Source organism: Micromonospora sp. NPDC049151 (genome assembly GCF_040648395.1).
Taxonomy (GTDB): domain Bacteria; phylum Actinomycetota; class Actinomycetes; order Mycobacteriales; family Micromonosporaceae; genus Micromonospora.
The window spans coordinates 55,332-149,041 of record NZ_JBEZDP010000016.1; the positions used below are offsets into that span (position 1 = coordinate 55,332).

At 73.5% G+C, this 93,710-nt stretch carries 79 protein-coding genes, 3 pseudogenes and 1 riboswitch (1 of these 83 only partly in view); of the genes and pseudogenes, 39 read left to right on the plus strand and 43 right to left on the minus strand.

Annotated features, from left to right (window positions below; genetic code table 11):
- The 4 genes from AB0B20_RS19345 to AB0B20_RS19360 all read right to left on the minus strand — a co-directional run.
- Window positions 1-721, minus strand: the start of a protein-coding gene (locus AB0B20_RS19345) for a hypothetical protein (protein ID WP_357472157.1). It extends 749 nt beyond the left edge of the window; the window shows 721 of its 1,470 coding nt (coding positions 1-721); its start codon is at window positions 719-721; the stop codon falls past the left edge of the window.
- A gap of 135 nt (window positions 722-856) precedes the next feature.
- Window positions 857-1,819: an anti-sigma factor RsbA family regulatory protein gene (locus AB0B20_RS19350; protein ID WP_357472160.1), complete on the minus strand. Its 963-nt coding sequence runs from the start codon at window positions 1,817-1,819 to the stop codon at window positions 857-859.
- Entirely contained in the window at window positions 1,816-2,643 is an 828-nt protein-coding gene (locus tag AB0B20_RS19355) for an MEDS domain-containing protein (protein ID WP_357472163.1), read from the minus strand. Before AB0B20_RS19355 ends, AB0B20_RS19350 begins: the two co-directional genes overlap by 4 nt.
- A gap of 23 nt (window positions 2,644-2,666) precedes the next feature.
- Complete coding sequence (locus tag AB0B20_RS19360; protein WP_357208475.1) at window positions 2,667-3,776, minus strand: hypothetical protein; 1,110 nt, start codon at window positions 3,774-3,776, stop codon at window positions 2,667-2,669.
- 176 nt (window positions 3,777-3,952) lie between these two features.
- Between AB0B20_RS19360 and AB0B20_RS19365 the strand changes: the two genes are divergently transcribed.
- Complete coding sequence (locus AB0B20_RS19365; protein WP_357208479.1) at window positions 3,953-4,432, plus strand: GNAT family N-acetyltransferase; 480 nt, start codon at window positions 3,953-3,955, stop codon at window positions 4,430-4,432.
- Window positions 4,433-4,949: 517 nt separating this feature from the next.
- Here the strand turns inward: AB0B20_RS19365 and AB0B20_RS19370 are convergent.
- On the minus strand, window positions 4,950-5,465 hold the full coding sequence (locus AB0B20_RS19370; RefSeq protein WP_357208482.1) for a 2'-5' RNA ligase family protein: 516 nt from the start codon (window positions 5,463-5,465) through the stop codon (window positions 4,950-4,952).
- A 99-nt stretch (window positions 5,466-5,564) separates the two neighbouring features.
- Here AB0B20_RS19370 and AB0B20_RS19375 point away from each other — a divergent pair, with 99 nt between their 5' ends.
- From AB0B20_RS19375 to AB0B20_RS19385, 3 genes are all read left to right on the plus strand, one after another.
- Window positions 5,565-6,071 carry a DinB family protein gene (locus AB0B20_RS19375; RefSeq protein ID WP_355513340.1) on the plus strand — a complete coding sequence of 169 codons (507 nt, stop codon included), beginning with the start codon at window positions 5,565-5,567 and terminating at the stop codon, window positions 6,069-6,071.
- Between the two features lie 182 nt (window positions 6,072-6,253).
- Window positions 6,254-6,631, plus strand: a complete 378-nt coding sequence (locus AB0B20_RS19380) for an SCP2 sterol-binding domain-containing protein (RefSeq protein ID WP_262012178.1) — start codon at window positions 6,254-6,256, stop codon at window positions 6,629-6,631.
- Window positions 6,628-8,706, plus strand: coding sequence for a glycogen debranching N-terminal domain-containing protein (locus tag AB0B20_RS19385; protein ID WP_262012179.1), 2,079 nt, complete (start codon window positions 6,628-6,630; stop codon window positions 8,704-8,706). Before AB0B20_RS19380 ends, AB0B20_RS19385 begins: the two co-directional genes overlap by 4 nt.
- A gap of 13 nt (window positions 8,707-8,719) precedes the next feature.
- Here the strand turns inward: AB0B20_RS19385 and AB0B20_RS19390 are convergent, their stop codons facing one another.
- Both AB0B20_RS19390 and AB0B20_RS19395 read right to left on the minus strand, forming a co-directional pair.
- A complete protein-coding gene (locus AB0B20_RS19390) occupies window positions 8,720-9,457 on the minus strand; it encodes a Pr6Pr family membrane protein (protein ID WP_262012180.1) in 738 nt (245 codons plus the stop codon).
- 23 nt (window positions 9,458-9,480) lie between these two features.
- Window positions 9,481-10,173 carry a hypothetical protein gene (locus AB0B20_RS19395; RefSeq protein WP_357472169.1) on the minus strand — a complete coding sequence of 231 codons (693 nt, stop codon included), beginning with the start codon at window positions 10,171-10,173 and terminating at the stop codon, window positions 9,481-9,483.
- 145 nt (window positions 10,174-10,318) lie between these two features.
- Between AB0B20_RS19395 and AB0B20_RS19400 the strand changes: the two genes are divergently transcribed.
- Window positions 10,319-11,209 (plus strand): DUF72 domain-containing protein, encoded by an 891-nt coding sequence (locus AB0B20_RS19400; RefSeq protein ID WP_262012182.1) that lies wholly within the window; start codon window positions 10,319-10,321, stop codon window positions 11,207-11,209.
- Window positions 11,210-11,245: 36 nt separating this feature from the next.
- Window positions 11,246-11,455 (plus strand): GTPase activator, encoded by a 210-nt coding sequence (locus AB0B20_RS19405; protein ID WP_357390828.1) that lies wholly within the window; start codon window positions 11,246-11,248, stop codon window positions 11,453-11,455.
- 4 nt (window positions 11,456-11,459) lie between these two features.
- Here the strand turns inward: AB0B20_RS19405 and AB0B20_RS19410 are convergent, their stop codons facing one another.
- From AB0B20_RS19410 to AB0B20_RS19430, 5 genes and pseudogenes are all read right to left on the minus strand, one after another.
- Window positions 11,460-11,843 (minus strand): hypothetical protein, encoded by a 384-nt coding sequence (locus AB0B20_RS19410; RefSeq protein ID WP_357390830.1) that lies wholly within the window; start codon window positions 11,841-11,843, stop codon window positions 11,460-11,462.
- 117 nt (window positions 11,844-11,960) lie between these two features.
- On the minus strand, window positions 11,961-12,590 hold the full coding sequence (locus AB0B20_RS19415) for a hypothetical protein (protein WP_357390832.1): 630 nt from the start codon (window positions 12,588-12,590) through the stop codon (window positions 11,961-11,963).
- 99 nt (window positions 12,591-12,689) lie between these two features.
- On the minus strand, window positions 12,690-13,547 hold the full coding sequence (locus AB0B20_RS19420) for an alpha/beta fold hydrolase (RefSeq protein WP_357390834.1): 858 nt from the start codon (window positions 13,545-13,547) through the stop codon (window positions 12,690-12,692).
- A gap of 62 nt (window positions 13,548-13,609) precedes the next feature.
- Window positions 13,610-13,819 (minus strand): annotated as a pseudogene (locus tag AB0B20_RS19425) (carbamoyltransferase N-terminal domain-containing protein); the annotation flags it as partial.
- A gap of 132 nt (window positions 13,820-13,951) precedes the next feature.
- Entirely contained in the window at window positions 13,952-15,163 is a 1,212-nt protein-coding gene (locus AB0B20_RS19430; RefSeq protein WP_357472173.1) for a globin domain-containing protein, read from the minus strand.
- A gap of 154 nt (window positions 15,164-15,317) precedes the next feature.
- On the opposite strand from AB0B20_RS19430, the gene AB0B20_RS19435 reads away from it, so the two are divergent.
- Both AB0B20_RS19435 and AB0B20_RS19440 read left to right on the plus strand, forming a co-directional pair.
- Complete coding sequence (locus tag AB0B20_RS19435; protein ID WP_357390838.1) at window positions 15,318-15,755, plus strand: Rrf2 family transcriptional regulator; 438 nt, start codon at window positions 15,318-15,320, stop codon at window positions 15,753-15,755.
- Window positions 15,755-16,387 (plus strand): methyltransferase domain-containing protein, encoded by a 633-nt coding sequence (locus AB0B20_RS19440; protein WP_357390840.1) that lies wholly within the window; start codon window positions 15,755-15,757, stop codon window positions 16,385-16,387. The genes AB0B20_RS19435 and AB0B20_RS19440 overlap by 1 nt, the downstream gene beginning before the upstream one ends.
- 43 nt (window positions 16,388-16,430) lie before the next feature.
- Here AB0B20_RS19440 and AB0B20_RS19445 read toward each other — a convergent pair whose 3' ends face one another.
- A complete protein-coding gene (locus AB0B20_RS19445) occupies window positions 16,431-17,702 on the minus strand; it encodes a hypothetical protein (protein ID WP_357472180.1) in 1,272 nt (423 codons plus the stop codon).
- Between the two features lie 291 nt (window positions 17,703-17,993).
- Between AB0B20_RS19445 and AB0B20_RS19450 the strand changes: the two genes are divergently transcribed.
- The 4 genes and pseudogenes from AB0B20_RS19450 (at window position 17,994) to AB0B20_RS19465 (ending at window position 23,930) form a co-directional block, all read left to right on the plus strand.
- Entirely contained in the window at window positions 17,994-20,108 is a 2,115-nt protein-coding gene (locus tag AB0B20_RS19450) for a DNA topoisomerase IV subunit B (RefSeq protein ID WP_357390844.1), read from the plus strand.
- Between the two features lie 33 nt (window positions 20,109-20,141).
- Window positions 20,142-20,402: pseudogene (locus tag AB0B20_RS19455) on the plus strand (DNA gyrase subunit A); the annotation flags it as partial.
- A pseudogene (locus tag AB0B20_RS19460) lies at window positions 20,391-21,164 on the plus strand (LAGLIDADG family homing endonuclease); the annotation flags it as partial. The pseudogenes AB0B20_RS19455 and AB0B20_RS19460, both read left to right, overlap by 12 nt.
- Before the next feature lie 441 nt (window positions 21,165-21,605).
- Complete coding sequence (locus AB0B20_RS19465) at window positions 21,606-23,930, plus strand: DNA topoisomerase (ATP-hydrolyzing) (protein ID WP_357390861.1); 2,325 nt, start codon at window positions 21,606-21,608, stop codon at window positions 23,928-23,930.
- 375 nt (window positions 23,931-24,305) lie between these two features.
- Here the strand turns inward: AB0B20_RS19465 and AB0B20_RS19470 are convergent, their stop codons facing one another.
- From AB0B20_RS19470 to AB0B20_RS19480, 3 genes are all read right to left on the minus strand, one after another.
- Entirely contained in the window at window positions 24,306-25,643 is a 1,338-nt protein-coding gene (locus AB0B20_RS19470) for a solute carrier family 23 protein (protein ID WP_357390846.1), read from the minus strand.
- 95 nt (window positions 25,644-25,738) lie between these two features.
- A complete protein-coding gene (locus AB0B20_RS19475) occupies window positions 25,739-26,374 on the minus strand; it encodes an alpha-ketoglutarate-dependent dioxygenase AlkB (RefSeq protein ID WP_357472183.1) in 636 nt (211 codons plus the stop codon).
- A gap of 40 nt (window positions 26,375-26,414) precedes the next feature.
- On the minus strand, window positions 26,415-27,740 hold the full coding sequence (locus tag AB0B20_RS19480) for a polysaccharide pyruvyl transferase family protein (protein ID WP_357390850.1): 1,326 nt from the start codon (window positions 27,738-27,740) through the stop codon (window positions 26,415-26,417).
- A 155-nt stretch (window positions 27,741-27,895) separates the two neighbouring features.
- Between AB0B20_RS19480 and AB0B20_RS19485 the strand changes: the two genes are divergently transcribed.
- The 5 genes from AB0B20_RS19485 (at window position 27,896) to AB0B20_RS19505 (ending at window position 32,897) form a co-directional block, all read left to right on the plus strand.
- On the plus strand, window positions 27,896-29,104 hold the full coding sequence (locus AB0B20_RS19485; protein WP_357390852.1) for an acyltransferase: 1,209 nt from the start codon (window positions 27,896-27,898) through the stop codon (window positions 29,102-29,104).
- A gap of 80 nt (window positions 29,105-29,184) precedes the next feature.
- The gene (locus tag AB0B20_RS19490; RefSeq protein WP_357390854.1) at window positions 29,185-29,526 is read left to right on the plus strand and encodes a hypothetical protein; all 342 of its coding nucleotides are present in this window, start codon (window positions 29,185-29,187) and stop codon (window positions 29,524-29,526) included.
- Window positions 29,527-29,655: 129 nt separating this feature from the next.
- The gene (locus AB0B20_RS19495; protein WP_357472186.1) at window positions 29,656-30,420 is read left to right on the plus strand and encodes a hypothetical protein; all 765 of its coding nucleotides are present in this window, start codon (window positions 29,656-29,658) and stop codon (window positions 30,418-30,420) included.
- Between the two features lie 309 nt (window positions 30,421-30,729).
- Window positions 30,730-30,872: riboswitch (cyclic di-AMP (ydaO/yuaA leader) on the plus strand.
- A gap of 194 nt (window positions 30,873-31,066) precedes the next feature.
- A complete protein-coding gene (locus AB0B20_RS19500; protein WP_357472189.1) occupies window positions 31,067-31,924 on the plus strand; it encodes a C39 family peptidase in 858 nt (285 codons plus the stop codon).
- 226 nt (window positions 31,925-32,150) lie between these two features.
- Complete coding sequence (locus AB0B20_RS19505) at window positions 32,151-32,897, plus strand: alpha/beta hydrolase (RefSeq protein WP_357388893.1); 747 nt, start codon at window positions 32,151-32,153, stop codon at window positions 32,895-32,897.
- A 6-nt stretch (window positions 32,898-32,903) separates the two neighbouring features.
- On the opposite strand, the gene AB0B20_RS19510 is transcribed toward AB0B20_RS19505, so the two are convergent.
- The 4 genes from AB0B20_RS19510 to AB0B20_RS19525 form a co-directional block, all read right to left on the minus strand.
- On the minus strand, window positions 32,904-34,580 hold the full coding sequence (locus AB0B20_RS19510; protein ID WP_357472192.1) for a CDP-glycerol glycerophosphotransferase family protein: 1,677 nt from the start codon (window positions 34,578-34,580) through the stop codon (window positions 32,904-32,906).
- A gap of 19 nt (window positions 34,581-34,599) precedes the next feature.
- The gene (locus tag AB0B20_RS19515) at window positions 34,600-36,102 is read right to left on the minus strand and encodes a bifunctional cytidylyltransferase/SDR family oxidoreductase (protein ID WP_357472195.1); all 1,503 of its coding nucleotides are present in this window, start codon (window positions 36,100-36,102) and stop codon (window positions 34,600-34,602) included.
- Between the two features lie 104 nt (window positions 36,103-36,206).
- Complete coding sequence (locus AB0B20_RS19520) at window positions 36,207-37,007, minus strand: ABC transporter ATP-binding protein (RefSeq protein ID WP_013285259.1); 801 nt, start codon at window positions 37,005-37,007, stop codon at window positions 36,207-36,209.
- On the minus strand, window positions 37,000-37,902 hold the full coding sequence (locus AB0B20_RS19525; RefSeq protein WP_357388899.1) for an ABC transporter permease: 903 nt from the start codon (window positions 37,900-37,902) through the stop codon (window positions 37,000-37,002). Before AB0B20_RS19525 ends, AB0B20_RS19520 begins: the two co-directional genes overlap by 8 nt.
- Before the next feature lie 154 nt (window positions 37,903-38,056).
- Here AB0B20_RS19525 and AB0B20_RS19530 point away from each other — a divergent pair, with 154 nt between their 5' ends.
- The 5 genes from AB0B20_RS19530 (at window position 38,057) to AB0B20_RS19550 (ending at window position 44,318) form a co-directional block, all read left to right on the plus strand.
- Window positions 38,057-38,689, plus strand: a complete 633-nt coding sequence (locus AB0B20_RS19530) for a TetR/AcrR family transcriptional regulator (RefSeq protein ID WP_357388901.1) — start codon at window positions 38,057-38,059, stop codon at window positions 38,687-38,689.
- Window positions 38,690-38,840: 151 nt separating this feature from the next.
- Window positions 38,841-39,950 carry a DegT/DnrJ/EryC1/StrS family aminotransferase gene (locus tag AB0B20_RS19535; protein ID WP_357388903.1) on the plus strand — a complete coding sequence of 370 codons (1,110 nt, stop codon included), beginning with the start codon at window positions 38,841-38,843 and terminating at the stop codon, window positions 39,948-39,950.
- Window positions 39,947-40,981, plus strand: coding sequence for a Gfo/Idh/MocA family oxidoreductase (locus tag AB0B20_RS19540; protein WP_357388905.1), 1,035 nt, complete (start codon window positions 39,947-39,949; stop codon window positions 40,979-40,981). The genes AB0B20_RS19535 and AB0B20_RS19540 overlap by 4 nt, the downstream gene beginning before the upstream one ends.
- A complete protein-coding gene (locus AB0B20_RS19545) occupies window positions 40,978-42,651 on the plus strand; it encodes a glycosyltransferase (RefSeq protein ID WP_357472198.1) in 1,674 nt (557 codons plus the stop codon). The genes AB0B20_RS19540 and AB0B20_RS19545 overlap by 4 nt, the downstream gene beginning before the upstream one ends.
- Before the next feature lie 50 nt (window positions 42,652-42,701).
- Window positions 42,702-44,318, plus strand: a complete 1,617-nt coding sequence (locus tag AB0B20_RS19550) for a glycosyltransferase family 4 protein (protein WP_357388909.1) — start codon at window positions 42,702-42,704, stop codon at window positions 44,316-44,318.
- Window positions 44,319-44,385: 67 nt separating this feature from the next.
- Here the strand turns inward: AB0B20_RS19550 and AB0B20_RS19555 are convergent, their stop codons facing one another.
- Both AB0B20_RS19555 and AB0B20_RS19560 read right to left on the minus strand, forming a co-directional pair.
- Window positions 44,386-46,536, minus strand: a complete 2,151-nt coding sequence (locus AB0B20_RS19555; RefSeq protein ID WP_357388911.1) for a glycosyltransferase family 1 protein — start codon at window positions 46,534-46,536, stop codon at window positions 44,386-44,388.
- Entirely contained in the window at window positions 46,533-47,975 is a 1,443-nt protein-coding gene (locus tag AB0B20_RS19560) for a glycosyl transferase (RefSeq protein WP_357472201.1), read from the minus strand. The genes AB0B20_RS19555 and AB0B20_RS19560 overlap by 4 nt, the downstream gene beginning before the upstream one ends.
- 280 nt (window positions 47,976-48,255) lie before the next feature.
- Here AB0B20_RS19560 and AB0B20_RS19565 point away from each other — a divergent pair, with 280 nt between their 5' ends.
- A complete protein-coding gene (locus AB0B20_RS19565; RefSeq protein WP_357472204.1) occupies window positions 48,256-50,148 on the plus strand; it encodes a hypothetical protein in 1,893 nt (630 codons plus the stop codon).
- 4 nt (window positions 50,149-50,152) lie between these two features.
- Here AB0B20_RS19565 and AB0B20_RS19570 read toward each other — a convergent pair whose 3' ends face one another.
- Window positions 50,153-51,343: a hypothetical protein gene (locus tag AB0B20_RS19570; protein WP_357472207.1), complete on the minus strand. Its 1,191-nt coding sequence runs from the start codon at window positions 51,341-51,343 to the stop codon at window positions 50,153-50,155.
- 280 nt (window positions 51,344-51,623) lie between these two features.
- On the opposite strand from AB0B20_RS19570, the gene AB0B20_RS19575 reads away from it, so the two are divergent.
- The 4 genes from AB0B20_RS19575 (at window position 51,624) to AB0B20_RS19590 (ending at window position 57,984) form a co-directional block, all read left to right on the plus strand.
- Entirely contained in the window at window positions 51,624-53,192 is a 1,569-nt protein-coding gene (locus AB0B20_RS19575; RefSeq protein ID WP_357472257.1) for a glycosyltransferase family 4 protein, read from the plus strand.
- Window positions 53,189-54,757 carry a glycosyltransferase gene (locus AB0B20_RS19580; protein ID WP_357472210.1) on the plus strand — a complete coding sequence of 523 codons (1,569 nt, stop codon included), beginning with the start codon at window positions 53,189-53,191 and terminating at the stop codon, window positions 54,755-54,757. Before AB0B20_RS19575 ends, AB0B20_RS19580 begins: the two co-directional genes overlap by 4 nt.
- A 3-nt stretch (window positions 54,758-54,760) precedes the next feature.
- Window positions 54,761-56,044 (plus strand): nucleotide sugar dehydrogenase, encoded by a 1,284-nt coding sequence (locus tag AB0B20_RS19585; protein ID WP_357388921.1) that lies wholly within the window; start codon window positions 54,761-54,763, stop codon window positions 56,042-56,044.
- 191 nt (window positions 56,045-56,235) lie between these two features.
- On the plus strand, window positions 56,236-57,984 hold the full coding sequence (locus AB0B20_RS19590; protein WP_357472213.1) for a CDP-glycerol glycerophosphotransferase family protein: 1,749 nt from the start codon (window positions 56,236-56,238) through the stop codon (window positions 57,982-57,984).
- A gap of 52 nt (window positions 57,985-58,036) precedes the next feature.
- Here the strand turns inward: AB0B20_RS19590 and AB0B20_RS19595 are convergent, their stop codons facing one another.
- Both AB0B20_RS19595 and AB0B20_RS19600 read right to left on the minus strand, forming a co-directional pair.
- The gene (locus AB0B20_RS19595) at window positions 58,037-58,579 is read right to left on the minus strand and encodes an acyltransferase (RefSeq protein ID WP_357472216.1); all 543 of its coding nucleotides are present in this window, start codon (window positions 58,577-58,579) and stop codon (window positions 58,037-58,039) included.
- A 64-nt stretch (window positions 58,580-58,643) separates the two neighbouring features.
- On the minus strand, window positions 58,644-58,982 hold the full coding sequence (locus AB0B20_RS19600; protein ID WP_357388927.1) for a DUF952 domain-containing protein: 339 nt from the start codon (window positions 58,980-58,982) through the stop codon (window positions 58,644-58,646).
- Window positions 58,983-59,066: 84 nt separating this feature from the next.
- Here AB0B20_RS19600 and AB0B20_RS19605 point away from each other — a divergent pair, with 84 nt between their 5' ends.
- Both AB0B20_RS19605 and AB0B20_RS19610 read left to right on the plus strand, forming a co-directional pair.
- A complete protein-coding gene (locus AB0B20_RS19605) occupies window positions 59,067-59,723 on the plus strand; it encodes a response regulator transcription factor (RefSeq protein WP_357388929.1) in 657 nt (218 codons plus the stop codon).
- A gap of 10 nt (window positions 59,724-59,733) precedes the next feature.
- Window positions 59,734-61,194: a HAMP domain-containing sensor histidine kinase gene (locus tag AB0B20_RS19610; protein WP_357472219.1), complete on the plus strand. Its 1,461-nt coding sequence runs from the start codon at window positions 59,734-59,736 to the stop codon at window positions 61,192-61,194.
- A gap of 7 nt (window positions 61,195-61,201) precedes the next feature.
- Here AB0B20_RS19610 and AB0B20_RS19615 read toward each other — a convergent pair whose 3' ends face one another.
- From AB0B20_RS19615 to AB0B20_RS19630, 4 genes are all read right to left on the minus strand, one after another.
- On the minus strand, window positions 61,202-62,143 hold the full coding sequence (locus AB0B20_RS19615; RefSeq protein ID WP_357388933.1) for a TAXI family TRAP transporter solute-binding subunit: 942 nt from the start codon (window positions 62,141-62,143) through the stop codon (window positions 61,202-61,204).
- Window positions 62,144-62,224: 81 nt separating this feature from the next.
- Entirely contained in the window at window positions 62,225-62,872 is a 648-nt protein-coding gene (locus AB0B20_RS19620; RefSeq protein ID WP_357472222.1) for a hypothetical protein, read from the minus strand.
- Between the two features lie 109 nt (window positions 62,873-62,981).
- The gene (yaaA, locus tag AB0B20_RS19625; RefSeq protein WP_357472260.1) at window positions 62,982-63,785 is read right to left on the minus strand and encodes a peroxide stress protein YaaA; all 804 of its coding nucleotides are present in this window, start codon (window positions 63,783-63,785) and stop codon (window positions 62,982-62,984) included.
- Between the two features lie 16 nt (window positions 63,786-63,801).
- Window positions 63,802-65,406 carry a hypothetical protein gene (locus AB0B20_RS19630; protein ID WP_357472225.1) on the minus strand — a complete coding sequence of 535 codons (1,605 nt, stop codon included), beginning with the start codon at window positions 65,404-65,406 and terminating at the stop codon, window positions 63,802-63,804.
- A 118-nt stretch (window positions 65,407-65,524) separates the two neighbouring features.
- Here AB0B20_RS19630 and AB0B20_RS19635 point away from each other — a divergent pair, with 118 nt between their 5' ends.
- Entirely contained in the window at window positions 65,525-66,565 is a 1,041-nt protein-coding gene (locus tag AB0B20_RS19635) for a phosphatase domain-containing protein (RefSeq protein ID WP_357388939.1), read from the plus strand.
- A 66-nt stretch (window positions 66,566-66,631) separates the two neighbouring features.
- On the opposite strand, the gene glgB is transcribed toward AB0B20_RS19635, so the two are convergent.
- The 8 genes from glgB to glgA all read right to left on the minus strand — a co-directional run bounded on the left by glgB (window position 66,632) and on the right by glgA (window position 77,117).
- Window positions 66,632-68,734 carry a 1,4-alpha-glucan branching protein GlgB gene (glgB, locus tag AB0B20_RS19640; protein ID WP_357472229.1) on the minus strand — a complete coding sequence of 701 codons (2,103 nt, stop codon included), beginning with the start codon at window positions 68,732-68,734 and terminating at the stop codon, window positions 66,632-66,634.
- On the minus strand, window positions 68,722-70,818 hold the full coding sequence (locus tag AB0B20_RS19645; RefSeq protein WP_357472232.1) for a maltotransferase domain-containing protein: 2,097 nt from the start codon (window positions 70,816-70,818) through the stop codon (window positions 68,722-68,724). The genes glgB and AB0B20_RS19645 overlap by 13 nt, the downstream gene beginning before the upstream one ends.
- A gap of 90 nt (window positions 70,819-70,908) precedes the next feature.
- A complete protein-coding gene (locus tag AB0B20_RS19650; protein WP_357388945.1) occupies window positions 70,909-71,754 on the minus strand; it encodes an SDR family oxidoreductase in 846 nt (281 codons plus the stop codon).
- 109 nt (window positions 71,755-71,863) lie between these two features.
- Complete coding sequence (locus AB0B20_RS19655; protein ID WP_357472235.1) at window positions 71,864-73,576, minus strand: 3-ketosteroid-delta-1-dehydrogenase; 1,713 nt, start codon at window positions 73,574-73,576, stop codon at window positions 71,864-71,866.
- Between the two features lie 14 nt (window positions 73,577-73,590).
- A complete protein-coding gene (locus AB0B20_RS19660; protein ID WP_357472238.1) occupies window positions 73,591-74,820 on the minus strand; it encodes an NADH:flavin oxidoreductase in 1,230 nt (409 codons plus the stop codon).
- The gene (locus tag AB0B20_RS19665) at window positions 74,817-75,434 is read right to left on the minus strand and encodes a helix-turn-helix domain-containing protein (protein WP_357472241.1); all 618 of its coding nucleotides are present in this window, start codon (window positions 75,432-75,434) and stop codon (window positions 74,817-74,819) included. The genes AB0B20_RS19660 and AB0B20_RS19665 overlap by 4 nt, the downstream gene beginning before the upstream one ends.
- Before the next feature lie 75 nt (window positions 75,435-75,509).
- Window positions 75,510-75,743, minus strand: coding sequence for a hypothetical protein (locus tag AB0B20_RS19670; RefSeq protein WP_357472244.1), 234 nt, complete (start codon window positions 75,741-75,743; stop codon window positions 75,510-75,512).
- Window positions 75,744-75,923: 180 nt separating this feature from the next.
- Window positions 75,924-77,117 (minus strand): glycogen synthase, encoded by a 1,194-nt coding sequence (gene glgA / locus AB0B20_RS19675; protein ID WP_357472245.1) that lies wholly within the window; start codon window positions 77,115-77,117, stop codon window positions 75,924-75,926.
- A gap of 94 nt (window positions 77,118-77,211) precedes the next feature.
- Between glgA and glgC the strand changes: the two genes are divergently transcribed.
- Together glgC and pgm are read left to right on the plus strand one after the other, a co-directional pair.
- Window positions 77,212-78,444, plus strand: coding sequence for a glucose-1-phosphate adenylyltransferase (gene glgC, locus AB0B20_RS19680; RefSeq protein ID WP_194800913.1), 1,233 nt, complete (start codon window positions 77,212-77,214; stop codon window positions 78,442-78,444).
- 34 nt (window positions 78,445-78,478) lie between these two features.
- Entirely contained in the window at window positions 78,479-80,122 is a 1,644-nt protein-coding gene (gene pgm, locus AB0B20_RS19685) for a phosphoglucomutase (alpha-D-glucose-1,6-bisphosphate-dependent) (RefSeq protein ID WP_357388957.1), read from the plus strand.
- A 6-nt stretch (window positions 80,123-80,128) separates the two neighbouring features.
- Here the strand turns inward: pgm and AB0B20_RS19690 are convergent, their stop codons facing one another.
- Entirely contained in the window at window positions 80,129-81,058 is a 930-nt protein-coding gene (locus AB0B20_RS19690) for an NAD(+)/NADH kinase (RefSeq protein WP_357388959.1), read from the minus strand.
- 149 nt (window positions 81,059-81,207) lie between these two features.
- Here AB0B20_RS19690 and AB0B20_RS19695 point away from each other — a divergent pair, with 149 nt between their 5' ends.
- The 6 genes from AB0B20_RS19695 (at window position 81,208) to AB0B20_RS19720 (ending at window position 87,976) form a co-directional block, all read left to right on the plus strand.
- Window positions 81,208-81,936: a sugar phosphate nucleotidyltransferase gene (locus tag AB0B20_RS19695; RefSeq protein ID WP_357388961.1), complete on the plus strand. Its 729-nt coding sequence runs from the start codon at window positions 81,208-81,210 to the stop codon at window positions 81,934-81,936.
- Window positions 81,933-82,829: an NAD(P)-dependent oxidoreductase gene (locus AB0B20_RS19700; protein ID WP_120570687.1), complete on the plus strand. Its 897-nt coding sequence runs from the start codon at window positions 81,933-81,935 to the stop codon at window positions 82,827-82,829. The genes AB0B20_RS19695 and AB0B20_RS19700 overlap by 4 nt, the downstream gene beginning before the upstream one ends.
- A 49-nt stretch (window positions 82,830-82,878) precedes the next feature.
- Window positions 82,879-83,886, plus strand: coding sequence for an SDR family NAD(P)-dependent oxidoreductase (locus AB0B20_RS19705; RefSeq protein ID WP_357388963.1), 1,008 nt, complete (start codon window positions 82,879-82,881; stop codon window positions 83,884-83,886).
- Window positions 83,887-83,976: 90 nt separating this feature from the next.
- Entirely contained in the window at window positions 83,977-85,266 is a 1,290-nt protein-coding gene (locus tag AB0B20_RS19710; protein ID WP_357388981.1) for an O-antigen ligase family protein, read from the plus strand.
- A 20-nt stretch (window positions 85,267-85,286) separates the two neighbouring features.
- Window positions 85,287-86,585, plus strand: a complete 1,299-nt coding sequence (locus AB0B20_RS19715) for an oligosaccharide flippase family protein (protein WP_357472248.1) — start codon at window positions 85,287-85,289, stop codon at window positions 86,583-86,585.
- A gap of 53 nt (window positions 86,586-86,638) precedes the next feature.
- The gene (locus AB0B20_RS19720) at window positions 86,639-87,976 is read left to right on the plus strand and encodes a glycosyltransferase (protein ID WP_357388967.1); all 1,338 of its coding nucleotides are present in this window, start codon (window positions 86,639-86,641) and stop codon (window positions 87,974-87,976) included.
- 78 nt (window positions 87,977-88,054) lie between these two features.
- On the opposite strand, the gene AB0B20_RS19725 is transcribed toward AB0B20_RS19720, so the two are convergent.
- From AB0B20_RS19725 to AB0B20_RS19735, 3 genes are read right to left on the minus strand one after another with little or no spacing between them, the layout of a single operon-like run.
- Window positions 88,055-89,272, minus strand: coding sequence for a glycosyltransferase (locus AB0B20_RS19725; protein ID WP_357388969.1), 1,218 nt, complete (start codon window positions 89,270-89,272; stop codon window positions 88,055-88,057).
- Window positions 89,272-90,480 (minus strand): glycosyltransferase family 4 protein, encoded by a 1,209-nt coding sequence (locus AB0B20_RS19730; protein ID WP_357388971.1) that lies wholly within the window; start codon window positions 90,478-90,480, stop codon window positions 89,272-89,274. The genes AB0B20_RS19725 and AB0B20_RS19730 overlap by 1 nt, the downstream gene beginning before the upstream one ends.
- Window positions 90,477-91,607: an aminotransferase class I/II-fold pyridoxal phosphate-dependent enzyme gene (locus tag AB0B20_RS19735; RefSeq protein WP_013474757.1), complete on the minus strand. Its 1,131-nt coding sequence runs from the start codon at window positions 91,605-91,607 to the stop codon at window positions 90,477-90,479. Before AB0B20_RS19735 ends, AB0B20_RS19730 begins: the two co-directional genes overlap by 4 nt.
- 213 nt (window positions 91,608-91,820) lie before the next feature.
- Between AB0B20_RS19735 and AB0B20_RS19740 the strand changes: the two genes are divergently transcribed.
- The gene (locus tag AB0B20_RS19740) at window positions 91,821-92,831 is read left to right on the plus strand and encodes a DUF389 domain-containing protein (RefSeq protein WP_357388973.1); all 1,011 of its coding nucleotides are present in this window, start codon (window positions 91,821-91,823) and stop codon (window positions 92,829-92,831) included.
- Here the strand turns inward: AB0B20_RS19740 and AB0B20_RS19745 are convergent.
- Window positions 92,794-93,228, minus strand: a complete 435-nt coding sequence (locus AB0B20_RS19745; RefSeq protein WP_357388975.1) for a hypothetical protein — start codon at window positions 93,226-93,228, stop codon at window positions 92,794-92,796. The genes AB0B20_RS19740 and AB0B20_RS19745 overlap by 38 nt on opposite strands.
- Before the next feature lie 116 nt (window positions 93,229-93,344).
- Window positions 93,345-93,701 (minus strand): uL14 family ribosomal protein, encoded by a 357-nt coding sequence (locus AB0B20_RS19750; protein ID WP_357472263.1) that lies wholly within the window; start codon window positions 93,699-93,701, stop codon window positions 93,345-93,347.
- Between the last annotated feature and the right edge of the window lie 9 nt (window positions 93,702-93,710).

Here is a 93,710-nt window from a genome sequence, read left to right on the forward strand (position 1 = left end):
TGGCCTGCCACTGGGCCAGCTCCTGCTGGGCCTTGCTGCGGTTGGCCTGGACCTCCTGCTGGATCTGCGTCCGCGCGGCCTTCACCAGCGCCTCGGACGCCGACCGCGCCTGCTCGACCTGCTGGGCGCTCTGCTCGCTGATCCGCTTCGCCTCCTGCTGGGCCCGGTCGTGCACGGCCTGGCCCTCGACGCGCAGCTTCTCCGCCAGCTCCCGCACCGCGGTCAGCTCCGCCTGCGCGACGGTCCGCCGTTCCTCGTCCACCCGCTCCTGCTCGGCCCGGCGGGCGGCCAGCTCCTCGTCCAGCTCACGCCGCTCCCGGGCGGCCTGCTCCTGCGCCGCGACGAGCAGCTTCTCCGCCTGGCCCTGGACCTCCTCCGCGCGCCGGGTGGCCACCTCGGTGATCTGGCCGGCCTGCTTCTCCGCCAGGTCCAGGATCTGGTCCACCATCGGGCCCAGGTCGCGGAAGGACGCCCGGTCCACCGGCGCCGGACGGTCGCGCAGCTCCCCCGCCTCGGCCTGCGCCCGCTGCACCTGCGCGGTCAGGTCACGCACCTGCGCGTACGCCCGGTCCCGTGCGGCGGTCAGCGCGCTCACCTCGGCGTCGACCTGCTCGACGTACCGGTCCACCTGACGTTTGTCGTAGCCGCGCAACGCGGGATCGAATCGCGGTCGCGCGGACAGGTCGTCGTGGGGTGCGAACGGCTCGGCACCGTTTGACATGCGCCATCCTCCGTCGGTTCGCCAGCGCCAGGCCGGCGGATGACCGCCCCGCAGGGCACGATGAGGCGCTACGGTACCGCGTCCGCGCGCGGGGCTCGCCCCGCCCCGCCCCCTGCCCGCCGACCGGCGGCGCGGTCAGACCGGGAAGTGCGGGTTCCCCGCCGTCAGGCGGATGGTGAAGCCCTCGGCGTCCCTGTGGTAGGTCACGTGGTCGCAACTCTGGTGGCTGATCCACAGGCCCAGCCCGCCGTCGGAACCGTCGCCGGCCGGCAGCAGCCCGGCGTACGGGTCCTTGGGGCCCGTCCCTCGATCGTGGACGGTCACCACGATCCGGTCCGGCGCGCGCCACAGCCGCAGGCACACCGGCGGCTCGCCGTGGCGCAGCGCGTTGCTCACCACCTCGCTGACCGCGATGACCAGGCCGTCGAGGCTGTCGGGTGGCAGCAGGCCACGGTCGGCGGCACGTACCTCCGCGCGGGCGCGGGCCGGCGTGGGATCGGTCAGCTCGACCAGCGGCGCGCTCCGCTGCACCGGATCCGCCGGCGCCGGACGGAACTCGGTCAGGTAACTCGTCGGCTCGGTGTAGAGACCGGCCGCCTCGTGCCCGCCGTCCGGCCGCGCCACCAGGGGATGGGTACGCGCCACGTCGGCGAGCACGTGCGCGGGTGTGCTCCGCCGGTCGTAGGCGCAGATGCCCCAGAGCGGGAAGTCGTCGTAGGCGTGGTTGATCGCCGACTCGTAGCGGGCCCACCAGTCCCAGGTCGCGCCGAGCAGCACCGGAGGCAGCTCGCCGACCATCCGGATCTGCGCCGCCCCCGCCGCCACGTACGAGGCGAGAAGTTCCCGGTAGGAGCGCAGCGCGACGCTGGGCCGGGCGTAGAGGTCTCCGACCGGCAGGAACGTGACCTCGGCGCCCGGCGGCAGCGCCCGGCGCACCAGCTCGGCGTTGCGCTCGTCCAGGTTCACCGCCGTCGGCTCGCCGGCCGCGATCCCGTCCAGCAGGAACGGCAGCGCAACCGTCAGCAGCTCCTCGTCGGAGTCGTAGACGAACGCCTCGTGGAAGTAGCCCACGTGGCCGGAGGCCGCGCCGCTCCTCATCGGACCACCTCCACCCGCACCTCGGACAGGCCGAGCAGGTCGGCCAGCCGCGCGGGGGCCCGGCTCGGCGTGCGCAGCACCGCGACCGCGTCGTGCCGGCGGGCGTGGTCGCGCAGGTGCAGCAGGCTGCGGTGGTCGACGAAGCGCAGGTCGGCGGCGTCGAAGACGACCCGGCCCGCCACCGGGCGCGGATCGGCCCGCTCCAGCGCGGCGGCGAAGTCCCCGTGGTTGGACGGGTCCAGCTCGCCGGCCAGCGCCACCGCCGAGTCCCCGCCGCCGGCGTGCAGCCGGAACAGCACGTCGGCGTTCGTCTCCGGGTGCAGGCAGGCCAGCTCGGCGATCGCCGAGGCGCCCAGTTGCCGGCGGTCGTAGGCGCAGACCGCCGACATCGGCCGGTGCCGCATCCAGTGGTCGATCCGGTGCTCGTAGCGGGCGAACGCGTCCCGCTGGGCCGGGCTGCGGACCAGGCTCGTCGCCTCCGCCAGCACCCGCAGGCCGGTGTGCCCCGCGGTCAGCGCCTCGGTGGTGGCCCGCACGTACGCCTGGACCTGCCGGTCGGGATCGACGATCTCGTCGTGCCGGTACGCCTCGCCGACGGGAACCAGCCGTAGCGCGTCCCGCCGGCGCGCGGCGTCGACCCCGGGAACCGAGGCCAGCCAGCCGGTGACAGTGGCGCGATCCTCCGGACAGACCACCCATACCTGCTCACCGGCGGCCAGACCCGCGCTTACCTGCTCGACCGTCAGCGCGCGCAGCACGGCCGGGTCGTCGTAGGCGAGGCAGCCGTGGGTGTAGCCCGGGTACGTCACGCTCCCGCTGGTCACCGACTCCGCCTCATGGGCCCAGTCTATGCCGGGCCCACCTGGAGATCGCGCCAGGCCGTGGCCTCGAGCGGCGGGTCACCCAGCTCGAACTCGGCCCAGTTGTTCCAGTACGCGATCGCGTCCACGTCGTTCTGCTGCCGCAGCCAGGTGACGTGCTCGCGGAGCGTCCGCGCCCGGCCCGCGCCGGTGGTGTCCGCGGCGATGCGGCTCAGTCCGTACTCGGGCACCAGCAGCCGGATCCCCGGGTACGCGGCGCGCACCTTGCCGAAGGCCACGCCGAACATCCGGGAGGCGGGCCAGTACGCGGCGGTGTCCCGGGAGTAGCAGTCCACGCCGTAGTGGGTCATGCCCGGGTAACCCCAGTCGGCCGGGTTGCCGCGCCCTTCGTCGAGCCAGTAGCGGGTCACGATCGGGCCGTGCCCGAGCACCCACCGCCGGTTGCGGTGCGCCGCCAGTATCTGCGTCACCCGGCTCGCCGTCGCCCGGTACGTGGCGGGGGTCACGTCGCCCATCGGCTCGTGGTACCAGGTCAGGTAGATCGGGCGGTTCACGCCGTCGAGCCAGCCGGCCAGCTGCTCGACGTCGTCCTTCCAGCTGACGTGCATGACGGCCGAGGGCGCGTCGGCGAACTTGCCCGCGTTCAGCGGGGGCAGTTCCGGCAGCGCGTCCGCGTCCGGGCCGTCCGTGCCGAAGTCGCGCATGTAGCGGATGCCCGGGTAGTCGGCCACCGCCCGCTGGGTCCGGGCGCCCTTCTCGGCGCTCATCCCGACCAGCAGCGGCACGGTCAGCGTGGCGGTGCCCGTGCCGGTGCGGCCGGCGCCGTCACGCGCCGTCGCGGTCAGCGTCACCGTGCCCCGGCCGGCCAGCACGGTGACTGTGAAGCGGCCCGGTTCGGTGCCGCTCGGTGTGACTGTCACCCCCGGCGAGGCGCCGGCGAGCTGGATGGTCAACGGGACGCTCAGGTCCACCCGGACCGGGCTGTCCCAGGTGACGCCGGTGGGGTCGCTGACCCGGCCGGCGAGCGTCAGCAGGCGCGAGTCGGGGTGGTAGGCGTCCACCAGGACGGTGGTCGACTGCCCTGGTAGCAGGACGGTCTGGTCGGCGGTGACGGAACGGACGACGGGTGCGGCCATGAGGCTCTCCTTCGACGTGCTTCGCTGCCGCTCCGGCCGCACGTCTTCGGGCGGCCAGAATGGCTCTGACCTGCGCTTTTACCAGCTTGCGTCGGTTCGGTCCCGATCGTCAGGGCGGCCGCAGATGGCGCGAAACCCGGTCGCCGGCCGCGCTGTCCCGCCCGCATCCTGGTCCGATGCCGATCATCGTGCGGGACCTGCGCGTGCCGGACTGGCCGCAGCTGTGGCCGATGCTGCGGGACATGGGTGTGGGCGACGACCCGCCGGAGACCCACCGGCTGCGGTTCGCCGCGCTGCTCGCCGACCCCCGCTGGGCGCTGCTCGGTGCCATCGACGCGGGCGGGTTGGCCGGGTACGCCGCCGCCCAGGACCACGGCCCGCACCTGCGTTCCGGTGACGCGCACCGCACCGTACGCCTGCACGACCTGTACGTCGTTCCGGACCGGCGGCGTGACGGGGTGGGCCGTGCCTTGTTCACGGCGGTGCGGCGCTGGGCCGGCGGGCGGGCCCGGCACCTGGAGTGGCAGGCCCACCACGAGCGGGCGGCGCCGTTCTACGAGCGGCTCGGTCATCGGGGCGACCCGTGCCCACAGCCGGACTACCCGACGTTCCTTCTCGACCTCACCGGAACCGACCCTCGCCTTCCCTTGACGTGACCGGCTCGCCGCCGCTGCCCCCGCCCAAGATCGACACCAGTTCGGGGAGGTGGCTGCATCAACGGTGGTCTGATACCCCCATTTCCCCGAGCTGGTGTCGATCTTGGGGCGGGGATGTCGCCACTTCAGCGAGATGGTGTGGACCATGTCCCCTGGATTCCGAGGGTCGGCCCAGTGGTGGAGGTGGGGAGGGGTGCGCGCTGGCGGCTGGTGGGGTCTGGCTGTTGTCCGCGTGACGGCGATGGCCCTCGCGTGCTGTCGACCTCGTGATCGACACCAGTTCGGGGAGGTGGCTGCATCCGAGGTGGCCTGATGCCGCCATTTCCCCGAACTGGTGTTGATCATGGACGAGGATGGCGCCACTTCGGGGAACTGGTGTGGATCACGGGTGTGGAGGGGGCTGCTTGGCTCGGGGGCGCGGACAGGGTGGTGTCGAGCGGGGGCGTCCTCCGTGCGGACAGGGCCATGGTCGACACCAGGTCGGGGGGAGTGGGCGTGGAGCTTGGTGGGGAGGGGGTCAGGGGAGGGGGTGGGAGATGTCGCGGGCGTGGTCGGCCACCGCCGCGCCGACCACCGTCGCGGTCAGCGGAAGCACCTCCAGGCAGCGACGCACCGCCGCGCCCATCAGCGGGTTCGGTACCCGCATCGACAGCGTGCAGTGCGGCACCCAGCGGCCCGGGCGGTAGTGCTCCACCACCTCGACGCCGGCCCGCGCCAGCCGCTCGTGCACGGCGGCGTGGTGCGCCAGCAGCTCGGGCGTCGGCGCCGGCCCGAGCCAGAGGACCCGCCCGACGAACTGCCCGGCGTGCTGGAACGCCAGCCGCAGCGGCGCGGCCACCACGGTTCCGGCGAGCGCCTCGGCGACGCGGTGCGGGTCCAGGCGGGGCGCGACCGCCAGTGAGAGGTGCGGTCGGTGCCGCTGCGCCAGCAGGGACCGCATGCTCGGCACCCCGTCGGACTCCAGCAGGTCCCACAGCACCCGGATCCGCCGGGTGGCGTCGGTGTCCAGATACAGCTCCAGCGCCGCGACCACGCGATCACCCTAGAGGCGGGGCCCGCGCCGAGGTTTGCCGGGCACGCTGGGCGGTACTGCCCGAGGGGACGGCAGGAGACGGCAGGGAGTGAGGGACACGTGGACGCGACGGACGTGCTGACCGAGGCGTACGGGCGGTTGCCCGATCTGGTCGCCGGGGCGCTCGACGGGCTCGACGCGGCCCAGCTGCGGCGGGCGCCGGCCGACGGGGCGAACCCGGTCGGCTGGCTGGTCTGGCACCTGACCCGGATCCAGGACGACCACGTGGCCGACGTGATGGGGGAGCCGCAGCTGTGGGCCACCGGCGACTGGGCGGCGCGCTGCGGCCTGCCGCCGGACCCCGCCGACACCGGCTTCGGGCACGGCCCGGAGCAGATCGCCGCGGTACGCCCCGAGAACGGCGCTGTGCTGCTCGACTACCACCGGGCGGTGGTGGACCGGAGCCTCGCGTACCTGCGCGGCCTGCGCCCGGCCGACCTCGACCGGGTGGTGGACGAGAACTGGGATCCGCCGGTGACGCTCGGGGTGCGGCTGGTGAGCGTGCTCGACGACGACCTCCAGCACGTCGGGCAGGCCGCGTACGTGCGGGGACTCATCCTGCGCTGAGCGCCGCGCCGGCCCGGCGCAGCGCGAGCAGCACCCGGTCGGCGGTGGCGTCCCCGGCCGTCGGCATGGCCGCAGGGATACCCGCCGCGCCTCACCCGGTTCGGGTGAGTTCGCCTCACCCGCGATGCGGGGACGCTGCGGGACGAGCGGCGCCGGCCGCGACCACCGACGAGGAGGGCCCGATGAGCGTCTCGGCCGTGGAACACCTGACCCGGGGAACCGCCGGCCGGCACCCGGAGCTGCCCGAGACCACCTCCGGCACCATCCGCCTGGACCTGCGCGACGACGGCCGCACCGAGCACTGGTACCTGACCATCGACCGGCAGGACGTCCGGGTGGACCGCCTGGCCGAGGAGGCCGACCTGGTGGTCGGCGCGAACCGCGAGGTGTTCGACCGGATCGCGGCGGGGCGCCTGCACCCGGCCGCCGCGCTGCTGCGCAACGACCTCGCCGTGCAGGGCGAACTCAAGCTGCTGATGACGCTGCGCCGGCTCTTCCCCGGCCCGCCGGACGCCCGGGACCCCCGGGACGTGGCCGGCGCCCGGGTGGCGGCCCGATGAGGCAGGAGCTGGTCCATGTCCTCGCCGGCAACGCGTTCGCCGTGAGCGACGCGCAGGGGGACATGGAACGCGACCCGTCCGCGCCGATCGGCCTGTTCTCGTTCGACACCCGGTTCCTGTCCCACTGGGTGCTCACGATCGACGGCGAGCGGTTGCACGCGCTGTCCCGCGACGACCTGACCTACTTCGAGACCCGCTTCGTGCTGGTGCCGGGCGCGGCCAGCCACTACGTGGACGCCGACGTCTCGGTGATCCGGCACCGCTCGATCGACGAGGCGTACCACGAGAGCCTCACGGTGCTGAACCACTCGGCCGAGCCCGCCGAGTACACGGTGCGGATGGAGATGGCCGGCGACTTCGCCGACACCTCCGAGATCCTGCGTCCCGGCCCGCGCCGGCCGACCGTCATCCCCGAACCGGAGCAGCGGCGGCTGCGGATCCGGTACGAGCGTGGGCGATTCACCCGGGAGACGTGCGTCTCCAGCACGGTCCCGGGGGAGGTGGACGCGCGCGGGATGACCTTCCGGATCCGCGTCGAGCCGCAGGGCAAGTGGCAGGTCGACCTGCACGTCGCCATGGTCATCCAGGGAGCCGGCGGGCGGGACCTGCGGGCCGGCATCGAGTCGCACCGGCAGCACGTCCGTCAGGACATGCGCGACGACCTCGAACGGTGGTACGACCGGGCGCCGCACCTGGTCGCCGACCGGCCCGGGCCGGCCGCCGTGTACCGGCAGGCCCTGACCGACCTGGCCGCGCTGCGCTACATGCCGCTGGCCTACAGCGAGCGGGTGCCGGTCGGCGGGATGCCCTGGGCGATGGCGCTGTACGGGCGGGATGCGCTGATCACCTGTCTCCAGACGCTGCCGTTCACGCCCGAGCTGACCCCGGGAACGCTGCACATGCTGGCGATGGCGCAGGGCGGCCGGCTCGACGACCGGCACGAGGAGGAACCCGGCAAGATCGTCGCCGAGCTGCGGTACGGCGAGGCGGCCGCGTTCGACGAGCAGCCCACCGCGCTCTACTACGGCGCCGCCGACACCACCCCGCTGTTCGTGATCCTGCTCGACGAGTACGAGCGCTGGACCGGTGACGCCGACCTGGTCCACGAACTGCGGCACCCGGCCCGGATGGCGCTGGACTGGCTGACCCGCTACGGCGACCAGTGCGGCGACGGCTACCTGCGCTACCAGCCGCGCAACACCGACACCGGGGTCGCCAACCAGACCTGGCGCAATTCGCCGGCGGCGATCGTCGACCGGCACGGCGTGGAGCCGCCGTACCCGCGCGCCACGTGCGAGCTCCAGGGGTACGCGTACGACGCGCGGATCCGGGGCGCCCGCCTGGCCCGGGAGTTCTGGGGCGACCCGGCCTACGCCGAGCGCCTGGAGGCCGACGCGGCGCGCCTGCGGGAGCGGTTCGATCGCGACTTCTGGCTGCCGCAGCGCGGCTACTACGCGCTGGCGCTCACCCCGGACGGTGAGCCGGTCGACGCGCTCACCTCGCACCTGGGGCACCTGCTGTGGAGCGGCATCGTGGCGCCGGAACGGGCCGACGCGCTGGCCGGGCACCTGCGCGGGCCGGACCTGTTCTCCGGCTGGGGCGTGCGCACCTACGCGCAGGGGCAGCGGCCGTACAACCCGGTCGGCGCGCACCTCGGCGCGGTGTGGCCCTGGGACAACGCGATCGTCGCGGCGGGGCTGCGGCGGTACGGCTACGACGAGGAGGCGGCCGACATCGCCGCCGGCGTGTTCGCGATGGCGGAGACGCTCGGCGGATCGGTCCCGGAGACGATCGCCGGCTACCCCCGCGCGCTGACCAAGTACCCGGTCCAGTTGCCGGAGGCCGGGCGACCGCAGTCGTGGGCGTCGAGCGGGTTGCTGATGCTGCTGGCGACCATGCTGGGGCTGCGCCCGTGCGGCGAGAACCTGCTGGTGAACCCGGCCGTTCCGGCCGGCTTCGGGCGGATCGAGCTGCTCGACGTGCCGGGCCGCTGGGGGCGGGCCGACTCGTACGGCCGGGAACGCGGCGCGGGCCGCCGGATCCGCGCGGGCGGGCCGGCCCGGCGCGCCGCCTGATCCGCCGGGCCGCTCAGGCCGAGCCGGTGGTCTCCCGCTGGACCACCGGCGGCTCCTCCGGCCCGGCCGCGGCCGGCGGCTCCACCGCGCCGGGCGCGGCCGCCGGGGTCGCCGGTTCGGCGCGCCCGGCCCGGGCGAGCAGCCGGTCCACGCCCACGAACAGCAGGCCCAGCAGCCAGAACACCGTGGCGAACCCGACCGCGCTGACCGCCACCCCGTCGTAGCCGAGCTCGCCCGCGTCGATGAACGGGTACGGGTACCTGTCCACGACCAGGCCGCGTACCAGCGCGAACCCGAGGTATCCGAGCGGGAACACCAGCCACCAGGCGGCGTACCGGGGGCGCAGCCGGCCGCGCCTGTCGAACAGCGCCCAGTCGGCGACCGCCAGCAGCGGCACCACGGTGTGCAGGAACTGGTTGCCCCACCACTCACCCGGTTGCCGGTCCGGCTGGGCCATCGCGAACGGGCTGGCCGGGTTGGCCAGCACCAGGTGGTAGACGGTGCCGGTGATGGTGATGTAGAGGGTCACCGCTCCCTTGAGGGCACTCGGCGGCTCGGGCCGGTGGCGCAGCGCGCACCAGGCGGCGTACCCGGCGACGACGCCGACCGCCACGTTGCTCTGGATGGTGAAGTACGGCAGCAGGCCGGTCACCGTGGCCGGGCCGAGCGCGGTGAGGACGATGCCGGCCAGCACGGCGAGCACCACTGCCACGCGGAGGAGGATCGCCGACAGGCGACGCCGGGGGGTCACGCGGGCAAGTTACCAGCCGGTCGTCAACCGGCCCGCAGCCCGGGCGGGGTGCCCGACGGCGGCCCGGCGTGCTCCGGCGCGGGGACGTCCACGCCCGGCGGTCCGCCGGACGGGCGGACCGGGTGCGCGGTCCGGCCGCCGCCTCGCCCGCCGCCGGCCCGGCCCGGCGGATCGTCGTCGCCCAGCAGCCCGGCGCAGTAGTCCGGCACCCGGTCGTGCCCCCCGGCGGCGGTGACGAGATCGCTGAAGGCGGGTGTGGCGAGGGCGCGTCCCCGGTCCGGCTCGGCGAGCGCCCGGTACGCGACGCACAGTCCCGGCGGTGCGGACGGCTGCGGTGTCCCGGGGCCCGGCGAGCCGGCCGGCCGGGCCGGACGGGTCTCCGGCGCGGGCGGCGCGGTACCGATCGGAGGTGCCGCCGGTCGTGCGGCGTGCGGCAGGTTCCCGGTCGCGGCGAGCGCGACACCACCGGTGAGGGACGCGGCGAGCCCGGCCACCGCCACCCGGACACCGAAGCGGACACGGCGGCGACGGCGCATCCGCCGGGCCGACCGGTACGCGGCGACCGCTGCCGCCTCGCCGTCGAGCTCGCCCGCGCCGGGTGCGGCCCGGACCGCGGCCAGCACGGCGAGCAGGGCCGGCGGAGCGGACGGCGCGTCGCCGGAATGGCCGGCGAGCAGCCGCTCGACGGTTTCCTGGTCCAGACCGGATGCGTCCATCTCATGACCTCAGCGCCTCGACCCGGCCCGGCGTCACACGCGGTCGGCGCGAAGCCCCGGTGAGGCCGGTCACCCGATGCCGGTCAGGCCCCGGAGAGGGCATCTCCGGTTGCCGATGTCCGGCGGTCGCGGTGAACTGAATTACATGGGTGTCATCAAGGTGGGCACGTCGTCCTGGGCCGACCAGATGCTGGTCCGCTCCGGCTGGTATCCGCGCGGGGTCAACACGCCCGCCGGCCGGCTCGGCTGGTACGCGGAGCGGTTCGGACTGGTCGAGGTGGACACGTCGTACTACGCCGTGCCGGCGCCGGAGACCACGGCGGGCTGGGCGGCCGCGACGCCGGACGGGTTCACCTTCGACGTCAAGGCGTTCCGTCTGTTCACCGGCCACCACACCCCTGTGGACGCGCTGCCCAAGGACCTGCGCCCGGCCGGCGGCCCGAGCCGGATCCGCTGGCGCGACCTGCCCGCCGGGGCGTACGACGAGGTGTGGGACCGGTTCCACGCGGCGCTGGCGCCGCTCGCGGCGGCCGACCGGCTCGGCGCCGTGCTGTTGCAGTTCCCGCCGTGGCTGGCCCGCGGTGAGGCGGCCCGGCGGCGGATCCTGGACGCGGCCCGGCGCTGCCGTCCCTGGCCGGTCACCGTCGAGCTGCGGCACTCGTCCTGGTTCGACGGGGACGCGATGGCCGAGACCGTGACGTTCCTGCGCGAGCACGATCTCGGGTACGCCTGCGTGGACATGCCGCAGGGGCACGTCTCCTCGGTGCCGCCGGTCCTGGTCGCCACCACCGACCTGGCCGTGATCCGGTTCCACGGGCACAGCACGGCCTGGGAGAGCGGCGACAAGCAGGAACGGTTCCGCTACGCCTACGGGGAACGGGAGCTGAGGCACTGGTCGGTGCTGTTGCGCGAACTGGCCGACCAGTGCGCCGAACTGCACGTGCTGATGAACAACTGCTGCGGCGACCAGGCCCAGCGCGACGCCGCCCGCCTGGCCGACCTGCTCGGCGTCGCCCCCGCCGCCGCGCGCGCCTGACGTTTCCCCGGCCGTCGTCCGGGTACCGCCGGGGGCATGGACGACCGCGAGGGGGGATCTGTGGAGAAGCGGCACGGCGAGGACGAGCGGGACCCGCGAGCGACCCGGGAGGCCGAGGAGGCGCACGGCGGCAGCATGGCGCCGGGCCTTGTCGACGACACCGGGCACCCGGTGGCCGAGTCACCGGTGCCGGACAACGAGCCGTCGGCGCCGGGCCGGCCGGGTGAGGACGGCACCGGCTCCTGAACTCTCAGGGGCGCGTCTCCGGGCGCATCCCGGTCGCCTCCTCCAGCGCGTTGTCGCCGAGGTCGCCGTCCGCGCTGTCGTCCGGGAACGTCCGCCCGGACGGGGCCGGATCCGGCGGCGCGCCCGGTCCGGCCTCGGGCGTCCGGGTCGGTTCCACTGAGCCGAGCCCGTGCCGGCCGGCCCTCGGCCCGCCCGGCCGGACCCCGGCCGCCCGTCGTTCACCGAGCCGCCCCTCGGGCACCGCGGTCTCCTCGCTGCCCTCGTTCATCGGGTCGTCGTCGCCGGCGCCCCACGGCGGGTCGGCGTCGAAGCCGTCGGTGGTGCCCCACGGCGCGGCCGACTCCGGTCCGCGCCCGTCGCCCCCACCCGGCCGGTCCCTGCTGGTCATGGTCACCTCACCTGGCTGCTGATGTCCGCGCCGTCCGCCCGGGGACGGCCCTGTCCCGCGCCGGTACACCGCGCGGCCGGTGACCCACCCCGATGTGGGTCACCGGCCGCGCGGTGGTCAACGGGCCGCCCCGACCAGATGACGTCCGGCCGCGCCCACGGCGGCCACCTTGCCGATGTTCTTCGGCGCGGCCATCAGCCCGCCCGCGCGGTCCAGCATGCCCCGGAACACCTGGCCCGGTTTCTGCTGTTCGCCCATGTACGCCGACACCACGACGAGCGCGCCGGTCAGCGCCGGCACCGCCCACTGGAGCAGCTTCATCTGCCGCTGACTGGCGGCGACGTTCGCCGGGGTGTGGTGGCTGGGTTCGGTGGTCCCCTCGACCGGCGGCCCGCCGGCCTTCTCCAGCCGCATGCCGACCAGCCGGCTGTAGCCGGTCACCGCCAGCGCGCCGACGGTCAGCGCGGTCTTGACCGCGCTCATCTTCCCCACGCCCGCCTGGCGGGCCATCCGCGGGCTCTCGGTGACCAGTTCGCCGACCGCGCCGGCCAGGTGCGCGCCGATCGCCGCCGCGTTGACAGGTGTCCACCGCGCCCACCCGGCCGAGGCCACCGGCAGCCGCTCGGTCGTGTCGTTGATCCGCGCCGCCGCGCCGTTGACGCCGAGCGCCCCCATCAGGGAACCGCCGAACCAGGCCGCCAGGCCCAGGTCGTGCATCGAGCGCAGCGTGGTGTGCCGTTCTGACATCAGATCCCCCTCCGCCGTGTTCGGGCGGTGCGGCATACCCACGATCGGGCGACTCACGCCCGGGCGTGGCTCACCGGCGGGGAAGCGTGCCGGCGTGGCTCAGCGCCGGGGGAGTGTGTCCGCGAACGCGGCGATCCGGGCGGCCAGCGGCGCCGACGCGCGTACCCAGGTGAAGTGGTCCAGCGGCGCGCCCGCCTCGGCCACCGTGTAGCGGTGCCGCGTCACCGGCGCGCCGGTCAGCTTCTCGCACAGGTGGTCGAGCGTCTCGTGCGGCGTGTACTGGTCGTCGTCGACGCTCACCGCGAGCACCGGCGTGCGGATCCGCCGCACGGCGGCCTCCGAGTCCACCCCGTCCAGCGCCGGGAACCGGCCGGTGCGGGCGGTGTGCGCCCAGTCCCGGATCACGCCGGCGGCCTGCCGGCCGCCGAAGCCCCAGCCCGGCCAGACGCCGAGCAGCCGGGCCGTCGCCGCGATCGCCTGGGTGTACGGCAGCACGCCCCACCCGCGCAGGCCCGGGTACCGCCGCCACCACGGCAGCCCCACCGCCACCAGGGCCAGCCCGTCCACCCGCTCGGCGTCGTGCAGCGCCTGGTGCAGCACCGCGACCTGGCCGCCGAGGGAGTGCCCGAGCAGCACCCGGGTCCGGCCGTCGAGCCGGGGCTTGAGCGCGTCGAGCACGGCACCGATGTCGGTGGACATCTCCTGGTAGCCGTAGCGGCAGGCGCGCGACGGCGCGGGCGTGCTCTCGCCGGTGCCGCGCAGGTCGGCCACGATCACCGCGAGCCCGGCGTCGCGCAGCGCGGCGGCGAACGGCCGGTAGTAGCGGGCGCGCACGCCCATGGCGGGCCAGATCAGCACCACCGGGGCGCCGGGCGGACCGGCCGGCTCCGGATAGACCTGCACACCGATGCGCGCGCCGTCGACGTCCACGTACTCCTGGGTGTAGTCCCCGCTCACCCGGACAAGCGTACGGCCCGAACCTACCGCCGGGTAGGAAGGGGTGGCCGGAGCCGTTGCACCGGCGCGCGCCGCGCGTAGTCGACCCGCAGCCCGTCCCACGGGTCGGCCAGCCCCAGCTCGGGCTGCTCCCACGCGGAGAACGGCACCGGTCGTCTGCCGTGCTTGCGGCGGCTGAACCGTTCCTCTTCGGCGGCGGCCACGACCCGGCCGTCGACCACCAGGGCCGCGGCCGGGTCGTGAAAGATCGCGTTGATGCCGAGGACACGCATGGGTGGACCCGTATCCTCGGGATCCGCCCCTCACCAGTAGATCATCGACTTCTCCGCCAGCCCGCCGCCTCCGCTGTGGAGGCTCGATGCCCTGGCCGGGGCGTCGACGCGGGTCCCCGGACCGAGAAACGGTCAGCCCGGCAGCATCCCGGGGCCGAACACCTCGTACGCGATCCGCTCGGCCGGCACGCCCCGGCGCAGGAGGTTGCCCCGGACCAGGTTCATGAACGCGATCGGACCGCAGAGGTGCACGGCCACCCCGGCGGGCAGCGGGAGCCGGTCCGGGTCGATCAGCCCGCTGGACACCTCCGCCTTCAGCCCGGGCAGCTCTGCCCCGGCGGCGTCGAGATACCAGAGGTGGACGGCCAGGTTCGGCAGCCGCCGCTGGAGCGCCGGCAGTTCCGCGCGCAGCGCGTGCGCCTCGGCGTGCCGGTCGGCGTGCGCCAGCGTCACCTGGCGCCCGGGGTTCCGGTCCGCCAGGTGGGCCAGCGCCGCCATCGCCGGGGTGAGCCCGATACCGGCGCTGACCAGCAGCAGCGGCCCGTCGCCGGCGGTGGCGTCGACCTCACCGAACGCCGGGCTGAGCCGCAGCGTGTCGCCGACGGCCACCCGGTCGTGCAGGTGACCGGAGACCATGCCGTCGGGAGCGCCGGCCTCACCGCGTACCCGCTTCACGGTGATCCGCCACGTCTCGGCGCCGGGGCGGCCGGAGAGGCTGTACTGGCGGATCTGCTGTCCCCGGCCGCCGTCCAGGTCGACGGCGACCGAGACGTACCGCCCGGGGGTGAAGCCGGGCGCGGCGCCGCCGCCGGCCGGCGCGAGGGTGAGCGAGACGACGTCGGCGCTCTCCCGGGTCCGGCCGGTCACCCGCCACTCCCGCCACACCGGCGCGGCCTCGGGCACGCCGGCGCCGGCGTAGAGCCGCGCCTCGCGGGCGATCAGCTCGCAGGCCAGCAGCCAGTAGACCTCGTCCCAGGCGGCGGCCACCTCCGCGGTGACGGCGTCGCCGAGCACCTCGCCGACGGCGGCGAGCAGGTGCCGGCCGACGATCGGGTACTGGGTGGCGGTGATGCCGAGCGAGGCGTGCTTGTGCGCGATCCGGTCCAGGACCGGCCCCCACGGCAGGCCGGCCTCGCCGGTCAGGTGCGCCGCGTACGCGACCACTGCCGAGGCGAGGGCGGCCTTCTGCGCCCCGGTGGCCTGGTTGCCCCGGTTGAACAGGTTCAGCAGTTCCGGGTGGGCGTCGAACATCCGCTGGTAGAAGCGGCCGGTGATGGCCTCGCCGTGCGCCCGCACGACGGGCAGGGTGGCGGTCACGACAGCCGCTGAGGATTCCGAGAGCACTACCGAATCTCCTTCCGGGACTCGAACAGGTCGATCCCCACGAAACAGGTATCTGGAAGTCCTCTTTAGGGTCGAAGGTCCCGGGAGCGTGGTGGCATGGGTCACCGTGAATCTGCTTGTGTCGCTGACGGCACCGAATGGCTAGGGTCGGTGCGTGAGGCTCAACCGGTCGACCGACATGGCGCTGCGGATCGCCATGCTCACCGCCGCGTCCCCGGTCCGGGCCACCGTCGACGAGCTCGCCACCCGGCTCGAGCTGCCCCGCAGCCACGTCGCCAAGGTGGTGCAGCGGCTGCAACGCATCGGCGTCCTGGTGACCATCCGGGGCCGCTCCGGCGGAGTGGCCTTCGCCGAGCACGCCGGCGACCTCACCGTCGGCCAGGTCGTCCGCGCCTTCGAGGGCGACGGCGAGGTGGTCGACTGCGCACAGCCGGTCTGCCCGCTGGTCGCGGAGTGCCGGCTGCGCGGCGAGCTGCGCCGCGCGCAGGCCGCCTTCCTCGCCGTGCTCGACGGGGTACGCCTCGGCGCCCTGGTGGACGGCGCCGCCGGCCCGATCCTGCTCAGCCTCGGCACCCCACCGGTGGTCCGCTGATGGCCGTCTCCCATCCGATCTTCTCCCGGCTGTTCGCCCGCGCCAGCGTCGCCATGGACCAGGCCGGTATGGCCCGCCACCGGGCCCGCCTCGTCGCCGGGCTGCACGGCCGCGTGGTCGAGGTCGGCGCCGGCAACGGGCGCAACCTCGCGCACTACCCGTCCCGGGTGACCCGGGTGCTCGCCGTCGAGCCGGAACCGCGCCTGCGTGCCCTGGCCCGCGCCGCCGCCCCCGGCGCCCCGGTGCCGGTGACGGTGGCCGCCGGGCTGGCCGAGGCGTTGCCGGTCGCCGACGGCGCCGCCGACGCGGTGGTGCTGTCGCTCGTGCTCTGCTCGGTGCCGGACCAGGCGGTCGCGTTGGCCGAGGCGCGCCGGGTGCTGCGGCCCGGGGGCGAGCTGCGCTTCTACGAACATGTGGTGGCGCAGACACCGGGCCTGCGCCGGGCCCAGCGCCTGGCCGACGCGACACTGTGGCCGCTGTTCTGCGCCGGCTGCCACACCGCCCGGGACACGGTGGCCGCGATCCGGGCCGCCGGGTTCACGGTGACCGAGCTGGACCGCTTCCGTTTCCCGCCGACCGGGCTGCCCGCACCGGCGTCGCCGCACGTCCTCGGCGCCGCGATCCGGGCCTGAGGCCGGCCGGCGTCCCGCGCCGCGGAACGCCGGCCGACGCTTCTCAGCTCACACTCACCGTGCCGCCCGGGGCGCGGACGCAGGCGACGGTACGGGCGCCGGTCGCCGCCGCACCGGCCAGGCACCGGCCGAGCACCTTGTGCCCGGCGGCGTTCGGGTGCCACGACTCCTGGCAGGTCTGGAAGTACGTGCCGCAGGCGTTGGCGATGCGCTGGATGTCCAGCTTGTCGTAGCCGGACAGGCTGGTGACGAACGTGCCGGTCGGGCCGTCCATCAGCCGGATCGGCGTGGCCAGGGCGTTGCCCGGGCTACCGGTCGACTCGCAGAGCCGGGCGCCGTCGAAGGCGCGCTGCACGTTCAGGTAGACCAGGTCGTCCTGCGGGAACTCGGCGGCGAGCGTGCCGCGTACCGAGCTGACGAGCGTGCCGAGCCCCTGGGAGAAGCGGTGTCCGGGCGCCAGGCTGGCCCGGTGGATCGGGCAGCCGGCCGCGTACCGCTCGGCGCCCAGCGCGCGGAACTTGTCCCGGGTGTCGTCGCGGCTGTCCTCGGTCCAGTAGCTCTGGTCCAGCTCGAACGGCAGCGGGTTCGTGTAGTCCTGGAACACCACCCGGTGCTGCCCGTCGGCGTCGATCTGGTCCAGCGTGGTGAGCAGTTGCCGCAGCGCCGTGGTGGTCTCCGCGGTGGCGGCGGCGAACTGCGCGGCGGTGCCCAGGTCGGCGTCCGTGCACGGCTTCTGCTCCACCGGCCCGCCCAGGTACGCCCAGAACTCCCACCAGCCGGTCCACGCGTCGGCGATGAACCGGTTGGCGCACTTCTCCGCCACGCTGCCGAAGGTGAACGAGCTGTTGTTCGAGCCGAGGCCGACCAGCACCAGGTCGATGTCGTGGGTCCGCGCCACCGACCGGAGCTGGTCGAGCTGGGCGGCCACCTGCCGTCCCTTGGTCCGGGTGGCGGAGGCGTTCGCGATGTCGTACGGCTGGCCGCCCGAGCAGGCCAGGTTGAACCGCGCGGAGATGCCGGGCAGGTCGGCCTGGAACAGCGAGGCGTTCGGCGAGCGGTGGCAGAAGTAGGCGTTGGCGTTGGCGGCGGACCAGCCGGGGAAGCCCTGGGCCACCCCGTTGACGTCCACCACCGGCGCGTACGCCCCGGCACCCTCACCGCTGATGAAGCTGTCACCCAGCGCCACCGCGGCGGTGGGCAGCGCGGCGGTGGGCAGCGCGGCGGTGGCCTGCCGGGCGGGCGCCGCGGCGGCGGGTGACGCCACCGTGGCGAGCGCCAGCGCCGCCGCGAGCACGGAACGACGGAACACGGACATGCCCGACCTCCCAGAACATCGAAATGTGAAAGATTCTTTGGGGTGGTGATCAGATCACGCGCGTGTGACGGACGTCAATGCCCCGACATCCGCCGCCCCTCGTCGGGGAAGACATCCGGCGCCCGGGTCGTTGTGCCGCCTGGACGCTCCGCCCGTCCCACCGGGCCGCCCTACGCGGCCCCGGCGCGGACCCGGCGGCGAGGCCGATCGCGCAACGCACCGCCCCGGTGCCGCCGACCTGTCGGGGCACCCGGCTAGGCTCGCTGCGGCGCGCCGCGCCCGGCGATCATCGTGGGGGGATCACACGGTGAACGGCACCACACCGCCGAGACCTGGGAGTACGACCAGTTGACCGCACAGCCTGAGACCCTCTACGGGGCCGACGACCTGACGCATCTGGAGGGCCTCGACGCCGTCCGGAAGCGCCCCGGCATGTACATCGGCTCGACCGACAGCCGTGGCGTGGGTCACCTCGTCAACGAGATCCTCGACAACTCCACCGACGAGGGTGTCGCCGGTCACGCCACGAAGGTCGACGTGATCCTGCACGCCGACGGCTCGGTCCAGGTCGACGACGACGGCCGTGGCATCCCCACCGACGTGCACGCCAAGTCCGGCATCTCCGGCGTCGAGCTGGTGCTCACCCGCCTGCACGCGGGCGGCAAGTTCGGCGGCTCCGGCTACAAGACCTCCGGCGGCCTGCACGGCGTCGGCGCGTCGGCGGTAAACGCGCTGTCCCGCCGCTTCGACGTCACCGTCCGGCGCGGCGGCAAGGTCCACGCCATGTCGTTCCGCCACGGCGTGCCGGGCGTCTTCGACGGCGACGGCCCGGACGCGCCGTTCACACCCGGCCCCGGCCTCCAGATCGTCGGCGCGATGAAGCGCGGCCAGCGCACCGGCACCTCGATCCGCTGGTGGCACGACCCCCGCTACTTCGAGACCGGCGCCGCGCTCGACACCGAGGCGGTCCGGCTCAAGCTGCGCAACACCGCCTTCCTCGTCCCCGGCGTGGCCTACCGGCTGCGCGACGAGACCGGCGAGGAACCCGTCGAGGAGCGCTTCCACTTCCCCGACGGGCTCACCGACATGGTGGAATACCTCGCCCCGGCCGGCGACCGGCCGGTCTCCGGCACGCTGCTGGTCACCGGCGAGGGCACCTACCGGGAGAACGCCGCCGACGCCAACGGCGTCATGCAGTCCAACGTGCAGCGCCGCGCCGAGGTCGAGGTGGCGTTCCGCTGGGGCACCGGCTACGAGCGCACCGTCGAGTGCTTCACGAACACCATCCGCAACGCCCACGGCGGCACCCACCGCAAGGGCTTCGAGCGGGCGCTGGCCCGTACCCTCGCCGAGGCCGCCCGCAACGCCCGCGGCCTGCTCAAGCCCAAGGAGGACGCGCCCACGCTGGACGACGTCCTGGAGGGCATGACCGCCGTGGTGCACGTGCGCATCCCGGAGCCGCAGTTCACCTCGCAGACCAAGGACGAGCTGTCCACCGCCGGGATCACCAAGGTGCTCCAGGGCCTGGTCGAGGCGCACCTCAAGAGCTGGCTGGACGACCGCCGCACCAAGGCCGAGGCCCGGACGGTGCTCCAGAAGATCGTCGACGCGGCCCGGGTCCGGCTCACCCAGAAGCAGCAGAAGGACGCCGCCCGCCGCAAGACCGCGCTGGAGGGCGCGGCCATGCCGGCCAAGCTCGTCGACTGCCGGGCCGCGGGCATCGAGAGAAGTGAACTGTTCATCGTGGAGGGCGACAGCGCCCTCGGGACGGGGCGCCTCGCGCGGTCCTCCGAATACCAGGCGCTGCTACCGATCCGCGGCAAGATCCTCAACGTGCAGAAGGCCAGCCTCCAGCAGGTGCTGGACAACGCCGAGTGTGCCGCGATCGTGCAGGTGCTCGGCGCCGGCTCCGGCCGGACGTTCGACCTGTCCACCCTGCGGTACGGCCGGGTCCTCATCATGGCCGACGCGGACGTCGACGGCGCGCACATCCGTACCCTGCTGATCACGCTGTTCGCCCGCTACATGCGGCCGCTGATCGAGGCCGGGCGGCTCTACGCGGCGATGCCGCCCCTGCACAAGATCACCACCAAGGGGCGCAACCCGCAGACCGTCTACACCTATACCCAGGCCGAGATGGAGGCGACGGTCCGCAAGCTGGAGAAGGCCGGCAAGCAGATCGTCACGCCGATCCCGCGCTTCAAGGGCCTCGGTGAGATGGACGCCGACGAGTTGTGGGAGACCACGATGAATCCGGCCACCCGGGCGGTCCGCCGGATCACGCTGGACGACGTCGAGGCCGCCGAGCGGATCCTCGAACTGCTGATGGGGGAGAAGGTCGAGCCCCGCCGCAACTGGCTGATCGACTCCGCCGACCGCGTCGACCGCGACGCCATCGACGCCTGACCAACGGGTTCGTCTCGGAAGGAAACGCACACCATGGCACGCCGCAAGGACGACCGCGCGAAGGCGGACCTGGCCGCCTTCGACCAGGCCGGCGCCCGCGTCTTCGACAACCCGCTGGTCACCGAGGTCTCGGACTCCTACCTGGAGTACGCGTTCTCGGTCATCCACTCCCGCGCCCTGCCCGACGCGCGCGACGGGCTCAAGCCGGTGCACCGGCGCATCCTGTGGTCGATGTACGAGCAGGGCCACCGGCCGGACCGCAGCCACGTCAAGAGCGCCCGGATCGTCGGCGACTGCTTCGTCGCGGGGACGCTCGTGTCGACACCGACCGGTCTTCGGCCGATCGAGTCGATCGAGGTCGGCGACACGGTGCTCGACGGCGACGGAGTCGCCACTCCGGTCGTGGCGGCCTACCGAAACCCGCAGTCGGAGCTGGTTCGGGTCACCTGGGACAACGGGCACACCATGTCGGTCACGCCGGGTCAGCGTTTTCGCGTGGTCGACGAGGACCTGTCCGTTCGTTGGGTAGAGGCGTCCGAACTCACCGGGCACCTCACGCTCGCGTACGGCGGTGCCCGCAGGAAAGCCGCCGCCCCCGGCGGCACTCCCTACGACTACGTCCGTGGGCTGGTGGTGGCGGAGGGCTTCGCCGTCGACCGGGCTCGCTCGGCTGACGGTCGTGTGCGAGTGCACATGTGTGACGTCGAACCGCTCGACGTCGCACATGGTTGGGCGATCGCCAACGGGCTCAACGTCAGCCGAGGCAAGAGGACGGCGACTGATCCGCGGCACCGCGATCAGCACATCGTCACGTTCGCGAGGCACGAGGGCCTGCTCGAAGCGGGGGGACCGCTGAGCAGTGCCAAGCGTGTGCCGAGTGATGTCCTCGAGAACCGCTCGGCATGGGCCCCCTTCCTTGCCGGATTCTTCGACGGTGACGGTTATGTCCGCAAGCGCTTCCGGGAGATCGTCTTCGTCAGTACCAGCGAGACGCTCGTGCGGCAGATCAACTCCATGCTGGCCGACCTGGGCTTGCACGGGCACTACTGGACCAGCGCACGAGACGGCTTTCAACGCCTTCTCGGCCTGTCCTTCAGCGGGCGTGATGCCGCCGCTCTGGCCGAGATGCTGCTGCCCTGGGTGCGGATCGGTTACAAGATCGCAGGTCTGGAAAAGGTGGTGGACCTGACCTATCAGTACGGCGGCAAGCAGGGCAACGACCGGCTGCCGTACGCGCGGGTGATCAAGGAATTCGCCGACGCCCACCAGGGGGGCGGTTGGTTCCGGGACGAGGCCGGCAAGGCGTTCCGATCATCACTTTCGGGCGCGGGTAGCCAGATCCGTTACGGCAAGGACCGTAACGGCGTGCCGCTGTCGGAGCGTTCATTCCCGCTCTGGCGTGCCGAGCGGGATGGATGGATCCGAAAACTCCGGCGCATCGGGTCTCCGCTCGCGAGACGGCTCGAGGCACTTTCGGGCCGATCCTTCCTACGGGTGATGTCGGTCGAGCGGATTCCTGCCGACACCACGTACGATATCCAGGTCGGCTCCGACGAACACGCGTTCGTCGCGGAGGGCCGCGTGGTGCACAACTGTATGGGCAAGTACCACCCGCACGGCGACACCGCCATCTACGACGCGATGGTGCGGCTGGCGCAGGACTTCTCGCTCAACGTCCCGCTCATCGACGGGCACGGCAACTTCGGCAGCCCGGACGACGGCCCGGCCGCGGCGCGATACACCGAGGCCCGGATGTCCCGGGAGGCGATGCTGCTCGTCGGCGAGCTGGGTGAGGACACCGTCGACGTCGAGCCGAACTACGACGGCTCGCTGACCCAGCCCACGGTGCTGCCGGCGGCGTTCCCGAACCTGCTCGTCAACGGCGCGTCCGGCATCGCGGTCGGCATGGCGACGAACATGATCCCGCACAACCTCGGCGAGGTGGTCCAGGCCGCCCGCTGGCTGATCAACCACCCGGACGCCACACTCGACAAGCTCATGGAGTTCGTGCCCGGCCCCGACCTGCCGACCGGCGGGCTGCTGCTCGGCCTGGACGAGGTGCGCCGCGCGTACGAGACCGGGCGCGGTGTGGTGCGCATGCGCGGGCGGGTGGAGATCGGCCCGCTGGAGGGCAGCCGCGGCCGGCAGGCCATCACCGTTACCGAGCTGCCGTACGGCGTCGGCGCCGAGAAGGTCATTGCGGCCATCACCAACGAGGTGAACAAGACCAAGCGGCTGACCGGCATCGCCGACGTCAAGGACCTCACCGACCGGGAGAACGGCACCCGGCTCGTGGTGGAGTGCAAGGTCGGCGTGAACCCGCAGGCGCTGCTGGCCGACCTCTATCGGCTCACCCCGCTGGAGCAGTCCTTCGGCGTGAACAACCTGGTCCTCGTCGACGGCCAGCCCCGCACGCTCGGGCTCAAGGAGCTGCTCGACGTGTTCCTGGCGCACCGCTACGAGGTGGTGACCCGGCGCAGCGCGTACCGCAAGCGCAAGCGGGAGGAGCGCCTGCACCTGGTCGACGGTCTGCTGATCGCCCTGCTCGACATCGACCGGGTGGTCAAGCTGATCCGCGCCAGCGAGGACGCCCAGGCCGCCAAGGACGGCCTGATGCAGAAGTTCAAGCTCTCCGAGATCCAGGCGAGCTACATCCTGGACACTCCGCTGCGCCGGCTGACGAAGTACGACCGGCTGGAGCTGGAGGCCGAGCAGGAGAAGCTGCGCGGCGAGATCGCCGAGCTGTCGAAGATCCTGGACGACCCGAAGGTGCTGCGGAAGGTCGTCTCCGACGAGCTGGCCGCCGTGGTCAAGCAGTTCGGCGCGCCGCGGCGCACCACGCTGGTCGACGGCGACCTCAAGGAGGTGCTCGCCGCCTCGGTGCCCGCCGGTCCGCTGGAGGTCGCCGACGACCCGTGCCAGGTCATCCTCTCCGCCACCGGGCTGGTGGCACGGACCGCGGCCGAGTCGGAGGAGGCCGCCGAGGCGCGCCGGCGCAGCGGCCGGGTCAAGCACGACGCGGTACGCGCGATCGTGCACTCCACCGCCCGGGGCCGCGTGCTGCTGGTGACCAGCGCCGGGCGCGCGTTCAAGATCGACGTGTTGCCGTTGCCGGTGCTGCCGGAGCAGTCCGGCACGGTGTCGCTGCGCGGCGGCATGTCGGCGGCGGAACTGGTGCCGCTGGAGCCGGGCGAGACGGTCGTCGGGCTCGCCCCGCTGGGGCCGTCCGCGCAGGGCTCGCCCGGTCTGGCGCTCGGCACCCGGGCGGGGGTGGTGAAGGTGTGCGCCCCGGACTGGCCGGTCCGCTCCGACGAGTTCGAGGTGATCTCGCTGCGCGACGGCGACGAGGTGGTCGGCGCGACCTGGCTGACCGACGGCGCCGAGACGCTGGCGTTCGTCTCCTCGGAGGCGTCGCTGCTGCGCTTCGCCGCATCTGTGGTACGCCCGCAGGGGCTCAAGGGCGGGGGCATGGCCGGCATCAACCTGCCAGGCGACGCGCGGGTGGTCTTCTTCGGCGCGATTCGCACCGACGACGCGGCGCACGGTGAGCCGATGGTGGTCACCTCGACCGGCGCGACGGTGAAGGTGACGCCGTTCAAGGCGTACCCGGCGAAGGGAAGGGCGACCGGCGGCGTGCGAGCGCAGCGGTTCCTCAAGGGTGAGGAGGACCTGTCGGTGGCCTGGATCGGTCCGCGGCCGGTGGGTGCGACAGCCACCGGCGACCCGGTGGAACTGCCCCCGGCCGACCCGCGCCGCGACGGTTCCGGTTTCGCCGTGATGCTGGGCCCGACGGTCGTCGGCCACCACCTCGACCGAGACTGACGGCAGCGGCGGGCGGCGCACCCCGCCCGCCTCTCGCCTAGCCTCGGTTGATCAAGGAGTTTGCGGCCTTCTTCCGCTTCCGTTCGTCCCCAAACTCCTGATCACCGGAGCGGGCGGCCCGGTGGCAGCTCTCCGGGCGCTGGCGAATTTCGGGGCGCTCCGGCAACCCGGTCGCCCTCTCCCCGCCCGTTGATCAAGGAGTTTGTGGGTCTTCCGCGCCTCTTGACGTCCGCAAACTCCTTGATCACCGGAGTGGGGCGTCCGAGGGCGTTCTGGCGGTCGGGCGCCCGCCCGCACGGTCGATCATGAAGTTGGCGGCGACAAAACGGATACCGGGTGCCGTCAACCTCATGATCAACGGGGCGAGGGGGCGGGTCAGAGTTCGGGTTCGGGGGACTGGCGGGACTCGGGGGTGGTGCCGCGCAGACGGGCGATCAGGCGCATGCCGTGGTAGACGACCAGGGCGGCGGCGGTGCCCAGCGCGATGCCGTTGAACGACAGGTCGCCCGCTGTCAGCGTGTAGTTGGCGGCACCGATGATCACCGCTACCGCGGCGGTGAACAGGTTGATCGGGTCGTGGAAGTCGGTCCGGCTCTCGATCCAGATGCGGGCGCCCAGGATGGCGATCAGGCCGTACAGGGCGGTGGTGGCGCCACCGAGCACGCCCGCCGGCACGGTCAGGATCAGCGCGCCGAACTTCGGGCAGAGCCCGAGCAGGATCGCCGTGCCGCCGGCCACCCAGTACGCGGCGGTGGAGTAGACGCGGGTCGCCGCCATCACGCCGATGTTCTCCGCGTACGTGGTGGTGCCGGAACCACCACCGGAGCCGGCCAGCACCGTGGCGACGCCGTCGCCGAGCAGCGCCCGGCCCATGTCCCGGTCCAGGTTGCGCCCGGTCATCGCGGCGACCGCCTTGACGTGCCCGGCGTTCTCCGCGATCAGCACCAGGATCACCGGGATGACCAGCACGACGGCGCGTACGTCGAAGCTCGGCGTGTGGAACTCGGGGAAACCGATCCAGGCCGCCTGGCGCAGGCCGCTGACCGCCTGCTGGTCGAGGTTGCCGGTCAGCGCGGCGAGCACCCAGCCGACCACCACGCCGATGAGGATCGACAGCCGCGCCACGAAGCCGCGGAACAGCACCGTGGTGAGCAGGATCGCGACGAGCGTCACCACGGCGATCAGCGGCTGCGCCTTCACGCCGGTGCCGGAGCCGCCGCCGTCCCAGGCCACCGGCGCGAGGTTGAGGCCGATCAGCATGACGATCGCGCCGGTGACGACAGGCGGCATGAGGGCGTCGATCCAGCGGGAGCCGGCCACCTGCACCACCACGCCGACGATCGCCAGCGCGACGCCGGCGACCACGATGCCGCCGAGGGCCGCGCCGATGCCGCCGTCGGTCTTCGCCGCCAGCACCGGCGCGATGAACGCGAACGACGAACCGAGGTACGACGGCAGCCGGTTGCCGGTGATCAGCAGGAACAGCAGCGTGCCGATGCCGGAGAAGAGCAGCGTGGTGGCGGGCGGGAAGCCGGTGATCAGCGGGACGGTGAAGGTGGCGCCGAACATGGCGACCACGTGCTGCACGCCGACGCCGACGGTGCGCGGCCAGGAGAGCCGTTCGTCGGGCTGGACCACGTCGCCGGGGCGTACCTGGCGGCCGTCGCCGTGCAGTGTCCACGGGGACCAGCGGGAAGTGGGGGACTGGGTCATCGCGCGCCCTTCGCGTCATCGGGTGACGGGGGCGTGATCGACCCTGAGAGTTGTTTCTAGCAGGTGCCCTGCGGGGTCGTGGGCCCGGCCCGGGCTCAGGCGACGCCGGTGGGACGGAACTGGACGCTGACCCGGGGGCCGACCGGGCGGGTGGTCTTCGGCACCGCGTGTTCCCAGGTGCGCTGGCAGGAGCCGCCCATGACCACGAGGTCGCCGTGGCCGAGCGGAAACCGCAGGCTGCCGCCGCCTCCGCCGCGCGGGCGCAGCAGCAGCGCGCGGGGGGAGCCGAACGAGACGATCGCCACCATGGTGTCGGTGTGCGCGGAGCGGCCGAGGGTGTCGCCGTGCCAGGCCACGCTGTCGCGCCCGTCGCGGTAGAGGCACATGCCGGCGGTGACGAACGGCTCGCCCAGCTCGGGCGCGTAGTGCCGGGTGAGCGCGTCGCGGGCGGCGGTGAGCACCGGGTGCGGCAGCGGCCGGCCGGCGGCGTACCAGCAGAGCAGCCGGGGCACGTCGACCTCGGTGTCGTACATCGTGCGGCGTTCGGCCCGCCAGGGCACGTCGTGGCGCAGCGTGTCGAGCACCGCGTCGGAGCCGCGCACCCAGCCGGGCAGGTGGTCGACCCAGGCGCCCCGGCTCAGCTCGTGCCGGCGCAGCGCCCCGGCGAGCGGGCCCAGAGCCGGGCCCTGCTCGGCCAGGTCGAGCATCGAGGGCTGGTACGCGTCGGACACGCAGCCGATCGTACCGTGCCCTCGAACAGGCGTACGACGGTCAGCGCCGCAGCATCCGGCGGACCTTGCCCGGGACGGCCTGCTTGATCCGCTCCCGGAGCTGCTGCGACCGCAGCGCGTCGATGGTGCCGGTGAGCTTGGCGTTCTCGTCGCGCAGCCGCTCGATGCGGGTCAGCAGCTCGGCCGGCGGGGTGGTGGCGGCGGGCCGGACGGCCGGGGGGAACACCGTCTCGCTGACCTGGCGGTCGAAGCGCGCGGCGCTGTCGCCGTCGGCGAACGAGGTGCCGAGGTCGTGCTTGCGCAGGAACGCGGTGATCGTCTCGAAGCGGGCCTTGTGGCCGTCGTTGAGCGCGCTGTAGTCGGCCTCCGCGTAGAGGTCGGCGGCGTCGACGTCGGCCGGCACGTCCCGCATGATCCGGTGCGGGATGCCGAAGTAGCGGGCCAGTTCCAGGGTGCGCGAGTCGTGGGCGAACAGGTAGCCGGGCGTGCCGGCGACGAGCGCGCTGATGGTGCCGTGGATGCGGGTGCCGAACGCGAAGTCGTAGCCGGACAGGTGCGAGAACCAGGTCCACGGGTCGACGAACATGCGCACCTTGTCCTCGGCGAACAGCGGGTGCGAGGTGTGCAGCGGGATGTCGCTGCTCTGGCCCCGGTGCTCGGGCGCGTCGCCGTAGAGCAGGGTGCCGAGTGTCCGCAGGTCCTGCGGCACGTAGCAGAGGTTCGGGTAGCGCTCCTGGTGGCGGCGGACCACCGGGGCCATCGACCGGACGTACGGGGAGATGTTGAGCGCGATCTTCGACTCGGCGGTCAGCTCCGGGCGGGTCTTCTCCAGGTGGAACGAGTCGCCGTGCAGGAACATCGACGGGCAGCCGATCTGCTCCACCGCGGAGAAGCCCAGCGCGTTGAGGTAGCTCTCGGTCACCTCGCCGCGCACGCCGATGCTGTGCGACCGGTCCAGCACGGCCTTGCAGAACGCGCGCACCGGCTCGTCGATCGGCCGCAGGTACTCGCGGTCGCCGTCGACGTTCGTCTGCACGCCGACGCCGAGCACCACCACCGGGATCTTCAGTCGCTCGATCAGCCGGGTCAGTGGCGTCAGGCGGTGCACGAAGCTGCGGCGGAACGCGTTCGCCAGCGGAACCACGAAGACGTCGTACCGCTCGTTGATCTCGTCGGCCAGGCGCGGGTCGGCCGGGTTGCGGGTCGGCGTGATCTCGGCCGTGGAGGTGGCGAGCAGCTTGTGCGCGGCGTGGCTGAAGACCAGGTTGCCGCTGTTGTCCCCGATCCAGTTGCCGGCGAACGTCTCCTCCGGTGTGAGGACGTCGAACGCGCCCTTGCGGGCGCGGAGCAGGATCCGCTGGTGCATCCGGTTCGCTCACCTTCCGTACGGCACGGCGTGCGGCGGGAGCCGGGTGGGCGCCCGCGCGTGCAGGAGGGGAAATCCTATCCGCCGCCCCTGGGCGACCGGCTGGACGTCGGCTCGCCGGGAACGTCCCGGTTCCCCGGGGTAGGGTGCCCGGAATGACCAGCGCGCCGACCGTCACCCGTGCCCCACGACTGCCGTCGCTGACCGGATTGCGGTGGGTAGCCGCGCTGCTGGTCTTCGCCTTCCACGCCGGCACCATGGGGATCATCGCCGAGCCGCACCTGAAGCCGGTGATGGACAAGGCGTTCAGCCTCGGCCTCTCCGGTGTGGAGTTCTTCTTCATCCTCAGCGGGTTCGTGCTGGTCTGGTCGTACCGGGACGGGGAACGCGCGTGGACGTTCCTGCGCCGGCGGCTCGCCAAGATCTACCCGAACCACGTGGTGACGTTCGTGGCGGCGCTGGCGATCGCGGCCTGGTTCGCCGACCCGGTCGTGCCCTGGGCGGCGATCGGCAACTTCTTCCTGGTCCAGGCGTGGATCCCGCTGGGCGGCTACTTCTACAGCGTCAACAACGTGAGCTGGTCGCTCTCCTGTGAGCTGGCGTTCTACCTGTGCCTGCCGCTCGTGGTGCCGTGGCTGCGCCGGGCCCGTACCGGGGCGCTGCGGACCGTGCTGGTCGCGGCGCCGCTGCTCATCCTGGCGCTGTGGCCCGGCCAGCACCTGGTGCCGGAGGAACAGCGGTGGTGGTTCACCCAGATCTTCCCGGTGACCCGGTCGCTGGAGTTCTGGATGGGGGTGGCCGCCGCCGAGCTGATGCGCCGGCACCGCTGGCGCGGACCCAACCTCGCCGCCGCCACCGGCATCTTCGTCGCCACCTGGGTGGTCGCCGCGATGTGGATCCCGGCCGAGTTCTGGGCCGCCCTGCTCGCCGTGGCGTACCTGCTGGTCATCGCCGCCGCGGCGGACGCCGACGTGCGCGGCCGGTCCACCCCGTGGCGGTCCCGGGCGATGGTCTGGCTCGGTGAGGTCTCGTTCGCCTTCTACCTGGTCCACGTGCTGGTCATGGTCACCGTGCTGCGGCTGACCGGGCACTGGGGGACCGGGCTGCCCGGCTGGCGCGGCCCGCTCGCGGTGCTCGGTTTCCTGGTGGTCACGCTCGCGCTGGCCGCCGCGCTGCACCGCTGGGTGGAGGTGCCGATGATGCGCCTGCTCGGCCCGTCCCGCCGGGCCCGCGCGGCGTCGCGCGCACCGGCCGTGCCGGCTCCGCGCGGGCCCGCCGCCACCCCGGCCGCCGACGGCGGCGCGACGTCCGGGACCGGTCCGGCCGAGGGCGTCGAGTACGCCGGGCGGCGTCGCCCGGACTGACACGCGCACACGTCGGCCGGTCGATCCGCGACACGCCGTGCGGCGGTGCGTTGGTGGGGGATCGGCGGTAATTTGTACCCGTGCTTCCGATCGCGCTCACCTGCCCCGTGTGGTGGGTGGCGCGCTGGGCCGCCCGGATGTTCGCCAGTCTCGCCGTGGTCGTCGCCTGCTCGTTCGGCGCCGCCGCGCTGCCGTCCGGTGTCGCCGCCGCTCCGGCTCCGGCGGTCGCCGTCCCGGCGTACCCGGCCGTGGGCGCCTCGGCTGCCGCACGGCCGGAGGCCGACCGCGTGGCCGAGTGGCACGCCCGTCCCGCCGGTGGCCCGGCACCCGCCGCCCGGGTGGCGGTCCCGGGTGACCCGCAGCCGGTCCCGGCCGGCCGGACCGCCGCGCCGGCCGGCCCGCGGGCACCGCCCGCCCGCTGATCCACCCACGGGCCGCGCCCGTTCACCGCACCCACCGCACGTCATCCCCGCACCCGCCACGGCGGCCCAACGGCGCCCGGCGAGGTCGTGCGGGTCCTCCCGCCAGGTCCTTCCCGTGAGGTGCCGACCATGTCGCAGACCGCTCTGTACCACTTCCTCACCTCCGTGCCCGAGGCCGCCGCCATCTGGTCCTTCCTGCTGCTGCTCGCCCTCGGCCTGCTCGCCGCGCTCGTGGCCCGGCCCGACCGCGACGCCGCGCCGGAGGCCGCCGCCGAACCGGCCGACGCCGACGCCGCCCGCCGCGACGACCTGATCCGGTACGCCGAGGAGGTGGCGGTGGCCGCCGCCGGGGCCGCCCAGACCGCCCGGCGCCGCCGGGAGCAGTGGCTGGCCGCGCAGGACGAGGCGGACCGGGCGTGGACCGCGTACGACGAGGCGGACGCCGCCGCCCGACGCCTGGCCGGCGCCGCCGCGCTGGCCGCCCCGCGCACACCCCGAACCCCCGCGGAGTACGCGACCCGGGAGCGCTGGCTGCGCCACGCCGCCATGACGGCGCACTGGCGGGGCGACCTGAGCGCCCGCCAGCTCGCCGACGTGCTGGCCCGCCGCAACGGCTGGGATCCGCGCCGGCACCCGGCCGACCAGGAGATCGTGCTGGCCCGCATCGTCCGGGACGGGCGCCGGGCCGGGTGGGAGAGCGCCGCCGCGCGGGAGCGGCAGTCCTGGCGGGACGCGGAACTGGCCGCCGAGGCCGCCCGTACGCTCGCCGCCGAGGCGTACGCGGCCACCGCGGCGCTGTGGCCCGCCCCGGCGTACCGGAGCGCCGCGACGAACCCGCTGCCGGTGCCCGCGCCGGTGCGGCGTGCCAGGTGGCGTCCGGCCCGGGTGGGCTGAGACGGGCGTCTCGACCGAATCGTTACCCGCGATGTTTGCGGGCCCGGGGACCCGGCCCGTCGAATCGGGCGCCGGGCGCAGAACGGGCCATCGAGTCACGCGACTGCGGGCCGGCTGCTCGCAGTCTGTCCGCTTTCCGCCGCCGGGTGACGTGAAAACCGCTTGTCCCATCGAGTGAAGTCAGTAACCGGCTGTTCCGAAATCCGTTACCGCAGATCACGTTTACGCAGGTCGGGACGTTTGGCAGGGGGCAATACCGGCCGGTAGTGTCGGCGCGTCGATGCGGTAACCGATCGCCGACGGCGACGCCGCACCGACCCGCCTAATCGTGTCTCACGAACCGGGGACCCATAAGCAACATCGGGGTGAATCCGCGGGCCCACGGCCCGTGGTAGGGCGTACTTCCCGCCCGAATCCGTCAGCTAACCCGGTCGGCGGTCACGGAAGGAGTACCGACCTCGTGCCCACCCCCCGATCGTCCCCCCGCCTCCACGGCAACGCGGTGCCCGCGCTCGCCTGACGCGCGACCGCAACCGCCCCCCTGGGCGCCCGGCGTCACGGGCGTTCCCGATCCCCCGGCCATCCGGCCCCGCCAGCACGCGTGAGTTCCTCCGCGTGCCGGGCCGGCGTGCGCCGCTCACGCCCCGTGGAGGATTTCGTGAAGCACCACCTGAAGCGTCAGCTACGACGGATCGTCACCGAACGCCCGTACCAGATCATCGCCGGATCGGCCGCCGCGCTCGTGCTGGCCGCCGGTGCCGGCACCGTCGCCACCGCCGGTGACGACGCGCCGGTCCAGGAGAACACCGCATCGGTCGCCGAACTCGGCGCCGCCCGCCTCGGCGAGCAGCCCGCCAGCCGCGGCGAGGCCCGGATCGCCGTCCCGCAGGCGTCGCCCAGTGCCTCGGCCGCGCCGAGCGCGTCGCCCAGCGCGTCGGCGTCGGCGAAGGCGGCGGCGGACCCGGACACCACGGCGAAGGCGAAGCCGAAGCCGCCGTCGAGCAGGTCGCTCGACTACGACTACCAGGCGCAGATCAACTACTTCTACTGCGGCCCGGCCGCCGTGCGCAACGCGCTCAGCGCCGCCGGCATCGAGCGCAGCCAGGACGCGCTCGCCGGTCCGCTCGGCACCACCGAGATGGGCACCAACTCGGCCGAGGACACCACCCGGGTGCTCAACCAGCAGGTCAAGGGCAACCCGTACCGGACCCGCATGATTCCCGCCGGCTCCGCCAGCCCGGCTCAGATGGACCGGCTCCAGGCCGACGTGGTCGAGGCGATCAGCAACGGCCGCGCGGTCGTGGCGAACGTCGCCGGCACCGTCACCGACACCAACGGCGGCTGGCACTCGTTCCCCGGTGGCCACTACGTCGCGGTGGTGGGCTACAAGAACGACGGCCGGATGGTGCGGATCGCCGACTCGGCCGACCCGTCGCTGCCGTCGTACTGGGTCACCACGATCGACCTGGCGCACTGGATCGCCAGCCGCGGCTACTCCGCCTGACCCGTCCGCAAACCCGAAGGCCGGCACCCCCCGGGGGGTGCCGGCCTTCCCCGTCCCACCACCGCCCTCGTTGATCTTGCACTTTCGGCCCTTCCATAGCGGGGCAACACGGGCATCGGCGGGGCCGCAACCGCAAGATCGACGGGCGGGGGTGAGGGCGGGGCGGGACCGAGGTGGGGTGGGTTCGGTGTCGCGGGGGCGGGGCGGGCGGTGGCAGACTGCGCCAATGGGCGATACGACGGGTGACCGGCATCTGGTTCTCCTGCACGGCATGGGCGCCACCGGTGAGGTGTGGCTGCCCTGGGCGCCGCTGCTGGAGCGCCGCTGGCCCGGCCGCTGGCTCGCCAGCGATCTGGCCGGTCACGGCTGGTCGCCGCCGCTGCACGGCTACTCGTTCGAGGCCCTGGCCCAACGCGTGGCCGACGGGCTCGGCCCGGTCCGGCTCGGCCCCGACGACCGGCTCGTGCTGCTGGGGCACTCGCTCGGCGGGGTGGTGGCGCTGGCGCTCGCCGCCCGGCAGCGGGGTCTTCCGATCGACGCGGTGGTGGGCCTCGGCATCAAGGCGGTCTGGTCCCCGGCCGAGCTGGCGAAGTCGGCGGAGCTGGCCGCCCGGCCGGTCACCTGGTTCGCCACCCGCGACGAGGCGGCCCGGCGCTACCTGCGGGTATCAGGGCTGGCCGGACTGTTCGCCCCGGACCATCCCGTGGTGGAGGCGGGGCTGCGGCGGGAGGACGGCCGCTGGCGGCTCGCCATGGACCCGGCCGCGTTCGCGGTCGGGGAGCCCCGGCTGCCGGCGCTGCTGGCCGCCACCGACGTGCCGGTGCTGCTGGCCCGGGGCGAGCTGGACCCGATGGTGACCGACGCGCAGCTCAAGGAACTGGGCGTGCCGGTTGCCACGCTGCCGGGGCTGGGCCACAACGCGCACGTCGAGGACCCGGCGGCGGTGCTCGCCCTGCTCGACCCGTACCTCTGACCTGGCCTACACCACGGCGCGCGGCGCCGGGACCGCCCAGTCGGGTTCCAGCTCCCGGCGGGCGGCGGCGAGGAACGCCTCGGCGTAGGCGTCGGCGGGGAAGTCGCCCAGGTAGCGCGTCCGCGCGGCCCAGCGCTGCGCGGCCTTCGGGTCGGCGTCGAGCAGGTCGGTGAGCACCTCGTCCACGTTCGACATGTCCCGCCGCAGCACGTAGCCGGACGCCGCGAGCGGGAACCGCTCGACGAAGTGCTCGCCGTCGGCGCCGGTGTCGGTGACCGCGTACGGCTTGCCGGAGTAGAGCCAGTCGGAGATGACCCCGGAAACGTCGGAGACCAGCGCGTCGGCGTGGTTGACGCACTCGGTCAGCGTCAGCTCGCGGGCCGCTGCGGCACCCCACAGGTGCGGCCGGCCGGTCTTCGCCCGGTCGGCGGCGAGCAGTTCGGTGAGCCGGGCGAGCTGACGGGCCGAGGCCGGGTTCTTGCCGGTGTACGGGTGGGCGCGCAGGATCACCGCCACCTCGCGGTCGATCAGCCGGCGGATCAACGTCTCGGCCACCGGCAGCGAGCAGTAGTTGGCGTCGGCGTGGTGCCCGGTCCAGGTCGGGGTGTAGAGCACAGTGGGGTGCGCCGACGGGGTGACCGGCTCCCGGCGTACCTCGATCGCCTCGACCTGGGGACGGCCGACCACGACGAACTTGTCGGCGGGGATCTCCACGCCGGCGCGGGCGTACCTGTCGACAGCCGCCTGCCCGGCCACGAAGATCTTGTCGAAGATGGCCGAGACCGGGTTGGCGCTGGGGGCCTTGTCGCTGTCGCCGTGGTGCAGCTGCACGTGGGTGAGCTGGTTGAACCGGATCAGGTGGGCGTTCTTCGCGCCGTGGTTGACGTAGAACGCCACGCGCAGGCTCGGCACCAGCGCCTCGTCCAGCGCCTTCAGCGTGGGGCAGAGGACCACCGGGGCGCGGGTGGCGGCGGCCACCGCGGGCAGGAGCTCCGGCTCGCGCAGCACCACCACGAACGGGCGCCCGATCCGTTCCAGGTACGGCAGCCACATGGTGACCTGATATTCCGAGCCGGGCGGCGCGGAGAAGTGCAGCACGAACTCGGGCTGGTGGCGGCGCAGCGCCCGGCCGACCGGGCCACCGCCGGCGGGCGGCCGGAACCGCCGCCGGGCGAGGTCCAGCGCGACCGTCCCGCACCCGGCGCCCACCAGCAGCGCGGCGGCCAGCGCCGTCCAGGCCGGCAGCACCAGGACGGCGGCGAGCGCCACCACGGCGAGCAGCACCAGCAGCGTGTCGCCGAGCCGGGCCGCGACCACAGGCGTCCAGGTGCGGACCGGGAGGTTGGCCGCGCGGAGCTCCAGCGCGCCGGCCTGCCGCAGCGGCCCGACCAGCAGCACCAGCCCGAGCAGCACCAGCGCGGTGGCGGCCAGCACCGGGTCGAAACCGTCGTCGAGACGGCGGGCGTAGCCGACCAGGATGCCGGCGGCGACGAGCACCGTCTCGGCGAGGCCGTCGGCCGACGGCCGGACCCGGCGCTCCCACGCGGTCGCGGCGAGCGCCGCGACGGCCAGGGCCAGGCCCCAGCCGGTGGCCCCGGTGAGTGCCACGACGAGGAAGGCCAGCACCGCCAGCCCGGTGGTCAGCACCCGGGCGAGCAGCTTGCGGACCAGGTCACCACGCATCTGGTACGTCCCGTCGGATTCAGGCGTCGGCGGACAGCTCGGACCGGTCCGGGCCCGGCTGGGCCGGTACCGCGGCGGCCTGCTCGCCCGGGGCCCGGCGCACGTCGACCACCTGGCCGGTCAGGTCGGAGATCAGCACGTCCAGGGACGCCTGCGCGACCGCCTCGGAGGAGAGCAGGGTGTGCTCCGGCTCCTCGCCGAACGCCCGCGTCCGCATAGGGGTGGCGGTGCGCTCCGGGTTGACGCAGTTGACCCGTACGCCGAACTCGGCCCACTCGTCGGCGAGCGCCTGGGTCAGGTTGACCAGCGCGGCCTTGGTGGCCGAGTAGAGCGCGTAGCGGGCCCGGCCCCGGGTGTACGAGCTGGACGTGTAGAGCAGCAGCTGGCCCTTTGTCTGCTGCAGGTACGGCAGCGACTGGCGTGCGATGGTGACCGGGCCGACGAAGTTGACGTGCAGGAGACGGTCCATCGTCTCCTCATCCATCTCGGCCAGTGCGCCCTTCTCCAGGATGCCGGCGGTGACCACCACGTGGTCGATCCGGCCGGTCGCCTCGAACGCGGTCTTCAGCCCGGCGGCCACGTCCTCGGCGCGCTCGACGTGCGTGCCGGTGGTGGAGCGGCTGAACGGGAAGACCTGGGCGCCGTAGCCCCGGGCCAGCTCGGCCAGGTCGTGGCCGATGCCGTAGCTGCCGCCGAAGACCACGATGGTCCGGCCGGTCAGCTCCTCGGCGTAGCTGCGGTGGTCGGTCAGCCGGGGCGCCTGGGCGGCGGCGAGCTGGAACAGCTTGTCGGCCAGGTGCACGTCGACCGGGTGGGTGACCTTGATGTTCTCGTCCGAGCCGTCGATCACCTTGATCGGTGTGCCGGGCAGGTAGCGCAGCACCACCCCGCAGTCGTCGGTGGCGGCGAAGTCGGGGTCGCCCTCGGCGCGGCGGTACGCCTCGCGGATGGTGCCGGAGCGGAACGCCTGCGGGGTCTGGCCGCGGCGCAGCCGGGAGCGGACCGGAATGTCGGTGATGCACTCGTCCGCGTCGACCTGGATGATCGTGTCGGCGGACGGGATGGCCACGTCGACGGCCGAGTACGTCCAGAGCGCGTTCACGCACTCGCGCACGATCCGGGCGCTGACCAGCGGGCGGACCGCGTCGTGGAAGAGGATGTTGACGTCGCCCTCGCCGACCGCGTCGAGCGCGATGCGGGTGGTGTCGTTGCGGGTCTCGCCGCCCTCGATCACCTTGGTGACCTTGCGGAAACCGGCGTCGGCGACGATGCGCCGCGCGTCGTCGACGTGCCCGGTGGTCATCAGCACGATGATCTCGTCGATCTCCGGCGCGGCCTCGAAGACGGCCAGGGTGTGCTCGATGATCGGCTTACCGGCGATCTTGAGGAGCTGCTTCGGGATGCCCAGCCCGAGGCGCGTGCCGGTCCCCCCGGCGAGGATCACGGCCACCGTACGTGCGGGGCGCCAGGGTGCCGGGCTCGCCGGCGTGGCGTCCGGTGCGGTGGTGTGGTCCTGCGTCATTGCCGTACCTCACTCTGGGTGAAAGGGGATGGATCCGAGAACCTTAACGCGGACGCCGGAGCGCACCGCCGCGGGCGGAACCCGGTGCGGTGCGCTCCGGGGCGCTACTTCTGGTTCTCGTACGCGTCGCAGACCTCCTTGGTGGGACCGTCCATCTTCAGGACGCCGCTCTCCAGCCAGATGGTCCGCTCACAGGTGTCCCGGATCGAGCCGATCGAGTGGCTGACCAGGAAGACCGTGCCGGCGCTGTCGCGCAGCTCGCGGACCCGTTGCTCGCTGCGGACCCGGAACTTGCGGTCGCCGGTGGCCAGCGCCTCGTCGATGAGCAGCACGTCGTGCTTCTTCGCCGAGGAGATCGCGAAGCGCAGCCGCGCGCCCATGCCGGAGGAGTAGGTGCGCATCGGCAGCGAGGCGAAGTCGCCGCGCTCGTTGATCCCGGAGAACTCGATGATCTCCGGGGCGATCCGCTTGACCTCCTCCGGCGGCATGCCCATGGCCAGGCAGCCGAGCACCACGTTGCGCTCGCCGGACAGGTCGTTGAGCAGCGCGGCGTTCACGCCGAGCAGCGACGGCTGGCCCTTCGTGTAGACCGCGCCGCGGGCCGGCGGGAGCAGCCCGGCGATGGCCCGCAGCAGCGTGGACTTGCCGGAGCCGTTGCTGCCGATCAGGCCGATCGCCTCACCCTCGTACGCGGTGAAGCTCACGCCCTTGACCGCGTGCACCTCGCGGATGTTCGGCGCCTTGGTGCGGGAGACGATCCGCTTGAGCGCGGAGACCGGGGTGGTGCCGCCGCTCGCGCCCTTGTGGATCCGGTAGATCACGTGCACGTCGTCCACCACCACAGTGGGGACGCGGCCCGAGTCGGTCACCGGGCCGGCGTTCAGCGGCAGGGTCTGCTCAGCCACGGCCGTACTCCTTCTCTCCGCGCCAGAAGTAGACGAATCCGCCGGCGCCCATCACGACCGCCCAGAACAGGCCGAGCGCCCACAGCTTCAGCGGCGAGCTGATCAGGTTCGCCTGGTGCGAGTCGAGCAGCGCGTAACGGGCCAGCTCGATGAAGACCAGCGGCGGGTTCCACTCCAGGACGTTCGCCGCCCAGCCCGGCAGGTGCTGGCGGATGAGCGACACCGGGTAGAGCACGCCGGAGGCGTACAGCCAGGTGCGCATCACGAACGGCATGATCTGCTTGAGGTCGGTGGCCTTGGAGCCGAGGCGGGCCATGACCATGCTCAGCCCGACGTTGAAGATCGTCTGGAGCAGCAGCATCGGCGCGATCAGCACCCAGCGCAGGGTGATCGGCTCGCCGGTGATCAGCACGATGACGGCGAGCACCACCATCGACATGAGCAGCTGCTGGAGCTGCACCAGGGTCACCGTGATCGGCAGCGCCGCCCGGGGGAACTGCAGCGCCCGGATCAGGCCCAGGTTGCCGGTGATCGCGCTGACGCCGTTCGTCGCCGCCGTCTGGGTGAAGATGAAGATGAAGATGCCCGTGCACAGGTACGCGATGAAGTTCGGCACGTTCCGGTGCTGGGCCAGGATCACGCCGAAGATCAGGAAGTAGACGGCCGCGTTGGTGAGCGGTGTCAGCACCTGCCAGAGCTGGCCGAGCTGGGTGTTGCTCAGCGAGGAGGCGACCTTCGCCCGCGAGTACGCGGTCATGAAGTGCCGGTACGCCCACAGCCGCCGGGCGTACTCGCCCAGGGCTGGTCGTTCCCCGGCCACCCGTAGTCCGTACCGCTGGGCCAGTTGGGCCCGGGTCAGTCCGGATTCGGGGTCGGCCACCGCGGTGTTGGCCATGTTCAGGCGCTCCGATCTTTCGTGCTGATGGGGAGCAGTGCGGTGAAAGAGATCCAGCGTGGCCGGGCGGGAGGAGCCGCCTCGCTGCTGCATGGAAGGTAGTCCACCGAACGTCGGGACGCAACCGTACCGTCGTTGCGCTACATTGTTCCACGTGACGACCGAGAAGAGGCGTGCCCCGGCCGGCGCGGCGGTGCTGCGTGGCGAGATCACCAGCGCCATCCGCGCGGCGGTGATGCAGGAGTTGGCCGAGGTCGGCTACGGTCGCCTCTCCATCGAGGCGGTGGCCCGCCGCGCCGGTGTGAGCAAGACCGCTATCTACCGCCGCTGGCGTTCCAAGCTCGATCTGGTGCTGGACATGGTCTCGGCGGTGGCGGGCCGGAACATCCCGCTGCTGGACACCGGCAGCCTCCTCGGTGACCTGGAGATCCTGCTGCACGTGATGGCGCGCGCGTTGCGCCACCGGCTGGCCGCCCAGATCATCCCGGACCTGCTGGCCGAGGCCGCCCGCAACCCGCAGATCGCGGAGAAGTTGCAGGCCGCCCTGGACGACTACCAGCAGGCGGTGGGCCGGATCCTGATCGGCCGGGCGGTCGAGCGCGGCGAGCTGTCCCCGGCCACCGACCGTCGCGCCGCTGTCGATCTGATCGTCGGTCCGGTCTACTGGCGGATGGCGATCTCCCGGGCCCCGCTGGAGCCGGTCGAGGTGCCCCGGATGGCGGCCGCGATCGTCGCCGCCCTGCGGGTAGCATGCGTGGAGCCTGCGCGCGACGAGGTGGAAGTGTGAGCCCCGGGCCGCCCCCGGAGGTCCGTCGCCGATCATGAACAGAAGGTCACAACCAGTCGGACAATCAGTGCGAACGGCTGGTTTCCCCGACAGAGCGGTACCATCCCCCGAAATGTCTCCCATGAACCACGCGTCGACAGGAGGAAGCCCCATGGCCGGGCCGCATCCAGAGTTCATTCCCCCCGCACGGCCGATCATCGGCGAAGCCGAGATCGAGGCGGCCGTCCGGGTGCTGCGGAGCGGCCGGGTCGTGCAGGGGCCCGAGGTCGCGGCGTTCGAGGAGGAGTTCGGCGACCTGGTCGGCGGCCGGCACTGCATCGCCGTCAACTCCGGCACCTCCGCGCTCCAGCTCACGCTGATGGCACTCGGCTTCGGCCCGGGCGACGAGATCATCGTCCCCTCGTTCTCGTTCGCCGCCAGCGGCAACGCGGTCCGGCTGGTCGGCGCCGAGCCGGTCTTCGTGGACATCGAGCCGGGCAGCTTCTGTGTGGACCCGGAGGCGGTCGCCGCCGCGGTCACGCCGAAGACCGTCGCGATCATGCCGGTGCACCTCTACGGCCACCCGGCCGCGATGGACCGGATCATGGCGATCGCGCAGCAGCACGGCCTCGCAGTGGTCGAGGACGCCGCCCAGGCGCACGGCGCCGAGCTCAACGGCACCCCGGTCGGCGCGTTCGGCACCGCCGGCTGCTTCAGCTTCTACCCGACGAAGAACATGCACTCCCTCGAGGGCGGCATGATCAGCACCGCCGACGCCGAGCTGGCCCGTACCCTGCGGCTGCTGCGCAACCAGGGCATGGAGCAGCGGTACGCAAACGAGATCGTCGGCGCCAACATGCGCATGACGGACGTGGCCGCCGCCATCGGCCGGGTGCAGCTCACCCAGCTCGCCGAGTGGACCGAGCAGCGCCGCGCCAACGCCAAGTTCCTCGACTCGGCGATCACCGGCATGATCACCCCGCCGGTCGCCGACGGCGCCAAGCACGTCTACCACCAGTACACGGTGCGGGTGCGGGGCAACCGCGACGCCGCCCAGGCCCGCCTCACCGAGCTGGGCATCGGCAACGCGGTCTACTACCCGACCCCGATCCACCGGCTCAAGCCGTACCTCGGCACCGACGGCAAGCCCGGCCCGTGGGACCTGCCGGAGACCGAGCGGGCCGCCGCCGAGGTGGTCTCGCTGCCGGTGCACCCGTCGCTGAGCCAGGCCGACCTGGAGCGGATCGCCGAGGGCGCGAACCTGGCCGGCGGTGCCCGATGAGTGAAGGTGAAGGTCGCAAGCTGCGGGCCGGCCTGATCGGCCTCGGCGCGATGGGCCGCAACCACGCCCGCGTGCTGTCCAACCTGGACGGTGTCGAGCTGGTCGGCGTGGTCGACCCGGCCGGCGACGTCACCGGCACGCTGCGCGCTCCGGTCGTACCCGAGCTGAGCGACCTGCTCGCCCTCGGTGTCGACTACGCCGTGGTGGCCTGCCCGACGGCGCTGCACGAGCCGATCGGCATGGAGCTGGCCGCCAACGGCGTCTGCGCGCTGATCGAGAAGCCGCTGGCCCAGTCCGTCGAGGCCGCCACCCGGCTGGTCGAGGCGTTCGAGAACGCCGGCCTGGTCGCGGGCGTCGGGCACATCGAGCGCTACAACCCGGCGCTGCAGAGCCTGCGCACCCGCCTGGAGGCCGGTGAGCTGGGCGAGGTGTTCCAGGTCGTGACCCGGCGCCAGGGCCCGTTCCCGCACCGGATCGCCGACGTCGGCGTGGTGATGGACCTGGCCACCCACGACATCGACCTGACCGCCTGGGTGACCGGCCAGCAGTACAGCTCGGTCGCCGCCCGCACCGTCTCGCGCAGCGGCCGGCTGCACGAGGACATGGTCGCCGTGGTCGGCCAGCTCGCCGACGGCACGATGGTCAACCACCTGGTGAACTGGCTCAGCCCGCTCAAGGAGCGGTCCACTGTGGTCACCGGTGACAAGGGCTGCTTCGTGGCCGACACGCTCACCGCCGACCTGACGTTCTACGCCAACGCCGCCATCGACACCGAGTGGGAGGCGCTGCGCGCCTTCCGCGGTGTGGCAGAGGGCGACATGGTCCGCTTCGCCATCCCGAAGCGGGAGCCGCTGCTGGTCGAGCACGAGCGCTTCCGGGACGCGGTGGAGGGCAAGCAGAGCGACATCGTCACGCTGCGGCAGGGCCTGCGTACCGTGCAGGTCGCCGCCGCCCTGCTGGAGTCCTCCGCCGACGGCAAGGTCGTGTCCGTCGCGGCCAGCGGCAGCGACGCGGAGCCGGCACTGCGATGAGCCCGGCGCCGGTGCGGCGGACGGTCTCGGCGGTACGGCGGCGGATCCCCCGGCGGTGGCGCATCGCGCTCCGCCGGGCCGCCGCCGGCACGCGGCCCTGGCAGACCCCTTCGGTACGCGAACTGTGTGAGCTTCCCGCCGGCACGCCGCTGCTGGTGCACGCCGGCGGGATCACACGCGACCGGGCGCTGGACGGCGTGCTGCGCGCCCTGGCCCGGTTGCCCGAGGTCCACCTGGCGCTGGCCTGTGACGGGGCGGAGCGGGCGGCGGCACAGGACCTGATCAGCCGGGCCGGCAAGGCCCGGCGCCGGGTCCACGTGGTGCCGCGTCCGCGCACCGTGACGGCCGCGTTCCTCGCCTCCGCGGACGTGGCGGTGTTCGGGTTCGACCCGGACGCCGGCCTCGGCCTGCTGGACACCTTCCGCACCGCCGGGCTACCAGTGGTAGCGGCCGACAGCCGGGCGGTCCGCGAGCACCTGGCCCGGCACGGCATCGGCGATCTCTTCGCCCCCGGCTCGCTGCCCTCCTTCACCAAGGCGGTGGAACGGGCCCGGCAGCGCGGCGGCGATGAGCCGCCGGAGCCGCCGGTCGCGCCGACCGAGGCCGGCACGCCCGGCCCGTGGCGTCCGCTCGGCGCCGGGCCGATCCGGTTGGGGCTGGGCACGGCGAACTATGCCGGGCAGCTCTCCGCCCTGGCGGTGGCGATCACCACCGCGCGCGCCGACGTCGGCGTCGAACTGGTGATGGCCAAGCCGCCGGCCACCTACCGCTACCCGGCCGACCGCTACCTGAACTACCCCGGCGAGCACCGGCTCGACGTACAGGCCGCGCAGGCCGAGCGGGTGCTCGGCTGGTACACCCACCTGATCGTGGACGCGTTCCGCCCGGTGCTCGGCCGGGCCAACGGCGACGACATCTCGGCGGACCTGCCCGCGCTGCGCCGGGCCCGGCTCAAGGTCGCGCTGCTGGCGCACGGCAGTGAGATCCGCCACCCCGGCGCGCACCTGGAACGGCACCCCGAGTCCGCGTTCCGGGACGCGCCGGAGGACCTGATCGGGCAGCTCACCACGGTGACCGAACGGAACCGGCGCACCGCCGAGGAGAGCGGCCTGCCGTTCTTCGTGACCACCCCCGACCTGCTGGACGACGTGCCGTTCGCCACCTGGGCGCCGCTGATCGTCGACGTGGACGCCTGGGCCTGCGACCGCCCGGTGCTGGAACGCGCCCGGCCGGTGGTGCTGCACGCGCCGTCGAAACGGTGGACAAAGGGCACCGACCGGCTCCTGCCCCGGTTGCGGGAGCTGCACGACCGACGGATCATCGAACTGCGCCTGGTGGAAGGGCTACCGCACCACGAGATGCGTCGCCAGGTGCAGGAGTGCGACATCGTGGTCGACCAGCTGGTGATGGGCAGCTACGGCACCTTCTCCTGTGAGGGGATGGCTGCCGGCAAGGTAGTGGTGGCGTACCTCAGCGAGGGCCCGCACCGGGCCGCCGGAGTCGCGCCGCCGATCGCCAACGCCACGCCCGCCACGCTCGTCAAGACCATCGAGTCGCTGCTCGACGACAGGCCCGCCGCGGTCGCCCTGGCCGCGGAGGGCGCACGTTACGTCCGTGACCACCACGACGGGCGACGCACCGCCGAGGTCTTCGACGCGTTCCTGCGGTGACCGCCCACCCACCACCCCACGCCCGCCCCGTCAACGAGGAGAAACACCCGATGCAAGCTGGCGCTCACAGCGATGCCCGACCGACCCGGGGCCGGGTGGTGATGCTGGTCGACAACGGCGTCCACGGCGACTCCCGGGTGCAGAAGGCGGCGCGGTCGGCCGCCGACGCCGGCTGGGAGGTCTTCCTCCTCGGCATCCGTAACGCCCGCTCCGACGTCGACACCTGGCGCATCGGCGACGCCGAGGTGCGGCTGCTGCGCGTGCCCAAGCCGCTGCACCGGCTGCCCCGCGAGTACAGCCGGTCGCTGCGCCGGCCGCTGGCGTACGCGAACACCACCAAGGCCGCCTACCGGGTCCAGGAGATCAAGGCCTGGCAGGCCGACCTGTACGAGCGCCGCGTCCGGGCCCAGGCGCTGGGCGGCGGGCTGCCGGCCACCGTGGGCCGGGCGGCCCAGCTGCCGGCCCGCGCCGCCGCCACCGCGCTCGCCCGCTGGGTGCGGTTCCGCAGCGGCGAGACCCGCCGGCTGCGCAAGTCGCAGGCCGATCCGGAGGCGCTGTTCAGCCGCCTGCCCGTGCGGTTCTGGCAGGGGCTGATGGGCGACCGGTCCTGGCGCCGGCTGGACCCGGGCCTGTGGGACTTCGAGATCGCCTTCCGCAAGACGCTCGACGAGCTCAAGCCGGACATCATCCACGCCAACGACTTCCGGATGCTCGGCATCGGCGCGCGCGCGACCCTGCGGGCCCGGGCCGCCGGGCGGCGGACCAAGCTGGTCTGGGACGCCCACGAGTTCGTCGGCGGCATCACCGGCCGGGCCGACAACCCGCGCTGGCTGCCGGCCCAGATCGCCTACACGGCCGAGTACGCCGCCTACCCGGACGCGGTGGTGACCGTCTCCGACACGCTTGCCGACCTGCTCCAGGAGACCCACGGCCTGTCCGACCGGCCGGCCGTGGTGCTCAACGCGCCGATGGCGCCGCCGGCCGAGGCCGACGGCGACGTGCCGGACCTGCGGGCCCTGTGCGGCGTGGACGCCCGTACGCCGGTGCTCGTCTACTCCGGTGCGGTGAACCCGAGCCGGGGCTGCCAGATCATGGTGGAGGCGCTGCCGGAGCTGCCCGGCGTGCACGTCGCGTTCGTGACCATGAACCCGAACGGCGACAACCAGTTCTCCGAGGCGCTGCGGGAGCGTGCCGCCGAACTCGGCGTCGCGGACCGCGTGCACCTGCTGCCGTACGTGGCGCACTGGCAGGTGGTGCCGTTCCTGTCCGGCGCGGACGCCGGTGTCATCCCGATCCACCACAAGCCCAACCACGAGCTGGCGCTGATCACCAAGTTCCTGGAGTACTCGCACGCCCGGCTGCCGATCGTGGTCAGTGACGTGAAGACCATGGCGCAGACCGCGCGGGCCACCGGGCAGGGTGAGGTGTTCACCGCCGAGGACCGGGCCGACTACGTCCGCGCGGTCCGGGCCGTGCTCGACGACCCGGAGCGCTACCGGGCCGCCTACGACAAGCCCGGCCTGCTGGAGGGCTGGACGTGGGAGGCGCAGGCCCGGATCCTCGACGAGGTGTACGCCTCGCTGCTGGGCGCGTCGACGGGCGGGACGCGTCCGCCGTCGTCCCGGCGCCCCGAGGACGAGCGGGAGTACGCCGCCACGACGCGCTGACCCCCGGCACAAACGGTTCGGCCGGCCCCCCACAGGGGGAGCCGGCCGATCTCCGTCGTAAGCCGGTTCAGCCGGCGGTGGCCGGCGGCTCCAGCAGCAGCCGGTCGAAGTCCTTCTGCGTCACCGACCAGTCCCAGGTGCTCAGCACGTGCGACGCCGCGGCCCGGCCCGCCTCCCGCCAGACCTCCTCGGTGGCGGTGAGGGCCAGGATCCGCTCGGCGGCCTCCTGCGGCGTGCCCACCACCCAGTCGCTGGGGAACAGGCTCCGGGCGCTGTGCGGACGGCCGGCGAAGAACGGCCAGTCCCGCACCACCGGCACCGCGCCGCTGGCCGCGCCCTCGACGAGCGCACAGTGGAAACTCTCCCGCAGCGAGGTGCTGAGGATGACCCCGACGTCGGTGAGCGCGCCCGGCACGTCCGAGGTGCGGCCGGTCCGCACCACCGCGCCGGACGGCTCCAGCTCGGCCAGTTCGGCGTCGAGTTCCCGCACGTAGTCGGAGATCGCCGGGCTGAGTTCCGGGTTGAGGTCGTCGCCGACCAGCTTGAGGCGGTACCGCTCGTCGCGGCGGCGCAGCTCGCGCAGCACCGCCAGGGCCCAGCGCGGGTCCTTCGCCAGCGAGCTGAGCCCGACCAGCCCGAGGGTGAACCGGCTGTCCGCGGAGACCTTCGGCGCCACGTACCGGTGCAGGTCCATCGCGTTGCTGATCATGTGCGTCCGGGGCCCCTGCGGGGCGCGCAGCCGAGGCACGGCGGCCAGTGCCAGGTCGCGCAGGTGCTCGGAGACGAACACCACGTCGTCCACACGCGACCAGTCGGTCAGGTGCGGCCACCAGCTGAACGCCTCGAAGCTGTGCAGCCGGACGATCACCCGGGTGGTGCCCGGGTCGATCATCGTCAGCATGGCGGCGCCGAGGTTGCACCAGTCCACGAAGACCGTGTCCGCCCACTCCAGGTGAGGGCCCCACGCCTCCTGGACCTCGCCGGCCCGCTTCGAGGCCCCGGCGAGCATGTGGAGCGTCACGTTGGTGCGGCCGTTGCTGAGCACCGGGAGGATGGACTCCTCCATCAGGTTCAGCCGGCGGACCTCCACCCCGGGCATCGCCTCGTAGCGCTCCAGGATCGGCCCGAGGAAGTTGTCGTTCAGCCCGGTGAAGAAGAGCATCCGGTGCGGCCGGCCGGCCGGCGGGAACGCCGCCGGGCTCTGCCGCCCGCGCGGCGTCGCCATCGCCTTCCCGGCCTCGCTGTTGTGCAGCGGCGCGAGGAACTTCTCCGGATCCTCGGCCAGCGGCGAGGTGGTGCCGTCGAACTGCACGATCCGGTGGAACATCAGGTTGAACGCGCGCAGCACGTGCGGTGCGGCCTTGCCCGGGTTGCGCTTCTTGAGGAAGCCGTCGGCCAGCTTGAGCTGCCCCCGCACCACTGTCATCAGGTGCTCGGGCACCTTGCCCTGGCTCAGTTCCGCGTCCACGATCGGGCCGAGGAGCTGGCCCTTCGTCGCCGGGCTCGTGAGCCGGCCCTGCGCCGCCAGCGCCAGCCGCTTCGCGCTGGCGCCGTGCCCGGTCTTGAGCATGGTGCCGGTGACCCGACGGGCGATCTTGCCGCGGTGCCGTTCCGGCAGGCCAGGCGCGGTGACGGCGCCCTGCCAGAACCAGCGCACCGGGCCGAGCTTCATGGCCCGCTTGCCGGTGCTGATCTCGAACACCCGCTTCGCCAGGTCGACGGTCTGGCTGCGGGTGGCGCTCGCCAGCACGCTCGGGGCCGGGCCGACGGTGTTCAGCCGAGGACGGCGGTAGCGGGCCGGGTCGGCGGACCGCTTCTCCACCGCGCGCAGCGCCGGCGCGATGCCGTAGACGGCGTCGGCCCGCCGGTACCGCTGCGCGAGCTGCCAGACGGTGTGCAGTGCCTGCGCGTCCAGCGCGACCAGGACGTCGGCCCGCTTGGCGTGCCGGCGTACCCACGGGTCGCGCTGGGCGCGCAGCCACGGGCGCCGGGCCGGGGCCGCCCGCTTGACCATCCGGCCGAACCGGGGGCCCAGCTCCTTGGCGGTGGGCAGCAGGTGCACCTCGGCCAGCTCGGTGGCCGCCGGGATCTTCTCCACCGGGTCGAAGGTGGTGGCCACCCGTACGGTGACGCCCTTGTCGCGGAACTGCTGGAGCGCGTCGGTCAGGACCGCCACCCGTCCGGGGACGGTGCCCATAACCATCAGGACCTCGATCATGACCTACCTTCTCGGGCCAGGACGCGCGCGCCGGCGGGGGCGGGCTGTGCGGCGCCGGCCGGACCGCCGGCGCCCAGCACCAGGTCGGTCACCTCCCGGACGGCGGGGATGAGCTGCTCCTCGCGGGCGTACTGCCGCGCCTCGGCGCGGGCCTTCTCCCGTTCGGCCCCGTCCGCGGTACGGGCCATCGCGGCGGCCCGCCGGAAGGCGCCGGCCAGCTCGGCCGGGTCCAGCCCGACCGCGCCGGTCCACAGCGGGTAGGTGGACAGCACGGTGGAGGCGTCGTGGTCGGCCTCGTGGGCGGAGACCACCGGCAGGCCGGTGGCCATGTACTCGTACACCTTGCCGGACGTCATGTACCGGCCGCCGGTCACCATCAGCACCACCGCGTCCCAGCGGGAGTAGAGGTCGACCACCTCGGCCTTGGGCACCGAGCCGCCGACCAGCACGCCGTCGACGGCGGCGGCCCTGAGCAGCTCCGCGTGCGCGTTGTCGCCGCGCGCCCAGGCGGCGCCGATGTGGCCCCGTACCTCGAAGCGGGCGTCGGCCAGCGCCGGGTCCTCCGCGCGCGCCGTGCGCCAGCCCTCCAGCACGGCGCTCAGCAGCGGTACGGGAAGGTTCAGCGCGCCGAGGTAGCCGAAGGTCAGCGGCCGGTCCGGCGGGGCGGGGCGGACCTGGGCCGGGATGCTCGCCGCGTCGTAGCCGTTGCGCACGACGCGCATCTTGTGCGCCAGCTCCGGATAGCGCTCGCGGTACCAGCGGGAGATCGGCTCGTTGACGTTCCAGATGGCGACGGCGTTGGTGAGCAGCTTGATCTCCCACTGCCCGGAGACCGACTCGCGGGTGAACGCCTCACCGTTGTTGATCACGTCGACCGACCAGCCGTCGCGGAAGTCCACGACGTACGGCACCCGGTGCGTCTCCCACAGCTTCCAGGTCGCGGAGAGGTTGACGTACGGCGCGCAGGTGGTCACCAGCAGGTCGACGTGCCGCTCCTTGTGGATGCGGAGCAGGGCCTTCTCCAGCGCCGGACGCCAGCCGCCGAAGACCGGCTCGGGGAAGATCTTCAGGTTCTGCTTGCGCAGCTCGGCCAGGTAGTCCAGGTGCGCCAGGGCACGCTGCTCGGTGAACGAGCGGATGTCGGTCTCGAGGTCGTCGCGGAACAGCGGCAGCTTCACCACGCGCACGTTGGGGTCCACGCCCTGGGAGAGGGTGTGGTCGAGTCCGTACTCCCGTTCCCAGGCCTCGTCGGCGATGGTGACCGCGGTCACGTCCCAGCCCGCGGCGGCGAACTGGTTGGCGGTCTCCCGCATCCGGTAGGCGCAGCTCTTGGCCGCCGGTGGGAAGCCGATCGCGAGGTAGACCATGTGCGGCCGGGACCCGGACCGTCGCGGCCGGGGGAGTTTCAACGAGTCCCAGAGAGTTCGCCCGTTGTTCATCGATTCCGATCCTGGGGAGGTGGGGAGATGCCGTGTCACGGCCTGGACGGCTCGGCCGGACCCGGTACCTGCTGTGCCGGTGGCCGCGTAACGACCGCCGGAGCGCCTGCGGACACTACAATAACGCCGTTCCGCGCGCCGGACCTGCCGCCGCCGGGCGGCCGGCGGGTGTGCCGTGCCCCGGATCACCGCGGCGCCGTCGCCGGCGGTCCCGGCCGGCCGGACACGCCGTCTCGGCCGGTCCTCGACCGCGGCCTCCGCTTTCGTAGACTCCTACGCCATGACCGCGCCTGCGCCCGACACCCGCGACCGTGAGCCCGCCCCCACCGGCGGCGACGGGCCCGCGGCCGACGACTCGTCCGATCCGGGGCCGTCCGCCCCGAGCCCGGCGACGACCGCGGCCGAGGAGCAGCCGGAGCCGGACACCGCGGCCGAAAAGCGGCGCGGCGGCCGGTGGCGGCGGGCCGACGCGCTGGTGGCGCTGATCTACCTCGCCGGGGCGTTCTGGGTCACCGCCCGGGGCTGGCGCGACTACGACGGCCGGCTGCTCGGCAGCCGCCCGAACGACCAGGGCTTCAACGAGTGGATGCTGGCGTACGCGGCGCACGCTGTCACCAACCTGGAGAACCCGTTCTTCACCACGCTGCAGAACGCCCCGGCCGGCGTGAACCTGATGACGAACGTCGGAATGCAACTGCCCGGCCTGGTGCTCACCCCGTTCACCCTGCTGTTCGGCGCGTCCTTCTCCTATCTGCTGTTCATCACGCTGAACCTGGCCGGCACCGGGTACGCCTGGTACCACGTGTTGTCCCGGCACGTCGTCGGCTCCCGGGCGGCCGCGTTCGTCGGCGGGCTGTTCTGCGCCTTCGCGCCCGCGCTGATCTCGCACAGCAACGGCCACCCGCACATCACCGCGCAGTGGCTGGTGCCGTTCATCGTCTGGCGGGTGGTCGCGCTGTCGCGGGGCGAGCGGGTGATCCGCGACGGCCTGATCCTGGGCGGGCTGGTGGTCGCCCAGTTCTTCATCAGCCTGGAGATCCTCTTCCTGACCGCGCTCGGCTGCCTGATGCTGGTCCTGGCCTACCTCGCGTTCCGGCCCCGCGACGCGGTGCGCCGGCTGCGCCCGCTGCTGTCCGGCCTGGCGATCACCGGCGTGCTGGTGTCGGCCGCGGCGGCGTACCCGCTGTGGATGCAGTTCGCCGGTCCGCAGCACCGGGTCGGCCACCCCGGCACCCCGGACATCTACGCCCTGAAGCTCGGCTCGTTCGTCCAGTTCGCCACCAAGTCGCTCGCCGGTGGCCCGACCAGCGCGATCGGCTGGGCGCCGAACACCACCGAGCAGGCCAGCTTCTACGGCTGGTCCCTGGTGGTGCTCGCGGCCGGTGTGCTCTGGTGGCTGCGCCGGGAGACCACGGGCCGGGTGCTCGGCGCCGTCGCAGTGGTCTCGGCGCTGTTCTCCGTCGGCACCACCTGGACCGTCGGCACCCGCCGCACCGACGTCCCCGCACCGTTCGCCCTGGTGCAGGACCTGCCCGTGTTCGACTCCGTGGTGGTGTCCCGGTTCGCGCTGATCACCACGGTGGCGCTCGGCGTGCTGCTCGCGGTCGCCGGTGACCGGCTCGCCGCCCGCCGCACCGAACCCGCCGGCCGGCTGGCCGCCCGCGTCGGGGCCGTCGCGGTGGCCGCCGCGCTGCTGCCGATCATGCCGATGCCGCTCGATGCCAAGGGCCGCACTCCGGTGCCGGACTTCGTCACCGCCGGCACCTGGCGGGACCATGTGGCCCCCGGCCGCACGCTGGTCCCCGTGCCGGTGAACGGCATGACGTCGCTGTACTGGAGTTCCGCGGCGGTGGCCGGCTTCGCCGTCCCCGAGGGCTACTTCCTCGCCCCGGTCTCCGCCACCGACAACACCGGCCGCTGGGGCGTGGACCCGCAGCCCACGGCGAAGCTGCTCACCGCCGTCTCGCTCGGCGAGCGGGACACCACAGTCGGCCCGGCCGACGTCGACCAGGCGCGCGCCGACGTCCGCTACTGGAAGGCCGACGCGGTGGTGCTGCCGGACCGGGGCGCCCGCCGCCACGACAACCTGAAGACCGTGCTGGACGCGCTGTACGGACCGGGGGAGCGGGTCGCGGACGTCTGGGTGTGGGACGTCCGGCCGTTCACCCGCTGACCGGTCAGGGCGACTTCGTCCAGATCATCAGCAGGTAGCCGCCGAAGTAGGCGGAGAACGCGACGAGTGTCGCCAGCACCGTGGCGGCCCGGGCCCATCCGGCCCGGGCCAGGCCCGCGGCGGCGGGCAGCAGCAACGGGAACGCCGGCAGCAGGAACCGCGCCTTGGAGTGGTAGTAGCCGGCCGCGCCGAGCGTGGTGACGAGCATCAGGCCGCTGTAGAGCAGCAGGTGCCACGGCTGCCGGTCGATCGCGCTCAGCACGAAGAACATGATCGACAGCAGCGCCACCACGGTGACCACCAGCAGCGGCAGCGCCGCCACCTGGACCAGCGCCTGCTGCCCGCGGTCGACCGTGTAGACGCCGAAGTCGAACGTGGTGCCCCAGCCGGCGGACTGGATGTGGAACCAGCCGTCCAGCCGGCCGGTCCGGTCGCCCACCCAGGCCAGGTAGCCCAGCCAGCCGGCCGGGGCGAGCAGCAGCGCCGCCCACGGCCGCCAGCCGTCGCGCCGCCTGACGATCGCCAGCAGCGCGGCCAGCCCCACCACCGGGATCAGCGACGAGGCGGTGGGCCGGGTCAGGCCGGCGAACAGGCACACCACCCCGGCGGTGACCCAGTGCCGGCGCAGCAGCGCGTACAGCGTCCACGCGGCCAGCGCGGTGAACAGGCTCTCGCTGTAGCCCATCGACTCCACGACGGCGTGCGGCACGGCGCCCCAGAGCGCGGCGAGCAGGATGCCGGTACGCCGGTCGTGCAGGTGCGCGCCGATCGCGTACAGCCCCCAGGCGGCGGCCAGCGCGGCCAGCCACGCCACGATCAGGGCCGACTCGCGCGGGCTGAACGGGGAGACCCGCTCCAGGGCCGCGGTCAGGCCCGGGTAGAGCGGGAAGAACGCCATGTTGCTCTGGGTCTTCTCGTACGCGTCGTAGCCGTGCTGGACGATCCCCGCGTACCAGTTGCCGTCGGCCCGGGTGAGCCGCTCGACCGGGGACTCGCCCAGGTTGCGGGCCCACAGGTAGACGACGAGCAGGCCGATCAGCCGGATCACCGCGAACACCGCCAGCGCGGGTGCCGCGTCCCGGGCGGCGTCACGCAGCCGCCGGACGGGGCCGGGCCGGACGCGTTCGGCTGTGGCCGGCCCGGTCGGCGGGGCTGGCGCGGGCCGGCTGGGTTCCTCGGTGGTCACCACGTCCATTGTGCGGTCCCGTTCGCGCTGAGCTGGGGTTGTCCGAGGGCCCGCGTGGCGCGGCCGGCGACCCGGCGAACGACCCGCAGCGGGCGCCGGCCGTTGAACAGGATGGAGGGTAGCAACCGGTCCGGCAGATCGTGGGGTACCGGCGGCGGTGGGCGTTCGCGTCGCGACCGCTGTCGTAGACTCGCTCGGGTCCGCGGGCGCGGTGCTGGCGACGACGAAACGAGCAGGAATGGGATCTGACGGCACGACCGCAGCGGCGGGCACCCGGGGACGGGTCGTGATGCTGGTGGACAACGGGGTCATCGGGGACTCCCGGGTGCAGAAGGCGGCCCGCTCCGCCGCCGACGCGGGCTGGGACGTCGTGCTGCTCGGCCGGGCGCCGGCCGGTCAGCCGCAGAGCTGGCGGCTCGGCGCCGCCGAGGTACGCCTCGTGCCGATGCCCGAGCCGCTGGCCCGCCGCCGGCACGAGTTCCGCCGGGCCTGGCTGCGGCACCCGCTCGCCTATCCGCCCAGCGGCATCGCGGCGCACCGTACCCAGGCGGTCAAGGCCTGGCGCGCGGACCTGGCGGTACGCCGGGCGGCGCTCACCGTCGCGGCCCGCGAGTCCGGCGCGGGCCGGCCCGGCGGGCTGCCCTGGGCCGCGTTGCGCGCCGAGGAGAAGCTGTCCGGGCTGACCCGCAAGTGGGTCGGGTTCCGCAACCGTCAGCTGACCCGGGCCCGCAAGGGCCGCAAGCTGGACGGTCCCTGGGACCGCGCGTACACGCTGTTCTGGCGGAGGCTGCGCGGCGACGGCGCGTGGCGGCGCCTGGAGCCGGGCCTGTGGGACTACGAGCTGGCCTACGGCCCGGTCGTCGACGAGCTGGCACCGGACCTGATCCACGCCAACGACTTCCGGATGCTCGGCGTCGGCGCCCGCGCGAAGGTCCGGGCCGCCGCGAAGGGCCGGCGGATCGCGCTGCTCTGGGACGCCCACGAGTACCTGCCCGGCGTGCAGCCGTGGCGCGACAACGCCCGCTGGCTGCCCGGCAACGTGGCGCACGAGCGGGAGTACGTGCCGTACGCAGACGCCACCATGACCGTCTCCGGCGGCCTGGCCGACCTGCTGCGCACCGAGCACGGGCTGGCCGAACGGCCGGCGGTCGTGCTGAACGCCCCGGCGGTGGACGAGCTGCCCGCCGACGCGGCCGAGCCGGCGCCGGACATCCGCGCCCGCTGCGGGCTCGGCCCGGACACCCCGCTACTGGTCTACAGCGGGGTGGCCGCCGCCAAGCGCGGCCTCGGGGTGATGGTCGAGGCGCTGCCCCGGCTGCCCGGAGCGCACGTCGCGCTCGTGGTGAACAAGCCCGACTCGGCGTACGTCCGGGGCCTGGTCACCCGGGCCGGCGAGCTGGACGCGGCGGACCGGCTGCACGTGCTGCCCTACGTGCCGCACCACCAGGTGGTCCGCTACCTCAGCGGCGCCCAGGTCGGCGTCATCCCGATCCAGCACTGGCCGAACCACGAGATCGCGCTGATCACCAAGTTCTTCGAGTATTCACACGCCCGCCTGCCGCTTGTCGTCTCCGACGTGCGCACCATGGCCGAGACTGTCCGGGAGACCGGTCAGGGCGAGGTGTTCCGCGCCGAGGACGTGGCCGACTTCGTCCGCGCGGTCACCGCGGTGCTCGCCGACCCGCAGCGCTACCGTGCCGCGTACGACCGGCCGGGCCTGCTGGCCGGCTGGACCTGGGAGGCGCAGGCGCGGGTGCTCGACGAGGTCTACGCCCGGCTGCTGCCCGGCGCGCCGCCCCGTCCGGCGTCGCCGTCGCCCGCCCCGGTGCGACCGGCACAGGTGGAGGTGGGGGCGTGAGCGGGCCGGACGTGACAGTGGTGGTGGCGGTCTACAACACCATGCCCTACCTGACCGCCTGCCTCGACTCGCTCGTCGGGCAGACCATCGGCCTGGACCGGCTGGAGGTCGTCGCCGTCGACGACGGCTCCACCGACGGCAGCGGCGCGGAACTGGACCGCTACGCCGAGCGGTACCCGGGCACGGTCCGGGTGCTGCACCAGGCCAACTCCGGCGGCCCGGCGGCGCCGAGCAACCTGGCGCTCGACCACGCCCGCGGCCGGTACGTCTTCTTCATCGGCTCGGACGACCACCTCGGCCCGGAGGCGCTGGAGCGCCTCGTCGACGCCGCCGACCGGTGGGACTCCGACGTGGTGCTGGGCCGGATGGTCGGCACCAACAAGCGGTACGTGCACCAGGCCGTCTACGCCACCACCCAGGAGCGGCTCGACCTGTTCGACAGCGACCTGCCGTGGTCGCTGTCGAACACCAAGCTGTTCCGGCGGGAGCTGGTCGAGCGGTACGGCCTGCGGTTCCGCACGGACATGCCGATGGGCAGCGACCAGCCGTTCACGCTGGAGGCGTGCTTCCGGGCGAAGAAGGTGTCGGTTCTCGGCGACTACGAGTACTACTACGCGGTCAAGCGGGACAACGCCCAGAACATCACCTACGCCAGCCGGTTCTCCGAGCGGCTGCGCTGCGCCGAGGAGCTCGTCGGTTTCGTCGCCGGCCTGATCGAGCCCGGCGCGCGGCGCGACGCGGTGCTGGTGCGCCACTTCACCTGGGAGGTGGCGAAGCTGCTGCGCGAGGAGTTCCTCACCCTCGACCCGCAGGAGCAGCGGCACGTCCACGACCGGGTCCGCAAGCTCGCCGAGGCGTACCTGACCGACGGCGTGACCGCCCGGATGGCGCCGGAGGAGCGGCTGCGGGTGGCGGTGGCGCGCGACGGCGACCTCGACGCCCTGCGCACGTTGATCGAGCAGCAGTCGGACCGGTCCCTGCCCGATGTCGTCGTCGAGGGTGACAGCTGGTACGCGGACCACGTCGGCTTCCGCGACCCGGCGTTCGGCTATCCGGACGACTGGTACGACGTGACCGGCCGGGTCGCCGCGCTGCTGGCCAGGCTGACCGCGACCGGGCTGGCCTGGGGGCGCGACGCCGCCGGTGCCCGCGCCCTGGTGATCACCGCGCGCAGCCGCCGGGCCGAGCTGGCCGAGCTGAGCGCGGACGCGCTGCGCGTCAGTGTGGGCGATCTGACGGGTGTCACGTCGGTGGAGTCCGCCGCGCCCGGTACCGTCGTACGGACGGATTTCGCGGTGGACCGGTTGCTGGCGGTCGTCGCGGCGGCCGGCGAGCGTCGTATCGTACGCGCCGAGGTCTCCGCCCTGGGCGGGACGGGCTCGGCGCCGTTGCGCACCGACCGCCCCGTCGCCGCACCCCGGCTGGTGGCCCGGCGCGGAGTCCGGTGGCACCTCGTCACGCCCACCACGAACCACAAGGGCCAGGTGATCGTCGCGATCACGCCGGTGACCCCCGGTCGGTTCCTTGCCCGCCTGCGCCGAATCTGGCCCTCTGGAGGAAAGTAGTTCATGAACATCTGCGTCGTCGCGCTCGGCAAGATCGGTCTTCCCCTGGCCGTGCAGTTCGCGTCGAAGGGGCACCGGGTGATCGGCGCCGACGTCTCCGAGCGGGTCGTCCAGCTGGTCAACGACGGTGCCGTGCCCTTCCCGGGCGAGGCCGACCTGGACGTCAAGCTCAAGGAGGCGGTGGCCGCCGGCCTGCTGTCGGCCACCACCGACACCGCCACCGCGGTCGCCGAGTCGGAGGCGGTCGTCGTGGTCGTGCCGCTGTTCGTGGACGCCGAGGGCGTGCCGGACTTCGGCTGGATGGACGACGCCACCCGGGCCATCGCCCGTGGGCTGAAGCCGGGCACGCTGGTCAGCTACGAGACCACGCTGCCGGTCGGCACCACCCGTAACCGGTGGGCGTCGATGCTCGCCGAGGGCTCCGGCCTGACCCCCGGCGCCGACTTCCACCTGGTGTTCAGCCCGGAGCGGGTGCTCACCGGCCGGGTCTTCGCCGACCTGCGCCGCTACCCGAAGCTGGTCGGCGGCATCGACGAGGCGTCGGCCGCGCACGGCGTCCGGTTCTACGAGGCGGTGCTCGACTTCGACGAGCGCCCCGACCTGGACCGCCCCAACGGCGTCTGGGACCTCGGCTCGGCCGAGGCGTCCGAGCTGGCCAAGCTCGCCGAGACGACCTACCGGGACGTGAACATCGGCCTGGCGAACCAGTTCGCCCGCTTCGCCGACACCGTCGGCGTGGACGTCACCAAGGTCATCGAGGCGTGCAACACGCAGCCGTACAGCCACATCCACTCGCCCGGCATCGCGGTCGGTGGCCACTGCATCCCGATCTACCCGCGGATGTACCTGTGGAACGACCCGGCCGCGACAGTGGTCCGCTCGGCCCGCGAGGCGAACGCGGCCATGCCGGAGTACGCGGTCGACCTGCTCGCCGCCGCGTACGGCGACCTGACCGGGGTGGGCGTGCTGGTGCTGGGCGCCGCCTACCGGGGTGGCGTGAAGGAGACCGCGTTCTCCGGTGTCTTCCCGACCGTGGAGGCGCTGCGCCGCCGGGGTGCGGTGCCGTACGTCTCCGACCCGATGTACACGAACGAGGAGCTGGTCGCGCACGGCCTGCCCGGCTACGACGGCGAGCCGCTCGGCGCCGCCGTCATCCAGGCCGACCACGCGGAGTACCGCACCCTCGCCCCGGCCGACCTGCCGGGCGTGACGGTGCTCGTCGACGGCCGCCGGGTCACCGACCCGGCGCGCTGGACCGGCGTGCGCCGGGTGGTCATCGGGGGCTGACCCCAGAGGCTCCACGGGCCCCGGCCGTCGCGGACGGCCGGGGCCCGTCGCGTGCCGCCGTCGCAATCACGCCGTGCGGAGTTCATCTGCCGGACACCCCGGCAATACTTGTGTCATGTGATCCGTTTAGGGTCGCAGCCGTCGGAAATCGACCCGGACCGACATCGGTGGGGCAGACAGGGAGCGTGTCGTTGTTCAGCAGAGTACGCAGCCAGCAGGGTCTCGCCGCGGTCGGCGCGACGCTTCTCGGCTACGCGGTCATGGTCCTCGCCGGAGTCCTCGGCCTGGTGGTCCCGTACGCGGTGGCCGCGGTGGTCGCCGTCGCCGGTGAGCTGGCCCTGGCCGGGCGGCACACCGGGACCGCCACGCTGCTCGACAAGGCCGGTCTCGGCACCACCTTCCGGCGGCTGGTCCGGGATCTGTCGGTGGTCCTGCTGGTGGTCGCCACGGTGCGCCCCGGCGTGGCCGGCACCGTCGCCGTCCTGCTGCTGTCCGCCGCGCTGTGGACGGTCGCGGTCGCCACCGGCGCGGTGACCAAGGTGATCGACGGCCGGGTCGACCCGCCGGCGTACACCCGCAACATCGACCTCGGCGCGCTGCGGCGGGTCCCGGTGCCGCCGGCCTGGGCGCGGCGGCTGGCCGGGTTGCAGATGCCGCTGCTGAACGTGCTGCTGGTGCCGGCCGCGGTGCTCGCCGCCGCGCTGGACCGGGTCGCCCCGGTCGTGGTCACCGGCCTGGTCACGCTCGCCGCCGGCCTGGTCACCGCCGCGGTGCTGGCGCTCACCGCGCTGCGCGGCCGGGGCAAGGCCCCGGGTGTGCTGCCCGCCGTGCACGACTGGATGGCCCGGGAACGGCCCGAGGTGGCGCTCTACTTCGCCGGCCCGGCCAAGGACGTCTACCAGGCCAACATGTGGCTCGCGCCGGTGGAGGCGACCGGCCGCCGCGCGGTCGTGCTGCTGCGCGCCGCGGACGCGTTCGGGCAGCTCGCCGACACCCGGCTGCCGGTGATCTGCGTGCCGGCCGGCGTCGACTTCATGAACCTGGACCTGAGCTCGCTGCGCGTGGCGCTGTACGCCGCGAACGTCGGCGCCAACATCCACCTGCTGCGGGAGCCGGGCGTGAAGCACGTCTTCGTCGGCCACGGCGACAGCGACAAGCAGGCCAGTGTGAACCCGTACAGCAAGGTGTACGACGAGGTCTGGGTGGCCGGTCCGGCCGGGCGGGAACGGTACGCGCGGGCCGACGTCGGCGTGCTGGACCGCGACATCGTGGAGATCGGCCGGCCGCAGCTGGCCGGGGTGCACACGTTCGGCTCCGGCGCCGCCGACCACCGTTTCACGGTGCTGTACGCGCCGACCTGGGAGGGCTGGCTCGACGACGACCCGTACCACACCTCGCTGGTGCTGATGGGGGAGCGGATCGTGTCCGGCCTGCTCGCCGCCGGGGACGTGCGGGTGATCTACAAGCCGCACCCGCTGACCGGGACGCGCTCGCCGAAGGCCCGCGCCGCGCACGAGCGGATCGTGTCCCGGATCAGCGCGGCCGGCGGCGAGACCGAGCCGTCCGCACTGGACGGCGCCGCGCACCTGGTGGTCACCGGCCGCACGCCGGGGCTGTTCGACTGCTTCAACGTCACCGACCTGCTGGTCAGTGACGTGTCCAGCGTGGTCTCCGACTTCGTGCAGAGCGAGCGGCCGTACGTGGTGGCCAACCCGGCCGGCCTGCCCGAGGACGAGTTCCGGCGGCAGTTCCCGACCGCGCGGGCGGCGTACCTGCTCTCGGCGGACTGCGGCGAGCTGACGAAGATCCTCGACGTGACCCGGGCCGGCGACGACCCGATGACCGGGGCGCGGCGGGAGCTGAAGGAGTACCTGCTCGGTCCGGCCGGGTCGAACCCGATGGACCGGTTCCGGGACGAGATCGGCCGGCTCTGCGGCTGAGGCGTACCGGCTACGGGGCGACGACCGGCGCGGTCGCCGCCCCGTAGCGCGTTCAGCCCTGGTGCGGCGGGTTGTCGACGTCGCGGGAGACGACCTCGCCCTTGGCGTCGACCCAGCCCTTCGGGCGGGCCGGGTTGCCGGCCACCAGCTGGTACGGCTTGACGTCGCGGGTCACCACCGAGCCGGCGGCGATCATCGCGTACTCGCCGACCTCGATGCCGCACACGAGCGTGGCGTTCGCGCCGATCGACGCGCCCCGGCGGACCATCGTCGGGGTGATCGTCCAGTCCGGGTTCTGCGCGCGGGGGCGGAAGTCGTTCGTGAACACCGCGCACGGGCCCACGAACACCTCGTCCTCGATGGTCACGCCCTGGTAGACCGAGACGTTGTTCTGGATCTTCACCAGGTCGCCGACGGTGACGCCCGCGTCGACGTAGACGTTGCGGCCGATCACGCAGCCGGCGCCGACCTGGGCGCTGGACCGGATGTGCGCCAGGTGCCAGACCTTCGTGCCGTCGCCGACCTGGGCGCCGTCCTCCACGTCGGCCGTCGGGTGGACGAAGACGGAGGCGGACCGGTCGTTGCTGTCAGTCATCTCAACTCGCATCATGCAGGGCGCGTCGCGCCGACGGGCGGGCTCGACGCAGCATAACGAGCGCTCACCCGAGCAGTTCGGCCACCGCGTCGGCGGCCGGCCGGTCGGCCGGCAGCGGGTGCGCGGCGACCACCGCGTCCACCGGCAGCGCGGCGTACAGGTGCGGGAACCGCGCGCCGCCTCGGGACACCTCCCAGCGCAGCGCGTCGCCGAGCCGGGACTCGTCCACCGCGAGCACGGTCAGGCCGGTGACCCCGGCGAAGAACCTCCGCGCGGTCTCCACCACCTGGTCGGCGGCGGACAGGTGCACGTAGCCGTCCTGCCGGTCCATCGCGGTGCCGGCGAACCGCCCGTCGGCCCGTGCCCGCGCCCACTCGTCGTCGGTGAGAATCTTGTAGATCACCACCGCAGCCTAGAGCGGCCTCGCGTCCCGGCGGCGCGTCTGCCACCATTCGCAGGGCAACACGTCGAGCGGAGGGAGGCACGGGTGCGGATCCTCCTGGTCGAGGACGACCGCCGGGTCGCCGCGGCGTTGTCGTCGGCGCTGACCCGGCGCGGCTACCAGGTGGAACACGCCGCCACGGTGGCCGCCGCGCTCTCCGCCGCCCCCTGCGACCTGGTGCTGCTCGACCTGGGGCTGCCCGACGGCGACGGCACCGAACTGTGCCGCGAGCTGCGGCGGCGCAGCAGCCGGCTCGGCATCATCGCGGTGACCGCGCGCGGCGAGGAACGCGACCGGGTGCTGGGGCTGCGACTGGGCGCCGACGACTACGTGGTGAAGCCGTTCTCCATGGTGGAGTTGCAGGCGCGGATCGAGGCGGTGCTGCGGCGGGCCGCCCACACCGCGCCGCAGCGCAACCTGATCGAGGCCGGGGCGGTCCGCATCGACGTGGGCGGCCGGACGGTGAACGTGGCCGGCCGGGACGTCACGCTGACCCGCAAGGAGTTCGACATCCTGCTGTCCCTGGCCCGCCAGCCCGGGGTGGCGGTGCCGCGCGAGCGGATCCTGCTCGACGTCTGGGGCACCACCTGGGCCGACCGGCACACCGTCGAGGTGCACGTCGGGTCCTTGCGCGGCAAGCTCGGCGACCCGACGCTGGTGGAGACCGTACGCGGGGTCGGCTACCGGCTCCGCGACGCGTGAGGAGGGGCCCGTGCGCCGCCGGCTGGTGATCAGCTACCTGCTGTTGATGGTGCTGGTCCTGCTCGCCCTGGAGACGCCGCTGGCGGCCACCCTCGCGACCCGGGAGACCGACCGGGTACGCGCCGACCGCCTCGCCGACGCCACCCGCTTCGCCTCGCTGGCCGGACCGGCGTTGCGCGGTGGCGGTTCCGGCCCGCTGGACGGGGAACTGGCCGCCTACGACGCGCTGTACGGCATCGGCGCGGCGGTGGTGGACCGGGAACGGCGCACCGTTGTCGCCTCGTCCGGCTGGAAGCCGGACGAGGGTGCCGGCCCGGCGCTCGACACCGCGCTCTCCGGACAGCAGTTCAGCGGCCCGGAGTCGGTGTGGCCCTGGGACAGCGGGCCGGTGGTGACGGCCGTACCGATCAACGACGGCGGCGAGGTGCTCGGCGCCGTGGTCACGACCAGCCCGGCGGACGGCGTGCGCCGCTCCGTCACCGTGTGGTGGCTGCTGCTGGCCGGCATCGGGCTGCTGGCGGTGCTGGCCTGCGTCTCGACCGCGTTCGGGCTGGCCGGCTGGGTGCTGCGCCCGGTCACCGAGCTGGACGCGGTCACCCACGAGATCGCCGAGGGCCGCCGCGCCGCGCGGGTCCGCCCCCGGCTCGGCCCGCCCGAACTGCGCCGGCTGGCGACCAGCTTCAACCACATGGCCGACGCGGTGTCCGACGTGATGGACCGGCAACGCGCCTTCGTCGCGCACGCCAGCCACCAGCTGCGCAACCCGCTCACCGCGCTGCGCCTGCGGGTGGAGGAACTGGGTCCCAGCCTCACCGACCCGGACGGACGCGCCGAGCACCGGCTGGCGCTGGAGGAGACCGACCGGCTCGCCACCGTGCTCGACGCGCTGCTCACCCTGGCGCGTGCGGAGCGGGAGGAGAACCAGCGGGTCACTGTGGACGCCACCGCCACGGCCGCCTCCCGGGTGGCGGCCTGGCTGCCGCTGGCCCGGCACCGCGAGGTCGCGCTGCGCCTCGACGCGACAGACGCGCCGGTGTACGCCTGGACCGTGCCGACCGCGATCGACCAGGCGCTGGACGCCCTGATCGACAACGCGGTGAAGTTCAGCGGCGCCGGGGGAGAGGTGACGGTGACCGTACGCGCCGACGGCGGCGGGACGGTGCTGACCGTCGGCGACACCGGCCCGGGCATGACGGCGAGCCAGCTCGACCAGGCCACCGAGCGGTTCTGGCGGGCGCCGGACGCGCAGAACGTGGACGGCGTGGGTCTCGGCCTGACCATCGCGGCGGTGCTCGTGGACGCCTCCGACGGCCGGCTCACCATGCGTCAGGGCGAGCCCCGGGGCCTCGTCGCCGAGCTGTGGTTCCCGGCGCCCGCCCCCGGCCCGCCCGAGGTCGTCGCCCCGCCCGAGGTCGCCGGCCCGCCCGAGGCCGTCGGGCCGCCGGAGGCCGTCGGGCCGGTCTGGCGCTGACCCGTCGTCAGGGCTTCGCGTCGCGATACCACTGCGCCGCGCCCGGGTGCAGTGGCAGCGGGGTGGTGACGATGGCCGACCGGGGACTCATCCGTCCGGCCGCCGGGTGGGCTGCGGCCAGCTCCTGCCGGCGGTCCATCAGCAGCCGGGTCACCTCCCGCACCAGCGCGGCGGGCAGGCCGGCGCGGACGATCAGGTAGTTCGGGTTCGCCACGGTGCTGACCGGGTCGGCCCGGTACACCGAACGCGGCACGTCCCGGGTCACGTAGACCTGCCCGTACGCCCGGCGCAGCGGCTCGGTCCAGGCGCCCAGGTCGACGATCCGCAGCGAGGTCCGCTGGGCCAGGTCGGCGACGCCGCGCACGGGTAGCCCGCCGGAGAAGAAGAACGCGTCGATCCGTCCCTCGCGCAGGGCCGCCACCGAGTCGTCCAGCCCCAGGTGCTCCTGGCGTATCCGGTCGCCGTCGAGCTGGGCCACCGCCAGCAGGCGGGTCGCGGTGATCTCCGTTCCGGAGCCGTCGGCGCCCACCGACACCCGCCGGCCGCGCAGGTCGCCGAGCGTGCGGATCGGCCCGCCGGCGCGGGTGACCAGGTGCAGCAGGTCGTCGTAGACCCGGGCCACAGCCAGTACCGACGGGTGCTCGGGCTCGCGCGGCGGCAGCACGTCGGCCTGGGTGAAGCCCAGTTCCGCCTCCCCGCCGCCGACCAGCCGGACGTTCTGGGCCGAGGCGGCGGTGACCACCACCTCGGCCCGCACGCCTGGTAGCTCCCGGTTGAGCAGCGCCGCGAGCGACTGGCCGAAGGCGTGGTAGACGGCGGTGGGACTGCCGGTCGCGATCCGGATGCGGGTCGGCTCGGACGGCTCGTCCCGGCACGCGGTGAGCCCGGTGACGAGCAGGAGCACCAGCACGAGCGGGGCGGCGGCGCGCACAGGCCAGTGTCGGCTCACGGGCTGCACTCTGCGCCGTGCACCCGTCGCCGCGCAAGCCCGGACCGTGCACCTGCCGCCCGGGAGCCCGGACCGGGCCGGTCAGTTCGCCGGGGCCAGCTCCGCGCTCTCGGTGATCCGGTCCCGGTGCTCGCCGTTCGCCACCACCACGAGGAAGCAGCCCGAGCCGGGGCGCAGCGCCGCCGGCACGTCCAGCAGCGCCGCCCCGCGTACCAGCACCGCCGCCAGGTCGCGGTCGGCGAGCCGGATGCCGAGGCAGTGCCGGCGTACGTGCCGGCCGCCGGCGAGCAGCGCCGCCCGCCAGGCCGCCGCGGCCAGCCGGGGCCGCCACAGCCGCCGCGCCGCCGAGGCGCCGGGGAACGGCCCGCCGAGCAGTTCCCGGCGGCCCTGCCGCCAGCCCGTGGCCAGCAGATTCGCGTACGCCGCCCGGTGCTGCTGCGGCACCGAGAGCCGGTGCAGCTCGTAGCGGCGGCGCAGGCCGCCGGTGGTCAGCTCGTGCTCCACCGGCACGTCGAGGCGGCCCAGGAGCTGCCGCATCCGCTGTGCCGCGTCCTCGCGGTTGAACTCGGCGATCCCGCCCCGGTGCGGTCCGGAGCCGAGCCGGCGTACGCCGGCGGCCGGCGGCGGCGTGCAGCGCACCATGCAGGCGATCTCGAAGGCGTCGGTCAGGGTCAGCCAGTCCAGCGGCGGTGGCGACGGGCGCGGGCGGTCGAGCAGCGTGGTGAGCATCGGCGCGGCTCCTCGGTCAGATTCGGGGTGTCTCTACCGTGGCCCCCGAGCGCCGGACCGGGAACCGCTGCGCCCGAGCCTTGAGCAAAATTTGCGGGAAGCGCGCGCCTCAGAGTTCGGTGACCACGAGGTCGACCTGCCGGGGGCGGCCGGCCGCCCGGGGCGCCTCCTCGACCGTGTACTTCAGCTCCCGCAGCGCCCCCACCAGCGCGCCGGCGGTGCGCGGCCGGGCGTCGGCGAGCAGCAGATCCCGCACCAGCCGGCCCTTCGTGGCCTTGTTGAAGTGGCTCACCACCGACCGGGTGGGCGTGCCGTCCACGGTGCGTTCGTGCAGCACCCGCACCGTCACCGTGCGTGCGGCGAGCGCGCCGCGCGGCGTCCAGGTGGCCGCGTACGCGCCGGAGCGCAGGTCCAGCACCGGGCCGCGTCCGGCGGCGGGCTCCAGCACCGGGCCGAGCGCCTCCCGCCAGTACGCCGACAGCGCACCGAGCCCCGGCAGCCGCGCCCCGATCGGGCAGCGGTACGGCGGGATCCGGTCGGCGAGCCGTACCGCGCCCCACAGCCCGGAGCTGATCAGCACCTGGCGGCGGGCCGCCCGTTGCGCGTCGGGGGGCAGCGTGTCCAGGCCGAGCGCCTCGTAGAGCACCCCGGTGTAGAGCCGCCCGGCCGGTGCGGTGGCCGCCTCCCGCAGCCGGGCGTTGCGCCGCAGCTCGCCGCGCTGCCCCCCGGTCAGGCCCAGCGCGGTCCGGGCCGCCGCCTCGTCCGGCCCGGCGCACAGGTCGACGAGCGCGGTCAGGACCGCCTCCCGGGCCGGGTTCAGCTCGGTCAGGGACAGCCGGGACAGGTCCAGCCGGCGGCCCGTGCCGGCCTCGGCCTTCCCCTCCGACGGGGGCAACAGGATGAGCACCGGCACAGCGTACGGGCCGGGTTCAGCGCCACGGCCGCACGGCACGTGCGGGGTGGTACACGCGACTGCCGCCCACCTCGGCGACCACCGCCGCGTCGGCCCGATCGCCCAGCAGCCGCCGCAGTGTGCGCTCGGCCGGGGAGCCGGCCGTCACCACGTACCCGGGCCGCTGGGCGCGCGCCACCCGCCGCCAGTACGCCGGATAGCGGTTCTGCCCCGGCGTGAGCGCGCCGTCGAGCACCCCGCACGCGACCGTCTCCCCGGTGTTGAAGATCAGCCGGTTGCAGGTCCAGTAGTCGCCGTACACCTCGCGCAGCCCGGCCCTCTCCACCGTGTCGGCGAGGCGGCGGGCGGTGCGCTCCTCGTCCCGCACCCCCGGCACACCGGCCAGGAACGCCACGGTGCCGGCCAGCGTGGCGGCGGTCAGCCCGGCCAGCACCACAGTCGCCGTGACGCCGCCGATCCGGGCGGCCCGTCCGGCGGTGGCCCGCAGCGCGTGCGCGGCGGCCAGCCAGAGCGGCCACAGCACGGCCGGCAGCGAGATCTGGAGCACCGACAGGTAGCGGGCGTTGCCGAGCGGGTCGGTCGCGGCGAGCGGGCTGCGCACGTACGCCAGGAGCGTCAGCGCCGCGCCCGCGACGAGGCCGAGGATCGCCGCGGCCCGGACCCGCGCGGCATGGTCGGCGGCCCGGCGGTACGCGCGCAGGCCGAGCGCGGCGGCGGCCACCAGCAGCACCGGGTAGAGCAGGCCGAACCACTGCGCCCAGCGTGCGCAGCCGTCCATCGGGCACATGCCGGACGCCAGCGGCACCCCCTCCAGCAGCCCGCCGCGCAGCCGTTCGGCCAGCGGCGGCGCGACCCCCTCCTTGGTGCTGATCTCGCGGAACACCGACAGCGAGTCCTGTCCGGGCGGCGCGACGAGGTTGTCCTTGATCACCGGGGCGATCCCGGCCAGAAAGCCCACGACCAGCAGCACGCCCGGCCAGCCGATCAGGTCCCGGGGCACCGCCACCGCCAGCACCACCACCGCCACCAGCAGGTACGGCGCGATCAGCCAGTCCGACCAGAGCGCCAGCCCGGCGAGCAGCCCGAACGCGCCGGTGGCCAGCCAGTGGTGCCGGATCCGCCGGTCACCGAGCGCGACCGCGATCAGCAGCATCGCCAGCACGGCCGGCTTGACCTCGGGACGGCCGCCGACCGCCGTGAGCTGGTCGCGGACCACGCGTTCCGAGCCGAGCGCCAGCAGACCCACCACGGCGACGGCGAGCCAGGGGGAGAAGAGGCGGCGGGTCAGCCGGTACGCCAGCCACAGGAAGACCGCGAAGAGCGCGAGCAGCGGCAGCCGCAGCAGCGGCCAGGCCGGCCCGCCCCAGCCCACGAGCGGCGCGGCCAGGTACGACTCCAGCATGCCCATGTAGCGCTGGCCGTAGAGGAAGACCGGCCGTTCACCGCGCCCGGCGATGTGCAGCGCGGCCAGGCCGAACGTGGCCTCGTCGCTGTTGGACGCGGGCACCGTGAGCAGCGTCAGCACCAGCCGGTAGCCGACCCCCGCGGCGCCGAGCAGCAGCGCCACCAGCGCCGGCGCGTCCGGACGCGGTCGCACCGGGTCCCGCTTCGTCGTCGACACGACAAACGCCCCCGTCGTCGTCCCGACCGCAGTCTGTCACGGCGGCGGCCGGCGCCGGGCCGGATCGGCGTGGATCACTCGCGTGGCCCGGCCGGGCCGGTTGTGGCACTGTTGCCGTGTGCCGCCCACACCACCGGACCAGTTGGCCGTTCCGCAACTGCACCGCGCCGCGCGCTTCGAGGACGCCGTGCACGGCCTGGTGGAGCGCCGGTTGCGGCGCACCGGGTGGCAGCCCAACATCATCGCGTACGCGGGCTACGGCGCCCCGGGCTGGGCGCGCGTGCTCTGCCGGGTGCTGCTCGGGCGTCCGGACACCCGGCGGCGGGGCCGGCTGGACAAGGTGCGGGGCTGGCGCAGCTTCGCCACGCTGCCCGCCAAGCACATCACTGTGACGATCGAGGCCGACGGCGTGCGCCAGGAGGTGACAGCCGACCGCAGCGGCTTCGTCGACACCGTGATCGAGGGCGACTTCACCCCCGGCTGGGGCTGCGTACGCCTCAGCGTCGCCGACGCCGAGCCGGTGGAGGCGCTGGTCCGCATCCTCGACCCGGCCGTCCGCTTCGGCATCCTCTCCGACATCGACGACACGGTCATGGTGACCGCGCTGCCCCGGCCGCTGCTCGCCGCGTGGAACACGTTCGTGCTGGACGAGCACGCCCGCACCGCCGTGCCCGGCATGGCCGTGCTGTACGAGCGGCTGGCCACCGCCCACCCGGGCGCCCCCGTCTTCTACCTGTCCACCGGCGCCTGGAACGTCGCGCCGACGCTCACCCGGTTCCTGTCCCGGCACCTCTACCCGGCCGGGCCGCTGCTGCTCACCGACTGGGGTCCGACGGCGGACAGGTGGTTCCGCAGCGGCCGGGAGCACAAGCGGGCCACACTGGCCCGGCTGTCCCGGGAGTTTCCCGAGGTGCGCTGGCTGCTGATCGGCGACGACGGGCAGCACGACCCGGAGATCTACCGGGAGTTCGCCGCCGCCCACCCGGACAACGTGGCGGGGGTGGCGATCCGGCGGCTGTCGCCGACCCAGTCGGTGCTGGCCGGCAGCCTGCCCGCCCCGGCCGGACGGTCGTCGTCGGGCCCGATCGGCCAGAAGTGGCTCAGCGCCCCCGACGGCGCCGGCCTGTGGAAGCTGCTGCGCGAAGCCGACCTGGTCTGACCGCTCACAGCGTCGATCATGAGGTTGACGACCTTGTGGAGATCCACAACTGCGTCAACCTCATGATCAACTCGGGCGGAGCCAGAGCACGCCGAGCGGGGGGACGCGCAGGGAGACCGAGGCGGGCAGGCCGTGCCAGGGGATGTTCTCGGCGTGCACCTCGCCCAGGTTGCCGACACCCGATCCGCCGTAGTGGTGGGCGTCGGTGTTCAGCGCCTCGGCCCACGTACCGGCGGCGGGCAGGCCGATCCGGTAGTCCTCAAGCGGCAGCGCGGAGAAGTTCGTCACGCACACCAGCGTCTGCCCGTCCGGGGCGATCCGGATGAACGACACCGTGTTGTTGGCGACGTCGTCTCCGGCGATCCAGCGGAAACCGGCCGGGTCGGTGTCCTGCGCCCAGAGCGCCGGGCTCGCCCGGTAGACCCGGTTCAGGTCGGCCACCAGGCGCTGCACGCCGGCGCGGGCCGGGTCGTGGGTGAGGTACCAGTCGAGGCCGCGCTCCTCGCTCCACTCCCTGTCGTCGGCCAGCTCGCAGCCCATGAAGAGCAACTGCTTGCCCGGGTGCGCCCACATGTACGCCAGCAGCGCCCGTACCGTCGCCAGCCGCTGCCAGGTGTCGCCGGGCATCTTGCCGGTCAGCGAGCCCTTGCCGTGCACCACCTCGTCGTGGCTGATCGGTAGCACGTAGTTCTCGCTCCACGCGTACGCCAGCGAGAACGTGAGCTGATGGTGGTGGTGCTGCCGGTAGATCGGGTCCTTCGAGGTGTAGAGCAGGGTGTCGTGCATCCAGCCCATGTTCCACTTGAAGCCGAAGCCGAGCCCGCCCTCGGAGGTCGGCTTCGTGACGCCGGGCCAGGCGGTGGACTCCTCGGCGATCATCAGCACGCCCGGGTGGTGCCGGTAGACGGTGGCGTTCACCTCCTGGAGGAACGCGATGGCCTCCAGGTTCTCCCGGCCGCCGTGCACGTTCGGCGCCCACTGCCCGTCGGAGCGGGAGTAGTCCAGGTAGAGCATCGAGGCCACCGCGTCCACCCGCAGCCCGTCGATGTGGAACTCGTCCAGCCAGTACAGCGCGTTCGCGACGAGGAAGTTGCGGACCTCGTTGCGGCCGAAGTCGAAGACGTACGTGCCCCAGTCGGGGTGCTCACCGCGACGCGGGTCGGGGTGCTCGTACAGCGGGGTGCCGTCGAAGCGCGCGAGCGCCCACTCGTCCTTGGGGAAGTGCGCCGGCACCCAGTCCAGGAGCACCCCGATGCCGGCGGCGTGCAGCCGGTCCACCAGGTGGCGGAAGTCGTCCGGGTCGCCGAACCGGGCGGTCGGCGCGTAGTAGCCGGTGACCTGGTAGCCCCACGAGCCGCCGAACGGGTGCTCCATCACCGGCAGGAACTCCACATGGGTGAAGCCCATCTCCAGCACGTACGCGGTGAGCTGCTCGGCCAGCTCCCGGTAGCCGAGGCCGGGCCGCCAGGAGCCCAGGTGCACCTCGTACACGCTCATCGGCTCCTGGTGCGGGGCCTGCCGGGACCGGCGCGCGAGCCAGTCCGCGTCGCCCCACTCGTACCGTGACTCGTGCACCACCGACGCGGTGGCCGGCGGCACCTCGGTGCGCGCGGCCATCGGGTCGGCCTTGTCCCGCCACCGGCCGTCGGCGCCGAGGACGCGGTACTTGTAGCGCGCGCCCACCGGCATGCCCGGCACGAAGATCTCCCACACGCCGCTGGAGCCGAGCGACCGCATCGGCCAGCCGTCGTCCGGCGCCCAGCCGGTCACGTCGCCGACGAGCCGCACGGCACGCGCGTTCGGCGCCCAGACGGTGAACGCGACGCCCTCGTCGAAGACCCGGGCGCCGAGCGCCGCCCAGAGCCGCTCGTGCCGGCCCTCGCCGATCAGGTGCAGGTCGAGGTCGCCGAGGGTGGGCGGATAACGGTACGGGTCGTCGTGCGTCGTGCCGTCCACCTCGACCCGGTAGTCGAGCACCTCGCCGGGGACCACCGCCTCGAAGACACCGGCGTCGTGCACCCGCTTCATCGGGTGCCGGTCGCCGTCGACGAGCACCGTCACCTCGCCCGCGCCCCGGCGCAGCGTCCGGATCGTGGTGCTCCCGTCGGCGGGATGCGCGCCGAGCACGGCGTGCGGGTCGTGTACCTCGCCGGCGATCAACTGGTCCATCGGGTGTCGTCCTTGTCGGCCGGTGCGGTCGGGGCGGTGCCGCCGGAGAGGTCGGCGGGTACGTCTTCGACTGTGAGGTCGGGCGCGGCCGGGTGCTCCGGATCGGCGGGGGCCGGCGCGGCCGGGCGGCGCACGGTGAGCACGTGCGCCGGTTGCAGGTACGGGTCGAGGCGCACGGCGTTGCGCTGCCCCCAGTCGTACTCGGCGCCGGTCAGCTCGTCGCGCACGGTGAACCGTTCGTGCCAGTCCAGCCCGAGCGCCGGCATGTCGAGCGTGGTGTTGCCCCACTGCACCTCGTGCGAGTCGAACGAGCACACCACGATCACCGTGTTGCCGGTCTGGAGGTCGTGCTTCGACCAGCACAGCAGCGCCGGGTTGTCGATGTCGTGGAACCGAAGGTTGCGCAGCTGGTGCAGGGCGGGGTTGTCCCGGCGTACCCGGTTCAGCGTGGTGATGAACGGCGCCAGCGACCGGCCCTGCGCCAGCGCGGCGTCCCAGTCGCGGGGCCGCAGCTCGTACTTCTCGTTGTCCAGGTATTCCTCCGCGCCGGGCCGCGCCACGTGCTCGAACAGCTCGAACCCCGCGTACATGCCCCAGGAGGGGGACAGCAGCGCCGCCAGCACCGCCCGGATCTTGAACATCGGCGGGCCGCCGTGCTGCAACGACGAGTGCAGGATGTCCGGCGTGTTCGGCCAGAAGTTCGGCCGCATCCAGTCGACCGAGGCGACCAGCTCCTCGCAGTACTCCCGCATCTCGGCCGCCGTCGTGCGCCAGGTGAAATAGGTGTACGACTGGGTGAAGCCGACCTTGCCCAGCCCGTGCATGATCGCCGGCCGGGTGAACGCCTCGGCCAGGAACAGCACGTCCGGGTCGGCCTTCTTGACCTCGGCGATGAGCCAGTGCCAGAAGTCGAACGGCTTGGTGTGCGGGTTGTCCACCCGGAAGATCCGCACGCCCTCGCCGACCCAGTGCAGCACCACCCGCAGCACCTCGGCCCGGATGCCCTCGGGGTCGTTGTCGAAGTTCAGCGGGTAGATGTCCTGGTATTTCTTCGGCGGGTTCTCCGCGTACGCGATGCTGCCGTCGGCCCGGGTGGTGAACCACTCCGGGTGCTCGGTGACCCACGGGTGATCCGGTGCGCACTGCAACGCCAGGTCCATCGCCACCTCCAGCCCCTGCTCGGCGGCGGCGGCGACGAAGTCGCGGAAGTCCGCCGGCGTACCCAGGTCGGGGTGGATGGCGTCGTGGCCGCCCTCGGCCGCGCCGATCGCCCACGGCGAGCCGACGTCGTCCGGCCCGGCGGTGAGCGTGTTGTTACGGCCCTTGCGGTTGACCCGGCCGATCGGGTGGATCGGCGGCAGGTAGAGCACGTCGAAGCCCATCGCCGCGACGCCCGGCAGCCGCTGCGTCGCGGTGGCGAACGTGCCGGAACGCGCGGGCGCGTCCGCTGTCGCCGCTGTCGCGCCCTCGGAACGGGGGAAGAACTCGTACCAGGCGGAGAAGAGCGCCCGGGGCCGGTCCACCCACAGCGTGCGCTCCTCGCCGGTGGTGACCAGCTCGCGCACCGGGTGTTCCCACAGCAGGTCGGCCAGATCCAGCGCCGCGCTCACCCGCCGCGGCAGCTCCAGCCCGTCGTCGGTCAGCGCCCGCGCGGCCTCGCGTACGCGCTCACGGTCGCCCTTCGGCACCAGGTCGAGCGCGGCGGTCAGCACGCGTGCGCCCTCGGCCAGGTCGTTCGCCAGCTCGGCCGCGCCCTGACCGGCGGCGAGCTTCTTGGTGACCGCGTTCTGCCAGGTGAGGTACGGGTCCTGAAACGCCTCGACGGCGAAGCGCCACAGGCCCACCGCGTCCGGGCGGATGGTGGCGTGCCAGCGGTCCTGGCCGGGCTCGCCCGGGCGCATCCGGGTGAACGGGCGGGCCGCGCCGTCCGGGCCGAGCCAGACCACGTTGCACCCGAGCGCGTCGTGGCCCTCGCGGTAGGCCCGCGCCGACACCGGCACGACCTCGCCGACCACTGCCTTGGCCGGGTAGCGACCGCAGGAGACGACGGGGGAGACGTCTTCGATCGGGAACCGTCCAGTCACCCGCTCAACCTACTGCGCGAGATCCTTTCGCGCTCGGTTGCGCGCTGCTTCCACGGCGACGCGCCCACCCGGGTGGGCGGGCCTGCCGGGTCAGCGCCGGGCCCGCCACGCCTTGGCACGCCGCATGTAGCGCAGCACCCCGCCCGGCCCGGTGGAGACGGGCCAGTCGTCGGTGCGGAAGTAGGCGTCCGAGCCGCCGTCCAGGAAGATCACCGAACCGCAGAGGAAGTCGGCGGCCGGCGACAGCATGAACGCCACCCACTCGCCGACGTCCGCCGGCCTGCCGCGCCCGCCGATCGGCACCGGCAGCCCCTCGACCGCCTCCTTCTCGCCCCGGGCCATCTGCTCCTCCAGCAGCGGGGTGGCGATGATGCCGGGGGCCAGGACGTTCACCCGGATGCCGGCGCCGGCCCACTCCGGCGAGATCGCGGCGCGGCGTGCCCACCGCGTCACCGCCAGCTTCGAGCTCGCGTACGCGAACGGCGCCGAGCGCTTGCCGAAGCGCCCCACCACGCGCAGCGCCCGGCCGGCGTCTCGGTCGAGCAGGGCCCGCACGGCGCGCTCCGGCACCATCGGGGTGAGCGTGACGGAGTTCGAGCCGAACACCACGACCTTGCTGTTGCCGGCGGCGGCCAGCGTCGGTCGCCACGCCTCGAGCAGCTCCACCACGCCGAAGAAGTTGACCTGCTGCACGAGCCGGTCCCGGCCGGGGATGCCGCCGAGCCCGGCGGCGCAGACCGCCCCGTCGAGCCGCCCTCCGGCGCGCTCCAGCACCTCGGTGGCCGCCGCCGCGCGTCCGGCCGGCGTGGAGAGGTCGGCGACGACCTCCACGTCCCGCAGGTCCACGCCGACGACTGTGTGCCCGTCGCGCCGCAGCCGCTCGGCGGACGCCCGGCCCATGCCCGAGGCCGCGCCGGTCACCGCATACGTACCCATGTCGGTTCCTCTCCGCTTCGCCGACGGCCGGTCCGGGTCGGCCCCGTGCGTCCTGCCGGATGCTGGCACGCCGGGCGGCCCCGGGTGCGGCGATCGCGGCAAACCGTGCCTATTTCGCCGTCCGGCGACCCTCGGCCTGGTCGGCGGGGAGCTTGCCCGCCGCGTGCCGCCCGACGATGTAGCCGTAGACCAGGCCCTGGCCGATGGTCGCCCCGGCCCCCGGGTAGGTGCGGCCGAAGGCGTTGGCGGCGGCGTTGCCGATCGCGTACAGCCCGGGGACCGGGGTCCCCTCGTCGGACAGCGCCCGGCCGAGGCCGTCAGCCCGGATCCCACCGCAGGTCCCGAGGTCGGACAGGACGACCCGGACGGCGTACAGGGTGCCGGCCAGGGGCCGCAGGTTCGGGTTCGGCGTCATCGTCGGGTCGCCGTAGTAGCGGTCGTACGCGCTCGCGCCACGCGCGAAGTCCTCGTCGACGCCGGCGGCGGCGAGCTGGTTGAACCGCGCCAGGGTGGCGCTCAACGCGTCGGCGTTCACGTCCATCGACCGGGCGAGGTCACCCGGGGTGCCCGCGCGGTGCGCGACGCCCGCCGCGTACCAGGACTTCGGCAGCGGGGCGCGGGGGAACTGCGTGCCGGCGAAGACGTAGCTGTTGCGGTACCGCTGGTCGAAGACCAGCCACATGGCCGGCAGCGCCGCGCGCTCGCGGGCGAGGCCGAGCACCCGCTGCCCGAACGTCATGTAGTCGCAGGACTCGTTGACGAACCGGCGGCCCGTGCCGTCCACCATGAGCGACCCGGGCAGGGAACGCTCGGCGAGGAGCACCGACGGCGCGGCGTCGCCGACCGGCGCGACGGCGGGGAACCACCACGCCTGCTCCATCAGGTCGGTGCCGGCGCCCGCCTCCTGCGCGGCGCGGATCCCGTCGCCGGTGTTGCTGTCCGCGCCGAGGCTCCAGTCGCCCAGGTCGCGGTGGTGGTGGGCGTGCCGCAGCGGCAGGTCGTGGTCGAAGCCGCCGGTGGCGAGCACGACACCCCGCTCGGCCCGTACGGCGAACGTCGTCTCCCCGTGGCGCAGCTCGGCGCCGACGACCCGGTCCCCCTCGACCAGGAGCCGCTCCAGTGCCGTCTCGGTCCAGACCGGGATGCCGGCGCGGCGGACGCCGGCGAAGAGGCCGGCGGCGATGGCCTGACCGCCAGCGGCGTACTCGCGCCCGAGCGCGAGGCCGCCGAGGCCCTGGGCGAGGCGGCTCACGATGCGGGGCAGCGCGCGAACCGGGGTCTTCGCCATCAGGTTGAGCCACTTGTAGTCCGCGCCGGTGACCGGCATGGGCACTGGTGCGGAGAGGACGGCGGGACGCAGCCGCGCGCGGTCGGCGCCGAGGAGCTTCAGGTCGAGCGGGCGGCACTCGCAGCTCCGGCCCTCGGCGGTGCCGCCGGGCAGCTCCGGGTGGTAGTCGGAGTAGCCGCGGGCCCAGAGGAACCGCATCGGGGTGGTCCGCGTAAGCATCTCGATCGTGGCGGTGCCGTGCTCCAGGAAGCTGCGCCAGCGCTGTTCGGGCGCGGAGCCGTCCACGACGGCCTCCAGGTAAGCCGCGCCGCGCTCGGGCGTGTCCCCGGAGCCCTCGGCGGCCAGCACGGGATTGGCGGGGATCCAGAAGGCGCCGCCGGAGCGCGCCGTGGAGCCGCCGACCCAGCGCGACTTCTCCACGACCACGACGGAGAGGCCGGCCTCGTGGGCGCTGAGCGCGGCGGCGAGGCCGGTGCCGGAGCCGATCACGACGAGGTCGACGGAGGTCGGCCGGGGCTGCCGGGGTACGGACATCGGGGAACTCCTTGCTACGGGGCGACGACGGGCCGGGTACCGGCGGCGACGAGCGCCGTCGTCCCCTCGGCGTCCAGGGGGCAGTGGGTGCCGGTGAAGATGCTGGCGGCGCAGAGGTTGCAGTGGGTGCAGCGCGACCGGGTGGTGGCGTCGCGGCTGATCTTGTTGATCAGATCCGGCTCCCGGAGCAGGGCGCGGGCCATCGCGACGTACTCGAAGCCGTCGCTCATGGCCGTGCGCATCCCGTCGAGGTCGGTGACGCCGCCGAGCAGGATCAGCGGCATGGACAGCTCCCGGCGGAACTGGAGCGCGAGGTCGCGGAAGTAGAGCGGCTGGTAGGGGTAGTCGCGGAACAGGAACCGGCCGAACATCTTCATGCCGAGCCGCAGCAGCGGCGGCTGGGGCGCGGCCATCGCCGCGAGCGGGATGTCGCCCCGGAACAGGAACATCGGGTTGAGCAGCGAGGACCCGCCGGTGAGCTCCAGGGCGTCCAGGTGCCCGTCGGTCTGCAGCATCCGGGCGAACGGGATCGACTCGTCGAGGTCGAAACCGCCGCGTACGCCGTCGCTCATGTTCATCTTGGCGATGACGGCCACGTCGTCGCCGACGGCCTCCTTGACGGCGGCCAGGATCCGGCGCGGGAACTCGGCGCGGTTGGCCAGCGCACCGCCGAACTCGTCCCGGCGTCGGTTGAGCTTCGGCGACAGGAACGATCCGGCGAGGTAGGTGTGGCCCAGGTGCACCTCGACGGCGTCGAAGCCCACCTCGCGCGCCGCCGCGGCGGCGCTGCCGTGTGCGGCCACGATGCGGCGGATGTCGTCGTGCGTCGCGGCGCGGTCGAAGCCCATCGCCAAGGGGTTGAACCGCGCCGACGAGGCGAGCGAGGGCAGCCCGTTCGAGCGGGAGTTCGCCACCGGCCCGGCGTGCCCGATCTGGGCGCTGACCTTGGCGCCGGTGGCGTGCACCGCCTCGGTCAGCCGCCGCAGCCCGGGCAACGCCTCGGGCCGCCAGTAGACCTGCCCCCGTTCGGTGCGCCCCTCGGGCGCGACGGCGAGGTAGGCGACCGTCGTCATGCCGACGCCGCCGCGGCCCACAGCGGTGTGGTACTCGATCAGGCGGTCGGTGACCAGGGCGTCCGGGGTCGCCCCCTCGAAGGTGGCGGACTTGATGACCCGGTTACGCAGGCGAACCGGACCGAGGGTGGCGGGGGCGAGCGGGTCGGGAGTCGGGCGCGTGGCGGTCACGGGGCTTCCTCGGGTGGGGTGATGCGGATGTCCAGCCGACGCAGCAGGGCGTCGACGGCGTGGGCGGGCGAGCCGTCGGGGCCGCCGTGGGCCCAGTCGTACAGCGCGGCCTGGGCCGCCTCGCGGTACGCGGCGGCGACGGCGTGGCAGATCGCCCTCGGCGCTCCCGGCCGACGCCGGGCGATCTCCCGGGCGAGGGTCTCGGTCCAGGGCGCGTAGGCGCGGCCGGAGGCTTCCGCCAGCTCGGGTTCCTCGGCGACGACCCGCATCCAGTACCCGCCCGCGCTGAGCACGAGCGCGTCGTCGGAGACGGAGGCCACCACGGCGGCGCGCAGCGCGTCCGACAGCGGGATGTCGAGGGGCAGCGTGTGGAACGTCTCGGTCAGCCGCCGGGTGGCGGCGGGCACCCCCACCCAGGCGAGGGCGGCCTTGGACGGGAAGTGCCGCATCAGGGTGCGGGCGCTGACCCCGGTGGCCGCGGAGATGTCGTCCCAGCCGGTGGCGCCGTAGCCCTTCTCCGCCCAGAGCCGCAGGGCCGCGGTGCCGACCGCTTCGGGATCGAGCACCGTGGGCCGGCCACGTCGGCGCCGCGCGGGCGAGTTGTCCGAGGCCATGGGGCCAGTGAAGCATTTTTGGCAGGAACCGTCAATAATCGGTGACCGCCCGGCGACGTGACCCCCGCTCCGCGTCTAGGTCGTCCGCCGCGCGACGAACACGAACTTCCGATCGGGGCGATCAGGCGCCTCCCGCACGTCGAGCACCCGGTATCCGGCGGCGGTCAGACTCGGCTCGACCTCGTCGCGGTCGCGGAACCGCGGCGTCGAGTCCGACGTGACCACTGCCCCGTCGGCCAGGAACCGGTAGGTGAAGCGGAAGGAGACGAACGGCAGGTCGATCGCGGTGACCCGGAAGCGCCGTTCCACCCGTCCGACGCCCGGGACGGATCGGATGACCGGGCCGGTATCCGTCGCCCACTCCTGCCAGGCGCGATGGTCGGGACGCCGGGTCTCGAAGACGAGATGCCCCTCCGCCGGGCGCGGCGGGCCGGCACCCGTTAAGAAGGGGCCCTTCCTCTACCGGAGGCGTTAAGAAGGGGCCCTTCCTTACACCCCCACCGAGCGGTAGACCTCCAGCGTCTGGCGGGCGATCGCGTCCCAGGAGAAGTGCTCCACCGCGCGCCGCCGCCCCGCCGCGCCGAACGCCGCGATCCGCCGCGGGTCGGCCAGCAGCTCGTTCATGCTCGCGGCCAGGTCGGCCACGAAACGCTCCGGGTCCAGCGGGGTGCCGGAGCCGTCGCCGGCCTGCTCGATCGGCACCAGCAGCCCGGTTTCGCCGTCGGCCACCACCTCGGGGATGCCGCCGGTGGCGGTCGCCACCACAGCCGTCTCGCAGGCCATGGCCTCCAGGTTGACGATGCCCATCGGCTCGTACACGGACGGGCAGGCGAAGACAGTGGCGTGGGTGAGCACCTGGATCACCTCGTGCTTGGGCAGCATCGCCGCCACCCAGACCACCCCGGAGCGCTTCTCCCGCAGCTCGGCCACGAGGCTCTCCACCTCGGCGGCGATCTCCGGGGTGTCCGGCGCGCCGGCCAGCAGCACCAGCTGGACGTCGGCGGGCAGCTCCCGGGCCGCCCGCAGCAGGTACGGCAGGCCCTTCTGCCGGGTGATGCGCCCGACGTAGACCACGCTGGGCCTGCCCGGGTCGATGCCGAGCCGGTCGAGCACGTCGGTGCCCGGGTCCGGGGCGTACTGCGCGGTGTCGATGCCGTTGTAGACCACGCGTACCCGGTCGGGGTTCACCGCCGGGTAGGCGGTGAGCACGTCGCGGCGCATGCCCGCGCTCACCGCGATGATCGCGTCGGCCGCCTCGAACGCGGTCCGCTCGCACCAGGAGGAGAGCGCGTACCCGCCGCCGAGCTGCTCGGCCTTCCACGGGCGCAGCGGCTCCAGGCTGTGCGCGGTCACCACGTGCGGCACCCCGTGCAGCAGCTTCGCGGTGTGCCCGGCCAGGTTGGCGTACCAGGTGTGGCTGTGCACCACGTCGGTGCCGGCGGTCCCGGCGGCCATCTCCAGGTCGACGCCCATGACCCGCAGCGCGGCGTTCGCGCCGGCGAGCGGGGCCGGCTCGGCGTACGCGGTGACGCCCTTCTCGTCGCGGGGCGCGCCGAAGCAGTGCACCCGCACGTCGGTGAGCCGGCGCAGCTCACGGGCGAGGTATTCCACGTGCACCCCGGCGCCGCCGTAGACCTCCGGCGGGTACTCGCGGGTGAGCAGGTCGACGCGCATCGGTGCCATGCCCGCACCCTAGTGCAGAGCGCCACGTCGCACCGGGTGCGCAAGTGTGGGCGTCCGAGTGGTGAAGTCGGTTCGGGGTGGTTAGCGTCTGAGCATGGCTGCCAAGGTGCTCGCGATCGTCCTGGCCGGCGGGGAGGGCAAGCGCCTGATGCCCCTGACCACCGACCGGGCGAAGCCCGCCGTCCCCTTCGGCGGGATGTACCGCATGGTCGACTTCGTCCTGTCGAATCTGGCGAACGCCGGCTTCCTCAAGATCGTCGTGCTGACCCAGTACAAGTCCCACTCGCTGGACCGCCACATCACCAAGACCTGGCGGATGTCGACGCTGCTGGGCAACTACGTCACGCCGGTGCCCGCGCAGCAGCGCCGCGGCCCGTGGTGGTTCGCCGGCTCGGCCGACGCGATCTACCAGAGCTTCAACCTGATCAACGACGAGCAGCCCGACTACGTGATCGTCTTCGGTGCCGACCACATCTACCGGATGGACCCCCGGCAGATGGTCGAGGACCACATCGCCTCCGGCGCCGGGGTCACGGTGGCCGGCATCCGGCAGCCGCTGTCGACCGCCGACCAGTTCGGCGTGATCGAGGTCGGCGAGGACGGCAAGCGCATCCGCGCGTTCCGGGAGAAGCCCACCGACGCGGTCGGGCTGCCCGACGCGCCGGACGAGATCTACGCCTCGATGGGCAACTACGTGTTCACCACCCGGGCGCTGTGCGAGGCGGTCGAGCGCGACGCGGCGGACAAGACGAGCAAGCACGACATGGGCGGCAGCATCATCCCGATGCTCGTCGAGCGCGGTGAGGCGAACGTCTACGACTTCAAGGACAACGAGGTGCCCGGCAGCACCGACCGCGACCGCGGCTACTGGCGGGACGTGGGAACGCTCGACTCGTTCTACGACGCGCACATGGACCTGATCAACGTGCACCCGGTGTTCAACCTCTACAACTTCGAGTGGCCCATCTACACCGAGCAGCCGCCGTACCCGCCGGCCAAGTTCGTGCACGCCTGGGGCGAGCGGGTGGGCCGCGCGGTCAGCTCGATGGTCTCGCCCGGCTCGGTGATCTCCGGCTCGCTGGTGGAGAACTCGATCGTGGCGCCGAAGGTGAAGGTGCACTCCTGGGCGCACGTCGACGGCGCCGTGCTGATGGAGGGTGTCCAGATCGGCCGGCACGCGGTCGTCCGGCGCGCGATCCTGGACAAGAACGTCCACGTCCCGGAGGGCGCCGAGATCGGCGTCGACCTGGAGAAGGACCGCCAGCGCTACACCGTGTCCGACAACGGCATCGTCGTCATCGGCAAGGGCCAGCGCGTCGAGCCCTGAGCATTCCCGCCGCATCCCCGAGGAGGATCCCGCAGTGGCCCACCCCCGTGCCGGCCAGCCCGCACAGCCCGACGACCTGGTCGACGTGCCCCGGCTGGTCACCGCCTACTACGCCGAGCACCCGGACCCGGACGACCCGGCGCAGCAGGTCTCCTTCGGCACCTCCGGGCACCGCGGATCCAGCCTGCGCAACGCCTTCAACTCCGACCACATCCTCGCCGTCACCCAGGCGCTCTGCGACTACCGGCGCGAGCAGGGCCTTTCCGGGCCGCTGTTCCTCGGCCGGGACACCCACGCGCTCTCCGCGCCCGCCGAGGCCGACGCGCTGGAGGTGCTCGCCGCCAACGACGTGACGGTGCTGCGCGACAGCCGCGACGGCTACACCCCGACGCCCGCGGTCTCGCACGCCATCCTCACCCACAACCGGGGGCGCACCAGCGGCCTCGCCGACGGCATCGTCATCACCCCGTCGCACAACCCGCCGTCCGACGGCGGGTTCAAGTACAACCCCACCCACGGCGGGCCCGCCGACACCGACGCCACGAAGTGGATCCAGGACCGCGCGAACGCGATCCTCGCCGCCGGGCTCAAGGAGGTGAAACGCATCCCGTACGCGCGGGCGCGCGCCGCCGCGACCACCGGGGAGTACGACTTCCTCGCCCGGTACGTCGACGATCTGCCCGCCGCGCTGGACATCGACGCCATCCGCGACGCCGGGGTGCGCATCGGCGCGGACCCGATGGGCGGGGCGAGCGTGGCGTACTGGGGCGAGATCGCCGAACGGCACCGCCTCGACCTCACCGTGATCAACCCGCTCGTGGACCCGACCTGGCGGTTCATGACGCTCGACGGCGACGGCAAGATCCGGATGGACTGCTCCTCGCCGAATGCGATGGCCTCACTGATCGCCGCCCGGGACGACTACGCGGTCTCCACCGGCAACGACGCCGACGCCGACCGGCACGGCATCGTCACGCCCGACGGCGGCCTGATGAACCCCAACCACTACCTGGCCGTGGCGATCGGCCACCTGTTCCGTACCCGGGAGCAGTGGGGCCCGGCCGCGGCGGTGGGCAAGACGCTCGTCTCCTCCTCGATGATCGACCGGGTCGCGGCCGACCTCGGCCGCCCGCTGCTGGAGGTGCCGGTCGGGTTCAAGTGGTTCGTGCCCGGCCTGCTCGACGGCACCGTCGGCTTCGGCGGCGAGGAGAGCGCCGGGGCGTCGTTCCTGCGCCGCGACGGCGGCACCTGGACCACCGACAAGGACGGCATCCTGCTCTGCCTGCTCGCCGCCGAGATCATCGCCACCACCGGCCGTACGCCGAGTGAGCACTGGGCCGAGCTGGCCGACCGCTTCGGCGCGCCCGCGTACGCCCGCATCGACGCCCCGGCCGACCGGACGCAGAAGGCCGTCCTGGCGAAGCTGTCGCCGGAGCAGGTCACCGCCACCGAGCTGGCCGGTGAGCCGATCACCGCGATCCTCACCACCGCGCCCGGCAACGGCGCGGCGATCGGCGGCCTCAAGGTGACCACCGAGTCGGGCTGGTTCGCCGCCCGCCCGTCCGGCACCGAGGACGTCTACAAGATCTACGCCGAGTCGTTCCAGGGCCCGGAGCACCTGGCCCGGATCCAGGAGGAGGCCAAGGCGCTGGTCGACGGCGTGCTCGCCACCACCTGACCCGGCTCAGCGGGGCGGGGGCAGCTCCCGGCGGTTGAGCTGCTCCCGCAGCCCGTCCGGCAACAGCTCCCGCAACTGGTCCGGCAGCAGCGGCAGGTCCAGCAGGCTCAGCTTGAGCTGGTTGCGCTCCTGGTAGCGGCGCGGGTCGAGGCGGACCACCCGGCCGGCGTCCTTGACGTACCGGATGTGCACCGAACCCTCCGTCGCCGCCTGCCGGATCAGCAGCCCGTCCATCTCCACCGCCACCGGCGCCGAGTCCGCGCGCAGCTCCAGGTGCACCGTCTCGTGCGCGGAGAGCAGCACCGAGCGGGAGATCCCGGCCATCGGCGCGGACGGTGTCACCACCATCGCCTCGGTGGCCGGTGAGATCAGCGGCCCGCCCGCGGCGTAGCTGTACGCGGTCGAGCCGGTCGGCGTGCTCACCACCAGCGCGTCGCACCGGTAGTAGCCGTATCGCTGGCCGTCCACCGCCAGGGTGGCCGTGACGAAGCCGGCGCCGGGCTGCCGGACCAGGGCGATGTCGTTGAACGCCACCACGTCGTCGCCGCAGACGTCGCAGGCCAGGCAGGCGTGCGACTCGATGGTGAAGTCGTGTTCCACCAGCCGTTCCAGCGCCCGGGGCAGGTCCGGCGGCTCCACCTCGACCAGGAAGCCGAGCCGGCCCAGGTGCACGCCGAGCACCGGCTTCGGGTCGCGGACGGCCATCCGCAGCGCGCCCAGCATGGTCCCGTCGCCGCCGATGCTGATCAGCGCGGCGCAGCGGTCGGCCAGTTCGTCCGCGGCGACCGCCTCTACCGAGGCGGGTAGGCGCGCCCGGTCCTCGGCGCGTACCGCCAGGGTGATTCGGTGCCGGGCGGCCCAGTCCGCGATGGTCCCGACCACCTCGGAGACGTCCCGGGTGGGGTGCAGCACCAGCCCCAGCACATCGCCCGCCACCGCTACAGCTCACCACAGCGGCGTGCCGCCCGCCGGGCTTACCAGGAGCCGTGAAGCCGGGACAGTGCCCCGAACAGGTGATTTCCGTACCCCCGTGCCGGTCCGGCTCGTTGGACGCGAGGTAGGGCGGGGGGACGAGTGGAGAGTCGATGCATGTCGTGATCATGGCGGGCGGCGCGGGCGTGCGGCTGCGTCCATACACCTCCACGCTGCCCAAGCCGCTCGTGCCCATCGGTGAGAGCTACGCGATCCTCGAGATCGTCCTGCGGCAGCTCGCCGACCGCGGCTTCACCCACGTCACACTGGCGATCAATCACCTGGGCGCCCTGATCCGGGCGTTCGTCGGCGACGGCTCCCGGTTCGGGCTGACCGTCGACTACGTCGAGGAGGAGCGGCCGCTGTCGACGATCGGCCCGCTCTTCGGCATCCGGGACCGCCTGCCCGAGCACTTCCTGGTGATGAACGGCGACGTGCTCACCGACCTCGACTACGCGGACCTGCTGGGCACCCACGCGCGCTCGGGCGCGCCGCTGACGGTGGCCACCTACCGGCGTACCGTCAAGATCGATTTCGGTGTCCTGGAGCTGGCCGGCGACAAGATCACGTCGTTCTCCGAGAAGCCGGTCCTGCACTATCGGGTGAGCATGGGCGTCTACGGGCTCTCCCGCAGCACCATCGCCCACTACCAAGTGGGGCAGCCGTTCGGGTTCGACCAACTGGTGCTGGACCTGCTGGGCCGGGGCGCACCACCGGCCGGCTACGAGTTCGACGGCTACTGGCTGGACATCGGCCGCCCCGAGGACTACGACGAGGCCAATCGGTGCTTCGGCGAGCTCCGGGACCTGCTGCTGCCCGCCGGCACCCCGGCCGGGGCATGATGCGTGTCCTCCTCTTCGGCGCCTCCGGCTTCATCGGCGCTCACGTACGCCGGGAACTGAACGCCACGGCGGACCTGGTGTGCCCGTCACGCGATGAGTGCGACCTGGTCGCCGCGACGCCGGAGGCGCTGCGGGCGTTGCTCGGCACGCTGCGGCCGGACGCTGTGGTCAGTTGCGCCGGAGCGGTGAGCGGCTCGGCCGAGGATCTGATCCGGGCGAACACGCTGACAACCGCCAAGCTCGTGGACGCGGTCGCCGACACCGTGCCCGGCGCGCGGCTGGTCCGTCTCGGCTCCGCCGCCGAGTACGGTCCGGTCCCGTCCGGCGCCCCGGCTGCCGAGGACCGTCCCGTGACGCCGGTCAGTGCCTACGGCGTGAGCCAGGCGGCGGCGACCCGGCTCATGGAGCTGGCGGCAGCGGCCGGCCGGGTGGACGCGGTAGCGCTCCGTGTGTTCAACCCCGTCGGTCCCGGCATGCCCCGCACGACACTGCTCGGCCGGGTGGCCGCCCTGCTGTCCCACCTCACGGCCGGCGAGGACCTGCGTACCGGCCCGCTGGACGCGTACCGGGACTTCGTTGACGTGCGGGACGTGGCCGCCGCGGTCGGGCGGGCGGTGACTGTCACCGCGCCGCGGGCCCGTGTCCTCAACGTGGGGAGCGGCCGGGCGGTGCCGGTACGCGATGCGGTCCAGCTGCTGGTGTCGGTGTCCGGCCGCTCGGTCCGCATCCGGGAGGACCGCCCACCGTCTCCCCGCTCCGGCGACGTGAGCTGGACATGCGCCGACGTCGGCCGGGCGGCCTCGGTCCTGGGGTGGGCCCCCGAACACGACCTGTCCGACTCGGTCGGTGCGCTGTGGAGCCAGACGGCTTTAGCGGCGACACCGGCTCGTTGACCCGACCGGTGCCGGTTCTGCCCGGACCGGTGAAGAGGAGGAGCGAACCATGACGGCAGACTCGACCGGCGGCCCGGTGGTGGTGACCGGAGCCGGTGGCTTCATCGGATCCCACCTGGTCGAGGCGCTCGCCGCCGCAGGCCACCGGGTACGTGCCCTGGTGCACTACAACGGCGCCGGGTCGCACGGCTGGCTGGACACGTTCGGCCCGGACCAACTGGCCGGCGTCAAGGTCGTCGCGGGCGACATCCGCGACCGGGGGATGGTGCAGCGGCTCGTCGACGGCGCCTCCACCGTCTACCACCTCGCCGCGCTTGGCGGCATCCCGTACTCGTACCTCGCTCCCCAGTCCTACGTGGACACGAACATCACCGGCACGCTCAACGTGCTGGAGAGCGCGCGGACGGCCGGAGTGGGCCGGGTGGTGGTCACATCCACGAGCGAGGTGTACGGGACCGCCACCACCGTCCCGATGACCGAGCAGCACCGGCTGCGCGGTCAGTCGCCGTACTCGGCCTCGAAGATCGGCGCGGACAAGCTGGCCGAGAGCTACCACCTCAGTTTCGGCCTCCCGGTGGTCACGCTCCGCCCGTTCAACACGTACGGCCCCCGCCAGTCCACCAGGGCGGTCATCCCCACCATCATCAGCCAGCTGGCGAAGGGTGGCGGGGCGGTCCGGCTCGGCGCGCTGCGTACCACCCGCGACCTGCTCTACGTGACGGACACCGTAGCGGCCTTCCAAGCCGTGGGCACGGCGCCGGACGACGCGGTCGTGGGCGGTGTGTTCCAGGCAGCGACCGGCCGGGAGACCTCGGTCGGTGACCTGGTTCGCAAGATCGCTGCGATGTTCGGCGTCCAGCCGGAGGTGGTGGTCACCGAGTCCCGGCTCCGTCCCGCGGAATCCGAGGTGGAACGCCTGCTCGGCGACGCCGGCCTGCTCCGATCGCGGACCGGATGGCAGCCGGCCACCAGCATCGACGAGGGTCTGAAGGCGACGGTCGAGTGGTTCCTCGATCCGGCCAACCTCGTGCGCTACCGCTCCGATCGAGCGGTGTGACGGTTTCCGCACGCTTGTGGGGCGGCCCTTCGTCGCCCACTTCTCCACCTCGCCGGCCGGACGGCCGGTGCCGCAGGAGGCTTGAACGTGATGGTGATGCAGGACAGCCGCCGGTCGTCGGCGATCGGCACGGTCCGCGGCCCCGGCAGCCCCGGTGGGCTCGTCGGGGTGGAGACGCCGGCGTGGCGCACGAATGGTCTCGTCTCGGCGGTGCTGCGCGCCACCGCCGTGGTGCTGCTGCTCAACTTCGACCAGTTCCCGCGTCTGGTCGGCCGCGGGTTCCTGATCGCCGCAGTGGTGCTCGCGGTGCCGTTGCTCCTGCACGAGATCCTCCGTCCGGCCACGCGTGCCCGGACCATGATCTTCTGGACCCTCGTGATCTTCGGCGTCCTCGCGGCGCCGGGGATCCTGCACCCCCCTGAGACGGACTACGGCCGGCAGAAGTTCCTGCTGCTCGTGACGTTGACCGTGTTCGCCACGCTGGCGGTGGCGGTGCTGCGCGGGCGACGCGATGTCGAGATGTTCGCCGCCGTGTTCGTGTTGTCGGGGGTCGTGCTCGCGATCGCCACGCTCAACGGCGATCCGCAGGACGGCCGGGCCGACGGCTTCGGCTCCAATCCGATCTGGCTGGCCCGGGCCATCGGCGGCGCGTTCGTCGCGCTCACCTGGCTCTACCTGCAGAAGCGGGTGGCGGCCTGGTGGGCGGCGGGCCTGGCCGTGCTCCTCGGCCTCGGTCTCCTGGCGACCGGCTCCCGGGGACCGCTCCTGGCCACCGTGGTAGCCCTCTTCGTCCTGGTGCTGGCCGGGTTCCGTCTGAAGATCCGGCGGGGCCAGCGCGAGTGGGTCGGCGTGGGTCTGATGGGCGCTCTGGTGGCCGCCGTCGTCGCGCTGCCGTCGATCCTGCCGCCCCGGGTCTACGCGCTCCTGACCGACCCGAGCGAGGAGCTGTTCGACACCGCCCGCGCGGAGATGCGCGAGGTCAGCGTGCCGATGATCGCCGAGCATCCCGGTGGTGTCGGCTACGGCAACTGGGGCGACTACTCCGGCATGTTGATCCACAACTATCCGCACAACCTGTGGCTGGAACTGCCGGCCGAGGCGGGCTGGCTGGTGGGCGGAGCCTTCATCCTGGCCACGGTGGTCGTGGCGGCGGGGCTGTGGCGCGCGTCCAGACGCGACCCGGTCGCCGGGTTCGTGCTGGCCGTACTGGCGTTCAACGTGGTCGCGGTGTCGACCTCCGGAGACGTGAACGCCGGCCGTCCGCTCTTCGCCGCGCTGGCGCTCGGCGTGCTCGTGCTGGCCGGCGCGACGCTGCCCGCCGGCGTACGGGCCCGCGCCAGGCGAGTCCGTACGCCGTCCGGCCGGGGGGTCGCTGGGTGAGGTGGCGGGCGCGGCTAGCCATGTCCAGCGGCCGACGCGGAGTGCTCGGCATCGCCGCCGGATCGGCCGGCGGCCAGCTGCTGGCGCTGGCGGCGGTTCCGCTGCTGACGAGGCTCTATCGCCCAGCCGACTTCGGCGTCCTCGCAGTGGTCGCCGCGCTCGTGGTCACGGTGGGCACGGTTGCCGCGCTCCGGTTCGAGATGGCCGTTCCGCTGCCCGAGCGCGAGGAGGACGCCCGTGCGCTGGTGCGGCTCGGTCTCGTCGCGGCCGCCGGCACGGCGGTACTGGGTTCGCTCGTCGTCCTGCTGGCGGGGGACCGGGTGGCCCGCTGGTTCGGTCAGCCCGAGCTGGCTCACTGGCTCTGGGTGGTGCCGCCCTCCGCCGCCGCGATGGGTGTCGTCCTCGTGCTCAACCAGTTCGCGGTGCGGCATCGGCGGTACGGGGCGATCGGCCGGCGCAACCTCTTCCAGTCTCTGTCGGTGGTGGTCACCCAGATCGTGACCGGTGGGGCAGGGCTTCGTCCCGGCGGTCTGGCGCTCGGCTTCGGGTTCGGTCAGGTCGCGGCCGCCGCGGTCCTGCTCCGGGACGCCCGCCGGCGCGGCGCGGTCGCCGGGGCCGGCCGGCGGACGTCACGCCTGCCGGCGGTGGCACGTCGGTACCGGCGCTTCCCGCTTCTCCTGGCTCCGTCCGGTCTGCTCAACGTTCTCGGCACGCAGTTACCGGTGCTGCTCATCGCCTACTACTACGGTTCCACGGTGGCGGGCTGGTTGGGACTTACCCAGCGGGTGATCGCCATGCCCGCCGCCCTGGTGGCGTCCGCGGTGGCCCAGGTCTACCTGGGGGAGATCGCCCGGATCGCCAGGGAACAGCCCCGGCGCGGTCGGCGCGTGTTCCTCGACGCCAGCCGGAGACTGGCCCTGATCGCGGGTCCCGGCGCACTGCTCGTGCTGGTCGGCGCGCCGGCGGCCTTCAGCCTGGTCTTCGGTCCGCAGTGGCACAGCAGCGGCGCCTACGCCCAGGCCCTGGCCGTCTTCATGGCGGCTCAGCTCGTCGTCTCGCCGCTGTCGCAGACGCTCGTCGTGTTCGAACGCCAAGCTCTGCAACTCGCCTGGGACGCGGGCCGTGTCGCGGTGGTGGCGGGAGCCGTCTCGGTGGTGGCGCTCGCGGGCGGGTCACCGCTGACCGCGGTCTGGGTGTTCGGGGTGTCTGGCGCGCTGGCATACGGCGTCGGGTGGCTGATGTCGCTGCGGGTCGTGACGGCGGCCGGCCGGGACGTCGGCCGTGCTCGTCCCGCGCCGGAACTCGTGCCGCAGAGCTGAGGCATTCACGTTCTCCGTCACGTCCTGTACGGAAAGAAATCGTTTATCCCTTCATGAGGAACGCTTATCCGGAGCCGGCACCGCGCCTGCTGATCGTCTCTTATCACTTCCCGCCGGCGGAGACAGTCGGCGCACGGCGGCCCGCGGCCCTCGCGGCGTTCGCGAAGCAGCACGGGTGGGACGTCCGGGTGTTGACCGCAGTCGGGGCGGACCAGGGCGGCGCGCCCGTCCCGGTGCCCGAGGAGCACCTGATCCGGATCGCGCCGTCGCCGCGGCTCCGCCGGCCCGGCCGGAGTGCGGGAGAGCCGGTGCCGGACGGCGCCGCCCCACCGCCGTCCCGGCTCGGCTGGATCCGCTCCGGTGCCGATCGACTCCTGGTCAAGGCCGGCATGGAACTGTTGCTGCCGGATCCACAGCTCAACTGGATCCGGCCACCGGTACAGAACTTCGACCGGGGCGCCGCCGGATGGCGCCCGGACGTCATCCTGGTGTCCGGCCCGCCCTTCTCCGGATTCGTCGTGGCTGCCGCACTCGCCCGGCGGTTCCGGGTGCCATGGGTCGCTGACTACCGGGACCTGTGGTCTGTCGGCAACGAGTACTGGGTGCGCTCCGCACTGCGTCGAGCGGTCGACAAGAGGCTGGAGCGGCGCGTGCTGCGGAGCGTGGCGGCGTGCGTGACGGTCTCGGAGCCGCTGGCCGAGACGATCCACCGCACCTTCGGGGTGCAGACGCACGTGGTGATGAACGGCATCGACCGCCGGCCCGTACCGATGGAGTCCTTCGCGACCTCGGTCGGCGTCGAGGCGTCGGCTACCACACTGACGCTCGCACACACCGGCTACATCTATCCGGGAAAGCGTGATCCGAGCCCGCTGATCGACGCGATCGCCCTGCTCGGAGCGGACGCAGCGAAGGTGCACCTGATCTTCGCGGGGGAGGACCACGGCATCACCCGCGCCGCCGCTGAACGGGCCGGCGTGACCGACTCCGTCACCCTTCTCGGCCAGGTCTCGCCGGAGAAGTCGTGGCGGATCCAGGCGGACGCGGACGCGCTCGTCCTGCTCATGTGGAACGATCCGCGAGACGCCGGCACGGTGACCGGCAAGATCTTCGACTACCTCCAGGCCCGCCGCCCCGTCCTCCTGCTCGGTTACGAGCACGGCGTGGCCGCACGCCTGCTGCGCGAACGGAGCGCGGGGGTCGTGGCGAACGACCCGGCCGCGATCGCAGCCCGGTTGCGGGAGTGGCTCGCCGTGAAGGAACGTACCGGACGGGTGCCGGCAGTCCCGGCCGCTGCGCTCGACGGGCTGTTCCGTGAGGATCAGCTCGGCCGCTACCTCGACATCCTCCGGGACGCCGCGCGAGGGGGCGTCCGGCGTCCCGTCACCTGAGCGGTCCCGACGGACGGCGCCCGCAGCGGTTGATGCGTGTGCCGTCCGGTGCGCGGCATGTCAGCGTGCGGCGGGATGTCAGCGTGCGGACGGAAGGGAAACCGGTGCTCGGCCCACCCGGCCGGCGGCGGTCTCGGCGACGGCCCGGTAGAACGACGCCCGGCGGGCGTCGAGCGTCTCGGCGGAGAAGTCACGGGACCGGCGGAGGTTGCGGGCCGAGGCTGCCGCGAGCCGGTCCGGGTCGGCCAGTATCGCGGTCACTGTGGAGGCGAGTGCGGCCGGGTCGTCGGGCGGCACCAGGCAGTCCGGTTCGAGCAGCTCCGGAATGCCGCCGGCGGTCGAACCGACCGCCGGCAGTGCCCTGGCCATCGCCTCGATGAGCGCCCGGGGCAGGCCCTCGGTACGCGACGGCATCACGAACAGGTCCGCCGAGTCCAGTTGGCGGCGGACCGCGTCGGCGTCGGGTAGCGGGCCGGTGAAGCTCACCCGGTCGGCCACTCCCGATCGGGCGGCCAACTGCTCCAGATGGGGACGGTAGGTGCCCACGCCGACATGCACGAGCCGGGCCCGGGGCCCGTCGGCGGGCATCAGCGTCAGCGCGGAGATGAGCGTGTCGATTCCCTTGTAGAGCTGTTCGAGCGAGCCGACCGACACCAGTGTCGCTACTGGCGGAAGCTGCCGGACCGGCCGGGCCTGCGGCACGAACGCCGCCGGTGGCAGGTCGACGCTGGAGATGCCGGCCGTGGGCGTGGTCGGCAACGCGGGGTAGCGGAGTTGCAGGCGCCGTTCCGTCTCGTACGCCACGGCGGCGGCCTCGCGGCACTGCCGGCGCAGCGTCCGGGTGGACAGCGTGCGCAGCAGCGGCCGCAGCGGATGCCGGACCACCCCCGGGGCTAGCACGTCGTACGGATCCCCGATCACTTCGAGCGCGTACGGAAGGCGGGCCCGGTCGCGTGCCCGAGCCAGCAGTGAGCCGATCGGCGAGGGCACCCGGAGCACCACGGCGTCCCGGGGTTCCGCCGCCGCCGACACCGCTGCGGCGATCGCCCGCCGTCCCAGCAGGTAACCCCGAGGCCCGACGTAGTACGGCAACGCCCAGACGTCGACGCCGTCCCCGTCGGCCCGGGCCGCGGCCGCCGGTCGCTGCGCGACGTCCCGCACCCGGGCGGCGACGCGTACGTTGTCGAAGGCGACCAGGTACCGTCGCCAGATCGCGTTGTCCGGGCCTGCTTCGACCCAGACCGCGCCGTCCGGAGTCCGGCTGAAGCGCGACTCCGATGTCACCACGACCCGCATCAGGCTCTCCCGCCGGTCCGGCAGGCGGCCTCCACCACGTCGGCGACATCGCCGGCGGCAAGCGTGTTGTCGAAGTGCCGCAGCGCGAACCGCTGGGCCCGCTCACCCCGCAGCCGGAGCCGGCCGTCGGTGAACTCGTCGTAGGCCTGCCGCAGTCCGGCGACCAGCGCTGCCACGTCGTTGCGTGGCACCACCCAGCCGGTCGTCTCGTCGACGGTCTCGGGCAGACCGCCGGCGTCGCTGACGATGCTGGGCACCCCGGTGGCGCCCGCCTCACAGGCGGCGCCGTGTCCCTCGGACAGGGAGGGACTGACGCTCACGTCGGCGGCGCGGTAGCAGTCGCGCACGTCCGACACCGACGTCAGCCACGTCACGCTCGGGTCGCGATCGACCTCGAAGCGCTGGATCAACTCGCGCCGGTGCGCCTCTCCGGCCGCCGAGAAACCGGCGCCCACCAGGAGCAGCCGGGCGTCCGGGTGGTCGGCGCGGAACTCCCGCCAGGCCGCCAGCAGCACGTCGTGACCCTTGATGCCTCGGCCCTGGTGAACCAGCCTCCGGGGCGGATAGACGTAGGCGACCATGATGGCGACGAACGCGTCCTCCTCGATGCCGAGTTCGGCGCGCGCCTTGGCCCGCACCTCCCGCCGGTCGGCTGAGCCGGCCAGGTCGGCGAAGTGCGCGGCCCGGGCGCCGTAGGTGACGACCGGTCGCCGGGGCGCGGGACACCCGAGCGCGCCGTAGAGGCCCGAGGTGTGGCCGGTGCCGCAGATGGTGACGTCGTCGAGCCGCCACAACACCCGCTCGACGATTTTGATCAGCGGAGACTCCAGGTACAGCGGCCCGGCCACCATGTGCACCCGGCGCAGCGGCAGGCGCAGGCTCGCGAAGCGGGCGGCGAGCGCGGACGCGTAGAGGTGGTACTTCAGCACGTCCGGACGGAGCCGGCTGATCAGGCGGCGGAGCCGCCACAGGTCCCGCAGCGTCGACGGGCGCGGCCGGAAGCGGAAGTCGAACGGCGAGTCGTGCACCTCGACACCTCGCCGCCGCAGCTCCTCGGTCAGTCGCCCGGTCCGGCGCGGCAGGACCGCCACGACCTCGTGGCCACGGCGGCGGAGTTCCTCCACCTGCGGGACGATCCAGAGTCCGCCCTGGTCGGTCTTCAGCAGGACTACGACCCGCAGTGGGCGCATGTCCGCGCCGGCCGTCACCGGGCGTCCAGGAACTGCTCGACCGCGCCGACGACCCGCGCCAGGCGGTCGTCGTCCAGGGCGGAGCCGCTGGGCAGGGTGAGCCCTTGGGCGAACAGGCGGTCCGAGGCGCCCGTCACGACCGCCCGGCACCCGGCGAACACCGGCTGGCGGTGCATCGGCTTCCACACGTGCCGGGTCTCGATGTCCCGCGCGGCCAGGTGCGCCCCGAGTTCCGCAGCCGACCACCCGGTCCGCTCGGGGTCGACCACGATGCTGGTCAGCCAGCAGTTCGAGCCCTCGTCCCCGTCGCCGAGCAGACGTACCCCGGGCACGCCGGAGAACAGCTTGGCGTAGCGCTCGCGCAGCAGCCGGCGGCGGCGCATCATCCCGTCCAGCCGGTGCAGCTGCGCCCGGCCCAGGGCCGCGAGCAGGTTGCTGAGCCGGTAGTTGTAGCCCACGTCGACGTGCTCGTAGTGCGGCACGGGCTCGCGCGCCTGAGTGGCCAGGTGCCGGCAGCGGGCGAGCAACGCCTCGTCGTCGGAGAGCAGCATCCCTCCGCCGGACGTGGTGATGATCTTGTTGCCGTTGAACGACAGCGCGTTGAGCCGTCCGAAGGTGGCGGCCGGGCGTCCGCGGTAGGTGGCACCCAGCGCCTGCGCGGCGTCCTCGACCACCGGCGCGCCTGCCGCCTCGCACACCGGCAGCAGCTCGTCGTAGTCGGCGCACGTGCCGAACATGTCCGCGACCAGGACCGCAGCGACCTTCTCGCCGGCCCGGGTCAGCATGTCGAGCATCTCGGCGAGCGCGCTCACGTCCATGTTCCCGGTCGCCGGGTCGCAGTCGACGAAGACCGGCTCGGCGCCGGTGTAGACAGCGGCGTTGGCGGTGGCCGCGAACGTCATCGTCGGTGCCACCACCACGCTTCCCGGCCCGGCCCCCAGGACGAGGAGGGCGAGGTGCAGCGCGGACGTGCCGGAGTTGAGGGCCAGCGCGTGCTTCGCCCCGACACGTTCCGCCACCTCCCGCTCGAACGCCTCCACCTCGGGCCCGAGCGGCGCCACCCAGCCCGAGCGGATCGCGCGGAGGACGTAGGACTCTTCCAGGGGCCCGACATCGGGCGGGGACAGGTAGATCCGGCCGGTCATCGAGCCTCCGTCCCCGCAGCGGGATCACGGTCGTGGCAGCGAAGGGTCACGGACGGTAAAACGGTCGACCAGTCGAGGAGTGATGGCGTACGCCGGTTTCATGCCGAAAAGCACACGATCGTGCCGCGCGGCGGCGTCGGGTCGCAACACGTGCCCCTGGTACCGAGTAGAGTTCGGCGGCCCTGCCAGGAATCGACGATCCAGGAGCCCCGAGTGCTGCACCTGAGGGTGATCGCGCCGAGCGAACAGTCGTCAGCGGTCGTGGAACTGCTGGCCGCCGATCCCGGCGTCACCCACCTCGTGGTGCTGCCCGGCGCTGCCCGCCAGCCCGCCGGTGACTACGTCACCTGCGACGTCGTCCGGGAGAGCGCCGACGGTGTGCTGAGCCGGCTCCAGGAACTCGGCGTCGAGGCGCACGGCGCGATCGCCGCCGACGACGTGGAGCTGACCCTGTCCGAGGCGGCCGACCGGGCCGCCGAGGAGGCGCCCGGGCACGGCGAGGACGCCGTGGTCTGGGACGAGATCGCCGCGAAGACCGGCGAGCAGACGGTGCTCACCGGCACGTTCCTCGCCCTGATCGTGGTGGCCACCATGATCGCCGGAATCGGTGTGCTGCTCGACCAGCCCATCCTGATCGTCGGCGCGATGGTGGTCGGCCCCGAGTTCGGGCCGCTCGCCGCGCTCTGCGTGGCGCTGCTACGGCGGCAGCCGCGCGTGGTCGGCCGCTCGGTGCAGGCGCTGACCGTCGGCTTCGTCGTCGCCATGGCGGCCACGGTGCTGAGCACCTGGGCGCTCACCGCGGCCGGCCTGGTCGGCCGGGACATGCTGTTGGCGGAACGGCCGATGACCGACTTCATCTGGCGCCCGGACGCGTTGTCATGGGTGGTGGGCCTGCTCGCAGGCGTTGCCGGCATGTTGTCGCTGACCTCGAAGAAGTCCGGGTCGCTCGTTGGCGTGCTGATCTCGGTGACCACCGTGCCGGCGGCGGCAAACGTGGCTGTCGCGTCCGCGTACGGCGTGTGGCACGAGGCGGCCGGCTCCGCCCTCCAACTGGTGATCAACCTGGCCGCTATCGTGCTCGCCGGACTACTCACGCTGGTGGTCCAGTTGTGCTGGTGGCGGCACGTCGCCCGGCGGGCCGCGCACGCCGTGCCGCGGCAGCGGGCCGATCAGCGACCCGGCCCGGTCAGCGCCAGTCGTCGCCCGCGTCGAGACGGCGGCTGAGCAACGCCGCCAGCGGCACCGACTCGCCGTCGCGGCCGCCCCGGCCGACCACGAGCGGCGGCGCGCTGGGCCGCGGGTCGGCCCCGAGCAGCCGTGCTCGCAGACCCGGCGGCACGGTGAGCAGGTAGAAGCGCCCCTCGGTGTCCACAGCGCGGCTGTGCGCCCGGTCCACGTACCAGCCGGTGATCCGCGTACGGTAGCGCCCGCGCCCGTCATGGCCGGTAGCGGTCAGCCGGTCCGCACGCAACCCTCGCCGCAGCGCCTCGGCGGCGAACCGGGCCACGAGATCCGCGGCCTCCGCCTGCTCCGCCGCGCGTTCCCGGTCAGCGGCCGCCGCGTGCGCCCGCACCGCGTGGCGTCGCCGCTCCCGCCACCGCTCGTCCTCCTCGGCCCCCACGACGGCGAGGGTACGCGGAACCCGGGCTGCCCGGCGACGACGGCGGCCTCCAGGCCGGCGCGGACCGAGACACCCCTGGCCGCTCCCTCGCGCCAGTCGTCCCGCCCTGCCGCGTGTCAGCTTCGCGAACCGGCGCGTCGCGGTTGCCGAAGGGCACTGCCGGGCTGAGTCTTTCGTGACCTCAGCCCGGCAGGGCAGCCGAACGTGTCAGGCCAGCCCGGCGCGGCGCAGCGCCTCCGCCATGGCGTCGTTGACCGGAGCGGGACCGCCGCCACCGCGGCCCGACCGTTGCTGCTGGGCGCCGCGCGCCGCGCCGCCCTTCCCGCCGCCGGAGCCGCCGCGCTGACCGCCGCCGCGTTGCCCGCCCTGCTGGCCGCCGCGCCCCTGCCGGAGCCGCCGAGCACCCGGATGCACAGGATCTCCCGGGCACCCGTGTTGTCGGCGACGCGCAGTCGCGACTCCTGCTGAATCACGTCTATCTC

What these genes read in the sequence shown, in the direction of transcription:
- AB0B20_RS19535 (WP_357388903.1), top strand. Translation starts at nt 38,841, where the DNA reads ATGGCCGGGCCGCATCCAGAGTTCATTCCCCCCGCACGGCCGATCATC.
- AB0B20_RS19695 (WP_357388961.1), top strand. Translation starts at nt 81,208, where the DNA reads ATGCATGTCGTGATCATGGCGGGCGGCGCGGGCGTGCGGCTGCGTCCA.
- AB0B20_RS19495 (WP_357472186.1), top strand. Translation starts at nt 29,656, where the DNA reads ATGTCGCAGACCGCTCTGTACCACTTCCTCACCTCCGTGCCCGAGGCC.
- AB0B20_RS19560 (WP_357472201.1), bottom strand. Translation starts at nt 47,975, where the DNA reads ATGAACAACGGGCGAACTCTCTGGGACTCGTTGAAACTCCCCCGGCCG.
- AB0B20_RS19485 (WP_357390852.1), top strand. Translation starts at nt 27,896, where the DNA reads ATGACCAGCGCGCCGACCGTCACCCGTGCCCCACGACTGCCGTCGCTG.
- AB0B20_RS19715 (WP_357472248.1), top strand. Translation starts at nt 85,287, where the DNA reads ATGTCCAGCGGCCGACGCGGAGTGCTCGGCATCGCCGCCGGATCGGCC.
- AB0B20_RS19720 (WP_357388967.1), top strand. Translation starts at nt 86,639, where the DNA reads ATGAGGAACGCTTATCCGGAGCCGGCACCGCGCCTGCTGATCGTCTCT.
- AB0B20_RS19400 (WP_262012182.1), top strand. Translation starts at nt 10,319, where the DNA reads ATGGGTGTCATCAAGGTGGGCACGTCGTCCTGGGCCGACCAGATGCTG.
- AB0B20_RS19365 (WP_357208479.1), top strand. Translation starts at nt 3,953, where the DNA reads ATGCCGATCATCGTGCGGGACCTGCGCGTGCCGGACTGGCCGCAGCTG.
- AB0B20_RS19360 (WP_357208475.1), bottom strand. Translation starts at nt 3,776, where the DNA reads ATGGCCGCACCCGTCGTCCGTTCCGTCACCGCCGACCAGACCGTCCTG.
- AB0B20_RS19540 (WP_357388905.1), top strand. Translation starts at nt 39,947, where the DNA reads ATGAGTGAAGGTGAAGGTCGCAAGCTGCGGGCCGGCCTGATCGGCCTC.
- AB0B20_RS19410 (WP_357390830.1), bottom strand. Translation starts at nt 11,843, where the DNA reads ATGACCAGCAGGGACCGGCCGGGTGGGGGCGACGGGCGCGGACCGGAG.
- AB0B20_RS19620 (WP_357472222.1), bottom strand. Translation starts at nt 62,872, where the DNA reads ATGCTCACCACGCTGCTCGACCGCCCGCGCCCGTCGCCACCGCCGCTG.
- glgA (WP_357472245.1), bottom strand. Translation starts at nt 77,117, where the DNA reads ATGGCACCGATGCGCGTCGACCTGCTCACCCGCGAGTACCCGCCGGAG.
- AB0B20_RS19665 (WP_357472241.1), bottom strand. Translation starts at nt 75,434, where the DNA reads ATGGCCTCGGACAACTCGCCCGCGCGGCGCCGACGTGGCCGGCCCACG.
- AB0B20_RS19575 (WP_357472257.1), top strand. Translation starts at nt 51,624, where the DNA reads ATGCTGGTGGACAACGGGGTCATCGGGGACTCCCGGGTGCAGAAGGCG.
- AB0B20_RS19440 (WP_357390840.1), top strand. Translation starts at nt 15,755, where the DNA reads ATGGCCGTCTCCCATCCGATCTTCTCCCGGCTGTTCGCCCGCGCCAGC.
- AB0B20_RS19595 (WP_357472216.1), bottom strand. Translation starts at nt 58,579, where the DNA reads ATGACTGACAGCAACGACCGGTCCGCCTCCGTCTTCGTCCACCCGACG.
- AB0B20_RS19465 (WP_357390861.1), top strand. Translation starts at nt 21,606, where the DNA reads ATGTCGGTCGAGCGGATTCCTGCCGACACCACGTACGATATCCAGGTC.
- AB0B20_RS19505 (WP_357388893.1), top strand. Translation starts at nt 32,151, where the DNA reads ATGGGCGATACGACGGGTGACCGGCATCTGGTTCTCCTGCACGGCATG.
- AB0B20_RS19525 (WP_357388899.1), bottom strand. Translation starts at nt 37,902, where the DNA reads ATGGCCAACACCGCGGTGGCCGACCCCGAATCCGGACTGACCCGGGCC.
- AB0B20_RS19395 (WP_357472169.1), bottom strand. Translation starts at nt 10,173, where the DNA reads ATGGACGCATCCGGTCTGGACCAGGAAACCGTCGAGCGGCTGCTCGCC.
- glgC (WP_194800913.1), top strand. Translation starts at nt 77,212, where the DNA reads ATGGCTGCCAAGGTGCTCGCGATCGTCCTGGCCGGCGGGGAGGGCAAG.
- AB0B20_RS19550 (WP_357388909.1), top strand. Translation starts at nt 42,702, where the DNA reads ATGCAAGCTGGCGCTCACAGCGATGCCCGACCGACCCGGGGCCGGGTG.
- AB0B20_RS19710 (WP_357388981.1), top strand. Translation starts at nt 83,977, where the DNA reads ATGGTGATGCAGGACAGCCGCCGGTCGTCGGCGATCGGCACGGTCCGC.
- AB0B20_RS19385 (WP_262012179.1), top strand. Translation starts at nt 6,628, where the DNA reads ATGAGGCAGGAGCTGGTCCATGTCCTCGCCGGCAACGCGTTCGCCGTG.
- AB0B20_RS19570 (WP_357472207.1), bottom strand. Translation starts at nt 51,343, where the DNA reads ATGGACGTGGTGACCACCGAGGAACCCAGCCGGCCCGCGCCAGCCCCG.
- AB0B20_RS19350 (WP_357472160.1), bottom strand. Translation starts at nt 1,819, where the DNA reads ATGAGGAGCGGCGCGGCCTCCGGCCACGTGGGCTACTTCCACGAGGCG.
- AB0B20_RS19700 (WP_120570687.1), top strand. Translation starts at nt 81,933, where the DNA reads ATGATGCGTGTCCTCCTCTTCGGCGCCTCCGGCTTCATCGGCGCTCAC.
- AB0B20_RS19650 (WP_357388945.1), bottom strand. Translation starts at nt 71,754, where the DNA reads ATGGGTACGTATGCGGTGACCGGCGCGGCCTCGGGCATGGGCCGGGCG.
- AB0B20_RS19735 (WP_013474757.1), bottom strand. Translation starts at nt 91,607, where the DNA reads ATGACCGGCCGGATCTACCTGTCCCCGCCCGATGTCGGGCCCCTGGAA.
- AB0B20_RS19515 (WP_357472195.1), bottom strand. Translation starts at nt 36,102, where the DNA reads ATGACGCAGGACCACACCACCGCACCGGACGCCACGCCGGCGAGCCCG.
- glgB (WP_357472229.1), bottom strand. Translation starts at nt 68,734, where the DNA reads ATGGACCAGTTGATCGCCGGCGAGGTACACGACCCGCACGCCGTGCTC.
- AB0B20_RS19705 (WP_357388963.1), top strand. Translation starts at nt 82,879, where the DNA reads ATGACGGCAGACTCGACCGGCGGCCCGGTGGTGGTGACCGGAGCCGGT.
- AB0B20_RS19585 (WP_357388921.1), top strand. Translation starts at nt 54,761, where the DNA reads ATGAACATCTGCGTCGTCGCGCTCGGCAAGATCGGTCTTCCCCTGGCC.
- AB0B20_RS19545 (WP_357472198.1), top strand. Translation starts at nt 40,978, where the DNA reads ATGAGCCCGGCGCCGGTGCGGCGGACGGTCTCGGCGGTACGGCGGCGG.
- AB0B20_RS19405 (WP_357390828.1), top strand. Translation starts at nt 11,246, where the DNA reads ATGGACGACCGCGAGGGGGGATCTGTGGAGAAGCGGCACGGCGAGGAC.
- AB0B20_RS19415 (WP_357390832.1), bottom strand. Translation starts at nt 12,590, where the DNA reads ATGTCAGAACGGCACACCACGCTGCGCTCGATGCACGACCTGGGCCTG.
- AB0B20_RS19565 (WP_357472204.1), top strand. Translation starts at nt 48,256, where the DNA reads ATGACCGCGCCTGCGCCCGACACCCGCGACCGTGAGCCCGCCCCCACC.
- AB0B20_RS19555 (WP_357388911.1), bottom strand. Translation starts at nt 46,536, where the DNA reads ATGATCGAGGTCCTGATGGTTATGGGCACCGTCCCCGGACGGGTGGCG.
- AB0B20_RS19655 (WP_357472235.1), bottom strand. Translation starts at nt 73,576, where the DNA reads ATGTCCGTACCCCGGCAGCCCCGGCCGACCTCCGTCGACCTCGTCGTG.
- AB0B20_RS19380 (WP_262012178.1), top strand. Translation starts at nt 6,254, where the DNA reads ATGAGCGTCTCGGCCGTGGAACACCTGACCCGGGGAACCGCCGGCCGG.
- AB0B20_RS19510 (WP_357472192.1), bottom strand. Translation starts at nt 34,580, where the DNA reads ATGCGTGGTGACCTGGTCCGCAAGCTGCTCGCCCGGGTGCTGACCACC.
- AB0B20_RS19725 (WP_357388969.1), bottom strand. Translation starts at nt 89,272, where the DNA reads ATGCGGGTCGTGGTGACATCGGAGTCGCGCTTCAGCCGGACTCCGGAC.
- AB0B20_RS19445 (WP_357472180.1), bottom strand. Translation starts at nt 17,702, where the DNA reads ATGTCCGTGTTCCGTCGTTCCGTGCTCGCGGCGGCGCTGGCGCTCGCC.
- AB0B20_RS19470 (WP_357390846.1), bottom strand. Translation starts at nt 25,643, where the DNA reads ATGACCCAGTCCCCCACTTCCCGCTGGTCCCCGTGGACACTGCACGGC.
- AB0B20_RS19480 (WP_357390850.1), bottom strand. Translation starts at nt 27,740, where the DNA reads ATGCACCAGCGGATCCTGCTCCGCGCCCGCAAGGGCGCGTTCGACGTC.